General features: G+C 60.1%; 112 protein-coding genes and 2 pseudogenes (2 of these 114 only partly in view). 67 read left to right on the plus strand and 47 right to left on the minus strand.

Features of this window, described 5'->3' with window-relative positions:
* Both garD and AB4O40_RS21655 read left to right on the plus strand, forming a co-directional pair.
* On the plus strand, positions 1-558 hold the 3' end of the coding sequence (gene garD, locus AB4O40_RS21650) for a galactarate dehydratase (protein WP_056728321.1). 996 nt of this gene lie to the left of the window's left edge; 558 of the gene's 1554 nt are visible here — the last part of the coding sequence; its start codon lies beyond the left edge, outside the window; it ends in the stop codon at positions 556-558.
* 185 nt (positions 559-743) lie between these two features.
* Complete coding sequence (locus AB4O40_RS21655; protein ID WP_460053443.1) at positions 744-1685, plus strand: AEC family transporter; 942 nt, start codon at positions 744-746, stop codon at positions 1683-1685.
* A gap of 100 nt (positions 1686-1785) precedes the next feature.
* On the opposite strand, the gene AB4O40_RS21660 is transcribed toward AB4O40_RS21655, so the two are convergent.
* From AB4O40_RS21660 to gatC, 6 genes are all read right to left on the minus strand, one after another.
* Positions 1786-2166 carry a carboxymuconolactone decarboxylase family protein gene (locus tag AB4O40_RS21660; RefSeq protein ID WP_046040018.1) on the minus strand — a complete coding sequence of 127 codons (381 nt, stop codon included), beginning with the start codon at positions 2164-2166 and terminating at the stop codon, positions 1786-1788.
* Positions 2163-3224, minus strand: a complete 1062-nt coding sequence (locus AB4O40_RS21665; protein ID WP_223542496.1) for a calcium/sodium antiporter — start codon at positions 3222-3224, stop codon at positions 2163-2165. Before AB4O40_RS21665 ends, AB4O40_RS21660 begins: the two co-directional genes overlap by 4 nt.
* Before the next feature lie 50 nt (positions 3225-3274).
* Positions 3275-3649, minus strand: a complete 375-nt coding sequence (locus AB4O40_RS21670; protein WP_223542495.1) for a septal ring lytic transglycosylase RlpA family protein — start codon at positions 3647-3649, stop codon at positions 3275-3277.
* 148 nt (positions 3650-3797) lie between these two features.
* The gene (gatB, locus tag AB4O40_RS21675; RefSeq protein ID WP_056728336.1) at positions 3798-5243 is read right to left on the minus strand and encodes an Asp-tRNA(Asn)/Glu-tRNA(Gln) amidotransferase subunit GatB; all 1446 of its coding nucleotides are present in this window, start codon (positions 5241-5243) and stop codon (positions 3798-3800) included.
* A gap of 10 nt (positions 5244-5253) precedes the next feature.
* Positions 5254-6705 carry an Asp-tRNA(Asn)/Glu-tRNA(Gln) amidotransferase subunit GatA gene (gatA, locus tag AB4O40_RS21680; protein WP_056728337.1) on the minus strand — a complete coding sequence of 484 codons (1452 nt, stop codon included), beginning with the start codon at positions 6703-6705 and terminating at the stop codon, positions 5254-5256.
* Positions 6706-6722: 17 nt separating this feature from the next.
* Positions 6723-7010, minus strand: a complete 288-nt coding sequence (gene gatC, locus AB4O40_RS21685) for an Asp-tRNA(Asn)/Glu-tRNA(Gln) amidotransferase subunit GatC (protein ID WP_007901429.1) — start codon at positions 7008-7010, stop codon at positions 6723-6725.
* Positions 7011-7220: 210 nt separating this feature from the next.
* Between gatC and mreB the strand changes: the two genes are divergently transcribed.
* The 8 genes and pseudogenes from mreB (at position 7221) to tldD (ending at position 18415) form a co-directional block, all read left to right on the plus strand.
* The gene (gene mreB, locus AB4O40_RS21690; RefSeq protein ID WP_002555108.1) at positions 7221-8258 is read left to right on the plus strand and encodes a rod shape-determining protein MreB; all 1038 of its coding nucleotides are present in this window, start codon (positions 7221-7223) and stop codon (positions 8256-8258) included.
* A gap of 179 nt (positions 8259-8437) precedes the next feature.
* Positions 8438-9523: a rod shape-determining protein MreC gene (gene mreC / locus AB4O40_RS21695; protein ID WP_460053440.1), complete on the plus strand. Its 1086-nt coding sequence runs from the start codon at positions 8438-8440 to the stop codon at positions 9521-9523.
* Positions 9523-10014: a rod shape-determining protein MreD gene (mreD, locus tag AB4O40_RS21700; protein ID WP_007970244.1), complete on the plus strand. Its 492-nt coding sequence runs from the start codon at positions 9523-9525 to the stop codon at positions 10012-10014. The genes mreC and mreD overlap by 1 nt, the downstream gene beginning before the upstream one ends.
* A gap of 32 nt (positions 10015-10046) precedes the next feature.
* Positions 10047-10655, plus strand: a complete 609-nt coding sequence (locus tag AB4O40_RS21705) for a Maf family protein (RefSeq protein ID WP_223542494.1) — start codon at positions 10047-10049, stop codon at positions 10653-10655.
* 45 nt (positions 10656-10700) lie between these two features.
* Positions 10701-12158, plus strand: a complete 1458-nt coding sequence (rng, locus tag AB4O40_RS21710) for a ribonuclease G (RefSeq protein ID WP_056728345.1) — start codon at positions 10701-10703, stop codon at positions 12156-12158.
* 75 nt (positions 12159-12233) lie between these two features.
* Positions 12234-16034: pseudogene (locus tag AB4O40_RS21715) on the plus strand (YhdP family protein); the annotation flags it as partial.
* A 71-nt stretch (positions 16035-16105) separates the two neighbouring features.
* Positions 16106-16960 (plus strand): carbon-nitrogen hydrolase family protein, encoded by an 855-nt coding sequence (locus AB4O40_RS21720; RefSeq protein WP_056728349.1) that lies wholly within the window; start codon positions 16106-16108, stop codon positions 16958-16960.
* Between the two features lie 12 nt (positions 16961-16972).
* Positions 16973-18415, plus strand: coding sequence for a metalloprotease TldD (gene tldD / locus AB4O40_RS21725; protein WP_056728350.1), 1443 nt, complete (start codon positions 16973-16975; stop codon positions 18413-18415).
* A 124-nt stretch (positions 18416-18539) separates the two neighbouring features.
* Here tldD and yjgA read toward each other — a convergent pair whose 3' ends face one another.
* Positions 18540-19064: a ribosome biogenesis factor YjgA gene (yjgA, locus tag AB4O40_RS21730; RefSeq protein ID WP_056728351.1), complete on the minus strand. Its 525-nt coding sequence runs from the start codon at positions 19062-19064 to the stop codon at positions 18540-18542.
* Positions 19065-19172: 108 nt separating this feature from the next.
* On the opposite strand from yjgA, the gene pmbA reads away from it, so the two are divergent.
* Entirely contained in the window at positions 19173-20519 is a 1347-nt protein-coding gene (gene pmbA / locus AB4O40_RS21735) for a metalloprotease PmbA (RefSeq protein WP_056728352.1), read from the plus strand.
* A gap of 212 nt (positions 20520-20731) precedes the next feature.
* Here pmbA and AB4O40_RS21740 read toward each other — a convergent pair whose 3' ends face one another.
* The 10 genes from AB4O40_RS21740 to AB4O40_RS21785 all read right to left on the minus strand — a co-directional run bounded on the left by AB4O40_RS21740 (position 20732) and on the right by AB4O40_RS21785 (position 27797).
* Positions 20732-21004 carry an HPr family phosphocarrier protein gene (locus AB4O40_RS21740; RefSeq protein WP_007970256.1) on the minus strand — a complete coding sequence of 91 codons (273 nt, stop codon included), beginning with the start codon at positions 21002-21004 and terminating at the stop codon, positions 20732-20734.
* A gap of 15 nt (positions 21005-21019) precedes the next feature.
* Positions 21020-21877 (minus strand): RNase adapter RapZ, encoded by an 858-nt coding sequence (gene rapZ / locus AB4O40_RS21745; protein WP_056728354.1) that lies wholly within the window; start codon positions 21875-21877, stop codon positions 21020-21022.
* 2 nt (positions 21878-21879) lie between these two features.
* Positions 21880-22344 carry a PTS IIA-like nitrogen regulatory protein PtsN gene (gene ptsN, locus AB4O40_RS21750; RefSeq protein ID WP_056728355.1) on the minus strand — a complete coding sequence of 155 codons (465 nt, stop codon included), beginning with the start codon at positions 22342-22344 and terminating at the stop codon, positions 21880-21882.
* Positions 22345-22356: 12 nt separating this feature from the next.
* The gene (hpf, locus tag AB4O40_RS21755) at positions 22357-22665 is read right to left on the minus strand and encodes a ribosome hibernation-promoting factor, HPF/YfiA family (protein WP_007941242.1); all 309 of its coding nucleotides are present in this window, start codon (positions 22663-22665) and stop codon (positions 22357-22359) included.
* A 74-nt stretch (positions 22666-22739) separates the two neighbouring features.
* A complete protein-coding gene (locus AB4O40_RS21760) occupies positions 22740-24233 on the minus strand; it encodes an RNA polymerase factor sigma-54 (RefSeq protein ID WP_056728357.1) in 1494 nt (497 codons plus the stop codon).
* Between the two features lie 225 nt (positions 24234-24458).
* On the minus strand, positions 24459-25184 hold the full coding sequence (gene lptB, locus AB4O40_RS21765) for an LPS export ABC transporter ATP-binding protein (protein ID WP_008054366.1): 726 nt from the start codon (positions 25182-25184) through the stop codon (positions 24459-24461).
* Positions 25184-25732 (minus strand): lipopolysaccharide transport periplasmic protein LptA, encoded by a 549-nt coding sequence (gene lptA / locus AB4O40_RS21770; RefSeq protein WP_056728359.1) that lies wholly within the window; start codon positions 25730-25732, stop codon positions 25184-25186. Before lptA ends, lptB begins: the two co-directional genes overlap by 1 nt.
* Positions 25719-26291, minus strand: a complete 573-nt coding sequence (gene lptC / locus AB4O40_RS21775; protein WP_056728360.1) for an LPS export ABC transporter periplasmic protein LptC — start codon at positions 26289-26291, stop codon at positions 25719-25721. The genes lptA and lptC overlap by 14 nt, the downstream gene beginning before the upstream one ends.
* A 7-nt stretch (positions 26292-26298) precedes the next feature.
* Positions 26299-26823 (minus strand): KdsC family phosphatase, encoded by a 525-nt coding sequence (locus tag AB4O40_RS21780; RefSeq protein ID WP_008046159.1) that lies wholly within the window; start codon positions 26821-26823, stop codon positions 26299-26301.
* Positions 26823-27797: a KpsF/GutQ family sugar-phosphate isomerase gene (locus AB4O40_RS21785; protein ID WP_056728361.1), complete on the minus strand. Its 975-nt coding sequence runs from the start codon at positions 27795-27797 to the stop codon at positions 26823-26825. Before AB4O40_RS21785 ends, AB4O40_RS21780 begins: the two co-directional genes overlap by 1 nt.
* 275 nt (positions 27798-28072) lie before the next feature.
* Between AB4O40_RS21785 and AB4O40_RS21790 the strand changes: the two genes are divergently transcribed.
* The 10 genes from AB4O40_RS21790 to hisC all read left to right on the plus strand — a co-directional run bounded on the left by AB4O40_RS21790 (position 28073) and on the right by hisC (position 36023).
* Positions 28073-28882, plus strand: a complete 810-nt coding sequence (locus tag AB4O40_RS21790) for an ATP-binding cassette domain-containing protein (protein WP_056728364.1) — start codon at positions 28073-28075, stop codon at positions 28880-28882.
* Positions 28882-29679 carry a lipid asymmetry maintenance ABC transporter permease subunit MlaE gene (mlaE, locus tag AB4O40_RS21795; RefSeq protein ID WP_056728366.1) on the plus strand — a complete coding sequence of 266 codons (798 nt, stop codon included), beginning with the start codon at positions 28882-28884 and terminating at the stop codon, positions 29677-29679. The genes AB4O40_RS21790 and mlaE overlap by 1 nt, the downstream gene beginning before the upstream one ends.
* Complete coding sequence (gene mlaD, locus AB4O40_RS21800) at positions 29679-30146, plus strand: outer membrane lipid asymmetry maintenance protein MlaD (protein WP_056728368.1); 468 nt, start codon at positions 29679-29681, stop codon at positions 30144-30146. The genes mlaE and mlaD overlap by 1 nt, the downstream gene beginning before the upstream one ends.
* Before the next feature lie 11 nt (positions 30147-30157).
* A complete protein-coding gene (locus AB4O40_RS21805; protein WP_056728370.1) occupies positions 30158-30811 on the plus strand; it encodes an MlaC/ttg2D family ABC transporter substrate-binding protein in 654 nt (217 codons plus the stop codon).
* On the plus strand, positions 30808-31113 hold the full coding sequence (locus AB4O40_RS21810; protein ID WP_056728372.1) for an STAS domain-containing protein: 306 nt from the start codon (positions 30808-30810) through the stop codon (positions 31111-31113). Before AB4O40_RS21805 ends, AB4O40_RS21810 begins: the two co-directional genes overlap by 4 nt.
* Before the next feature lie 114 nt (positions 31114-31227).
* On the plus strand, positions 31228-31467 hold the full coding sequence (locus AB4O40_RS21815; protein WP_008046181.1) for a BolA family protein: 240 nt from the start codon (positions 31228-31230) through the stop codon (positions 31465-31467).
* Positions 31468-31489: 22 nt separating this feature from the next.
* Positions 31490-32755 (plus strand): UDP-N-acetylglucosamine 1-carboxyvinyltransferase, encoded by a 1266-nt coding sequence (gene murA / locus AB4O40_RS21820; protein ID WP_056728381.1) that lies wholly within the window; start codon positions 31490-31492, stop codon positions 32753-32755.
* A gap of 125 nt (positions 32756-32880) precedes the next feature.
* The gene (gene hisG, locus AB4O40_RS21825; protein ID WP_008018703.1) at positions 32881-33516 is read left to right on the plus strand and encodes an ATP phosphoribosyltransferase; all 636 of its coding nucleotides are present in this window, start codon (positions 32881-32883) and stop codon (positions 33514-33516) included.
* Positions 33517-33642: 126 nt separating this feature from the next.
* Positions 33643-34968, plus strand: coding sequence for a histidinol dehydrogenase (gene hisD / locus AB4O40_RS21830; RefSeq protein WP_056728382.1), 1326 nt, complete (start codon positions 33643-33645; stop codon positions 34966-34968).
* A 2-nt stretch (positions 34969-34970) separates the two neighbouring features.
* On the plus strand, positions 34971-36023 hold the full coding sequence (hisC, locus tag AB4O40_RS21835) for a histidinol-phosphate transaminase (RefSeq protein WP_223542491.1): 1053 nt from the start codon (positions 34971-34973) through the stop codon (positions 36021-36023).
* Between the two features lie 61 nt (positions 36024-36084).
* Here hisC and algW read toward each other — a convergent pair whose 3' ends face one another.
* Entirely contained in the window at positions 36085-37245 is a 1161-nt protein-coding gene (gene algW, locus AB4O40_RS21840; protein WP_056728386.1) for a Do family serine endopeptidase AlgW, read from the minus strand.
* A gap of 103 nt (positions 37246-37348) precedes the next feature.
* Between algW and AB4O40_RS21845 the strand changes: the two genes are divergently transcribed.
* The 3 genes from AB4O40_RS21845 to cysN all read left to right on the plus strand — a co-directional run bounded on the left by AB4O40_RS21845 (position 37349) and on the right by cysN (position 41180).
* Entirely contained in the window at positions 37349-38107 is a 759-nt protein-coding gene (locus AB4O40_RS21845; RefSeq protein WP_460053430.1) for a Nif3-like dinuclear metal center hexameric protein, read from the plus strand.
* A gap of 247 nt (positions 38108-38354) precedes the next feature.
* On the plus strand, positions 38355-39272 hold the full coding sequence (gene cysD / locus AB4O40_RS21850) for a sulfate adenylyltransferase subunit CysD (protein ID WP_008046199.1): 918 nt from the start codon (positions 38355-38357) through the stop codon (positions 39270-39272).
* Positions 39273-39281: 9 nt separating this feature from the next.
* Entirely contained in the window at positions 39282-41180 is a 1899-nt protein-coding gene (cysN, locus tag AB4O40_RS21855; RefSeq protein ID WP_460053427.1) for a sulfate adenylyltransferase subunit CysN, read from the plus strand.
* 153 nt (positions 41181-41333) lie between these two features.
* On the opposite strand, the gene AB4O40_RS21860 is transcribed toward cysN, so the two are convergent.
* Genes AB4O40_RS21860 through AB4O40_RS21870 form a run of 3 tightly spaced genes read right to left on the minus strand, consistent with a single transcriptional unit; the run spans position 41334 to position 44723 of the window.
* Positions 41334-42236 (minus strand): acyltransferase, encoded by a 903-nt coding sequence (locus AB4O40_RS21860; protein WP_056728389.1) that lies wholly within the window; start codon positions 42234-42236, stop codon positions 41334-41336.
* Complete coding sequence (pta, locus tag AB4O40_RS21865; protein ID WP_460053423.1) at positions 42237-44336, minus strand: phosphate acetyltransferase; 2100 nt, start codon at positions 44334-44336, stop codon at positions 42237-42239.
* A 60-nt stretch (positions 44337-44396) separates the two neighbouring features.
* A complete protein-coding gene (locus tag AB4O40_RS21870; protein ID WP_056728391.1) occupies positions 44397-44723 on the minus strand; it encodes a DUF3565 domain-containing protein in 327 nt (108 codons plus the stop codon).
* Between AB4O40_RS21870 and AB4O40_RS21875 the strand changes: the two genes are divergently transcribed.
* The 3 genes from AB4O40_RS21875 (at position 44692) to AB4O40_RS21885 (ending at position 47081) form a co-directional block, all read left to right on the plus strand.
* On the plus strand, positions 44692-45177 hold the full coding sequence (locus AB4O40_RS21875) for an FKBP-type peptidyl-prolyl cis-trans isomerase (protein ID WP_007901600.1): 486 nt from the start codon (positions 44692-44694) through the stop codon (positions 45175-45177). The two genes, AB4O40_RS21870 and AB4O40_RS21875, sit on opposite strands and share 32 nt — an antisense overlap.
* Positions 45178-45299: 122 nt before the next feature.
* Complete coding sequence (locus AB4O40_RS21880) at positions 45300-45782, plus strand: glutathione peroxidase (RefSeq protein WP_056728393.1); 483 nt, start codon at positions 45300-45302, stop codon at positions 45780-45782.
* Positions 45783-45977: 195 nt separating this feature from the next.
* The gene (locus AB4O40_RS21885; RefSeq protein WP_056728394.1) at positions 45978-47081 is read left to right on the plus strand and encodes an NADH:flavin oxidoreductase; all 1104 of its coding nucleotides are present in this window, start codon (positions 45978-45980) and stop codon (positions 47079-47081) included.
* A 133-nt stretch (positions 47082-47214) separates the two neighbouring features.
* Here the strand turns inward: AB4O40_RS21885 and AB4O40_RS21890 are convergent, their stop codons facing one another.
* Entirely contained in the window at positions 47215-48414 is a 1200-nt protein-coding gene (locus AB4O40_RS21890) for a glycosyltransferase family 4 protein (protein ID WP_056728396.1), read from the minus strand.
* A gap of 36 nt (positions 48415-48450) precedes the next feature.
* Positions 48451-49203 (minus strand): sulfate transporter CysZ, encoded by a 753-nt coding sequence (gene cysZ / locus AB4O40_RS21895; RefSeq protein ID WP_056728398.1) that lies wholly within the window; start codon positions 49201-49203, stop codon positions 48451-48453.
* A 315-nt stretch (positions 49204-49518) separates the two neighbouring features.
* Between cysZ and trxB the strand changes: the two genes are divergently transcribed.
* On the plus strand, positions 49519-50475 hold the full coding sequence (gene trxB / locus AB4O40_RS21900) for a thioredoxin-disulfide reductase (protein ID WP_056728400.1): 957 nt from the start codon (positions 49519-49521) through the stop codon (positions 50473-50475).
* 91 nt (positions 50476-50566) lie between these two features.
* Here trxB and AB4O40_RS21905 read toward each other — a convergent pair whose 3' ends face one another.
* The 7 genes from AB4O40_RS21905 to AB4O40_RS21935 form a co-directional block, all read right to left on the minus strand.
* A complete protein-coding gene (locus AB4O40_RS21905; protein ID WP_056728402.1) occupies positions 50567-51817 on the minus strand; it encodes a 2-aminoadipate transaminase in 1251 nt (416 codons plus the stop codon).
* Between the two features lie 209 nt (positions 51818-52026).
* Positions 52027-52365, minus strand: a complete 339-nt coding sequence (locus AB4O40_RS21910) for a HopJ type III effector protein (RefSeq protein ID WP_056728404.1) — start codon at positions 52363-52365, stop codon at positions 52027-52029.
* Positions 52358-52654, minus strand: a complete 297-nt coding sequence (locus AB4O40_RS21915; RefSeq protein WP_046040093.1) for a DUF1244 domain-containing protein — start codon at positions 52652-52654, stop codon at positions 52358-52360. Before AB4O40_RS21915 ends, AB4O40_RS21910 begins: the two co-directional genes overlap by 8 nt.
* A gap of 96 nt (positions 52655-52750) precedes the next feature.
* Complete coding sequence (gene folX / locus AB4O40_RS21920; RefSeq protein ID WP_056728405.1) at positions 52751-53122, minus strand: dihydroneopterin triphosphate 2'-epimerase; 372 nt, start codon at positions 53120-53122, stop codon at positions 52751-52753.
* A 2-nt stretch (positions 53123-53124) separates the two neighbouring features.
* Entirely contained in the window at positions 53125-53685 is a 561-nt protein-coding gene (gene folE, locus AB4O40_RS21925; protein WP_008046221.1) for a GTP cyclohydrolase I FolE, read from the minus strand.
* A 19-nt stretch (positions 53686-53704) separates the two neighbouring features.
* On the minus strand, positions 53705-54415 hold the full coding sequence (folM, locus tag AB4O40_RS21930) for a dihydromonapterin reductase (protein WP_460053415.1): 711 nt from the start codon (positions 54413-54415) through the stop codon (positions 53705-53707).
* A 140-nt stretch (positions 54416-54555) separates the two neighbouring features.
* Positions 54556-55125, minus strand: coding sequence for an antibiotic biosynthesis monooxygenase (locus AB4O40_RS21935; protein WP_409078291.1), 570 nt, complete (start codon positions 55123-55125; stop codon positions 54556-54558).
* A gap of 223 nt (positions 55126-55348) precedes the next feature.
* Here AB4O40_RS21935 and AB4O40_RS21940 point away from each other — a divergent pair, with 223 nt between their 5' ends.
* A complete protein-coding gene (locus AB4O40_RS21940) occupies positions 55349-56308 on the plus strand; it encodes a MerR family transcriptional regulator (protein ID WP_460053412.1) in 960 nt (319 codons plus the stop codon).
* Between the two features lie 3 nt (positions 56309-56311).
* Here the strand turns inward: AB4O40_RS21940 and AB4O40_RS21945 are convergent, their stop codons facing one another.
* Both AB4O40_RS21945 and AB4O40_RS21950 read right to left on the minus strand, forming a co-directional pair.
* A complete protein-coding gene (locus AB4O40_RS21945) occupies positions 56312-56917 on the minus strand; it encodes a hypothetical protein (protein ID WP_056728415.1) in 606 nt (201 codons plus the stop codon).
* Positions 56918-56971: 54 nt separating this feature from the next.
* On the minus strand, positions 56972-57448 hold the full coding sequence (locus tag AB4O40_RS21950) for a PAS domain S-box protein (RefSeq protein ID WP_056728416.1): 477 nt from the start codon (positions 57446-57448) through the stop codon (positions 56972-56974).
* A 102-nt stretch (positions 57449-57550) separates the two neighbouring features.
* Between AB4O40_RS21950 and AB4O40_RS21955 the strand changes: the two genes are divergently transcribed.
* The 4 genes from AB4O40_RS21955 (at position 57551) to AB4O40_RS21970 (ending at position 60998) form a co-directional block, all read left to right on the plus strand.
* On the plus strand, positions 57551-58006 hold the full coding sequence (locus AB4O40_RS21955) for a flavodoxin (protein ID WP_056728419.1): 456 nt from the start codon (positions 57551-57553) through the stop codon (positions 58004-58006).
* A 225-nt stretch (positions 58007-58231) separates the two neighbouring features.
* On the plus strand, positions 58232-59014 hold the full coding sequence (locus AB4O40_RS21960) for a class II aldolase/adducin family protein (protein ID WP_056728421.1): 783 nt from the start codon (positions 58232-58234) through the stop codon (positions 59012-59014).
* A complete protein-coding gene (locus AB4O40_RS21965; RefSeq protein WP_056728423.1) occupies positions 59014-59916 on the plus strand; it encodes an alpha/beta fold hydrolase in 903 nt (300 codons plus the stop codon). The genes AB4O40_RS21960 and AB4O40_RS21965 overlap by 1 nt, the downstream gene beginning before the upstream one ends.
* Before the next feature lie 170 nt (positions 59917-60086).
* Positions 60087-60998: an SDR family oxidoreductase gene (locus AB4O40_RS21970; RefSeq protein WP_460053408.1), complete on the plus strand. Its 912-nt coding sequence runs from the start codon at positions 60087-60089 to the stop codon at positions 60996-60998.
* A 74-nt stretch (positions 60999-61072) separates the two neighbouring features.
* Here AB4O40_RS21970 and AB4O40_RS21975 read toward each other — a convergent pair whose 3' ends face one another.
* A complete protein-coding gene (locus tag AB4O40_RS21975) occupies positions 61073-61843 on the minus strand; it encodes an N-acetylmuramoyl-L-alanine amidase (RefSeq protein ID WP_460053405.1) in 771 nt (256 codons plus the stop codon).
* 564 nt (positions 61844-62407) lie between these two features.
* On the opposite strand from AB4O40_RS21975, the gene AB4O40_RS21980 reads away from it, so the two are divergent.
* The 4 genes from AB4O40_RS21980 (at position 62408) to AB4O40_RS21995 (ending at position 68796) form a co-directional block, all read left to right on the plus strand.
* Positions 62408-64201 (plus strand): DUF1302 domain-containing protein, encoded by a 1794-nt coding sequence (locus tag AB4O40_RS21980; RefSeq protein ID WP_056728428.1) that lies wholly within the window; start codon positions 62408-62410, stop codon positions 64199-64201.
* Between the two features lie 23 nt (positions 64202-64224).
* A complete protein-coding gene (locus AB4O40_RS21985; RefSeq protein ID WP_056728430.1) occupies positions 64225-65595 on the plus strand; it encodes a DUF1329 domain-containing protein in 1371 nt (456 codons plus the stop codon).
* A 141-nt stretch (positions 65596-65736) separates the two neighbouring features.
* Positions 65737-68283, plus strand: coding sequence for a LuxR C-terminal-related transcriptional regulator (locus AB4O40_RS21990; RefSeq protein WP_056728432.1), 2547 nt, complete (start codon positions 65737-65739; stop codon positions 68281-68283).
* A 201-nt stretch (positions 68284-68484) separates the two neighbouring features.
* On the plus strand, positions 68485-68796 hold the full coding sequence (locus AB4O40_RS21995) for a hypothetical protein (protein WP_223542480.1): 312 nt from the start codon (positions 68485-68487) through the stop codon (positions 68794-68796).
* Positions 68797-68852: 56 nt separating this feature from the next.
* Here the strand turns inward: AB4O40_RS21995 and AB4O40_RS22000 are convergent, their stop codons facing one another.
* On the minus strand, positions 68853-69650 hold the full coding sequence (locus AB4O40_RS22000) for an IclR family transcriptional regulator (RefSeq protein WP_056728435.1): 798 nt from the start codon (positions 69648-69650) through the stop codon (positions 68853-68855).
* Between the two features lie 163 nt (positions 69651-69813).
* Here AB4O40_RS22000 and hmgA point away from each other — a divergent pair, with 163 nt between their 5' ends.
* Genes hmgA through maiA form a run of 3 tightly spaced genes read left to right on the plus strand, consistent with a single transcriptional unit; the run spans position 69814 to position 73074 of the window.
* Complete coding sequence (hmgA, locus tag AB4O40_RS22005; protein ID WP_056728438.1) at positions 69814-71118, plus strand: homogentisate 1,2-dioxygenase; 1305 nt, start codon at positions 69814-69816, stop codon at positions 71116-71118.
* A gap of 3 nt (positions 71119-71121) precedes the next feature.
* Complete coding sequence (gene fahA, locus AB4O40_RS22010; RefSeq protein ID WP_056728441.1) at positions 71122-72426, plus strand: fumarylacetoacetase; 1305 nt, start codon at positions 71122-71124, stop codon at positions 72424-72426.
* A 12-nt stretch (positions 72427-72438) separates the two neighbouring features.
* Positions 72439-73074 (plus strand): maleylacetoacetate isomerase, encoded by a 636-nt coding sequence (gene maiA, locus AB4O40_RS22015; protein WP_223542478.1) that lies wholly within the window; start codon positions 72439-72441, stop codon positions 73072-73074.
* 32 nt (positions 73075-73106) lie between these two features.
* Here maiA and AB4O40_RS22020 read toward each other — a convergent pair whose 3' ends face one another.
* Positions 73107-73910, minus strand: a complete 804-nt coding sequence (locus AB4O40_RS22020; RefSeq protein ID WP_056728445.1) for a SirB1 family protein — start codon at positions 73908-73910, stop codon at positions 73107-73109.
* A gap of 183 nt (positions 73911-74093) precedes the next feature.
* On the opposite strand from AB4O40_RS22020, the gene AB4O40_RS22025 reads away from it, so the two are divergent.
* Positions 74094-75113, plus strand: a complete 1020-nt coding sequence (locus AB4O40_RS22025) for a Glu/Leu/Phe/Val dehydrogenase family protein (protein ID WP_056728446.1) — start codon at positions 74094-74096, stop codon at positions 75111-75113.
* Positions 75114-75306: 193 nt separating this feature from the next.
* Here the strand turns inward: AB4O40_RS22025 and AB4O40_RS22030 are convergent.
* Positions 75307-75546, minus strand: a pseudogene (locus AB4O40_RS22030) (YebG family protein); the annotation flags it as partial.
* Positions 75547-75821: 275 nt separating this feature from the next.
* Here AB4O40_RS22030 and AB4O40_RS22035 point away from each other — a divergent pair.
* A complete protein-coding gene (locus tag AB4O40_RS22035) occupies positions 75822-76322 on the plus strand; it encodes a phosphate-starvation-inducible protein PsiE (protein WP_008000650.1) in 501 nt (166 codons plus the stop codon).
* On the opposite strand, the gene AB4O40_RS22040 is transcribed toward AB4O40_RS22035, so the two are convergent.
* Both AB4O40_RS22040 and AB4O40_RS22045 read right to left on the minus strand, forming a co-directional pair.
* Positions 76319-76636, minus strand: a complete 318-nt coding sequence (locus tag AB4O40_RS22040; protein WP_056728450.1) for a DUF3509 domain-containing protein — start codon at positions 76634-76636, stop codon at positions 76319-76321. The two genes, AB4O40_RS22035 and AB4O40_RS22040, sit on opposite strands and share 4 nt — an antisense overlap.
* A 242-nt stretch (positions 76637-76878) precedes the next feature.
* The gene (locus tag AB4O40_RS22045; RefSeq protein ID WP_460053396.1) at positions 76879-78255 is read right to left on the minus strand and encodes an L-serine ammonia-lyase; all 1377 of its coding nucleotides are present in this window, start codon (positions 78253-78255) and stop codon (positions 76879-76881) included.
* A 135-nt stretch (positions 78256-78390) separates the two neighbouring features.
* On the opposite strand from AB4O40_RS22045, the gene AB4O40_RS22050 reads away from it, so the two are divergent.
* The 5 genes from AB4O40_RS22050 to AB4O40_RS22070 all read left to right on the plus strand — a co-directional run bounded on the left by AB4O40_RS22050 (position 78391) and on the right by AB4O40_RS22070 (position 84441).
* Positions 78391-79338: a LysR substrate-binding domain-containing protein gene (locus tag AB4O40_RS22050; RefSeq protein ID WP_056728454.1), complete on the plus strand. Its 948-nt coding sequence runs from the start codon at positions 78391-78393 to the stop codon at positions 79336-79338.
* 214 nt (positions 79339-79552) lie between these two features.
* Positions 79553-79960, plus strand: a complete 408-nt coding sequence (locus AB4O40_RS22055) for an HPF/RaiA family ribosome-associated protein (RefSeq protein WP_460053394.1) — start codon at positions 79553-79555, stop codon at positions 79958-79960.
* Between the two features lie 253 nt (positions 79961-80213).
* Entirely contained in the window at positions 80214-80786 is a 573-nt protein-coding gene (locus AB4O40_RS22060) for an RNA polymerase sigma factor (RefSeq protein ID WP_223542476.1), read from the plus strand.
* The gene (locus AB4O40_RS22065; RefSeq protein WP_460053391.1) at positions 80783-81772 is read left to right on the plus strand and encodes a FecR family protein; all 990 of its coding nucleotides are present in this window, start codon (positions 80783-80785) and stop codon (positions 81770-81772) included. Before AB4O40_RS22060 ends, AB4O40_RS22065 begins: the two co-directional genes overlap by 4 nt.
* 239 nt (positions 81773-82011) lie before the next feature.
* Positions 82012-84441 carry a TonB-dependent siderophore receptor gene (locus tag AB4O40_RS22070; protein ID WP_056728459.1) on the plus strand — a complete coding sequence of 810 codons (2430 nt, stop codon included), beginning with the start codon at positions 82012-82014 and terminating at the stop codon, positions 84439-84441.
* A 131-nt stretch (positions 84442-84572) separates the two neighbouring features.
* On the opposite strand, the gene AB4O40_RS22075 is transcribed toward AB4O40_RS22070, so the two are convergent.
* Positions 84573-85448: an AraC family transcriptional regulator gene (locus AB4O40_RS22075; RefSeq protein ID WP_056728461.1), complete on the minus strand. Its 876-nt coding sequence runs from the start codon at positions 85446-85448 to the stop codon at positions 84573-84575.
* Positions 85449-85585: 137 nt separating this feature from the next.
* Between AB4O40_RS22075 and AB4O40_RS22080 the strand changes: the two genes are divergently transcribed.
* Positions 85586-86488, plus strand: coding sequence for a DMT family transporter (locus AB4O40_RS22080; protein WP_056728462.1), 903 nt, complete (start codon positions 85586-85588; stop codon positions 86486-86488).
* A 6-nt stretch (positions 86489-86494) separates the two neighbouring features.
* On the opposite strand, the gene AB4O40_RS22085 is transcribed toward AB4O40_RS22080, so the two are convergent.
* Both AB4O40_RS22085 and AB4O40_RS22090 read right to left on the minus strand, forming a co-directional pair.
* On the minus strand, positions 86495-87004 hold the full coding sequence (locus AB4O40_RS22085) for a DUF2165 family protein (RefSeq protein ID WP_056728464.1): 510 nt from the start codon (positions 87002-87004) through the stop codon (positions 86495-86497).
* 194 nt (positions 87005-87198) lie between these two features.
* Positions 87199-88173 (minus strand): 2-hydroxyacid dehydrogenase, encoded by a 975-nt coding sequence (locus tag AB4O40_RS22090; protein ID WP_056728466.1) that lies wholly within the window; start codon positions 88171-88173, stop codon positions 87199-87201.
* Positions 88174-88367: 194 nt separating this feature from the next.
* Between AB4O40_RS22090 and AB4O40_RS22095 the strand changes: the two genes are divergently transcribed.
* Positions 88368-88625 carry a hypothetical protein gene (locus AB4O40_RS22095; protein ID WP_056728467.1) on the plus strand — a complete coding sequence of 86 codons (258 nt, stop codon included), beginning with the start codon at positions 88368-88370 and terminating at the stop codon, positions 88623-88625.
* A gap of 106 nt (positions 88626-88731) precedes the next feature.
* On the opposite strand, the gene AB4O40_RS22100 is transcribed toward AB4O40_RS22095, so the two are convergent.
* The 3 genes from AB4O40_RS22100 to norR form a co-directional block, all read right to left on the minus strand.
* Positions 88732-89190: a GNAT family N-acetyltransferase gene (locus tag AB4O40_RS22100; RefSeq protein WP_056728596.1), complete on the minus strand. Its 459-nt coding sequence runs from the start codon at positions 89188-89190 to the stop codon at positions 88732-88734.
* 27 nt (positions 89191-89217) lie between these two features.
* The gene (locus AB4O40_RS22105) at positions 89218-90120 is read right to left on the minus strand and encodes a chemotaxis protein CheV (RefSeq protein WP_056728469.1); all 903 of its coding nucleotides are present in this window, start codon (positions 90118-90120) and stop codon (positions 89218-89220) included.
* A gap of 255 nt (positions 90121-90375) precedes the next feature.
* A complete protein-coding gene (gene norR / locus AB4O40_RS22110) occupies positions 90376-91926 on the minus strand; it encodes a nitric oxide reductase transcriptional regulator NorR (RefSeq protein ID WP_460053385.1) in 1551 nt (516 codons plus the stop codon).
* A gap of 156 nt (positions 91927-92082) precedes the next feature.
* On the opposite strand from norR, the gene hmpA reads away from it, so the two are divergent.
* The gene (gene hmpA / locus AB4O40_RS22115; RefSeq protein ID WP_223542474.1) at positions 92083-93264 is read left to right on the plus strand and encodes an NO-inducible flavohemoprotein; all 1182 of its coding nucleotides are present in this window, start codon (positions 92083-92085) and stop codon (positions 93262-93264) included.
* A gap of 226 nt (positions 93265-93490) precedes the next feature.
* Complete coding sequence (locus tag AB4O40_RS22120; RefSeq protein ID WP_056728475.1) at positions 93491-94000, plus strand: disulfide bond formation protein B; 510 nt, start codon at positions 93491-93493, stop codon at positions 93998-94000.
* Positions 94001-94552: 552 nt separating this feature from the next.
* Here AB4O40_RS22120 and AB4O40_RS22125 read toward each other — a convergent pair.
* Positions 94553-94813 (minus strand): hypothetical protein, encoded by a 261-nt coding sequence (locus AB4O40_RS22125; RefSeq protein WP_056728477.1) that lies wholly within the window; start codon positions 94811-94813, stop codon positions 94553-94555.
* A 27-nt stretch (positions 94814-94840) separates the two neighbouring features.
* Between AB4O40_RS22125 and cyoA the strand changes: the two genes are divergently transcribed.
* The 6 genes from cyoA to AB4O40_RS22155 all read left to right on the plus strand — a co-directional run bounded on the left by cyoA (position 94841) and on the right by AB4O40_RS22155 (position 100305).
* A complete protein-coding gene (gene cyoA / locus AB4O40_RS22130; RefSeq protein WP_056728479.1) occupies positions 94841-95785 on the plus strand; it encodes a ubiquinol oxidase subunit II in 945 nt (314 codons plus the stop codon).
* A gap of 3 nt (positions 95786-95788) precedes the next feature.
* Positions 95789-97819: a cytochrome o ubiquinol oxidase subunit I gene (cyoB, locus tag AB4O40_RS22135; RefSeq protein ID WP_056728481.1), complete on the plus strand. Its 2031-nt coding sequence runs from the start codon at positions 95789-95791 to the stop codon at positions 97817-97819.
* A gap of 3 nt (positions 97820-97822) precedes the next feature.
* Positions 97823-98449, plus strand: coding sequence for a cytochrome o ubiquinol oxidase subunit III (locus AB4O40_RS22140; RefSeq protein WP_056728483.1), 627 nt, complete (start codon positions 97823-97825; stop codon positions 98447-98449).
* Positions 98450-98797, plus strand: a complete 348-nt coding sequence (gene cyoD, locus AB4O40_RS22145) for a cytochrome o ubiquinol oxidase subunit IV (protein ID WP_056728485.1) — start codon at positions 98450-98452, stop codon at positions 98795-98797. It abuts the gene before it with no gap.
* 11 nt (positions 98798-98808) lie between these two features.
* Positions 98809-99696 (plus strand): heme o synthase, encoded by an 888-nt coding sequence (cyoE, locus tag AB4O40_RS22150; RefSeq protein ID WP_030128697.1) that lies wholly within the window; start codon positions 98809-98811, stop codon positions 99694-99696.
* Between the two features lie 294 nt (positions 99697-99990).
* Positions 99991-100305: a helix-turn-helix domain-containing protein gene (locus AB4O40_RS22155; protein WP_223542473.1), complete on the plus strand. Its 315-nt coding sequence runs from the start codon at positions 99991-99993 to the stop codon at positions 100303-100305.
* Between the two features lie 59 nt (positions 100306-100364).
* On the opposite strand, the gene AB4O40_RS22160 is transcribed toward AB4O40_RS22155, so the two are convergent.
* Positions 100365-100643 (minus strand): DUF3077 domain-containing protein, encoded by a 279-nt coding sequence (locus AB4O40_RS22160; protein WP_409078283.1) that lies wholly within the window; start codon positions 100641-100643, stop codon positions 100365-100367.
* A gap of 501 nt (positions 100644-101144) precedes the next feature.
* Positions 101145-102563, minus strand: a complete 1419-nt coding sequence (locus tag AB4O40_RS22165) for an aminotransferase-like domain-containing protein (RefSeq protein WP_460053379.1) — start codon at positions 102561-102563, stop codon at positions 101145-101147.
* A 148-nt stretch (positions 102564-102711) separates the two neighbouring features.
* Here AB4O40_RS22165 and AB4O40_RS22170 point away from each other — a divergent pair, with 148 nt between their 5' ends.
* From AB4O40_RS22170 to AB4O40_RS22215, 10 genes are all read left to right on the plus strand, one after another.
* Positions 102712-103812 (plus strand): MFS transporter, encoded by a 1101-nt coding sequence (locus tag AB4O40_RS22170; protein WP_223542470.1) that lies wholly within the window; start codon positions 102712-102714, stop codon positions 103810-103812.
* A gap of 42 nt (positions 103813-103854) precedes the next feature.
* Positions 103855-105135: an ATP-grasp domain-containing protein gene (locus AB4O40_RS22175; protein ID WP_223542469.1), complete on the plus strand. Its 1281-nt coding sequence runs from the start codon at positions 103855-103857 to the stop codon at positions 105133-105135.
* Positions 105136-105186: 51 nt separating this feature from the next.
* Positions 105187-105681, plus strand: a complete 495-nt coding sequence (locus tag AB4O40_RS22180; RefSeq protein WP_008018868.1) for a RidA family protein — start codon at positions 105187-105189, stop codon at positions 105679-105681.
* A gap of 83 nt (positions 105682-105764) precedes the next feature.
* On the plus strand, positions 105765-106250 hold the full coding sequence (locus AB4O40_RS22185) for a cupin domain-containing protein (protein ID WP_056728500.1): 486 nt from the start codon (positions 105765-105767) through the stop codon (positions 106248-106250).
* Positions 106251-106496: 246 nt separating this feature from the next.
* Positions 106497-107141, plus strand: a complete 645-nt coding sequence (yfcF, locus tag AB4O40_RS22190; RefSeq protein WP_056728502.1) for a glutathione transferase — start codon at positions 106497-106499, stop codon at positions 107139-107141.
* Positions 107142-107173: 32 nt separating this feature from the next.
* Entirely contained in the window at positions 107174-108514 is a 1341-nt protein-coding gene (locus AB4O40_RS22195; protein ID WP_460053374.1) for a KamA family radical SAM protein, read from the plus strand.
* Between the two features lie 31 nt (positions 108515-108545).
* Positions 108546-109421, plus strand: a complete 876-nt coding sequence (locus AB4O40_RS22200; protein ID WP_223542466.1) for a branched-chain amino acid aminotransferase — start codon at positions 108546-108548, stop codon at positions 109419-109421.
* 18 nt (positions 109422-109439) lie between these two features.
* Positions 109440-110198, plus strand: coding sequence for a TauD/TfdA family dioxygenase (locus tag AB4O40_RS22205; RefSeq protein WP_223542465.1), 759 nt, complete (start codon positions 109440-109442; stop codon positions 110196-110198).
* A gap of 67 nt (positions 110199-110265) precedes the next feature.
* The gene (locus AB4O40_RS22210) at positions 110266-111225 is read left to right on the plus strand and encodes a diiron oxygenase (RefSeq protein ID WP_056728508.1); all 960 of its coding nucleotides are present in this window, start codon (positions 110266-110268) and stop codon (positions 111223-111225) included.
* Between the two features lie 14 nt (positions 111226-111239).
* Positions 111240-111348, plus strand: partial view of an N-acyl homoserine lactonase family protein gene (locus tag AB4O40_RS22215; protein WP_460160111.1) — the 5' end (the start) only. Its footprint extends 692 nt past the window's final position; the window shows 109 of its 801 coding nt (coding positions 1-109); the start codon lies at positions 111240-111242; the stop codon falls past the right edge of the window.

Raw genomic sequence — 111348 nt, forward strand, 5'->3', positions numbered from 1 at the left:
CAGGACGTCGCCCAGGAACTGGTGCGGGAAATGGACTGGTACGACCGCTACCTGGCCAAGGGCGAGGCGGATCGCAGTGCCAACACCACCCCAGGCAACAAGAAGGGCGGGTTGTCGAACATTGTCGAGAAATCCCTGGGATCGATCGTCAAGTCCGGCAGCAGCGCGATCAACGGCGTGCTTGGCCCTGGCGAGCGTTTCAAGCGCAAAGGCCTGATCTTCTGCGCGACTCCGGCCAGCGACTTTGTTTGCGGGACTTTGCAGTTGGCGGCGGGGATGAACCTGCACGTGTTCACCACCGGTCGTGGCACGCCTTACGGGCTGGCCATGGCACCGGTGGTGAAGGTCTCGACCCGGACCGAACTGGCACAACGCTGGCCGGACCTGATCGACATCGACGCGGGCCGAATCGCTACCGGACGCGCCTCCATCGAGGAGCTTGGCTGGGAGTTGTTCCACTACTACCTGGACGTGGCCAGCGGCAAGCAGCAGACGTGGGCTGAAAAGCACAAGCTGCATAACGACATCACCCTGTTCAACCCGGCGCCGATCACTTAAGACCGAGTCGCCTGCTTCGCGAGCAAGCCCGCTCCCACACTGGATTGTCGTCGCGCACAAATTTTGTTTTCGACACTGATCAAATGTGGGAGCGGGCTTGCTCGCGAAGGCGATCTAGCAGGCGCCGAAGTCTTCAGTGGCTTATCATTAGCCCCCTAACGACGCCCACCAAGGTTACCCCCGGCATGCTGGCAATTTTCCTCGAAACCCTGAACATCACCGCGCCGGTGTTTGCCATGCTGTTTCTCGGGGTGCTGCTCAAGCGCATCGACTGGATCAACGACAACTTCATCCACACCGCATCGTCACTGGTGTTCAACGTCACCATGCCGGCGTTGTTGTTTCTGGGCATCCTGCATGCCGACCTGCACGCGGCGCTGCAACCGGCGCTGCTGATCTATTTCTCCCTCGCGACCCTGGCGTGTTTTGCCATCGCCTGGGGTTGGGCGATCTGGAAGTGCCCGCGGGAAGACCGGGGGATCTACACCCAGGGCGCGTTTCGCGGTAACAACGGGGTCATCGGCCTGGCACTGGCGGCAAGCATGTACGGCGACTACGGGATTTCCCTCGGGGCGATCCTCGCGGCGCTGGTGATCCTGTTCTACAACACCCTCTCGACCATCGTGCTGGCGGTGTACAGCCCGGTGATCAAGTCCGATTCGTGGAGTATCTGCAAAAGCGTGTTCAGCAATCCGCTGATCATCAGCGTGATCGTGGCTGCCCCCTTTGCCTATTTCAAGATTGGCTTGCCTGGCTGGCTGGAAACCTCCGGCCAGTATCTGGCGCAAACGACCTTGCCGCTGGCGCTGATCTGCATCGGCGGCACGCTGTCCCTGGCCGCGCTGCGCAAAAGCGGCAACATGGCGCTGAGTTCAAGCCTGGTGAAGATGATCGGTTTGCCGGTACTGGCGACACTGGGCGCATGGTTGTGGGGCTTTCGCGGGGCGGAACTGGGGATTCTGTTCCTGTACTTCGGCAGCCCGACCGCCGCTGCCAGTTTCGTCATGGCCCGGGCGGCGGATGGCAATCACGAGTTGGCGGCGGCGATTATCGTGATCACCACGCTGATGGCGGCGGTCACCACCAATGTCGGGATCTTCTTTTTGCAGTGGGGTGGGTGGATTTAAAGGCAAGGGTCAAAAGATCGCAGCCTGCGGCAGCTCCTACAGGAAAACGCATTCCAATGTAGGAGCTGCCGCAGGCTGCGATCTTTTCAAAGCAATAAAATTATTCCGGCTTCTGGTAACTGTCGATCACTTCCTGCGCCGCCCGAAACGCATCAATCGCCGCCGGCACACCGGCATACACCGCGCAATGCAGCAGCGCCTCGCGAATCTCATCCACAGTGCAGCCATTGTTCAGCGCACCGCGCACGTGACCTTTCAATTCCTGCGGGCACTTGAGTGCAGTCAGGGCGGCAAGGGTGATCAGGCTGCGGGTTTTCAGTGGCAGGCCTTCGCGATTCCACACACCGCCCCAGGCGTGTTCATTGACGAAGTCCTGCAGCGGCTGGGTGAATTCGGTGGCATTGCCCAGTGCGCGGTCGACGAAGGCGTCGCCCATCACTTGGCGGCGGACTTCAACGCCGGGTTTTTTATTCTCGGTCATGGGGCTTCCTTCTTATGGTGTTGGCGACGCCAGGCGCGTAGTGACGTGAACAACAAAAACGCCACCAGCGCCGGCAGGACGAAAAACAGCATCAAGTGTTCCAGCTTGCCGGCCAGTGGCATACCGGTGGTGAACGACACCACGTGTAGCCCATACGCCAGGTACAAACCCAGAAACAGCAGGCCTTCGGCGCGGGTCACCCGGTAGCCGGAGTAGAACACCGGCAGGCACAGCGCCGCGACGCCGAGCATCACCGGCAGGTCGAAATCCAGGGCGTTGGGCGACACCGACAGCGGCGACGGTGCCACCAGCGCGGTAAAACCGAGCACACCCAGGAGGTTGAACAGGTTGCTGCCAATCACGTTGCCCACGGCAATATCGCGCTCGCCGCGCATGGCCGCGATCAACGAAGTGGCCAGTTCAGGCAGTGAGGTGCTGACGGCGACGATGGTCAGGCCGATGATCCGCTCCGACAACCCAAGATCGGTGGCCACCGCAACCGCCGCGCCCAGCAGCAAGTGCCCGGCGTACACCAGCATCGCCAGCCCGGCGACGATCATCAGCAGGCTGCTCAGCCATGGCGCTTGCCCATGATGGTCATGGCTCGATACCGGCCGTCCCGAATGCCGTGACTGGCGCAGCAACAAGCCCAGGTAAATCGCCAGTGCCGTCAGCAGCATCACGCCGTCGGCCCGGGACAGTTCTTCATTCCAGGCGAGTACGAACACCAGCAGGCTGGCGCCGATCATCAACGGAATATCCAGGCGTACCAATTGCCGGGAAACCCGCAAAGGAATGATCAGCGCGGACAACCCGAGGGTGACGAGGATGTTGAAAATGCTGCTGCCGATCACACTGCCGACGGCGATGTCGGCAGTGTGCGCCAGGGTCGCTTGCAGGCTGACCGCCATTTGCGGCGCGCTGCTGCCGAGGGCGACGATGGTCAGGCCGATGATCAGCGGTCGTACGTGCAACCGCGCGGCGATGCGTACGGCGGCGCGCACCATCAATTCGGCGCCGACAATCAGCAGGAACAATCCGCTGAGCAATTCGATCACACTGATCAGGGGTAAATCGGCTAGTCCGAAAATGGTCGGGGCTCCATCGGTCAGTCGTCCAGGGCTTGCACGCGAACCTTCGCAGTGCCGCTGCGCAGCATGCCCAGGCGCTCGGCGGCTTCCCGGGACAGGTCGATCAGGCGGCCACGGGTGTGCGGCCCGCGATCATTGATGCGTACCACGCAGGATTTGTCGTTATTCAGATTGGTGACCTTCACCCGTGTACCGAAGGGTAGCTGGCGATGGGCGGCGGTCATGGAATTCATGTTGAAACGCTCGCCGTTGGCGGTGCGTTTGCCTTGGTGTTTGGCGCCGTAGTACGAAGCCACGCCGGTTTTGTCGTAGCCATGCGGATCGACGGTGTCGGTGCTGGCGCAACCGGCCAGGAGCGAGAGGAGGGCGCAGGCGCCGAATAGACGTTTCATTCAAGGTTTTCCCGAAACAATTGTGGGAGCGAGCCTGCTCGCGATAGCGTTCTGACAATCAACTCATCGTTGAGTGCCGGACCGCTGTCGCGAGCAAGCTCGCTCCCACAGGGAATGGAGCCAGATTTTAGAGCTGGCTCCATCCTCATCAGCCTTCGAGCTTGCTTTTGAGGAGTTCGTTGACCTGTTGCGGGTTGGCCTTGCCTTTGGAGGCTTTCATGGCCTGACCGACGAAGAAGCCGAACATCTTGCCGCGCTTGGCTTCGTCTGCCGCGCGGTATTGCTCGACCTGCTCGGCGTTGGCCGCGAGCATTTCGTCCAGCACCGCCGAAATGGCGCCAGTATCGGTCACTTGCTTGAGGCCGCGCTTGTCGATGATCTCGTCCGCGCTGCCTTCGCCATTGGCCATCGCTTCAAACACCACCTTGGCGATCTTGCCGGAGATGGTGTTGTCCTTGATGCGCAGCAGCATGCCGCCCAGAAGCTCGGCGGAAACCGGCGACTCTTCGATGTCCAGGCCTTGCTTGTTGAGCAGACTGCCCAACTCGACCATCACCCAGTTGGCCGCCAGTTTGGCGTCGCCGCCGATGCTCGCGACTTTCTCGAAGTAATCGGCTTGCTCGCGGCTGGTGGCCAGGACGCTGGCGTCATAGACCGACAGGCCGAACTGCTCCTGGAAACGCTCGCGTTTCTGCGGTGGCAATTCCGGCAAGGTGCCGCGCACGTCGTCGAGGAACGAATTCTCGATAACCACCGGCAGCAGGTCCGGATCGGGGAAGTAACGGTAGTCGTTGGCTTCCTCTTTGCTGCGCATCGGACGGGTTTCGTCCTTGTTCGGATCGTACAGGCGGGTCTGCTGGATGACCTTGCCGCCGTCTTCGATCAGCTCGATCTGACGCTGGATTTCGCTGTTGATCGCCTTCTCGATGAAACGGAACGAGTTGACGTTCTTGATCTCGCAGCGGGTGCCGAACTCGACCTGGCCTTTCGGACGGATCGATACGTTGCAGTCGCAGCGCAGCGAACCTTCGGCCATGTTGCCGTCGCAGATGCCCAGGTAGCGCACCAGCGCGTGGATCGCCTTGACGTAGGCCACGGCTTCCTTGGCGCTGCGCATGTCCGGTTCGGAGACGATTTCCAGCAGCGGTGTGCCGGCACGGTTCAGGTCGATGCCGGTGGCGCCGCTGAATTCTTCGTGCAGGCTCTTGCCGGCGTCTTCTTCCAGGTGCGCGCGGGTGATGCCGACACGTTTGACCGTGCCGTCCTCGAGGGCGATGTCCAGGTGGCCCTTGCCGACGATCGGCAGCTCCATCTGGCTGATCTGGTAGCCCTTGGGCAGGTCCGGGTAGAAGTAGTTTTTACGGGCGAACACGTTGTGCTGGCCGATCTCGGCGTCAATCGCCAGACCGAACATCACCGCCATGCGCACCGCTTCCTGGTTCAGCACCGGCAGCACGCCGGGCATGCCCAGGTCTACGAGGCTGGCCTGGGTGTTCGGCTCTGAACCGAACGTGGTGGAACTACCGGAAAAGATTTTCGACCGGGTGGTGAGCTGGGTGTGAATCTCCAGCCCGATCACGACTTCCCATTGCATGTGTGTCTCCTCAGAAGCCGGTTGGGGTGCGGGTGTGCCAGTCAGTGTTCAACTGGTACTGGTGCGCAACGTTGAGCAAGCGGCCTTCCTGGAAATACGGGGCGAGCAGTTGCACGCCGACCGGCAGACCGTCGACAAAACCTGCCGGCATGGACAAGCCCGGCAGACCCGCGAGGTTGGCGGTGATGGTGTAGACGTCTTCCAGGTACGCAGCGACCGGGTCGCTGTTCTTGGCGCCAAGCTTCCAGGCCGGGTTCGGCGTGGTTGGGCCGAGGATGATGTCGACCTCATTGAAGGCCGCCATGAAGTCGTTTTTGATCAAGCGACGAATCTTCTGCGCCTTCAGGTAATAGGCGTCGTAGTAACCGGCGGACAGCGCGTAGGCACCGACCATGATCCGGCGCTGTACTTCCGGGCCGAAGCCTTCGCCACGGGAGCGTTTGTACAGGTCGATCAGGTTGACCGGGTTTTCACAGCGGTAGCCGAAGCGCACGCCGTCGAAACGCGACAGGTTGGACGAGGCTTCCGCCGGGGCGATCACGTAGTACGCAGGGATCGCGTGCTGCATGTTCGGCAGGCTGATTTCCTTGATCACGGCGCCGAGCTTTTCCAGCTCCTTGACGCTGTTGTGGATCAGCTCTGCAATGCGCGGGTCGAGACCGGCGCTGAAGTATTCCTTCGGCACGCCGATGCGCAGGCCTTGCAGCGAGCCGTTGAGGCTGGCGCTGTAGTCCGGTACGGGCTCATCGATGCTGGTGGAGTCGTTCGGATCGAAGCCTGCCATACCTTGCAACATAATCGCGCAGTCTTCGGCGGTGCGTGCCATCGGGCCGCCCTGGTCGAGGCTGGACGCGTAGGCAATCATGCCCCAGCGCGAAACACGACCGTAGGTCGGTTTCAGGCCGGTGAGGTTGGTCAGGGCCGCAGGCTGACGGATCGAACCGCCCGTGTCGGTGCCGGTGGCCGCAGGCAACAGACGAGCGGCAACCGCCGCAGCGGAGCCGCCGGACGAACCGCCCGGAACGTGTTCCAGGTTCCACGGGTTTTTCACCGCGCCGTAGTAGCTCGACTCGTTGGCCGACCCCATGGCGAATTCGTCCATGTTGGTCTTGCCCAGGGTCACGGCCCCGGCCGCAGCCAGTTTGGCGACCACGGTGGCGTCGTACGGTGCTTTAAAGTTGTCGAGCATCTTCGAGCCGCAGCTGGTGCGAATGCCCTGGGTGCAGAACAGATCTTTGTGGGCGATCGGCGCGCCGAGCAGGGCGCCGCTCTCACCGTTGGCCCGGCGGGCATCGGCGGCTTTCGCCTGCGTCAGCGCCAGGTCCTCGGTGAGGCTGATGAAACTGTTGAGCTGCGGATCGAGCTGGGCGATGCGCGCCAGCAGGACCTTGGTCAGCTCTTCGGAGGAAAACTTTTTATCGGCGAGTCCGCGGGCGATCTCGGCCAGAGTCAATTGATGCATTGCAGGCTCTTTCCCTATTAGTCGATGACTTTCGGAACCAGGTACAGGCCGTTTTCGACCGCTGGTGCGATGGACTGGTAGGCCTCGCGGTGATTGGTCTCGGTCACGACGTCCGCGCGCAGGCGCTGGCTGGCTTCCAGTGGGTGGGCCAGCGGTTCGATACCGTCGGTATTGACCGCCTGCATTTCGTCGACCAGCCCGAGAATGCTGTTGAGGGCCGAAGTGATGTGTGGAAGATCGGCATCATTGAGGCCAAGGCAGGCCAGATGAGCGATTTTTTCCACGTCGGAGCGTTCAAGCGCCATGGGATTCTCCAGTGGAAAACAAAACGGACCGCGTCCGTGTGTTAGATTGTCGGAACACTACCGCACTTCTACGGTCATAAGGCCGCGATTGTGGGGCTTGGTGCACAGAAAAGCGGCCAATTTAACATATTGGCGCCTTGCCCAAAATCCCTGTCGTTGTTAGAGTTTGCCGCACTTTTTTACCCACGCGTTGCCTAGGGTCCCTTTCCCATGTTCAAGAAACTGCGTGGCATGTTTTCCAGCGATCTTTCCATTGACCTGGGCACTGCCAACACCCTTATTTACGTGCGCGAGCGCGGTATCGTCCTGAATGAGCCATCGGTTGTGGCCATTCGGACACACGGTAACCAGAAAAGTGTCGTTGCTGTCGGCACCGAAGCCAAGCGCATGCTGGGCCGTACGCCGGGCAACATTGCTGCCATTCGTCCGATGAAGGACGGCGTGATCGCCGACTTCAGCGTGTGCGAAAAAATGCTGCAGTACTTCATCAACAAGGTTCACGAAAACAGCTTCCTGCAGCCTAGCCCTCGCGTGTTGATCTGCGTTCCGTGCAAATCCACCCAGGTTGAGCGTCGTGCAATCCGTGAATCGGCCCTCGGTGCCGGTGCCCGTGAAGTGTTCCTGATCGAAGAGCCAATGGCTGCTGCGATCGGTGCCGGCCTGCCGGTAGAAGAAGCTCGCGGTTCGATGGTCGTGGATATCGGTGGCGGTACCACTGAAATCGCACTGATCTCCCTGAACGGTGTGGTTTACGCCGAATCCGTGCGCGTTGGCGGCGACCGCTTCGACGAAGCGATCATCACCTACGTGCGTCGCAACTACGGCAGCCTGATCGGTGAGTCCACCGCCGAACGTATCAAACAGGAAATCGGTACCGCCTACCCGGGCGGCGAAGTTCGCGAAGTCGACGTTCGCGGCCGTAACCTGGCCGAAGGCGTTCCACGGGCATTTACCCTGAACTCCAACGAAGTGCTGGAAGCTCTGCAAGAGTCCCTGGCGACCATCGTTCAGGCGGTGAAAAGCGCCCTGGAGCAATCGCCGCCGGAACTGGCTTCCGACATCGCCGAGCGTGGCCTGGTACTGACCGGTGGTGGCGCCTTGCTGCGTGACCTGGACAAATTGCTGGCCCAGGAGACTGGTCTGCCGGTGATCGTTGCCGAAGACCCGCTGACCTGCGTTGCTCGCGGCGGTGGCCGTGCATTGGAAATGATGGATAAACACACCATGGACCTGCTTTCCAGCGAATAAGTCGCCGGATTGCCTCTATGCTGTTGAGCGCGCAGGCGGCACTTTGCAGTGCTGCCTGTTCGCGTTTATCTTCTGTCAGTCTGCATCCAGGCCGGATTGCTGCCGTATGAATAAACAGAACATTTGCCTGGGAGGAGCGGCTTATTAAACCGCTTTTCACCAAGGGCCCTTCACTGGGCGTGCGCCTGTTGGTGCTGGTCGTGCTATCGGTCGCGCTGATGGTGGTCGATGCCCGTTTCAGTCTGCTCAAGCCTGCACGCAGCCAGATGTCGCTGGTGCTGATGGACGCCTACTGGATCACCGACCTGCCCGGACGACTGTGGGAAGGCGTTGCCAGTCAGTTTGGCAGCCGGACCGAACTCGTCGCCGAAAACGAAAAACTCAAGACTGAAAACCTGCTGTTGCAGGGGCGCATGCAGAAGCTGGCCGCCCTGACCGAGCAGAACGTTCGGCTGCGCGAGTTGCTCAACTCTTCGGCACTGGTCAATGAGAAGGTCGAAGTGGCCGAGTTGATCGGCATGGACCCCAACCCCTTTACCCATCGCATCATCATCAATAAAGGTGAGCGCGACGGCGTGGTCCTCGGTCAGCCGGTACTCGATGCCCGTGGCCTGATGGGGCAGGTGGTCGAGTTGATGCCCTACACCTCCCGCGTCTTGCTGCTGACCGATACCACCCACAGCATTCCGGTGCAGGTGAACCGTAACGGTTTGCGGGCGATCGCCAGCGGCACCGGCAACCCGGAGCGTCTCGAGTTGCGGCATGTGGCCGATACCGCCGACATCAAGGAAGGCGACTTGCTGGTCAGCTCCGGCCTCGGTCAGCGTTTCCCGGCGGGTTATCCGGTGGCGACGGTCAAGGAAGTGATTCACGATTCCGGCCAGCCGTTTGCCATTGTCCGCGCCGTTCCAACCGCCGCCTTGAACCGTAGCCGTTACCTGCTGCTGGTGTTCAGCGACAACCGGACCGCCGAAGAGCGCGTCAACGCTGCCGCCCAGGCTCAGGAAAGCCTGGATGCACAGGGTGGTGGGCCGACCATTCCGGCGACGGTTCCGAAACTGGCCAGCCCTGCAGCCCCCGCTGCACCGGCTGCCGCACCGGCGATTCCTGCCACGGCGGCGCCTGCGGCCACCGCGCCAGCCAAGCCAGCGACCACGCCAGCCAAGCCTGCGGCAGCTAAACCGCCGGCGGCGCAACCCGCTGCCGCGAAGCCTGCGGCCAAACCGCCAGTGTCCGCGCCGGCCACTCCAGTGGGGAGAGAATAATGGGCGGTGTAAAAGCATCCCGAAACGGCTGGATAGTCTGGCTGACGTTTGCCGTCGGCCTGCTGCTGAGTGTTTCACCTCTGCCGCAATTCATGGAAATCCTGCGTCCGTTGTGGCTGGCCTTGTTGCTGGCATTCTGGGCGTTGAACCTGCCGCAGACCGTCGGGATGGTGACGGCGTTTTGCCTGGGGCTGGCTGAAGACGTGCTCTACGGTACCTTGCTGGGGCAGAATGCCTTGATCCTGACGCTCATCACCTATTTGGTGCTGGCGCTGCAGCAACGCCTGCGGATGTTCCCGATGTGGCAGCAGAGCCTGGTGATCCTGGTGATCTTCGGCCTCGCCCAGCTTGTACAACTGTGGCTCAGTGCCTTGACCGGCAATCGTCAGCCGACGCTGGCGTTGGTGCTGCCGGCACTGGTCAGTGCGCTGCTCTGGCCCTGGATCAGTTTCGGTTTGCGCGGACTGCGTCGACGCTACAAAATCAATTAATTCGCTCAGGCATTGGACAGGGAGAGGTCTTGATGAAACGGTTGTACCTCGCCTCTGGTTCGCCGCGTCGACGTGAACTGCTCACGCAGATCGGCGTTCCGTTCTGCGCCGTCAGTGCGGATATCGATGAAACTCCTTTAGCTCAAGAATCCCCGTCGGCCTATGTCGAGCGACTGGCGCGCGGCAAGGCCGAGGCCGGGCGCGGCAGCGTCGTGTCTGACGAACCGTTCTGTGTGCTCGGTGCCGATACCGCCGTGGTGCTCGATGGAAAAATTCTCGGCAAACCGGTTGATCAGGCGGATGCGTGCGCCATGCTGATGATGCTGTCAGGGTGTGAGCATGAAGTGCTGACCGCGATTGCCGTGCTCGATGGCGAACGTTGCGAATCCCGGGTTGTCACCAGCCGCGTGCGTTTTCGGGATATCAGTCGTGAAGAAGCCGTGGCCTACTGGGCCAGCGGCGAACCACAGGACAAGGCGGGCGGTTATGGCATTCAAGGACTGGGTGCGGTGTTTGTCGCCGGGCTCGATGGAAGTTATTCAGCGGTGGTCGGACTGCCGCTTTGCGAAACCGCGGAACTGCTCGGCCATTTCGGCATACCCTGTTGGCAACCCCGGAACGCACACCAAGCAACGTTTTGAACAGATGCGGCCATTATCGTGAACATGCCTGAACGAGACCCTGCCATGAGTGAAGAGATTCTGATCAACATCACGCCGATGGAATCGCGCGTGGCGGTGGTCGAAAACGGTGTCCTGCAAGAGGTCCACGTCGAGCGTACGCAAAAGCGCGGGATCGTCGGCAACATCTATAAAGGCAAAGTCGTGCGGGTATTGCCGGGAATGCAGGCGGCATTCGTCGATATCGGCCTGGACCGTGCCGCGTTCATTCATGCGTCGGAAATTTCCCTGCGCGAAGGCCCTGCGGTCGAAAGCATCAGTGCTCTGGTGCACGAAGGCCAGAGCCTGGTGGTGCAAGTGACCAAGGATCCGATCGGTTCCAAGGGCGCACGCCTGACCACCCAGCTCTCGATTCCTTCGCGTTACCTGGTGTACATGCCGCGCACCGCTCACGTTGGCATTTCCCTGAAGATCGAAGACGAAGCCGAGCGCGACCGCCTCAAGCAGGTGGTCACCGACTGCGTGGCCAAGGAAGGGATCAAGGAGGCCGGCGGTTTCATCCTGCGCACGGCAGCCGAAGGTGCCGGCGCCGATGAAATCCTCATGGACATCCGTTATCTGCGCCGTCTCTGGGATCAGATCAACGCCCAGATCAAAACGATCAGTGCGCCTAGCGTGATCTACGAAGACCTCGGTCTGGCGCTGCGCACTCTGCGTGACCTGGTGAGCCCGAAAATCGAGAAGATCCGCATCGACTCCCGGGAAACCTTCCAGAAAACCACGCAATTCGTCGCCGAACTGATGCCCGAGATTGCTGACCGCCTGGAGCATTACCCGGGTGAGCGGCCGATTTTCGACCTGTATGGCGTCGAAGACGAAATCCAGAAGGCGCTCGAGCGCAAGGTCCCGCTCAAGTCCGGCGGTTATCTGGTGGTCGATCCGGCGGAAGCCATGAGTACCATCGACGTCAACACAGGGGCATTTGTCGGCCATCGCAATCTCGAAGAGACCATCTTCAAGACCAACCTCGAAGCCGCGACGGCCATCGCCCGTCAATTGCGTCTGCGTAACCTGGGCGGAATCATCATCATCGACTTCATCGACATGGAAGATGAAGAGCACCAGCGCCAGGTGTTGCGCACACTCGAAAAGCAACTGGAGCGCGATCACGCCAAGACCAACATCATCGGTATCACCGAGTTGGGCCTGGTGCAGATGACCCGCAAGCGCACCCGCGAAAGCCTTGAGCAAGTGCTATGCGAACCGTGCAATGCCTGTCAGGGGCGGGGCAAGCTCAAGACCCCGGAAACCGTTTGCTACGAAATCTTCCGCGAAATCCTGCGTGAGGCTCGCGCCTATCAGGCGGAAGGCTATCGTGTATTGGCAAACCAGAAAGTGGTGGACCGCCTGCTCGACGAAGAGTCGGGTAACGTCGCCGAGCTCGAAGGATTTATCGGGCGCACCATCCGCTTTCAGGTCGAAACCATGTATTCCCAGGAACAATACGACGTGGTGCTGCTCTGAAGCGTTTCGTCTTGATTGTTCGAGAAGGGCTGGCCTCAGCTTTTTGCAAAACTTTTGCCATGGGAGCCACCTGACATGGATCGTCTGACACGCATTTTGGCTGTTCTGACCCGCTGGGGGCTGGGCCTGTGCGCGTTGGTTTTGGTGTTGATGGCGCTCTACGTCAGCCTTGGCCGGGAGCTGACGCCGTTAGTCGCCGAGTACCGTGCCGACATCGAGACCAAAGCCAGCGATGCCTTGGGCATGCCGTTGCAAATCGGCGAACTCGAAGGCAACTGGAGTGGATTCGCCCCCATATTGATGGCCCGCGACGTGACAGTCGGCGAGGGCGCCAATGCCTTGCGCCTGGATCAGGTGCGCGCGGTACCGGACCTTTGGGCCAGCCTGTTGGCCCGTCAGGTACGCATCGCTCATCTGGAATTCAGCGGTCTGAAGATCAACCTCAAGCAAGCCGAAGACGGTCAATGGGCGCTGGAAGGTCTGCCGGTGAAGCAGGACCAGCCCGCCGATCCGGAGCAACTGCTCAATCGCATGCAGATGATCCAGCAACTGTCGGTGCTCGACAGCCAGGTAACCTTGCAGCCGTTTGGCGAATCGCCGCTGACCCTGACTTACGTCGGCCTGAATCTGAAGGTCGGGGCGTCACGGCAGCGGCTCGACGCACGGCTGACCCTGCCTGACGGGCAACCGGTGGCCATGAGCCTGCGTACCCGTATTCGAGCCAGTCAATGGAAGGACGGTGAAGCCGAGGTCTACCTGAGCCTGCCGCAAAGCGACTGGTCGAAGTGGTTGCCTGAACGTCTGACCCAGCAGTGGAATTTTTCCGAGATCAAGGCCGGCGGCGAGCTGTGGGTGACCTGGGGCAAAGGCACCTTGCAAAGCGCTGCGGTGCGCTTGAACGCGCCACAACTCAAGGGCGCCTATGCCGAGCGCAAGCCGATCCAGATCAATAACCTGGCGCTCAATGGTTACTTCCAGCGCAGTGCCAAAGGCGCGTCGGTGACTCTGGACTCCCTGGCGATGAACTTCGGGGAGACCCGCTGGGAAACGCATCTGCAGCTCACGCAAAACGCCGCCACTAATAAAACCGAAGAACTCTGGCACCTGCAAGCCGACCGGGTTGATCTCACTCCGCTGACCCCGCTGCTTAACGCCCTGGCGCCGTTCCCGAAAGATTTCGCCACGCTCGTCGAGCGGTTAAAAGTCACGGGTGGCCTGCGTAACGTGCTGGTCGACTTCCGCCCCAATGCCACCGACGACAGCAAGTTCGGGTTTGCCGCCAACCTCGACCAGGTAGGCTTCGACGCCTATCACGGTGCGCCGGCGGCACGAAATGTCAGCGGCAGCATCAGCGGTGACCTGGGGCAAGGTGAACTGCGCATGGATAGCAAGGATTTCATGCTGCACCTGGACCCGATATTCGCCAAGCCATGGCAGTACATTCAGGCCAATGCGCGGTTGACCTGGAAGCTCGATAAAGAAAGTTTCACCCTGATCGCGCCGTATCTGAAAGTGCTGGGCGAGGAAGGCAAGATCGCCGGCGACTTCCTGATTCGCCTGCATTTCGATCACACCCGGGAAGACTACATGGACCTGCGGGTCGGCATGGTGGACGGCGACGGTCGCTACACCGCCAAGTACTTGCCGACCGTCCTCAGCCCGGCGCTGGACGAATGGCTGCGCACTGCGATTCTCAAGGGCGCGGTGGATCAGGGCTTCTTCCAGTATCAAGGCTCGCTCAGCCACGGTGCCGCGGACGTTGATCGCAGCATCAGCCTGTTCTTCAAGGTTCACGATGCCGAACTGGCCTTCCAGCCGGGCTGGCCCCATGTCAGCAAGGTCAGCGGCGATGTGTTTGTCGAAGACAGCGGCGTGCGGATTCTGGCCAGCACGGGCCAGTTGCTCGATACGCAGGTCAACGATATCTACGTCAACATTCCCCATGTGCCGACCGGGCAGAACGTTCATTTGTTCCTCGATGGCGGATTTGCCGGCGGTTTGGGCGATGGCCTGAAAATCCTCCAGGAAGCGCCGATCGGCACCGGGCCGACCTTTGCCGGCTGGGAAGGCGAGGGTGACCTGCAAGGCAAGTTGAAGCTGGATATTCCCTTGGCAAAAGGCGAGGAACCGAAGATCCTCGTCGACTTCAAGACCGCCAGGGCACGCTTGAAACTGGCCGAACCTGCGCTGGAACTGAGCCAGCTCAAAGGTGATTTCCGTTTCGACAGCGACGAAGGCCTGAGCGGGCACAACATCAATGCCCGGGCGTTCGACAAGCCCGTCACCGCACGGATTTATGCCGATGGCAGCCCGGGCAGGCTCAAAACCCGGGTGTCCGCGACAGGGCAGGTCGAGGTCAGGAGACTGACCGACTGGCTGAAGGTGACCCAGCCTCTGCCGGTGAGCGGCGTGATCCCGTATCAACTGCAACTGACCCTGGACGGCGCCGACAGCCAGTTGATGGTCAATTCCAGCCTCAAGGGCGTGGCCGTCGATTTGCCTGCACCGTTCGGCATGACTTCCGAGACCGGGCGCGACACGACGTTCCGCATGACGTTGCAGGGCGACGAGCGACGCTATTGGGTCAACTACGGGGATCTGGCGAGTTTCACGTTCGCGGCCCCAGCCAGCAATTTCGCCGATGGTCGCGGGGAATTGTCCCTCGGTGGCGGCGAAGCCGTGTTGCCTGGCACCAAAGGCCTGCGGATACGGGGCGTGCTGTCGGAGCTGGACGTTGGCCCGTGGAAGGATCTGGTGGACAGGTACGCCGGACAAGACCCCGGAGGCAGCGCCAGGCAATTGCTCAGTGGCGCGGATTTCAAGGTCGACAAGCTCAGCGGTATCGGCACTACCCTCGATCAGGCCTCGATCCAGCTGGTGCGCAAGCCTTCTGCCTGGGCTCTGCAACTGGACAGCCAGCAGATCAAGGGCAGTGCCAACCTTCCCGATTCGAAGGCCACGCCAATCGCGATCAATCTTCAAACCGTGCGCCTGCCCGCGCCGGACCCGACCGTGCTGGCCGATGAAAACTCACCGGATCCGCTGGCGTCGGTGGACCCGACGAAAATCCCCGCGATGGACATCACCATCAATCAGCTATTCCAGGGCCAAGATCTGGTGGGGGGCTGGTCGCTGAAGATTCGTCCAACGCCCAAGGGGATCGTGTTCAACTCCCTGGACCTGGGCCTCAAGGGCATTCTGTTGGTGGGCAGCGGCGGCTGGGAAGGCGTGCCGGGTGCCAGCAACAGTTGGTACAAGGGCCGCATCAGCGGCAAGAACCTTGCAGACGTGCTCAAGGGCTGGGGGTTTGCGCCGAGCGTCACCAGCCAGGACTTCTATATGGACGTTGATGGCCGCTGGCCCGGCTCACCGGCCTGGGTGGCGACCAAGCGTTTTTCCGGCACGCTCGATGCGACGCTCAATGAGGGGCAGTTCGTCGAGGTTGAAGGCAGTGCCCAGGCGCTGCGGGTATTTGGCTTGCTCAACTTCAACTCCATCGGCCGGCGCCTGCGCCTGGACTTCTCCGACCTGTTCGGCAAAGGCCTGAGTTATGACCGGGTCAAGGGGCTGCTGGTCGGGACCGATGGTGTGTATGTCACCCGCAAGCCGATCCAGTTGACGGGCCCGTCGAGCACCATTGAACTCGACGGCACGCTGAACATGGTGGCCGATCAGATCGATGCGAAACTGATGGTGACCTTGCCGGTGACCAATAACCTGCCGATTGCCGCATTAATCGTCGGCGCACCCGCGGTCGGCGGGGCGCTGTTCCTGATTGACAAGCTGATCGGTGACCGGGTCTCCCGTTTCGCCAGTGTGAAGTACACCGTCAAAGGGCCGTGGAAAGAACCGAAGATTACCTTCGACAAGGCTTTTGAGATCCTTTTGAAAAGGCGCTCGGCAAGCCTATGGAGTAGCATGGCCGCATACGATTCCAGGAGTGCGCCATGTCCGTAGCGGTGATTCAAATGGTCAGCCAGAGCGATGTGCTGGCCAATCTGGCCCAGGCCCGTCGGCTGCTCGAGCAAGCGGCCGACGGTGGCGCGAAACTGGCGGTATTGCCGGAAAACTTCGCCGCCATGGGCCGGCGTGACATAGCCGACATCGGGCGCGCCGAAGCACTGGGTGAAGGCCCGATCCTGCCCTGGTTGAAACAGACCGCACGTGACCTCAAGTTATGGATTGTAGCCGGCACGTTGCCGTTGCCGCCGGTCGATCAGCCGACGGCCAAGGTGCATGCCTGTTCGTTGCTGGTCGATGACCAGGGTGAAACGGTGGCGCGCTACGACAAGCTGCACCTGTTCGACGTCGACGTGGCCGACAATCGCGGCCGTTATCGGGAATCCGATGACTATGCTTATGGCAGTGGGGTCGTGGTGGCGGACACACCGGTTGGACGGGTTGGCCTGACGGTCTGTTACGACTTGCGCTTCCCTGAGTTGTACAGCGAATTGCGCGCGGCCGGCGCGGAACTGATTACCGCCCCTTCGGCCTTCACGGCGGTGACCGGCGCGGCGCATTGGGATGTGCTGATTCGCGCACGGGCCATCGAGACACAATGTTATGTGCTCGCGGCCGCCCAGGGTGGGACGCATCCGGGGCCGCGGGAAACCTTTGGCCATGCCGCCATCATCGACCCGTGGGGGCGTGTGCTGGCACAACAGGATCAAGGCGAGGCCGTGCTGCTGGCCGAACGCGACAGCAGCGAACAGGCGTCCATCCGGGCGCGGATGCCGGTGTCCAGTCACCGGCGCTTTTTCTCGCAGGGCGCCCAGCGACCTGCATCAGAACGACGAATTTAAGGCGTAAAGCATATGAGCGAGTTGTTGTCCTCAGTCAGTGAACACCTGCTGGCGCCCGGTGGCGTCACGATCGAGAGCCTGCAAGGCGTGCTCGGCGACCTGGCCGGGCCGGGCATCGATGCGGCCGACCTGTATTTCCAGGGGCAGATCTCCGAGTCCTGGGCGCTGGAAGACGGTATCGTCAAGGAAGGCAGCTTCAACCTCGACCAAGGTGTGGGCGTGCGCGCGCAATCGGGTGAAAAAACCGGTTTTGCCTACAGCAATGCCATCACCCTGGAAGCCCTTGGCGCGGCGGCGCGGGCCGCCCGTTCGATTTCCCGGGCCGGGCAGCACGGCACCGTACAGGCATTCACCAGCCAGGATGTCGCGCAGTTGTATGCGCCGGACAATCCCCTGGAAGTGCTGACCCGTGCCGAGAAAGTCGATTTGCTCAAGCGAATCGATGCCGCGACCCGCGCCCTCGACCCTCGCATCCAGCAAGTCACCGTGAGTATGGCCGGTGTGTGGGAACGGATTCTGGTGGCTTCCACTGACGGCGGTCTGGCGGCGGATGTGCGCCCGCTGGTGCGTTTCAATGTCAGCGTGATCGTCGAGCAGAACGGCCGTCGCGAGCGCGGCGGTCATGGCGGTGGCGGTCGCACCGATTACCGTTATTTCCTCGGCGAAGACCGCGCCATGGGCTATGCCCGTGAAGCGTTGCGCCAGGCGCTGGTCAACCTGGAAGCCATTCCGGCCCCGGCCGGTACCTTGCCGGTGGTGCTCGGTTCAGGCTGGTCGGGCGTACTGCTGCACGAAGCCGTCGGTCATGGCCTGGAAGGTGATTTCAACCGCAAGGGCAGTTCGGCTTATAGCGGGCGCATGGGCGAGATGGTTGCGTCGAAGCTGTGCACCATTGTCGATGATGGCACCCTGGCCGGTCGCCGTGGCTCGTTGAGCGTCGACGACGAAGGCACGCCGACCGAGTGCACCACGCTGATCGAAAACGGCGTCCTCAAGGGCTACATGCAGGACAAGCTCAACGCCCGCCTGATGGGCGTGGCACGCACCGGTAACGGTCGTCGCGAATCCTACGCGCACTTGCCGATGCCGCGCATGACCAACACCTACATGCTCGCTGGCGAAAGCGACCCGGCGGAAATCATCGCCTCGGTGAAGCGTGGCATCTACTGCGCCAACCTGGGTGGCGGTCAGGTGGACATCACCAGCGGCAAGTTCGTGTTCTCCACCAGCGAGGCGTACCTGATCGAGGACGGCAAGATCACCGCTCCGGTCAAGGGCGCGACCCTGATCGGCAACGGGCCGGAAGCCATGAGCAAGGTATCGATGGTTGGTAATGATCTGTCGCTGGACAGCGGCGTGGGCACGTGTGGCAAGGATGGGCAGTCGGTGCCGGTGGGTGTCGGCCAGCCAACGCTGAAGATTGATGCGATCACCGTGGGTGGCACGGGCGCATAACGACGGGGATATCCCCTGTAGGAGCTGCCGTAGGCTGCGATCTTTACCCAGACAATTGAGTTCTGAGCGAAAGATCAAAAGATCGCAGCCTTCGGCAGCTCCTACAGGACGGGAAGGGCGTTACTCAGCGCAGACCGCGTTGAGTCTCGTCCAGCTCACGGATGTACTTGAAGATTTTACGGCTGGAAGCAGGAGGCTTGTTTTGCGCAACCTCATGCTGGGCCTGACGGATCAGGGAACGCAATTGCTGGCGGTCCGCGTCCGGGTAATCGACGACGAACTTTTCCAGAACGGCATCGTCGCCGGCAATCAGACGATCACGCCAGCGCTCCAGGTTATGGAAGCGTTCGTTGTATTGACGGGTGGAGGCATCGAGTTGATCGAGCAGAACCAGAATGGCGGCAGTGTCCTGATCGCGCATCAGTTTACCGATGAACTGAAGGTGCCGTTTACGCGCGATATTCGCGGTGTGCTTGGGCGCATCGGCCAGAGCCCGACGCATTCCGTCGGTCAAGGGCAGTTTTGCCAGCAAGTCAGGCTTGAGTGTTGTAAGGCGCTCGCCAAGGTCAACCAGAGCATGCAGCTCGCGTTTTACCTGGGATTTGCTTTTTTCTCCCGTATCGAGGGAGTCGTCGTAAGAATCAACCATGGTGGCCGTCCGCAAAGAAACGCCGCCATGATAACCAGTCGGGGGCCGCTTGTCCGGCCCGGTCGCTCGATGACCGTTACCGAAAGCAGAATTTGAGTGGAGAACAGCATGAGTGCAGTTGAAAGCGTCGGCCCACAAGCGTTGCCGGCACTGCAGGAACAAGTCGAGCAGATCATCGCTGAAGCCAAACGCCAGGGCGCCAGTGCCTGTGAAGTGGCGGTGTCACTGGAGCAGGGTTTGTCGACCACGGTGCGCCAGCGTGAAGTCGAAACCGTTGAATTCAACCGCGACCAGGGTTTTGGCATCACCTTGTACGTCGGTCAGCGCAAAGGCTCGGCCAGCACTTCGGCCAGCGGCCCTGATGCGATTCGCGAAACCGTCGCCGCTGCACTGGCCATCGCCAAGCACACCTCGGAAGACGAAGCCTCGGGTCTTGCGGATGCCGCGCTGATGGCGCGGGATATTCAGGATTTCGACCTGTTCCACCAATGGGACATTACGCCGGAACAAGCCATCGAACAGGCCCTGGCCTGCGAAGCCGCGGCGTTTGCCGCCGACAGCCGGATCAAGAACGCCGACGGCACCACCCTCAGTACCCATCAGGGCTGCCGCGTTTATGGCAATAGCCACGGGTTTATCGGCGGTTACGCATCGACTCGCCACAGCCTGAGCTGCGTGATGATCGCCGAGGCCGATGGCCAGATGCAGCGTGATTACTGGTACGACGTGAACCGCCAAGGCAATCTGCTCGCCGACCCGGTGAGCATCGGTCAGCGCGCAGCGCAAAGGGCGGCGAGCCGTCTGGGCGCGCGTCCGGTGCCGACTTGCGAGGTGCCGGTGCTGTTTTCCGCAGAGTTGGCCGGGGGGCTGTTCGGCAGTTTCCTGTCGGCGATTTCCGGCGGCAGCCTGTATCGCAAGTCTTCGTTCCTTGAGGGCACTCTCGGGCAGAAGCTGTTTCCGGAGTGGCTGACCATCGACGAGCGTCCGCATCTGATGCGTGCCATGGGCAGCGCAGCGTTCGACGGTGATGGTTTGGCAACCTACGCCAAACCGTTCGTCGAAAAAGGCGAGTTGGTGTCGTATATCCTCGGCACCTATTCCGGCCGCAAGCTCGGCATGCCGAGCACGGCTAACGCCGGCGGCGTGCACAACCTGTTCGTCACCCATGGCGACGAAGACCAGGCCGCCTTGCTGCGGCGCATGGGACGTGGCTTGCTGGTGACTGAATTGATGGGGCAGGGCCTCAACATGGTGACCGGCGATTACTCCCGTGGTGCAGCGGGTTACTGGGTCGAGAACGGTGAAATCCAGTTCGCGGTGCAGGAAGTGACCATCGCCGGCAACATGCGCGACATGTTCAAGCAGATCGTGGCCGTGGGTAACGATCTTGAATTGCGCAGCAACATTCGCACAGGTTCGGTGCTGATCGAGCGGATGACGGTGGCGGGTAGCTAAGCCTCGGCCGCTGTACAAAAAAAGGCGCGTCACCCATTGGGTGGCGCGCCTTTTTTATTGACTACACGGCAACCTCCTTGCAGGAGCGAGCTTGCTCGCGAAGCGGAGTGTCAGGCGACATTGAAGTTGAAAGTGGTGATGCCATCGTCGGAACGCCGCCCGGAGCAGGCTCGCTCCTGCAACGGCTGGGCCTATCTTCTTTTCTGTAGCTTTTATTCGCCTTCGTCGAAGAAGTTGTTGATCAACGCCACCAGCGCATCCAGCGCTTCCTGTTCCTGCTCGCCTTCGGTGCTCAAGTGGATCGTGGTGCCTTTGCCGGCGGCCAGCATCATCATCGCCATGATGCTTTTGCCATCGACCATGGACTCTGGTGTCCGACCGGCCCGGATCTGGCACGGGAACTGACCCGCTACCCCAACGAATTTTGCAGAAGCGCGAGCGTGCAGGCCCAATTTATTGATGATTTCGATTTCCAGAGCAGGCATCGCGATGTGAATCCTTTAGCTGAGGTCGCGGTGGCGGACCTGGACGTTCTTCAGGGATTGTTGCAGCGTCTGCCCCAGACGCTCGGTCAGGTAGACGGAACGGTGATGTCCGCCAGTGCAGCCAATGGCAATGGTGACGTAGGCGCGGTTGCTGGCGGCAAAACGAGGCAGCCACTTTAGCAGGTATGTGGAAATGTCCTGAAACATCTCTTCGACATCCGGCTGTGCCGCCAGGTATTCGGCAACCGGTTGATCGAGCCCGGACTGCTCGCGCAATTCCGGTTTCCAGTAAGGGTTTGGCAGGCAGCGCACATCGAAAACCAGGTCGGCGTCCACCGGCATGCCGCGCTTGAAGCCGAAGGACTCGACCAGGAAGGCAGTTCCCGGCTCGGGCTGATTCAACAGGCGCAGTTTGATGGCGTCGCGCAGCTGGTACAGGTTCAGGCTGGTGGTGTTGATCTTGAGATCGGCAAGGTCGGCAATCGGCCCGAGCAGGGCGCTCTCAACGTTGATGGCTTCGGCCAGCGAACGGTTGGCGTTGCTCAGGGGGTGGCGTCGGCGGGTTTCCGAGAAGCGCTTGAGCAGGGTTTCTTCGTCGGCGTCCAGATACAGCACATCGCACTGGATGTGGCGGGCACGGACTTCCTCGAGCAGGTCGGGAAAGCGTGACAGGTGGCTTGGCAGGTTGCGCGCGTCAATGGAAACGGCGACCAGCGGCTGCAACATCTCGGTATGAACCAGGGCGCGCTCGGCCAGCTCCGGCAGCAGGCCGGCGGGCAGGTTGTCGATGCAGTAGTAGCCGTTATCCTCAAGTACGTTGAGGGCGGTACTTTTACCTGAGCCGGAACGGCCACTGACGATGATCAAGCGCATGATTACTGACCGTTTTGCTCGTTCAGGACAACCTGATACAGGGCTTCGTTACTTGCAGCACTACGCAGCTTTTCACGCACGTCCTTGCGGTCGAGCATGCTGGCGATCTGTCGCAGCAGCTCAAGGTGCGCATCGGTGGCGGCTTCCGGGACCAGCAGCACGAACAGCAGGTCAACCGGCGCACCATCGATGGCGTCGAAATCGATAGGGGCGTCCAGGTGCATCAATGCACTGATGGGCGAAACACAGCCCTTGAGACGGCAATGTGGAATGGCGATGCCGTTACCAAACCCGGTGGAACCGAGTTTTTCACGAGCAATCAGTGCCTCGAAGACATCTTGCATCTCCAGGGCCGGCACTTCGCGGGCGATCAGATTGGCAATTTGTTCGAGGGCTTTCTTTTTACTGCCTCCCGGCACGTTCACCAGGGAACGGCCGGGGGTCAGGATACTTTCAAGTCGGATCATGGGTAGGGAGTGTTAACGACCGGTTGCGCCCTGTAGGAGGCTCTGGGTCTTTTCCTTATGCTTTTTGAGTTGTTTATCCAGCTTGTCGGTGAGTGCGTCGATCGCGGCGTACATATCGGTATGCTCCGCGTTGGCGACCACTTCATTCCCGGGAATATGCAGCGTGGCTTCGATTTTCTGCTTCAGTTTTTCGACGGTCATCGTGACCTGCACATTAGTGATCTTGTCGAAATGTCGCTCCAATCGTTCGAGTTTTTCGCCGATGTAGGTGCGAAGAGGTTCGGTCACTTCCAGTTGGTGTCCACTGATGTTGACTTGCATACAGCTTCTCCTTCGTTGCCAGTGCATAAAGCGGTAGACCAGATGATCTACCACTGGAACGCTGTGGCGTGGCCCTACATCAACCGCTTGCGTTCGCTCGAAGGCGCGATCCCGAGGGATTCGCGGTACTTGGCGACGGTGCGGCGAGCCACCTGAATGCCTTGTGCCTCCAGTAAACCAGCGATCTTGCTGTCACTCAACGGCTTTTTCTGATTTTCCGCTGCAACCAGTTTTTTGATGATCGCCCGGATCGCCGTGGACGAGCATTCGCCGCCTTCGGAGGTGCTTACGTGACTGGAAAAAAAGTACTTCAGTTCATAAATGCCCCGGGGGGTGTGCATGAATTTCTGGGTGGTCACCCGTGAAATCGTCGATTCATGCATGCCGACCGCTTCGGCGATGTCATGCAGGACCAGCGGCTTCATGGCTTCGTCGCCGTACTCCAGGAAGCCGCGCTGATGCTCGACGATCTGGGTGGCAACCTTCATCAGGGTTTCATTGCGGCTCTGCAGGCTCTTGATGAACCAGCGGGCTTCCTGCAGCTGATTGCGCATGAAGGTATTGTCGGCGCTGGTGTCGGCGCGGCGCACGAAACCGGCGTACTGGGCATTGACCCGCAGCCGTGGCACCGACTCCTGATTGAGTTCCACCAGCCAGCGCTCGTTGTCCTTGCGCACGATGACGTCAGGAACGACGTACTCGGCTTCGGTGGACTCGATCTGCGAGCCCGGGCGCGGGTTTAGGCTCTGGACCAGCTCGATGACCTGGCGCAGTTCGTCTTCCTTGAGCTTCATGCGGCGCATCAACTGGCTGTAGTCACGGCTGCCAAGCAGGTCGATGTAATCGCTGACCAGGCGCTTGGCTTCGGCCAGCCAAGGGGTCTTGGCAGGCAGCTGGCGCAATTGCAGCAGCAGGCATTCACCGAGGTTGCGGGCGCCGATGCCGGCTGGCTCGAATTGCTGGATGCGGTGCAGGACGGCTTCGATCTCGTCCAGTTCGATGTCCAGTTCCGGGTCGAAGGCTTCGAGGATTTCCTCGAGGGTTTCGTCCAGGTAGCCCTGATTGTTGATGCAGTCGATCAGGGTCACGGCGATCAGGCGATCGGTGTCGGACATCGGGGCCAGGTTCAGTTGCCACAGCAAGTGGCTCTGCAGGCTTTCGCCGGCCGAGGTGCGGGTGGTGAAGTCCCACTCGTCATCATCATTGCTGGGCAGGCTGCTGGCGCTGGTCTGGTAAACGTCTTCCCACGCGGTGTCGACGGGGAGTTCGTTGGGGATACGCTCGTTCCAGTCACCCTCATCGAGGTTATCAACCGTCGGGGCGCTTTCCTGATAGGAAGGTTCCTGGATGTCAGTGTTGGGCTTTTGTTCGGCGTTGTCGGCCAAGGGATCGGAATTGTCGAAGTCGTCGCCTTCTTCCTGGCGTTCGAGCATCGGATTTGACTCCAGGGCCTCCTGGATTTCCTGTTGCAGGTCCAGGGTCGACAATTGGAGCAGGCGGATGGCCTGTTGCAGCTGCGGTGTCATCGTCAGCTGCTGGCCCATTCTCAAGACTAGCGATGGTTTCATGGCAGGGGCTTAACACCTTATTCGCCGGCGCACATGCGCCATCCACTACAGGGCGCCGGGGCGCCAAACTTAAGCAAATTATATGCCTGAAACTAAAGGGTTTGCCTAGAGCGCTGTAACAATAAAAAACTATAAAGCGGTGTTGCTGCGCTGCCCTTGTTGAGGGCTGACCACGCTTGTCGGCACGGTGAGTGCCCGGGCGATGGCCTGGGCACGACTCAGTGCTTACAGGCGGAACTCATGGCCCAGATACACTTCCTTGACCAGGTCGTTGGCCAGGATGGTCTCTGCGTCGCCCTCGGCGATCAGTTGGCCGTCATTGACGATGTAGGCGGTTTCACAGATATCCAGGGTTTCACGAACGTTGTGGTCCGTGATCAGCACGCCAATGCCCTTGGCCTTGAGGTGGTGAATGATCTGCTTGATGTCGCCGACCGAAATCGGGTCCACGCCGGCGAAGGGTTCGTCGAGGAGGATGAATTTCGGGTTGGTGGCCAGGGCGCGGGCGATTTCCACGCGACGACGCTCGCCGCCGGACAGGCTCATGCCCAGGTTGTCGCGGATGTGGCTGATGTGGAATTCCTGCAGCAGGCTTTCCAGTTCCTTGCGACGGCCGGCCTTGTCGAGTTCCTTGCGGGTCTCGAGGATGGCCATGATGTTGTCGGCCACCGACAGCTTGCGAAAGATCGATGCTTCCTGCGGCAAGTAACCGATACCGGCCTTTGCGCGGCCGTGCATCGGCTGGTGGCTGACGTCCAGGTCATCGATCAGGACGCGGCCCTGGTCGGCTTGCACCAGGCCGACGATCATGTAGAAGCAGGTGGTCTTGCCGGCGCCGTTCGGGCCAAGCAGGCCGACGATCTGGCCGCTGTCGATGGACAGGCTGACATCACGCACGACCTGGCGGCTCTTGTAGCTCTTGGCCAGATGCTGAGCTTTCAGAGTTGCCATTACTGGGCCTTTTTCTCGTCGGTTTTCTTCTTCGGCTGGATCACCATGTCGATACGCGGACGCGCCTCGGTGACCTTGCTGCCTGTGGCGCGACCGGCGCTGGCGAGCTTCTTGTCGGTGTCGTAGACAATTTTCTCGCCTTGGGTGACGTTGTTGTCCTTGTCGACAACTTTGGCCTTGTCGATCAGTACGACGCGATTTTGCGCGGCGTGGTACTGGATCGTCACGCCCCAGCCCTGCACGGGCTTGGTGTCGCCAGCCGTTTGCAATTGCTCGAAGTACGCCAGGTTGCCCACCGAGGTCACTACGTCAATGTCGCCAGTCGGGGTGCGGGTGATGGTAACGGTGTTGCCTGTCACCTTCATCGAGCCTTGGGTGATGATCACGTCACCCTTATAGGTAGCAATACCTTGCTTGTCGTCCAGTTGGGCATCGTCGGCCTGGATGCGGATAGGCTGCTGTTGATCTTCCGGCAGAGCCCAGGCGCTCACGCTTCCCAGTGCTGCGCCCAGACTGAGCAAAATCGGGAGGGTTTTAACGAGCCTCATACTGTCCTCTTACGTTCGATAGCAGGTGTATCCTGCTTTCTTTCAAATACGCTTTCATTCCCTTGCCAGTCGATACACCGCCAGCGCCGTCGATTCTAACGTCTTGCTCGGTCTGCGCATATTGCTGCTGCGGGAACACGGTCATGCGGGTGCTGGTGATCAGGGTTCTACGGTTTTTCTCGTCGAAACGCGTGATGCGCACGTCATCGATCAGTTCGACCTGCGTGCCATCAGGATTGACCTCGCCGCGCAGGCTCTGGACGTGCCACGGGAATTCAGTGCCGCGGAACACATTCAGGTCGGGGTTGGTCAGCAATGTCACCTCGGTCGCCTTCAGGTGCTCGACCTTGTCGGACACCAGATCATATTGCAGCTTGCCGTCGGGCAGGTACTGCACGCTGTGGGCGTTGATGGCGTAATAGTCGATCGCGCTCTCATCGACCGGCGTTACCGGCTTGTCGAGGAAGCGTTCCGGGCTGATGTTCCAGTAGCCAACCGCGGCGAATATTGCCGCGATGCAAGTGAACATCAGGGTGTTGCGAAACTTTTTGCTCAGCATAGTGGGCTCACAGGTACGCCGCATTGGCCGCATCGAGGCGGTCCTGGGCGCGCAGGATCAATTCGCAGAATTCGCGAGCGGCACCTTCGCCACCGCGGGCGAGGGTGATGCCGTGAGCGTGTTCACGCACGAAACCGGCGGCATTGGCCACCGCCATGCCCAGGCCGACGCGACGAATCACCGGCAGGTCCGGCAGGTCGTCGCCGAGGTAGGCCACCTGTTCATAGCTCAGGTTGAGTTGGGCCAGCAGTTCGTCGAGTACCACCAGTTTATCTTCGCGACCCTGATAGAGGTGCGGGATACCGAGGTTTTTGGCCCGCCGCTCGACCACCGGGGTCTTGCGGCCACTGATGATGGCGGTCTGCACGCCGGCGGCCATCAGCATCTTGATGCCCTGGCCGTCGAGGGTGTTGAAGGTCTTGAACTCGCTGCCGTCTTCGAGGAAATACAGGCGCCCATCGGTCAGCACGCCATCGACATCGAACACCGCCAGCTTGATCTGTTTGCCGCGTTGCAGCAGGTCCGCACTCATTACATTACTCCTGCACGCAACAAGTCGTGCATGTTCAAGGCGCCGACCGGGCGGTCGTCTCTGTCGACCACGACCAGCGCGTTGATTTTATGATCTTCCATGATTTTCAGCGCTTCGGCGGCGAGCATCTCGGCGCGGGCAGTCTTGCCGTGTGCAGTCATGACCTGGTCGATGGTAGCGCTATGGATGTCGATGCTACGGTCCAGCGTGCGACGCAAGTCACCGTCGGTAAAGATCCCGGCCAGCTTTCCATCGGCTTCCAGGATCACCGTCATGCCCAGGCCTTTGCGGGTCATTTCCATCAGCGCGTCCTTCAGCAGGGTGCCGCGCTGTACTTGCGGCAACTCTTGCCCGGCGTGCATGACATTTTCCACTTTAAGCAGCAGGCGTCGGCCCAGGGCGCCGCCGGGATGGGAAAAGGCGAAGTCTTCGGCGGTAAAGCCACGGGCTTCCAGCAGCGCGACGGCCAGGGCATCGCCCATGACCAGCGCGGCGGTGGTTGATGAGGTGGGTGCCAGGTTCAACGGGCAGGCTTCGTGTTCGACGTGAACATTCAGGTTCACCTCGGCGGCCTTGGCCAGCGGCGAGCCAGGGTTGCCGGTCATGCTGATCAACTGAATGCCCAGGCGCTTGATCAGTGGCAGCAGGGTCACGATTTCATTGGTGGAGCCGGAATTCGAGAGCGCCAGAATGATGTCGTCGCGGGTAATCATGCCCATGTCACCGTGGCTGGCTTCAGCCGGGTGCACAAAAAACGCCGTGGTGCCGGTGCTGGCCAGGGTCGCGGCAATCTTGTTGCCGATGTGCCCCGACTTGCCCATGCCGACCACGACCACGCGGCCTTTGCTGGCCAGAATCATCTCGCAAGCGCGTACGAAATCCGCGTCGATATGGGGCAGCAGGCCTTGCACGGCCTCTACCTCGAGGCGGATGGTGCGTTGTGCTGATTGAATCAGGTCGCTGGATTGGCTCATGTCAGAAATCGTATAGCCTGATGAAAAGGCGGCGATTATAGCGGTTATGATCGAATCCCTCACGCTAGTTCGTCGCGCATTGCCATCCTTGTTGCCGGAAACCTTCTAAACGGGGCTTTCAACCGGTCATGCAGTTGAACATGTCCTGGCTTTGGCCTTGGGCGCGCAGCCTTTGCAATGCTATAGTTCGCCGCCAGTTCGGCCTGCCCGGGAGGTATGTGCTTTCGGCAGAAAGCCAAGCGTCCGAGTGAGAGGCTGCATCGCAAGGAGTTTAGATGAGTGCCGATAACGCCTACGCGGTCGAGCTGAAGGGACTGTCCTTCAAGCGCGGTGCGCGCAGCATTTTCAATAATGTCGATATCCGTATCCCGCGCGGCAAGGTCACCGGCATCATGGGGCCTTCCGGGTGTGGCAAGACCACGCTCCTGCGTCTGATGGGCGCCCAGTTGCGGCCCACCCAGGGTGAAGTCTGGGTCAACGGTCAGAACCTGCCAAAACTGTCGCGCAGCGACCTGTTCGATGCGCGCAAGCATATGGGCGTGCTGTTTCAGAGCGGCGCATTGTTTACCGACCTCGATGTCTTCGAGAATGTCGCTTTTCCACTGCGGGTTCACACGCAACTGCCGGAAGAAATGATCCGCGACATCGTCCTGCTCAAACTGCAGGCCGTAGGCTTGCGGGGCGCCATCGAGCTGATGCCCGACGAGCTTTCCGGCGGCATGAAGCGCCGTGTTGCTCTGGCCCGGGCGATTGCGCTCGACCCGCAGATCCTCATGTACGACGAGCCCTTTGTCGGCCAGGACCCCATCGCCATGGGCGTTTTGGTGCGCCTCATCCGGTTGCTCAACGATGCGTTGGGCATCACCAGCATCGTGGTCTCCCACGACCTGGCCGAGACCGCGAGCATTGCCGACTACATTTATGTGGTGGGCGATGGTCAGGTGTTGGGGCAGGGGACACCGGACGAGTTGATGAACTCGGATGAACCGCGCATTCGCCAGTTCATGACCGGCGAACCCGACGGCCCGGTTCCGTACCACTTTCCAGCGACGGATTACCGCGCAGATCTTCTGGGGAAGCGCTGATGCGCAGAATTTCATTGATAGAGCGCGTTCGCCGCTTCGGCCAGGCCGGCATCGATGTGTTGGCGGTGTTCGGGCGTTCGAGCTTGTTCCTGTTTCATGCCTTGCTTGGTCGGGGCGGCATCGGTGGCGGTTTCGGGCTGCTGGTCAAGCAGTTGCATTCGGTGGGCGTGATGTCCCTGGTGATCATCGTGGTCTCCGGGGTGTTCATCGGCATGGTGCTGGCGCTGCAGGGCTTCAACATTCTTTCCAGCTATGGTTCGGAGCAGGCTGTCGGGCAGATGGTTGCCCTGACGCTGCTGCGTGAACTGGGGCCGGTGGTGACCGCCTTGCTGTTCGCTGGGCGCGCAGGTTCGGCGTTGACCGCCGAAATCGGCAACATGAAATCCACCGAGCAGTTGTCCAGCCTGGAAATGATCGGGGTCGACCCGCTCAAGTACATCATTGCGCCACGTTTGTGGGCCGGCTTCATTTCCCTGCCGGTGCTGGCGATGATCTTCAGCGTGGTGGGTATCTGGGGCGGCTCGTGGGTGGCGGTCGACTGGCTGGGAGTCTATGAGGGCTCCTACTGGTCGAACATGCAGAACAGCGTGACGTTTACCGAGGACGTGCTCAACGGGATCGTCAAAAGCATCGTTTTTGCCTTTGTGGTGACCTGGATCGCCGTATTCCAAGGCTATGACTGCGAACCCACTTCCGAGGGGATCAGTCGTGCCACTACCAAGACCGTTGTATATGCCTCGTTGGCAGTACTCGGCCTGGACTTTATTCTGACCGCCTTGATGTTTGGAGATTTCTGATGCAAAACCGCACCCTGGAAATCGGTGTCGGCCTTTTCTTGCTGGCTGGCATCCTGGCTTTGCTTTTGTTGGCGTTGCGGGTCAGTGGCCTGTCCCCGAGTCCGAGCACCGACACCTATAAACTTTACGCCTACTTCGACAATATCGCCGGTTTGACGGTCAGAGCAAAGGTGACCATGGCCGGTGTGACCATCGGCAAGGTCACGGCCATCGATCTGGATCGCGACAGTTTTACCGGTCGGGTGACCATGCAGCTGGAAAAACGCATCGATAATCTGCCGGCGGACTCCACTGCATCTATCCTGACCGCTGGCCTGTTGGGCGAGAAGTACATCGGTATCAGCGTGGGCGGGGAAGACACCCTGCTCAAGGATGGTGGAACCATCCATGACACGCAGTCATCGCTGGTGCTCGAAGACCTGATCGGTAAATTTCTGCTCAATACCGTTAGCAAAGAAGCTAAATGAGGAACAGTTAAATGATCTCTACCTTGCGACGTGGCCTGTTGGTAATGCTCGCGGTGTTTCCGTTGGTGTCCCATGCCGCAGCGGCGCCTTCGGCGCACGATCTGGTGCAGGACACAACCAACCGTATGCTCGCGGACCTGGCGGCAAACAAAGAGAAGTACAAGCAGGACCCGCAGGACTTCTATACGGCGCTGGACAATATCGTCGGGCCGGTTGTGGATGCCGAGGGTATTTCCAAGAGCATCATGACGGTCAAGTACTCGCGTAAAGCTACGCCTGCGCAGATGAAAACCTTCGAAGAAAACTTCAAGAAGGGCCTGTTCCAGTTCTATGGCAATGCCTTGCTTGAGTACAACAACCAGGGCATCACCGTTGATCCGGCCAAAGACGAGTCGGGCGACCGTACCAGCGTCGGTATGACCGTCAAGGGCAGCAGCGGCGCTATCTATCCAGTGTCCTACACGCTGGAAAAGATCAACGGCGAGTGGAAACTGCGTAACGTCATCATCAACGGCATCAACATCGGCAAACTGTTCCGCGATCAGTTCGCCGATGCGATGCAGCGCAATGGCAATGACCTGGACAAGACCATCAACGGTTGGGCCGGGGAAGTCGCCAAGGCCAAGGAAGCCACCGACAACAAGCCAGGGCAGTCAGCCCAATGAGTGAGTCGGCAGTCCAGATGGACGAAGCGGGCGAGTTGCGACTCAGTGGTGTGCTGGATTACCGCACCGGCCCTGGCCTGCGCGAGCAGGGCAAGGCGCTGATCAAGGCCAGCAAGGCTACGGCGCTGGTGGTCGATTGCTCGGCGGTGACCAAGTCCAGCAGTGTCGGTTTGTCGTTACTGCTGTGCTTTATCCGCGATGCGCAGGCGGCCGGCAAGGCCCTGAGCATCCACGGGATGCCGGAAGACATGCGTGAAATCGCTCAGGTCAGTGAGCTGACCGAGCTGTTGGCGCATCACTAACCCGCATCTATAAGGAAGCCCCCCGTCAGAGTCCTGCTCCGCGGGGTTCGCAGGCGCGGGGCTTTTTTGTATGATGTCCGACCCGCGCGCACAGGGCGCCGATTGAGGTTGAGCATGCAGGCCAACGAAGTTAAGAGCTTTCTTGAAGGAAAGCTGCCCGGAACGAAAGTAGAAGTCGAGGGCGAAGGCTGCAATTTCCAGCTGAACGTGATTAGCGATGAACTGGCGGCGTTGAGCCCGGTCAAGCGTCAGCAGCAGGTCTATGCCCATTTGAACCCGTGGATCGTCGATGGCAGCATCCATGCGGTCACTATGAAATTTTTCAGCAGCGCGGCCTGGGCCGAGCGCACCTGAGCCCAAGGGCGTCGAGATTCTTATGGATAAATTGATTATTACTGGCGGTGCTCGTCTTGATGGCGAAATCCGTATCTCCGGGGCAAAGAACTCTGCCCTGCCGATCCTGGCGGCCACCTTGCTGTGCGATGGCCCGGTGACCGTGGCCAACCTGCCGCACCTGCACGACATCACCACCATGATCGAGCTGTTCGGACGCATGGGCATCGAGCCTGTGATCGACGAGAAACTCGCCGTCGAGATCGACCCGCGCACCATCAAGACCCTGGTCGCACCGTACGAACTGGTTAAAACCATGCGTGCGTCGATCCTGGTGCTGGGCCCGATGGTTGCCCGTTTCGGTGAAGCCGAAGTCGCCTTGCCTGGCGGTTGCGCCATTGGTTCGCGCCCGGTTGACCTGCACATTCGTGGCCTGGAAGCCATGGGCGCAGTCATCGACGTCGAAGGCGGCTACATCAAGGCCAAGGCGCCTGAAGGCGGCCTGCGCGGTGCGCACTTCTTCTTCGATACTGTCAGTGTGACCGGTACCGAAAACATCATGATGGCTGCGGCCCTGGCCAAGGGTCGCAGCGTCCTGCAAAACGCCGCTCGCGAGCCTGAAGTGGTCGACCTGGCGAACTTCCTGAACGCCATGGGCGCCAAGGTTTCCGGCGCCGGTACCGATACCATCACCATCGATGGCGTCGAGCGTCTGCACACCACCACGTATAAAGTGATGCCAGACCGTATCGAAACCGGTACCTACCTGGTTGCCGCTGCCGTGACCGGTGGTCGCGTGAAGGTCAAGGACACTGATCCGACCATCCTCGAAGCCGTTCTGGAAAAACTCCGTGAGTCCGGTGCCGAAATCACCTGCGGAGAAGACTGGATCGAGCTGAACATGCACGGCAAGCGTCCGAAAGCCGTCAATGTGCGGACCGCTCCGTACCCGGCGTTCCCGACCGACATGCAGGCGCAGTTCATCTCCCTCAACGCCATTGCCGAAGGCACCGGTGCGGTGATCGAGACGATCTTCGAAAACCGCTTCATGCACGTCTACGAACTGCACCGCATGGGCGCCAAGATCCAGGTCGAAGGCAACACCGCCATCGTCACTGGCACCGAAAAACTCAAGGGCGCGCCAGTGATGGCGACCGACCTGCGTGCTTCGGCCAGCCTGGTGATCTCGGCCCTGATCGCCGAAGGCGACACCCTGATCGACCGCATCTACCACATAGACCGTGGCTACGAGTGCATCGAAGAAAAACTGCAGATGCTGGGCGCCAAGATTCGTCGCGTTCCGGGCTAGACCCTGCTGCATGGGCATAAGGACGTGCCCGTTGATTTGTTGAAGTCGAGCCGTTTTCGGCTCGATGTGTGTCCGGCGCCATTTGCGACCGGGCATGAGTACCTTGATAAGGACTGACGTTTCCCATGTTGACCATCGCACTGTCCAAGGGCCGCATCCTTGACGACACCCTGCCGCTTCTGGCTGAAGCGGGCATCGTGCCGACCGAGAATCCGGACAAGAGCCGCAAGCTGATCATTCCCACGACCCAGGAAGATGTACGCCTGCTGATCGTGCGTGCCACCGACGTGCCGACTTACGTCGAGCATGGTGCCGCCGACCTCGGTGTCGCCGGTAAAGATGTGCTGATGGAATATGGCGGCCAGGGCCTGTACGAGCCACTGGACCTGCAAATTGCCCAGTGCAAGCTGATGACTGCCGGCAAGGTCGGCGCGGTCGAGCCCAAGGGCCGCCTGCGCATCGCCACCAAGTTCGTCAACGTTGCCAAGCGCTATTACGCTGAACAGGGTCGTCAGGTCGACATCATCAAGCTGTACGGCTCGATGGAGCTGGCACCGCTGATCGGTCTGGCAGACAAGATCATCGACGTGGTCGACACCGGTAACACGCTGCGGGCCAACGGCCTGGAGCCACAGGATTTCATTGCTGCCATCAGCTCCCGGCTGATCGTCAACAAAGCCTCGATGAAGATGCAGCACGCCCGTATCCAGGCGTTGATCGACACCCTGCGCAAGGCAGTGGAGTCTCGACACCGCGGCTGATTCACCTGCGCGACGTTAAGTCGCGCCCGTCTATCCGCCTCATAGCCAGAATTCTCAGGTGCCCAAGCGGAAACGACTGCTAAGTTAGGGCGCCTGAGTTTTTGCCATTCCTATGAGGCTCTCGCTATGACCGCACCGACTGCAATTCGCCGACTCAACGCTGCTGACCCGGATTTCGCGCATCATCTGGATCATCTGCTGAGCTGGGAAAGTGTGTCTGACGACTCGGTCAATCAGCGGGTGCTGGACATCATCAAGGCCGTGCGTGAGCGTGGCGACGCGGCACTGGTGGACTTTACCCGCCAGTTCGACGGCCTGGACGTGAAGTCCATGGCCGACCTGATCCTGCCGCGCGAGCGGCTGGAGCTGGCGCTGACCCGCATCTCCGTGCCTCAGCGCGAAGCCCTGGAAGTCGCCGCGGCTCGCGTGCGCAGCTATCACGAAAAACAGAAGCAGGATTCCTGGAGCTACACCGAGGCCGACGGCACCGTGCTGGGCCAGAAGGTCACGCCACTGGATCGCGCCGGCCTGTATGTACCGGGCGGCAAGGCGTCGTACCCGTCGTCGGTGTTGATGAACGCGATTCCGGCCAAGGTCGCCGGCGTGACCGAAGTAGTCATGGTGGTGCCGACCCCGCGCGGTGAAATCAACGAACTGGTGCTGGCCGCTGCCTGCATCGCCGGCGTCGACCGCGTGTTCACCATCGGTGGCGCTCAAGCCGTTGCGGCATTGGCTTACGGCACCGAAAGCGTGCCGAAAGTCGACAAGGTCGTCGGCCCGGGCAACATCTATGTCGCTACCGCCAAGCGCCACGTGTTCGGCCAGGTCGGTATCGACATGATCGCCGGTCCCTCCGAGATCCTCGTGGTGTGCGACGGCCAGACCGATCCGGACTGGATCGCCATGGACCTGTTCTCCCAGGCCGAGCACGACGAAGACGCCCAGGCAATCCTGGTCAGCCCCGACGCCGAGTTCCTCGACAAGGTCGCCGCCAGCATCACCAAGCTGATGCCGACCATGGAGCGCGCCGCGATCATCGAAACCTCAATCAATGGCCGTGGTGCACTGATCAAGGTTCGCGACATGGAGCAAGCCATCGAAGTGGCCAACCGCATCGCGCCGGAGCACCTCGAATTGTCCGTTGCCGATCCACAAGCCTGGCTGCCGCAGATCCGCCACGCCGGTGCGATCTTCATGGGGCGTCACACCAGCGAAGCCTTGGGCGACTACTGCGCGGGTCCCAACCACGTTTTGCCGACCTCCGGTACTGCGCGCTTCTCTTCGCCGCTGGGTGTGTATGACTTCCAGAAACGTTCGTCGATCATCTTCTGCTCCGAGCAGGGGGCGTCCGTACTGGGCAAGACCGCTTCCGTGCTGGCCCGTGGCGAGTCGCTGACTGCCCACGCCCGCAGCGCCGAATATCGCATCGTTGACGACAAGCAGGGGAACTGAACATGAGTAAATTCTGGAGCCCGTTCGTCAAGAATCTGGTGCCTTACGTGCCGGGCGAACAGCCGAAACTGGCGAAGCTGGTGAAGCTCAACACCAACGAAAACCCGTACGGTCCATCGCCGAAAGCCTTGGCTGCGATGCAAACCGAACTCAATGACAACCTGCGCCTGTACCCGGACCCGAACAGCGATCTGCTGAAGAACGCGGTCGCCAAATACTACGGCGTGCAGGGCAACCAGGTGTTCCTCGGCAACGGTTCCGATGAAGTGCTGGCGCACATCTTCCACGGTTTGCTGCAGCACGATCAGCCGCTGCTGTTCCCGGACATCAGCTACAGCTTCTACCCGGTCTACTGCGGGTTGTACGGCATCAAGTTCGACGCGGTGCCGCTGGACGAGCAGTTCCGGATCAACCCGGCGGACTACGCCAAACCGAACGGCGGGATCATCTTCCCTAACCCGAACGCACCGACCGGCTGCCTGTTGGCGCTGGAGGCGGTGGAGCAGATTCTCAAGGCAAGCCCGGATTCGGTGGTGGTGGTGGATGAGGCCTACATCGACTTCGGCGGTGAGACGGCAATCACCCTGGTGGACCGTTATCCGAACCTGCTGGTGACCCAGACCCTGTCCAAGTCCCGCTCCCTGGCCGGTCTGCGGGTCGGCCTGGCGGTCGGCCATCCAGACCTGATCGAGGCGCTGGAGCGGATCAAGAACAGCTTCAACTCCTATCCGCTGGATCGCATGGCGAATGTCGGCGCTGCCGCGGCGTTCGAAGATCGCGAGTATTTCGACAAGACCTGCCGGTTGGTGATCGAGAGTCGCGAGAAGGTCGTTGCACAGCTGGAGGATAAGGGTTTTGAAGTGCTGCCATCGGCGGCGAACTTCATATTCGCCCGTCACCCCCGGCACGATGCGGCGGGGCTTGCGGCGAAGCTGCGTGAGCAAGGCGTGATCGTGCGGCACTTCAAGCAGGAGCGGATTGCCCAGTTCCTGCGGATTTCCATCGGCACGCCTGAGCAGAATCAGGCGCTGATCGACGGCCTCGGCGACCTCTAAAACCAGGCACGACCCTGTGGGAGCGAGCAAGCTCGCTCCCACAGTAGTTTTGGGCGCTACGTTACTCTTCTTCTTTATCCTTGACCGGAGCCGGCGGCGGACGCAGGCCGACTTCCGCCGTGAGCTTGAGCTCCTTGCCGTTGCGCATCACCTGGATTGCGACCTTGTCGGTCGGCTTGATCCGCGCCACCTGATTCATTGAGCGACGGCCATCACCGGCCGGTTCGCCATCGATGGCAAGAATCACATCACCCAGTTGCAGGCCGGCCTTCTGTGCCGGACCGTCGCGGAAGATCCCCGCCACGACAATGCCAGGACGCCCGGACAAGCCGAACGACTCGGCCAGTTCCTGGGTCAGCGGCTGCACTTCGATACCCAACCAGCCACGAATCACCTGGCCGTGCTCGATGATCGACTTCATCACTTCCATCGCCAGCTTCACCGGGATCGCGAAACCAATGCCCTGGGAGCCCCCGGACTTGGAAAAGATCGCCGTGTTGATGCCGGTCAGGTTGCCGATGGCATCCACCAGCGCACCGCCTGAGTTGCCCGGGTTGATCGCCGCATCGGTCTGGATGAAGTCTTCGTAGTTGTTCAGGCCCAGTTGGTTGCGCCCGGTGGCACTGATGATGCCCATGGTCACGGTCTGGCCGACGCCGAACGGGTTGCCGATGGCCAGCGCGACATCGCCGATGCGGATGTTGTCGGAACGCCCCACGGTGATCGACGGCAGGTTTTTCAGGTCGATTTTCAGAACCGCGAGGTCAGTCTCAGGGTCGCTGCCGATCACCCGCGCCAGGGTTTCCCGGCCGTCCTTGAGCGCCACCACGATCTGGTCGGCGCCGCTGGTCACGTGGTTGTTGGTCAGGATGTAGCCTTCCGGGCTCATGATCACGCCGGAACCGAGGCTCGACTCCATGCGTTTCTGCTTGGGCGAGTTATCGCCGAAGAAACGACGGAACTGCGGATCTTCGAACAACGGATGGTTGGGTTTGTTGATGACTTTGGTGGTGTAGAGGTTCACCACCGATGGCGCCGCGGTGGATACCGCTTCGGCATAAGACACCGGGCCCTGCTGCATGCTGGTGGTTTGCGGCGCTTGTTGCAGATTGACGTCGAGGCTCGGGAGCCCGACCCACTGCGGGTAACGCTGGATTATCAAAAGAGCGACAAGCACGCCGGCCAACAGCGGCCAGCCGGAAAAACGCAGCGCCTTGAGCATTAAGCAGTTCCTGAGAGAGTTGCAGGCGGTATGAGACCGCTCATAATGACGCGCATTATACGAGGCCGCACGCGCCTCTGAACGGGATATTTAGGAGTCTTTTATGGCCGTCGCCCTGAGCACCCTGGTCGAAGAAGCCGACCGCTACCTCAACAGCGCAAGAATCGCCGATTATTGCCCCAACGGCCTGCAGGTCGAGGGGCGGCCGCAAGTGATGCGCATTGTCAGTGGCGTCACCGCCAGCCAGGCCTTGCTCGATGCGGCCGTGGAAGCCAATGCCGACCTGGTGCTGGTGCATCATGGCTACTTCTGGAAAGGCGAGAACCCGTGCATCACCGGCATGAAGCAGCGCCGCTTGAAGACCCTGCTCAAACACGATATCAGCCTGTTGTCCTATCACCTGCCGCTGGACCTGCACCCGGACGTCGGCAATAACGTGCAGCTCGCGAAGCAGCTCGACATTACCGTCGAAGGTCCGCTGGACCCGGACAACCTGAAGATTGTCGGCCTGGTCGGCTCGCTGAATGAGCCGATGATGCCCAGGGATTTCGCCCGCCGTGTGCAGGAAGTGATGGGGCGTGAGCCGCTGTTGATCGAAGGCAGTGCAATAATCCGCCGCGTCGGCTGGTGCACCGGCGGCGGCCAGGGTTACATCGACCAGGCCATTCTGGCCGGCGTCGATCTGTACCTCAGCGGCGAGGCTTCCGAGCAAACCTTCCACAGTGCCCGGGAAAACGACATCAGCTTCATCGCCGCCGGTCACCATGCCACCGAGCGCTACGGCGTTCAGGCGCTGGGGGATTATCTGGCCCGTCGGTTTGCGCTGGAGCACATCTTCATCGATTGTCCGAATCCGATTTGACTCTGTCCGCAATGTGATCGCTCCCGTAGGAGCTGCCGAAGGCTGCGATCTTTTGATCTTGAAAAATCAACGTCAAAAAATCGCAGCCTTCGGCGGCTCCTACGTAGGGTGGGCATCCCAAACGGGCAGGCATATTCATATGCTCTTTCGATCTAGTTAGCGTCCTGATTAGAAGAGGTCGCTGTGCTAGGATCCCCGCTCGAACACGGCCCGCTGGCCGTTCATAAGAAAGCTTTCGTGAGTAGCCATGGTCGACAAACTGACGCATCTGAAACAGCTGGAGGCGGAAAGCATCCACATCATCCGCGAGGTGGCCGCCGAGTTCGACAACCCGGTGATGCTGTACTCCATCGGTAAAGACTCCGCCGTGATGCTGCATCTGGCACGCAAGGCGTTCTTCCCGGGCAAGCTGCCGTTTCCGGTGATGCACGTCGACACTCGCTGGAAATTCAAGGAGATGTACAGCTTCCGCGACAAGATGGTCGCCGAGCTGGGCCTCGACCTGATCACCCACGTCAATCCTGACGGCGTGGCGCAGGACATCAACCCGTTCACCCACGGCAGCGCCAAGCATACCGACATCATGAAGACCGAGGGCCTGAAGCAGGCACTCGACAAGTATGGTTTCGACGCAGCATTCGGTGGCGCCCGTCGCGATGAAGAGAAATCCCGCGCCAAAGAGCGCGTGTACTCGTTCCGCGACAGCAAGCACCGCTGGGATCCGAAAAACCAGCGTCCCGAGCTGTGGAACGTCTACAACGGCAAGGTCAACAAGGGCGAGTCGATCCGTGTCTTCCCGCTGTCGAACTGGACCGAACTGGACATCTGGCAGTACATCTATCTTGAAGGCATCCCGATCGTTCCGCTGTACTTCGCCGCCGAGCGTGAAGTCATCGAGAAGAACGGCACGCTGATCATGATCGACGACGAGCGCATCCTCGAGCACCTGAGCGATGAAGACAAAGCCCGAATCGTCAAAAAGAAAGTGCGTTTCCGTACCCTTGGTTGCTACCCGTTGACGGGCGCGGTGGAGTCCGAGGCCGAAAGCCTCACGGACATCATTCAGGAAATGCTCCTGACGCGAACTTCCGAGCGCCAGGGCCGTGTCATCGACCACGATGGCGCCGGCTCCATGGAAGACAAAAAACGTCAGGGTTATTTCTAAGGGGTTGTCATGTCGCACGTATCTGATTTGATCAGCGAGGACATCCTCGCCTACCTGGGCCAGCACGAACGTAAAGAGCTGCTGCGCTTTCTGACCTGCGGTAACGTCGACGACGGCAAGAGCACCCTGATCGGGCGCCTGCTGCACGACTCCAAGATGATCTACGAAGATCACCTGGAAGCCATTACCCGCGACTCGAAAAAAGTCGGCACCACCGGTGAAGACATCGATCTGGCGCTGCTGGTCGACGGCCTGCAGGCCGAGCGTGAACAAGGCATCACCATCGATGTCGCGTACCGCTATTTCTCCACCGCCAAGCGCAAATTCATCATCGCCGACACTCCGGGCCATGAGCAGTACACCCGCAACATGGCCACCGGTGCCTCCACCTGTGACCTGGCGATCATCCTGGTCGATGCACGTTACGGCGTGCAGACCCAGACCCGTCGCCACAGCTTCATCGCCTCGTTGCTGGGCATCAAGCACATAGTCGTCGCCATCAACAAGATGGACCTCAAGGGCTTCGACCAGGGCGTGTTCGAGTCGATCAAGGCCGACTACCTGCAGTTTGCCGAAGGCTTGAAGCTCAAGCCGACCAGCATGCACTTCGTGCCGATGTCGGCCTTGAAGGGCGATAACGTGGTGAACAAGTCCGAGCGCTCGCCGTGGTACACCGGCCAGTCGCTGATGGAAATTCTTGAGACCGTGGAAGTGGCGGGCGATCGCAACTTCACCGACCTGCGTTTCCCGGTGCAGTACGTCAACCGTCCGAACCTGAACTTCCGTGGCTTCGCCGGTACGCTGGCCAGTGGCATCGTCAAGAAAGGCGACGAAGTCGTGGTGCTGCCGTCGGGCAAGAGCAGCCGCGTGAAGTCCATCGTCACCTTCGAAGGTGAACTGGAGCACGCCGGTCCCGGTCAGGCAGTCACGCTGACCATGGAAGACGAAATCGATATCTCCCGTGGCGATCTGTTGGTTCACGCCGACAACGTGCCGCCGGTGACCGACAGCTTCGAAGCGATGCTGGTGTGGATGGCTGAAGAGCCGATGCTGCCGGGCAAGAAGTACGACATCAAGCGCGCCACCAGTTACGTGCCGGGCTCTATCGCCAGCATCGTCAACAAGGTCGACGTGAACACCCTGGAAGAAGGTCCGGCCAGCGCGTTGCAGCTCAACGAAATCGGCAAGGTCAAGATCGCGCTCGATGCGCCGATTGCCCTCGACGGTTACGACAGCAACCGCACCACCGGCGCCTTCATCATCATCGACCGCCTGACCAACGGCACCGTTGGCGCGGGCATGATCGTCGCCCAGCCTTTGGCCCATGGCACCAGCACACACCACGGCAAACTGGCCCACGTCGCCACCGAAGAACGCGCACAGCGCTTCGGCCAGCAACCGGCCACCGTGCTGTTCAGCGGCTTGTCGGGCGCGGGCAAAAGCACCCTGGCATATGCCGTTGAACGCAAGTTGTTCGACATGGGCCGTGCGGTGTTCGTACTCGATGGCCAGAACCTGCGTCACGACCTGAACAAAGGTCTGCCACAGGATCGCGCCGGGCGTACCGAGAACTGGCGCCGTGCCGCACACGTTGCGCGTCAGTTCAACGAAGCCGGTCTGCTGACCCTCGCGGCGTTCGTTGCGCCGAGTGCCGAAGGTCGTGAACAGGCCCGGGAACTGATCGGCAAGGAGCGTCTGCTGACGGTCTACGTCCAGGCTTCGCCGACAGTCTGCGCCGAGCGCGATCCGCAAGGTTTGTACGCGGCGGCGGGGGATAACATCCCGGGCGAGTCCTTCCCGTACGACGTGCCGCTGGATGCCGACCTGGTGATCGACACCCAGTCCGTGTCCCTGGAAGAAGGCGTCAAGCAAGTGCTGGGTCTGCTGCGTGAGCGTGGTGCGATCTAAGCCTTAGCTGCAAAATGAAAAACCCGCCGATGAGTGATCACCGGCGGGTTTTTTGTGTCTTTCAGATCGTCAAAAGATCGCAGCCTTCGGCAGCTCCTACATTGGTTCGGCGTACATCCTGTAGGAGCTGCCGAAGGCTGCGATCTTTTGATCTTAAATCTGCGGATACTCGCGATGCATCTGCGCAAGCAGAGCATCCTTGTCCTGCCACAACTGATTGATCCAGCCCTGGAACTGCAGGCGGTATTCGCCGTCCTGGTCATAGTTCTTGCCAATGAATTGCGGCGGAATCTTCAGCTCTTCAAAGTGCACCACCACATCCGCCACGTTCCCGCACAGCAAGTCCCAGAAACCCGGGCGCCCGGCGGGGTAGTGGATGGTCACGTTGACCAGGGATTCAAGCTGCTCGCCCATCGCATCCAGCACAAAGGCAATGCCGCCGGCCTTGGCCTTGAGCAGGTACTTGAAGGGTGACTGCTGTTGCTTGTGCTTGCCCTCGGTGAAGCGCGTGCCTTCGACGAAGTTGAAAATGCCCACCGGGTTGTCGCGAAATTTCGCACAGGTCTTGCGGGTGGTTTCCAGGTCCTTGCCTTTCTTCTCCGGGTGCTTCTCCAGATAGGCCTTGGAGTAGCGCTTCATGAACGGAAAGCCCAGCGCCCACCAGGCCAGCCCGATCACCGGAACCCAGATCAGCTCCTGCTTGAGGAAGAACTTCAGCGGCTGAATGCGCCGGTTGAGCACGTATTGCAGCACCAGGATGTCGACCCAGCTCTGGTGGTTGCTGGTAATCAGGTACGAGTGCTGATAGTCGAGGCCTTGCAGGCCGCTGATATGCCAGCGCGTGCGGCGTACCAGGTTCATCCAGCCTTTGTTGAGGCTGATCCAGGCTTCGTGGGTATGGCTCATCAGCCAGCCCGCGAGGCGCTGGGTGAGGGCGAACGGCAGTACCTTGACGAGCGCCACGCAGAACAGGAACGAACAGAGCAAAATCGTGTTCAGTGCCAACAGCAGCGAGGCGATCACGCCCCGCAACGGGGCGGGTAGGAAGTCCAGCATTTACACATCCATAGGTCGGTTGGCGGCTTGGATCGCGGTCAGGGCGATGGTGTAGACGATGTCATCGACCTGCGCGCCGCGGGGCAAATCGTTCACCGGTTTGCGCAAGCCTTGCAGCATCGGCCCGAGGCTGACGCAGTCGGCACTGCGCTGTACGGCCTTGTGCGTGGTATTGCCGGTGTTGAGGTCTGGGAACACGTAAACCGTGGCACGACCGGCCACCTGACTGTTCGGCGCCAATTGCCGGGCCACGCTTTCGTTGGCGGCGGCGTCGTATTGCAGGGGGCCGTCGATCAGCAGCGAGTGCTGTTGCTCATGGGCGAGCAGGGTCGCCTCGCGGACCTTCTCGACTTCTTCGCCGCTGTCCGACTCGCCGCTGGAGTAGCTGATCATCGCCACCCGTGGCGTGATGCCGAAGGCGGCGGCCGAGTCAGCGCTTTGCAGGGCGATCTCGGCCAGTTCGCTGGCGCTCGGGTGCGGGTTCATCACGCAGTCGCCGTAGACCAGCACCTCTTCCGGGAACAGCATGAAAAACACCGAAGACACCAAGGTGCAGCCGGGTGCGGTTTTGATCAGTTGCAGGGCCGGGCGGATGGTGTTGGCGGTGGTGTTGATCACGCCCGACACGAGGCCGTCGACTTCATCCAGGGCCAGCATCATGGTGCCGATCACCACGGTGTCTTCCAGTTGTTGCTCGGCCATCGGCGCGTTGAGGCTTTTGCTTTTGCGCAGCGCGACCATGGGTTCGACATAGCGCTCGCGGATCGAGTCCGGATCGATGATTTCCAGTCCCGGCGGCAACTCGATGCCCTGGGCGCGGGCGACGGCCTGCACGTCCTCGGGCTTGGCCAGCAACACACAGCGAGCGATGCCACGGGCCTGGCAGATCGCGGCGGCCTGCACGGTCAGCGGCTCACTGCCTTCGGGCAGCACGATACGCTTGTTGGCCGCCTGGGCGCGCTGGATCAATTGATAGCGGAAAACCGCTGGCGACAGGCGCATCTCCCGTGGCGTGCCGCAGCGCTGATGCAACCAGTTGGCATCGAGATGGCCGGCGATGAAATCGGTAATGATTTCGGCGCGCTCGCGATCGTCGATGGGGATTTCCTTGTTCAGGCCGTTGAGCAGGTTGGCGGTGTCATAGGAGCCGGTACTCACCGACAGCACCGGCAACCCGGCCTGCAGGGCGCCACGGCACAGGTCCATGATGCGCGGGTCGGGCAGGGTGTCGCTGGTCAGCAGCAGGCCGGCCAGCGGTACACCGTTCAAGGCCGCGAGGCTGACGGCGAGGATGATGTCGTCGCGGTCGCCGAGGGTCACCACCAGCACGCCGGGCTTGAGCAACTCCACGGTGTTGCGCATGGTGCGGGCGCAAATGATGATCTTGGTCATGCGCCGGGTTTCGTAATCACCGGCGTTGAGCACTTGCGCGCCCATCAGGTCAGCAACGTCGCGGGTGCGCGGGGCGTTCAGTTCCGGCTGGAACGGAATGCAGCCGAGCAAGCGGAAATCACCGCTGCGCAGCAAGGGCGAATGCTCCTTCAGGCGCGTGGCGAAGGCTTCCATGCTTTCCTCGGTCTTGACCTTGTTGAGGATCACACCGAGGACTTTCGGATCTTTCGGGCCGCCAAACAATTGCGCCTGCAACTCGACGCGACCGGAGAGTTCGGTCAGCACTTCGTTTTCCGGCGCCGAGACCAGGATCACTTCGGCGTCGAGGCTCTTGGCCAGGTGCAGGTTGACCCGCGCAGCGTAACTGGCGCTGCGGGTCGGTACCATGCCTTCGACAATCAGCACGTCCTTGCCGATGGCCGCCTGCTGATAAAGGGCGATGATTTCTTCGAGCAACTCATCGAGCTGACCGTCGCCGAGCATGCGCTCGACATGGGCCAGGCCCAGGGGCTGGGGCGGTTTCAAACCGTGGGTACGCGCCACCAGTTCGGTGGAACGTTCCGGGCCGGTGTCGCCCGGATGCGGCTGGGCAATCGGCTTGAAAAAACCGACCTTGAGGCCGGCGCGCTCAAGGGTACGCACCAGCCCGAGGCTGATGGAGGTCAGACCCACACCAAAATCGGTGGGCGCGATAAAAAAAGTTTGCATGCGGATTCTCTAAAGGTGCATTGCAAAGGCGATGACCTATAACTGGTCGTCTACCGAAATTCAGTCGCCAAGGTTATCGCTAACCGAGCCTTGTGCGCACCAACCACAATCAAAGGGTTGGCCTATTTTTTCCTGGCGCTGCGCAGGGTCCGTGACCCAGGCACGGGATTGCCATGGCGGCTGGTGCCGCAGGTGCTGGGTGTGGCCGCAGGAAAGCTCGGCCACCCAGTGCCCGTCCTCGTCCTGATGGAAGCCTGTGATCGTCGAATCCCGTCTGTCCGGGTTGTGTTCGCTTTCGGACGATTGCTTCGCTAAACTTGGCCTTTCAATCTTCTTATGCAAAAGGTCTCGCCCCATGCTGATCGCCGCCAATAAGGCTGTCTCCATCGACTATACCCTGACCAACGACGCTGGTGAGGTCATCGACAGCTCCGCCGGCGGCGCGCCGCTGGTCTACCTGCAAGGCGCAGGCAACATCATCCCGGGCCTGGAAAAGGCTCTGGAAGGCAAGGCTGTCGGCGACGAGCTGACCGTAGCCGTAGAACCTGAAGACGCTTACGGCGAATATGCTGCCGAACTGGTCAGCACCCTGAGCCGCAGCATGTTCGAAGGCGTCGACGAGCTGGAAGTGGGCATGCAGTTCCACGCCTCCGCTCCGGACGGCCAGATGCAGATCGTAACCATCCGTGATCTGGACGGCGACGACGTCACCGTCGACGGCAACCACCCGTTGGCCGGTCAGCGCCTGAATTTCCAGGTCAAGATCATCGACATCCGTGACGCCAGCCAGGAAGAAATCGCTCATGGCCACGTCCATGGCGAAGGTGGCCATCACCACTGATTTCTGCGCTAAGCTCAGATAACTGGAGAGGCGCCCTGTGGGCGCCTTTTTAGTCTGCGGCCGTCCCTGACGACACCGACAAGTGGCTGTTTCGAGAAGAACACGGGAATCTGGAGTACGCCATGAGTGCTTTTCACGACCTTAAATTGACAGCCCTGGATGGACAGGAGCTACCTCTGGCGCCTTTCAAAGGCCAAGTCGTACTGGTGGTCAACGTTGCCTCCAAATGCGGCCTGACCCCGCAGTACGCGGCGCTGGAAAACCTCTACCAGCAATTCAAGGCCAAGGGCTTCAGCGTCCTGGGCTTGCCGTGCAACCAGTTTGCCGGGCAGGAACCGGGGACCGAACAAGAGATCAAGGATTTCTGCAGCCTCAACTATGGCGTGACCTTTCCGTTGTCCAGCAAGCTGGAAGTCAACGGGCATGAGCGTCATCAGTTGTACCGTTTGCTGGCGGGCGAGGGCGCGGAGTTTCCCGGCGACATCACCTGGAACTTCGAGAAGTTCCTGTTGGGCAAGGACGGCCGTGTACTGGCTCGGTTCTCGCCGCGTACGGCGCCCGATGATCCGACCATCGTTCACGCGATTGAAAAAGCGCTGAGTTAAGCCAGAGATCAAGATCAGGGGATCGCAACCTTCGGCAGCTCCTACGGCGAATGTGTACCCGTAGGAGCTGCCGAAGGCTGCGATCTTTTGCTTTCTGCCTTTTGACTCTTAATCACCGAAATCAATAATGCTGTTCAATGGGTTGGGCACTCCATATTATAGCCGTCATAAAGTCATTCTTCCGTGGAGCGTCCCATGTCCGTCAAAGCCCTGTTCAAACCGTTCCACCTCGGCACCCTCGAATTGCCGACCCGTGTCGTCATGGCGCCGATGACCCGCTCCTTTTCCCCGGGCGGTGTGCCTAATTCCAAAGTGATCGAATACTACCGTCGTCGCGCCGCTGCGGGCGTCGGCCTGATCATCACCGAAGGCACCACCGTCGGTCACAAGGCTTCCAACGGCTATCCGAACGTTCCGCATTTCTACGGTGAAGCGGCCTTGGCCGGCTGGAAGAAAGTCGTCGACGCCGTTCACGCCGAAGGCGGCAAGATCGTTCCGCAGTTGTGGCACGTGGGCAGCGTGCGCCGGATCGGCACCGAGCCGGACGCCAGCGTGCCGGGTTATGGCCCGTCGGAAAAACTGAAGGAAGGCCAGGTTGTGGTGCACGGCATGACCAAACAGGACATCCAGGATGTGATCGCCACGTTCGCCCAGGCTGCCAAGGATGCCCAGAGCATCGGCATGGACGGCGTGGAAATCCACGGAGCCCACGGTTATCTGGTGGATCAGTTCTTCTGGGAAGGTAGCAACCAGCGTACCGACGAATACGGCGGCAGCCTGGCCAACCGTTCGCGCTTCGCCATTGAGTTGATTCAGGCCGTGCGTGCCGCGGTCGGTGAAGGTTTTCCGATCATCTTCCGTTTCTCCCAGTGGAAGCAGCAGGACTACACCGCGCGTCTGGTGCAAACCCCGGAAGCCTTGGGCGAGTTCCTCAAGCCGTTGGCCGACGCCGGCGTGGATATTTTCCACTGCTCGACCCGCCGCTTCTGGGAGCCGGAGTTCGACGGTTCCGAGCTGAACCTGGCCGGCTGGACCCGCCAACTCACCGGCAAACCGACCATCACCGTGGGCAGCGTCGGCCTGGATGGCGAGTTCCTGCAGTTCATGGTCAACACCGACAAGGTCGCGCAGCCCGCCAGCCTGGAAAAACTGCTGGAGCGCCTGAACAACGACGAGTTCGACCTGGTGGCGGTCGGTCGTGCCTTGCTGGTGGACCCGGACTGGGCGCAGAAAGTGCGCGACGGCCGTGAGGAAGACATTCTGCCGTTCAGCCGTGAGGCGTTGATGTCGCTGGTTTAAGCGGCGAGCGGGAAGGCCTCATCGCGAGCAAGCTCGCTCCCACAGGTTCTGCGGTGATCACCAATCATGTGTGAATCAAGAACCCTGTGGGAGCGGGCTTGCTCGCGAAGACCGACTCAAGAACACTGCAAAATCAAGGAACAATCGGTGCAATCGGCACCACCATCTCCCCGGTGCAGGCCCCGCGCAACTGCCCTTCGAACTGCTCGATGATCGTCGCCCAACCCTGGCGACTGGCATGTTGGCGTGCATTGAGGCGCACATTGCGCAAGGCTTCCCTTTCCTCCAGCAGCCATGCCGCTGCATCGCAGAACGCTTCTTCATCCCCCGGCATCGCCAGCACACCGTTGTAGCCATGACGAATATGCTGGGCGGCTGCCGCCTGGTCGTAGGCCACCACGCCAAGCCCCGAAGCGAGTGCTTCAAGCACCACATTGCCAAAGGTTTCGGTCAGGCTTGGAAATAGGAACACGTCGCCAGAGGCGTAGTGACAGGCCAGGGCTTCACCCCGTTGGGTGCCGCAGAAAATCGCCTCGGGCATTTCGTTTTCCAGTTCCTGGCGCTGCGGGCCATCGCCGACCACGATCAGTTTCAGCGTGCGCTGTGGATAACTCGCCTTGAGGGTATTGAAGGTGCGCTTGAGCAAGCCGAGATTCTTTTCCGGGGCCAGGCGTCCGACATGAATGACGGCGATGTCTGCTTCGGCCAGTCCCCATTGCTCGCGCAGGGCACTCAAGCGTTTGGCCGGGTGAAACAATTCGCTGTCGACCCCACGGGACAGCAACGCCACTCGCTCGAACTGACGTCGCTCCAGTTCCAGGCGCTGGCTGACGCTGGGCACCAGGGTCATGGTCGAACGGTTATGGAACCAGCGCAGGTAGTGGGTCAGCAGGCGCGTGAGCAAACCAAACCCGTACTGGTTGGAATACTGCTGGAAATTGGTGTGGAAACCGCTGACCACGGAAATCCCCAGTCGCCGTGCCGCACGTAGCGCAGAGAGGCCCAGCGGGCCCTCGGTGGCGATGTAGAGCACATCCGGGCGGTGACGCGTCCAGCGCCGCAGCAGTTTGTGCATCGACGACTGACCCCATTGCAGGCCGGGATAGCCCGGTAGCGGCCAGCCGCGGCACAGCAGCAATTCATCGTCGCTGCCCAACTGCTGGTCGCAGCCCTGACGTGGTCGCACCAGCTCCACTTGATGCCCGCGCGCGCGCAAACCGTCGCACAAGCGACCCAGGGTATTGGCCACGCCGTTGATTTCCGGTGGGAAGGTTTCGGTGATCAGGGTGATATGCAGAGCTGTCGTCATGACCCCAGTGTCGACCGGGGCCATGTCGTCAGTGTGACGTCAGGATGATGGATTTATGAATTAGCGCTGGGTCACCAGGTTTTCCGCGCCGCGTTCACGCACCCAGAACAGCGTCGCCCCGGCCACGGCCGCCGGCATCATCAGGATGTTGACCACCGGGATCAACAGCACCAGGTACACGCTGCCGCCGAAGCTCATGCTCTGCCAGCGCTTCTGCCGCAGCCAGGCGAGCATTTCGTTCCAGCCCAGCTTGTGGTTGTCCGCCGGGTAGTCGATGTACTGGATCGCCATCATCCACACTCCGAACAATAGCCACAGCGGCGCGGCGATGATGTTCACCACCGGGATGAACGAGAGGATGAACAACCCGACTGCCCTGGGCAGGAAGTAGCCGAGCTTGCGCATTTCCCGGGCCAGGGTGCGCGGGATCATGGCGATCAGCTCACCCCAGCTGAAGGCCGGGAAATCATCGGTGCCGCGCACCACCACTTCGACTTTCTCCGCGAGGAAACCGTTGAACGGCGCGGCGATGACGTTGGCGAGCATGGTGAAGGTAAAGAACACCATGAACACCACAAGCACCACGAAAATCGGCCAGAGGATGTAGCTGAGAAAACTCAGCCAGTCGGGCAGGGAGGGCATCAAGGTATCGACCCACAGGCTGAATTGATGGCCGGCCAGGTAGATCAATCCGACGAACAGCACCAGGTTGATTGCCAGCGGCAACAGCACAAACAGACGCAGGCTGGGGCTCAGCACCAGCTTGAGGCCTTCGCGCAGGTATTGCGGGCCGGACAGGACAGGGGCGGGCATAAGAGGCTCCAGGCAGAGGGAAAACGCGCCGACCTTACCGGCTTTGCTTCACAGGCGAAAGCGCGATGGAGGTATCGACATTCACTGTAACAAAGACGTCGATATCATCGGCGAGATGGCATAGAGACCACCTATGAGCTGGATTGTTAAACCGTATTTCCTTAATCTTCGCCCCCTCGATACGCTGCACCCAATCTTTTTACAGGACGGTCGGGTTCAAGCCTTCCCCAAGTGCTTTCAACCGTTCTTTTTTATTCCAGCCGGCAATCCGGCGTTCCGCGCCAGGTATTCCGGGCCGGTCAACAGGAGCAGGTCATGTCTGAAGTCCGTCATTCGCGAGTGATTATTCTCGGTTCCGGCCCTGCCGGTTACAGCGCCGCGGTCTATGCCGCTCGTGCCAACCTCAAGCCACTGCTGATCACCGGCATGCAGGCCGGCGGTCAACTGACCACCACCACCGAAGTCGACAACTGGCCGGGCGACGTCCATGGCCTGACCGGCCCGGCGCTGATGGAGCGGATGCGCGAGCACGCCGAGCGCTTTGAAACCGAGATCGTGTTCGATCACATCAATGCCGTCGACTTCGCTGCCAAGCCATACACCCTGACCGGCGACAGCGCGACTTACACCTGTGACGCGCTGATCATCGCCACTGGCGCCAGCGCTCGTTACCTGGGCCTGCCATCGGAAGAAGCGTTCATGGGCAAAGGCGTTTCGGCCTGCGCGACCTGCGACGGTTTCTTCTACCGCAACAAGCCTGTGGCTGTGGTCGGCGGCGGCAACACCGCTGTTGAAGAAGCCCTGTACCTGGCCAACATCGCCAGCAAAGTCACCCTGATCCACCGTCGCGAAACTTTCCGCGCCGAGAAGATCCTGATCGACAAGCTGAACGCCCGTGTTGCCGAAGGCAAGATCGAGCTGAAGCTGAACGCGACCCTGGACGAAGTACTGGGCGACAACATGGGCGTGACCGGTGCCCGCCTGAAGAACAACGACGGCAGCTTCGACGAAGTGACTGTCGACGGCGTGTTCATCGCTATCGGCCACACTCCGAACACTTCGCTGTTCGAAGGCCAGTTGACCTTGAAAGACGGTTACCTGGTAGTCCAGGGCGGCCGTGAAGGCAACGCCACTGCCACCAACCTCGAAGGTATCTTCGCCGCCGGTGACGTGGCGGACCACGTGTACCGTCAGGCCATCACCTCCGCTGGCGCCGGTTGCATGGCGGCACTGGATGCCGAGCGTTACCTCGACGATCTGCAGAACGCTTGATTCTGCTTTTGTTGAACTGAAAAAACCGGCTTCGGCCGGTTTTTTTTGCCCGCGATTTACCACCCGATCACATTCCAGTGTGGGATTGTGTTCAGGTCAGTCTTGCCAGGCATGCCTCAAGGATGTCCAGCCCTTCCTCCAACACTGACGCCTCGATGGTCAACGGCGCCAGTAGACGAATGATGTGCCGCGATTTGCCGCTGGGCATCAGCAGCAGGCCCGCATCCCGCGCCAGGGCCAGCAGTTGGGTCAATTGCGCGGGTGCGGGTGAGCCATCGGCGTTGATCAGCTCGATACCACGCATGGCGCCGACACCCGTCAGGCGTCCCAGGTACGGCGTCAGGTTGTTCGTGCGCCAGGTTGCATGGCGACCGACAATCGCTTCTTCCTGTTGGGAGCCCCAGGCATGCAGGTTGGCGTCGGTCATTTCATCCAGGGTTGCCAGTGCGGCGGCGCAGGCGATGGGGTTACCGGAGTAGGTGCCGCCGAGTCCGCCCTTGGGCAAATTGTCGAGCAGCGACTTGCGCCCGACCACTGCTCCCAGCGGCACGCCGCCGGCGATGCTTTTGCCGAGCAGGATCAGGTCCGGCTCGATGCCCAGCCGCGAGAACGCGAAGCGCTGGCCGGTTCGGCCGAAACCGGACTGGATTTCATCGGCGATCAGCACGATGCCCTTGTCGTCGCAGAACTTGCGCAGTGCCTGGGCGAACTCGACGTCCATGGCCACGAAGCCCGCTTCGCCCTGCACCGGTTCGACGATAAAGCAGGCGACGTCTTCGACATCAATCTCGACGCTGAACAGGCGCTCCATGGCTTTGAGGGCCTCGGCACAGGTGACGCCGTTGTCCTGGCTGGGGAAGGGCAGGTGAAACACCGGCCCCGGCAGCACGCCGACTTTCTGTTTGTAGGGCGCGACTTTGCCATTGAGGTTGAGTGTCGCCAGGGTGCGGCCGTGGAAAGCGCCGTCGAAGGCAATTACAGCGGTGCGACCCGTTGCGCCACGGACGATCTTCAGCGCGTTCTCAGCCGCTTCGGCGCCACTGTTGGTCAGCATGCCGCTGACCGGGTAATCGACCGGGATAAAGGCGCTGAGGCGGTCCATCAAGTCGATGTAAGGCTTATGAGGCGCGGCGTTGAACGCGTAGTGGGTCAGTCGGGTGGCTTGTTCGCGAATGGCTTCGACGATGCGCGGATGGCAATGGCCGAGGTTTAGCACGCCGATGCCGCCGACAAAGTCGATATAGCGCTTGCCATCGGTGTCCCAGACCTCGGCATTCTTGCCGTGGCTGAGCGTGACAGGGTGAACGATGTTGATCGACTGGCTGATGGTTTCGCTGCGCATGGAGGATCGGCTCGGAAGAAGGAGGACTTCTTTTTATCTAAGCCGTGAGCGGTGGTACGGGGCAAACGAAATAAAGTTGCCGGGTCAATCTTAAAAGTCGGAATGTGCAGGGCGAAACAATAGAGATCAAAAGATCGCAGCCTTCGGCAGCTCCTACATTGAGGTTTGATTCCCTGTAGGAGCTGCCGAAGGCTGCGATCTTTTTGGTATCAGCGGCGGGTCAGTGGCTGCTGAGCGAATTTCACACCAGCCAGGCCATGGGCAATCAACGCGCGGATGTTGCCGTGGTCGCTGCCTTCAGGTGTGGCAACGACCGAACGGTAATGCTCGCCAAAAGCCAGCAGTGCTTCTTCATCGCTCAAGCCTTCGAGCAGCGCCAGGCCCAGGGTCTTGCACGAACCTTCGTTCTGTCCGGCCGCGTTTTCCACGCCACCGTTGTTGAACGCCTGAGGTTGGTAGTCGTAACCGGCGGCGATGAAGGCCAGGGTATCGGCGAAGGCGTGTTCGCCGGTCTTGAGGCTGGCACGCAGGGTGTTCAAATCACTCATTGGGTTTTCCTTTGGCGAACGCCGCTTGCTGGTCGGCGCTGGCTTCTTGCTGATATTGGGCTTTCCATTCGGCGTACGGCATGCCGTAAACCACTTCGCGGGCTTCGTCGAGGCTGACCTCGATCTGGCGGTCGTCGGCCGCCGCCTTGTACCACTTGGACAGGCAGTTGCGGCAAAAACCCGAGAGGTTCATCAGGTCGATGTTCTGTACATCCTTGCGGCTGTCCAGGTGGGCCACCAGCCGGCGAAAGGCGGCGGCTTCGAGTTCCAGGCGTTGTTGATCGGTCATGGCGGTCTCTGCGAGTCAGCTTCAAACGGCACGCTTGAAGCTGCAAGTTGGATGGCGGTGGCTGCAAGTTTACAGCCTGGCGCTTGTGGCTTGAAGCTAGCGGCTCGCTGCAAGCGTAATCGATACCGACTCGGCGAATCGCAGCGCGTGGGGCTTGTCGACCTCGACCTCGGCGTACAACACCGATGCGTTGGCCATCACCAGGTCGAGAATTTCCTGGGTCAGGCGTTCGAGCAGCGCAAAGCGGTTGCCTTCCACATGGGCGATGATCGCCTTGGTAATCGTGCGGTAGTTCAACGCGTGATCGATGTCGTTGTCCCGCACTGCTTCCTGGGCTGCGTACAGAATGGTGAGGTTGATCAGCACATCCTGCTTGTTGAGGATTTCATCCTCGTTGATGCCTATGAAGGTACGCAGGCCCAGGTCTTTGACCCGGATGCGTGCCATGCCTGGCTGAAGTTGTGGCATTGCTACTTGCTCCGTCCAATCAATTGCAGGAACTCCTGACGGGTGTTGCTCGACTCGCGGAAGGCGCCGAGCATCACCGAGGTGTTCATGGTCGAATTCTGTTTCTCGACGCCGCGCATCATCATGCACATGTGCTGTGCCTCGATGACCACTGCGACACCAGCCGCGCCGGTCACTTGCTGCACCGCGTCGGCGATTTGCCGGGTGAGGTTTTCCTGGATTTGCAGGCGCCGGGCGAACATGTCCACCAGCCGCGCGATCTTCGACAGGCCCAGCACCTTGCCGGTTGGAATATAAGCCACATGCGCCTTGCCGATGAAGGGCAGGATGTGATGTTCGCAAAGCGAGTACAGCTCGATGTTGTCGACGATCACCATTTCATCGTTGTCGGAGGCGAACAGCGCGCCATTGACGATCTCTTCGACACTTTGCTCGTAACCATGGCAAAGGTACTGCATGGCTTTGGCCGCACGCGTCGGCGTATCGAGCAAACCCTCGCGGTCGGGGTTTTCACCGAGACCGATGAGGATCTCTCGATAATTCTGGGGCAGGGATAACGTCATGGAAAATCCTCGCGGGACACTATTTGATGTGCCTTCCGCCATTGACGGTCAGTGTGGTGCCGGTGACATAAGGGTTGTCGAGCAGGTAGCGCAGGCTCTGGTAGACCACTTCGCAGCCGGGCTCGATGCCCAGCGCGGACTTGGCCAGCGCCTTGGCGCGGTAGGCTGCGTCGTCCTCAGGGTTGAACAGTAGCAGGGCCGGCGCGATCCCGTTGACCTTGATGGCCGGCGCGTACCTGGCGGCGAAGGACAGGGTCAGGCTGTCGAGCCCGGCCTTGCTGGCGCAATAGCCGATGTGCTTGCTGCTGCCCTTGCGGGTCACGTCATCGCTGATGTGCACGATGTCGGCGGGGCTTGAGCGTTGCAACAGATCGGCGCAATGCAGGTTGATCAGGTAGGGCGCCAGCATGTGCACGCTGAACATGCGGGTGAATGCCGCGGCGTCGGTGTCCGGCGTTTCGGCCAGCCATTCGGAGGCGTTGTGGACAATCGCCCGCAAACAGTCGGTATGGCTTCTCAGTTCGCTGATGAAGGCGAGGATCCCGGCCTCGCTGGCGAAGTCCGCGAACACCGCGGTGGCCCCGAGGTCGCGCAGGGCTTGTACGCCGGGGCGCTCGCTGCGGTAACTGAATATCACCCGATGGCCATCTTCCAGCAATCGCCGGGCGCAGTGCAGGCCGACACGCTGGCCGGCGCCGGTAATGAGGACAGGGGCTGCGGAAGAAGTCATGAACGGCTCGCATCGCGGTGAGAGCAAAACTATACCAGCGAGGAGTCGTGAGATGTCTCGGAAAAGATCGCAGGCTTCGCCAGCTCCTACTAATCGACAACAGATGACGGCCCGTAGGAGCTGGCGAAGCCTGCGATCTTTTAACGATTTTGCGGTACTGAGGTCGTGGGCAATGGACGTACCGGCGTGCGGTTAAGCCAGCCGGCCAGCAAACGGGTCGACAACGGAATGAACAAATAAACCATCAGCGGCGTCAGGCACAGTGTGCTGAGCAATACCCGCGGCAGCAGGCTCATGTCACTGATCAGCGGACCCAGTACAAAGTTGAACAGCAACGAAACCGGAAAGAACGCCAGCCAGATCGCCACTGCCTGTTTCCAGCGCGGCGGGCGTTGACCGACGGCACCGAACCAGCCCTCGATGCCGCTGACCCGGTGTTCTGTCGGGTGGGCGAACAGGTCGCTGCCACGTGCCAGCCAGGCAGTGCGCGAGGCCGAATGCTCCCAGGCGTGCAGGGTCTGCTCGTCGGCGAAGCGGAAAATGATCTGGAATTCGTCGTCCTCGGGCGGCGGAGCGAGCACACCGGAGCCGAGATAACCGGGAAAATCGGTGGCCAGTTGTTCGCCTTCGCGCAGCCAGGCAATCAGGTCCTGGTAACGTCCATTGGCAACACGGCGAGCAACCATCAGCGTGACGGGAGGGGTAGACATTGTGTATCTCCGTAAGGCATTTGCGTCGCTCCGGATAGGAACTTCGCCAGGCACAGCGCCGGGGTGGTGGGCTGCGACTCGAAACGAGCAAGGATTATTCCTGATTCCGTCCCTGGCGTCTGTGACCTTGATCCGTTGATTGGCGGTATCGATTTTTTACGGAAACTTTACGGGGCAGGGGCGTTAGAATAAGGCTCGGACGATACAGGGATGTTTCAACAGGATGCCCATAATTACAGACGTCGCTTCAGGCTCCACGCAGGCCGTCGCTCTCGAACAGGAAGAACTCTTTCCCATTCGCGAGGTGGCGCGACTGACAGGTGTCAACCCGGTCACGCTTCGAGCCTGGGAGCGCCGATATGGCCTGATTGCTCCAACACGCACCGATAGTGGGCATCGCCTGTATTCGATGTCCGATATCGAGCGTGTCCACAGCATCCTTGGCTGGATCGAGCGCGGGGTTGCCGTCAGCAAGATCGGCAAGATACTGGCCAGGACCAAGCCGCTCCAGCCGTTGTCGCACATCATCCCCAACAGCCTTGTGGAAGCCGATTACGCTCAGTGGCGGCAGCAGGTGCTTGCTGCGGTCAACGGGTTTGACGACCTTCGGCTGGAGCAGGTCTACGGGCAGATCTTTTCCAGCTACTCCCTGCCGGTGGTGTTCCAGGACATTCTGATCCCCGTCTGGAAGCAATTGTTGCAACGCCAGGACCAGTTCGGTGGAACCAGCGAGTGGCTGTTCCTGGATGGCTTTCTGCGGTCCCGGGTAGTGCAGCGTCTATTGTTGATGCGCGAAAAACAGCCGCGTGGCGTGGTCATTTGTGCTCTGGATGGCAATTGCCGGGAACTGGAACTGCTGGTCGCCGCGCTGTTCCTGAGTTCCGGACCATCGGCCGTTCGTGTACTGAACATGGGCCAGCCATTCGAGGAGCTGGCGCTGATGTGTGAAAGGATCAAGCCCCTGGCACTGGTGCTGTTTTCCAATCATGCGCCTGCTCCCGAGTTGCCGCGGCGCCTGAATCGCCTGGCCATGAGTCTGGAGTGTCGGTTGTTGTTGGCCGGCGATGCTTGCGACCTGGTACAGGAGAGCCTGGCCGGGTCATCGATCGGTTGCCTGGGCAATGAAGGGGAGTTCATGAGCCAGCGTCTGAAGCAGTTCCTGGCGGGTACTCTGGATACTTGAAGTTCAGAGATGCAGCGTTGGATGAGTCAAACGATGCTGTTGCAGGATGAACTGGCGCAGACGCTCGGTTTCGTCCGTATCGCCCTGGCTCAGTTGATAGGCGTAGAAGCCCTTTTCGTTTTCTTTCTCGAAGGTGCCGCGCAAGGCAATCCGCTCGTAGCCTGAGGGGCTGAACCACAAGGCGAAATGCTTCGGCGGTTTGGTCTTGTTGCGAGCTTCCAGCAAAACCCCTTTGCACGACACTTCGTGTACCCACAGGGTGCCGGGTTGACCCTTGGCGTTTTCCAGCGCTACCGGTTCGTCCAGCACCAGGCGCCAAGGCCGGACCATCGGGCCGTCTTCATAGATGCTCGGTACGCCGAGACGCAAATGCAGCGCATGGAACTCGTCTTCCACCAGGTGCAGGGGGAAGGTCATTTGCTGGTTTTCGAAGCTGGCTTGAATGGTGACCTGCTCATGGGCCGCCAGGCGGGTGAGCAGGTCACGGATTTGCGAACCACCGTTGACGAGCAGGCTCGACGTCGCGTCCCGCACATTGAGTTGCGGGTTGTGTTGCATGGTCTGGATGAAATCCAGCTCATCCTGGGTCAGGAGCGCGTCGCGTTGCATGGCCAACTCGAAGGATATAGTTACAAAATCATTGGTGATTGTAGTTACTGACCATTAATTCCGGGTTTCGTTTGCGCCGTTCGTCGCCTTGAGCGCGGCAAGCTCGGCCTGGAGTTCAGCCAATTGCCCTTCCAGCTGTGCCACGCGCTGTTGCGCCTTGACCTGTACGGTGACGTCTTTCTGCACTCCAACGAAATAGGTTTGCCCGTCCGCCGGATTTTTCACCGTTGAAAGGGACAGCTCGTTCCAGAACGGTGTGCCGTCCTTGCGGTAGTTGCGCAGTATTTCCCGGCAGGATCCTTCGCGGTTCAATGCATCGCGAATCAATGGCAGGGCTTCCTGATCGCGGTCCCCCGACTGCAGGAAGCGACAGTCCTGATAGAGGATTTCTTCACTGGAGTACCCCGTCAGGCGTTCGAATGCGGGGTTGACGTAAATGAGGATCTTGTCCTGTTCGCCTTCCTTTTCGGCAATCACGATACCGTCATTGGAGGCGTTGATTACCATTTGCAGCAGTTGTGCATTAATCATCGGAGTATCCTTTCCTGATTGATTGTCGATTGCATTCTAAAAGAACTATCACGACCGTGCTGTTAATATCCGGGTCTTTTACTCGGATTCAGGATCAGATTGATGAAAGTCGCCATCATTTCCGGCTCGGTGTACGGCACGGCCGAAGAAGTTGCCCGCCACGCCGCCAGCCTGTTGAAAGCCGCCGGTTTCGAAACCTGGCACAACCCCCGTGCGACCCTCGCCGACGTCCAGGCGTTCGGCCCCGAAGCTTTTCTGGCGGTGACCTCGACCACCGGCATGGGTGAGCTGCCGGACAACCTGCAACCGCTGTATTCGACCATGCGTGACCAGTTGCCAGCAGCCTGGCGCGGTTTGCCGGGCGCGGTGATCGGGTTGGGCGATGCGAGCTATGGCGATACTTTTTGTGGCGGCGGCGAGCAGATGCGCGAATTGTTCGGTGAGCTGGGCATTCGCGAAGTACTGCCAATGCTGCGCCTGGATGCCAGCGAGAGCGTGACCCCGGAGACGGACGCCGAGCCTTGGCTGGCGGACCTGATCAACGCACTGCGCGACTGACCATTGCCACGACACCCACGCCAGTCATGGTTCTGACAGTGCGCTGAAAACGGCCTGTCTGACCCTCGCTGGCGCCGGTCAATTGACATGGATCCAAGGCGGCAGAACGGCTGACTCGCTGGGTCATCAAGCTGGCTGCCAATGCAACTACAGGAACCTCAAGGGCTGGCTAGACTCGGTAAAGATAGGAAACACTCCATCATAAAAACACCGAGGCTTCCTGCCGTGACCGTCGCCCCCGTCCAATCATCTCCGAGTGTCAAAGACCAGGTCAGTGCTGCCGAGTGGCAGACCCGCATTGACCTGGCAGCCTGTTATCGCCTGGTCGCCCAGCATGGCTGGGATGACCTGATCTTCACCCATATCTCCGCCAAGGTGCCCGGCACCGAAGATTTCCTGATCAACCCGTTCGGGTTGATGTTTCACGAAATCAGCGCGTCGAGCCTGGTCAAGGTGGATCAGGCCGGCAACAAGCTGATGGACAGTCCTTACGAGATCAATCCGGCGGGTTACACCATCCACAGCGCCGTGCACGAAGTCCGCCACGATGTCGTCTGCGTGCTCCACACCCACACGGCTTCGGGGGTTGCGGTGTCGGCACAGAAGCAGGGCGTTCTGCCGATCAGCCAACAGTCATTGTTCGTGCTTTCCAGCCTGGCCTACCACGCCTACGAAGGCGTGGCGCTCAACCATGAAGAGAAAGTGCGGCTACAGGCCGACCTCGGTGAAAACAATTTCCTGATGTTGCATAACCACGGTTTGCTCACCTGCGGCAGCACCATCGCCGATACGTTCCTGATGATGTTCACCTTTCAACGTGCCTGTGACATTCAGGTCATGGCGCAAAACGGTGCCGCTGAGCTGATCGCCATCGAACCGCAGATTCTGGCCGGCGCCAAAGCCATGATCGCGGGTGTCACCCGAAGTGCTCAAGGAATGGGCGGAGCGCTGGCCTGGCCGGCGCTGCTGCGCAAACTCGATAAACTGGACCCGGGTTATAAACTCTAATGGCACTCGCCGAGATCCCGCTGTGTGTCTGGCGCAAACGCAGCCAGGCGTTCGTGTTCCGTGGCCAGACCATCCGTTACTGGACAGCAGGGCAGGGTGAACCGTTGTTGCTCATTCACGGCTTTCCGTCCGCCAGTTGGGACTGGCATTACCTGTGGCAGCCATTGGCCCAGCGCTTTCGCGTGATCGCCTGCGACATGCTGGGCTTCGGCGATTCGGCCAAACCGGTGAATCACGAATACAGCCTGCTGGAGCAGGCGGATCTGCAGCAGGCACTGCTTGAACACCTGAATGTCGAGCAGCCAGTGCACCTGCTCGCCCACGATTACGGTGACAGCGTGGCCCAGGAACTGCTGGCCAGGCATTACGAATCGCGGTTGGAACTGGCCAGTTGCGTGTTTCTCAACGGCGGGTTGTTTCCGGAAACCCACCACCCGCTACTGATGCAAAAACTCTTGCTCAGCCCGTTGGGCTGGATGATTGGCCGCGCCTTCAGTCGTGATGGCCTGGTGAGAAGCTTTCGGCAGATTTTCGGCCCGCAAACCCGTCCCAGTGAAAGCCAGATGGATGACTTCTGGAGCCTGGTCGAAAGCCAGCGCGGGCCACGGATCATGCACAAATTGATCGCCTACATCCCGGAGCGACGCGTCTGGCGCAACCGCTGGGTGAGCGCGATGCAACGTGGTGAAGTGCCGCTGCGAGTGATCGATGGCGGGGTCGATCCGGTCTCCGGGGTGCACATGGTCGAGCGTTACCGTGAGCTGATCCCGGATGCGGACACAGTGGTATTGCCCGACATTGGCCACTACCCGCAGATCGAGGCGCCCTGCGAGGTGCTCAAGCATTACCTGGTGTTTCGCGATCAGCTGCTCTTGCCGCCGCGCAAGGTGGCGTGTTCCTGAATCGCAGCGTTGAATCTGTCCTTCTTCTGTGGGATCGCGTCATCCTGTCCGACACGATCATCATCCCCCAGCCTTATCGCGCACCATTCAGCCTCCCCCGTGTTCATTGTGACCCGCTACGCCGTGCCTGAAACTCGGACTCACTGTCCCTTGGCCTGCTGGAGTCCCCCATGAATGAGTCTGTGCGCTTCGAAGATAAAGTCGTGATCATCACCGGAGCCGGTGGCGGCCTGGGACGGACGCATGCACTTCTGTTCGCCAAACAGGGCGCCGGGGTGCTGGTCAACGATCTTGGCGGCTCGGCCCAGGGCGAAGGCGCCAATGCCTCGGCCGCCGACCGCGTGGTCGCAGAGATCCGCGAGGCTGGCGGCATTGCCGAAGCCAACCACGACTCGGTCACTGACGGTGACAAACTGGTCCAGCACGCCCTGGACGTCTTCGGTCGCGTCGATGTGGTTGTCAACAACGCCGGGATCCTGCGGGACAAGACCTTCCACAAAATGGATGACGCCGACTGGGACCTGGTTTACCGCGTCCACGTCGAAGGCGCCTACAAAGTCACCCGCGCCGCCTGGCCGCATATGCGCGAGCAAAACTACGGCCGGGTGATTTTCACTGCGTCGACCTCGGGCATCTATGGCAACTTTGGCCAGTCCAACTACGGCATGGCCAAGCTCGGTCTCTACGGCCTGACGCGCACCCTGGCCATCGAAGGCCGCAAGAACAACATCCTGGTCAACGCCATCGCCCCCACCGGAGGCACGCGCATGACCGAAGGCCTGATCCCGCCGCAAGTCTTCGAACAGCTAAAGCCCGAACTGGTCAGCCCGCTGGTGGTGTACCTGGCCAGCGAGAACTGCCAGGAAACCGCCGGTCTGTTCGAAGTCGGCGGCGGCTGGATGGGCAAGGTCCGCTGGGAGCGCAGCCTCGGCATCGGTTTCGATCCACGGGCCGGTTTCTCCCCGGAAGACGTGGCGGCGCACTGGCAGCAGATTTGCGACTTCGAAGGCGCGGCGCACCCGAAGGACAACATCGAGGCGTTGAAGGAAATGATGGGAAACTTGCAGAAGTATTCGCTCTGAAAGCGCCGGCAAGGTCACATTGACCGACCTTGCCGGTTGTTGCATTTGTCGGCTGCAAAGCCGTTTGCCAATGGTCAGCCCGGGAAGTATTTGACTACCAGCGCCTTCAGGTTGGCGGCTGTTTGCGCGTCCATTTTTCCATCGAAGTTTTCCGGGCGAAAATGTAACTGGAATGCCCGCACCAATTGTTGAAAACCGCCTTCCGTGGACGCGCCCGAAACATCGTATCCATAGGTTTTGAACAGCCCCAGCAATTCGCTTCGGGCTGGAGCGCCGGATGAGTTGTATCGGCGCAGATACTCGTCCCGAGTGCTTTCATCGAACCAGGCCCCGACTCCTTTCAAGTAAAGCTCCCGCCAGGGAAGCATCGGTCCCGGGTCACTTTTGCGGCCGACCGAAACATCGGAGTGGCCCAGAACCTGGGTCGGCGTGATATCCGGGTAGCGATTGAGGATATTCAGCGCCAGTTGTTCAATCGCGGCAATCTGCTCGGAGTGATACGGTGGGAAGGTGAATTTACCTTTGTTGTCGGTTGCCAGATTCACGACTTCAATGCCGATGGACGTGTCATTCAGATTGCTGCGGCTGCCCCACTGACTGACACCCGCGTGCCACGCGCGATGGGTTTCATCCACCAGGTTGAAAACTTCCTGCCCGGCATAGCCGGCTTTCAGGTAACTGGGGTCCGTGATATCTGGAACCAGATAGTGCGCGCTGACATTCGGGCCGGTCAGGGCACTGACAGAACTTGCAAAGTCAGCGGCCGTGTAGTGAAGAATCAGAAAGCGGATTCGACTGTTGAAGCTTCGGGTGGATCGATAGTGGTTGTAGTTGATGGATTTCATGGTTGCACTCGCAATAAGTAAGTTTGAAGTCGGACGAAGATCAAAATCGTTCGCCGACTTGCTGTTCAACTTAAAGACTCGAGTGCTTTTGGTGTTTACCTATGCTTGTAGGTACTTTCTGAAAGAAATGTAGGTATGTGAAGTTTTGACTGGCAGCTGTTACTCATCAAGAACCATCGCCCATAAAAAAGGCCGCTGCAAAGGCAGCGGCCAAAGTAAGACGTTGGATCAGGAGCTACAAATCAACGTCAGTGAACACGGGGTGACGAACCGAATACTCAATTCATCTGAAATCTTTCAGTCACGGCGCAGGCCAGTACATCTACATCGTGCCTTGCGGTGGATTACCGTGGCAGCCAGGCAAGAATAAACCCTCTGTACTGTAGGAAAAATACCAATTCCCGACATGCACTGTTGCAGCCCCGGCAACAGTCGGGATTCGGCTGCTCGTCGTCTGTGCCTGTCATCCTTTAGAGGTACACCACGAATACCTCCTTGGTGCGCTTATCGACCCCGAAGTCCGGCAGTAGGGTGAGGCCTTCTGTCACTCACCGGGGAAGACGCATGACAAAAACAACAATGCGCGCCATCTTCACACCACAGGCGCTGGCGGCTGCGGTCGCCTTGGGTTGCTGTGCCCAGGCGCAGGCCATTTCGTTCAACATCGGGGAAATCGAGGGGACATTCGACTCCTCGCTGTCGGTCGGCGCGAGCTGGGGCATGCGTGATGCGGATGACGCCCTGGTGGGCACCGTCAATGGCGGTTCCGGCCAGTCTTCGACCGGCGATGACGGGCGATTGAATTTCAAGAAGGGTGAAACCTTCTCGAAGATCTTCAAGGGTATTCACGACCTCGAACTGAAGTACGGCGACACCGGTGCGTTTGTGCGTGGCAAGTACTGGTACGACTTTGAACTCAAGGATGAAAGCCGCCCCTTCAAGGACATCAGCGATCACAATCGCAAAGAAGGCGCCAAGTCTTCAGGCGGGCAAATCCTCGACGCATTCGTCTATCACAATTACTCCCTCGCCGATTTGCCAGGCACGGTCCGCGCCGGCAAGCAGGTGGTCAGTTGGGGCGAGAGCACGTTCATCGGCAACTCGATCAACAGCATCAATCCGGTCGACGTGTCCGCGTTCCGTCGTCCCGGCGCCGAGATCAAGGAGGGCCTGATCCCGGTCAACATGCTGTTCGCCTCCCAGGGCCTGACGGAGAAGTTGACCGTGGAAGGCTTCTATCAGCTGGAATGGGACCAGACGGTCGTCGATAACTGCGGCACCTTCTTTGGTGTCGATGTGGTGGCAGATGGTTGCAACAAGGGCTACACCGTCGCCAATCCGGCCATTGCGCCGTTGCAGCCGATTGCGGCTGCCTTCGGCCAGGGCTTCGAAGTCAGCAAGGAAGGGGTGATCGTTCCCCGTGGCGGCGACCGCGATGCCCGGGATTCCGGACAGTGGGGTACAGCGTTGCGCTGGTTGGGGGATGACACCGAGTACGGCTTGTACTTCATGAACTACCACAGCCGTTCACCGAATGTCGGGACCACCACCGCCGGCCCCGGTACGCTGGCAAGCATTCCGGGGATCGTTGCCGCCGCCAACCGCATCGCCCCCGGCAGTGGTTCGGGCCTGGCCCAAAGCGTGATGCTCGGTCGTGGCCAGTATTACCTCGAATACCCGGAGGACATCCGCCTCTACGGCGCGAGCTTCTCCACCACCTTATCCACCGGCACCGCGTGGAGCGGGGAAATCAGCTACCGCCCCAACCTCCCGGTGCAGGTCAACACCAATGACCTGACCCTGGCCATGCTCAATCCGATTGCGGGTGGTGCGGCATCGCCCATCGCCACGTCGCCCGGGGCTGACAACAAGGGTTATCGCCGCAAGGAGGTGACGCAGATCCAGAGCACCCTGACGCATTTCATCGATCAGGTCGCGGGTGCGGATCGCCTGACCCTGGTGGGTGAGGCCGGGGTGGTCCGGGTCGGTGGACTGGAGTCGCGCGGCAAACTGCGCTATGGCCGCGACTCGGTGTATGGCCAGTATGGTTTCGGCGGCGATACCGACGGCTTCGTGACCTCGACTTCATGGGGTTATCGCGGCCGGGCCATCCTCGACTACAACAACCTTATCGCCGGGATCAACGTCAGGCCCAACCTCTCGTGGTCCCACGACGTCGCAGGCTATGGCCCCAACGGTCTGTTCAACGAAGGCGCCAAGGCCATCAGCCTCGGGGTCGATGCGGACTATCGCAACACCTACACCGCGAGCCTCAGCTACACCGATTTTTTCGGCGGGGACTACAACGTCCTCACCGACCGTGACTTCGTGGCGTTGAGCTTTGGTGTGAACTTCTGATCTGGCTGAAAAGGATGATTTCAATGCGCAAGATGATTCTGCAATTGGGCACCGTTCTGGCCCTGAGTCTGCTGGCCGCCAACGTGATGGCCGCGGTGTCGCCGCAAGAAGCCAACAAGCTCGGCACCAGCCTGACCCCGCTCGGTGCCGAGAAGGCCGGCAATGCCGATGGCTCGATTCCGGCCTGGACCGGAGGCATCCCGAAAAACGCTGGCGCGGTGGACAGCAAGGGTTTCCTGGCTGACCCCTTCGCCAACGAAAAGCCCTTGTTCGTGATCACCGCGGCGACCGTCGACAAGTACAAGGACAAGCTCTCTGACGGCCAGGTCGCGATGTTCAAGCGCTATCCCGAGACCTACAGGATTCCGGTCTACCCGAGCCATCGCACTGTGGCGTTACCGGCAGAAATCTATGAGTCGGCCAAGCGCAGCGCGCTGAACGTAACACCGATCAATGACGGTAACGGTCTGGCTAATTTCACCGGCAATCGCTACTACGCATTCCCGATTCCGAAGAATGGCGTGGAAGTGATCTGGAACCACGTCACTCGTTACCACGGCGGTAATCTGCGCCGCACCATCACCCAGGCGACACCACAATCCAATGGTGACTTCACCGTGATCCGCTTCAAGGACGAGGTCGCCGTGCCGTCGTTGCTCAGCGATCTGAAACCGGGCAGCGACGATAACGTCCTCAACTACTTCAAGCAGGAAGTGACCGCACCGGCGCGGCTGGCGGGCAACGTGTTGCTGGTCCACGAGACCCTCGACCAGGTCAAGGAGCCGCGCAAGGCCTGGATCTACAACGCAGGCCAGCGCCGGGTACGGCGTGCGCCACAGGTTGCTTATGACGGCGTCGGCACCTCGTCCGACGGCCTGCGCACCACCGACAACTTCGACATGTTTTCCGGCGCACCGGATCGCTACGACTGGAAACTGATCGGCAAAAAGGAGATGTACATCCCCTACAACAGCTACAAGCTCGACTCGCCAAACCTCAAGTACACCGATGTGATCAAGGCCGGGCACATTAATCAGGACCTGACTCGCTACGAGTTGCACCGGGTCTGGGAAGTCGTCGCCACGGTCAAGCCGAGCGAACGCCACGTGTACGCCAAACGCCACATGTATATCGATGAAGACAGCTGGCAAGTGGCGCTGGCCGACCACTACGACGGGCGTGGTCAACTCTGGCGCGTCGCCGAAGGGCATGCCCAGTTCTACTACGATCACCAGGTACCGGCCTACACCGTCGAAGCGCTGTATGACCTGATTGCCGGTCGCTACATCGCCCTTGGAATGAAGAATGAAGAGAAGCGCAGCTTCGAATTCAACATCGATGCAAAAGCGGGGGACTACACGCCAGCAGCCTTGCGTAGCACGGGGGTTCGGTAGGTTTCCTACAGGCTCCTACACAAAAGGGTGACTTTGCGGTCACCTTTTTTATAGCGGTCGATCAGTGTGTTGAATACTTCTTCAACAAGCGCTCGGGAGGGGGCTAGGGTGGCGCCAGAATTATAAAAAAGGCGCACCACAATGACTGCAATGACGCACTGTCTGGACCGCCCTGGCTTCCTGCCCCGACTGTCGTCCCATCATCTGTCCCGCGAGCGGCTGATCGAGCCCATGCTGGTTTCGACTGCGCGGGTGAAGTTGCTTTGCGCACCGGCCGGTAGTGGCAAGAGTGCATTGCTCACCGAATGCCTGCTGCGGGCGCCGGAGCACGTTCGGGTCTGTTGGCTGCCGCTGGCGGGGGCGTCGTTGAGCGCAGCCGATTTCTTGTTGCGCCTGACGCAAGCGCTGGGCCTGCCCTCGACGGATGAGCCCGGGCTGCTGGCGTATCTTGCCCGATTACAGGCGCCGACCTGGCTGTTTCTCGATGATTACTGCCGGGCACCCGATCCGGAACTCGACCGGATGCTCGATCGTCTGTTGGCCGTCGCCAGCCCGGCACTGACCTGGTGGCTGGGTTCCCGTCGACGACCGCCCTGCAACTGGCCGCGGCTGCTGCTCGATGATGAGTTGTACGAGTGCGAAGCCCGGGCGCTGGCGTTTACCGAGGCCGAGGTCGGGCAGTTGCTCGGTCATGTCGAGCCGAGCCTGGCGGCGCAAACCGCCAAACGGGTGGTACAGCGCAGCGGTGGCTGGTGCGCTGGCGTGCGGATCGCGTTGCTCAATGGTTGTCCGTGGTCGGGTGAGCAGGGGCGTTCGGCGACATTGCTCGATTATCTGCAGCACGAATTGTTCAACACCTTGCCGCCGGAACTGGTTGAGGTCTGGCAGGTGCTGGTTCATCTGCCTCGCTTCAACGCCAGCCTGTGCGAGCATCTTTTCGGTACGGGTGAGGGCGCGCAGTGGCTGCACGCGTTGCAGGACATGGGCTGCTTCATTGAACCCTGGGAAGACTCCGTCGAGTGGTTGCGAATCTTCGAGCCACTGGCCCGGGAGATGCGTGAAGAGCCGACCCCGGCCGGACGATCCTGGCATCGCCGCGCGTGCCAGTGGTTCAGTGCCGAAGAAGACTGGCAGGGTGCCTTCGAGCAGGCGTTGCTGGCGCAAGAGCACGAAGTCGCGGTCAGCCTGATGCAACACTTCAGTTTTGAGCATCTGTTCAAGCGTCAGAACGTCAGCTGGTTACTCAAACTGCACGAGCAACTGGGTGAACAGTTGACCCTGGGCACGCCGCAACGGGTGGGGTTGATCACCGCGGCGTTGCTGTTTGCCGGGCGTTTCGAGCAGGCGGCTGCCTGCATTGGGCAACTGTCCCGATTTGCCCCGCAACCGACGGCATCCTTGCAACGGCAACTGCTGGCACGTTGGCAGGCGCAACAGGGCTGGTTGCTGCATTTGCAGGGACGCCTGCCGGCGGCACGGGCGCATTTTATCGAGGCGCTGGGCGAGTTGGCGGCCGAGGCGTGGCCCGCACGGTTACTGTGTCTGTCCGGGTTGACCCAGCAAGCGCTACTCAACGCCGACCTCGATGCCGCCCAGGCCTTCAATCGTGACGCCCTGTGCCTGGCGCGGGCACAAGGCTCGTTGCTGTTTGAAGGCTTGCTCGAACTCGATCATGCCCAGTTGCTGGAGCAGCGTGGTGCGCCGCGGCGAGCAGCGCAGTTGCTGGCCGACATCCATGAAATGCTCGGGCGACAGGCCGATCGACCGACGCCGCTGCTGGGACGAATCGCCCTGCGGCGTGGTCGGTTGGCCCTGTGCCAGGGCCAGGATGAATTAGCCGGGGAATGTTTCCAGGCGGGCCTTGATGACTGTTTGCACAGTCAGGACAAGCACGTGTTGTACGGATTTTTGGGGCAGGCGCAATTGGCGGCCAATCAACGCGACTATGCCCATGCGTTTGATCGTCTGCGCGAGGCCGAACGGTTGATGCAGCAACGGCAGATCCCCGACACGGTATATCGCGGGGTGCTGCTGCAAATCAGCAGTCATTTCTGGCTGCAGCAAGGGCGCCCGGAATTGGCCCGGGAAGCGTTGACCCGAGTCTTGCGTCATTACCGCGGGGCCCACGCGCGCCAGGCACCGCCGGCCACGCTGCACTTGATTGCACGTATCGAATACCAGCTGGTGTTGGCCGAAACCCAACTGCAACTGGTGCAACGTCCATTGGATCGACTCAGGGCGTTACTCGAGCACGCACAACAACACGCCATGCTGGCGCTGGAAACGGAACTGCATTTGGCGATCAGCGAAGTGGCGGAGCTGACGGGTGAGCCGGACATGGCCCACGCAGCTCTGCAGGCCGGTCTGGCGTTGGTCAAGCGTTGTCAGGGGCAACAGGCATTGCGTGATTTGAACTTGCGCCAGCCGAGCCTGATCTGTCGATTACAAGGCGAGGAGACGGTGACCGCGCTGGCCCTGGATGCCAGCCTGCTGAGCAGTCGGGAGCTGGAGGTGCTCGGCCTGATTGCCCAGGGTAATTCCAATCAGCAAATTGCCGAGCAACTGTTCATTTCTTTGCATACGGTGAAAACCCATGCCCGGCGCATTCACAGCAAGTTGGGTGTGGAACGGCGGACACAGGCAGTTGCCATGGCGAAGAAGTTGGGGTTGATAATGCAGAGTTGGTAGTTGTTTGTTTTTCGTTTGGAAATGAATTAAAACATACGGTTTCGTGCATAAATAACCGTGTTGATTAGTATGGTTGTCGGCGCTGACCAATTTGCGTGCATTGCGCGGTGGGTTGATTAATATGTTCGATAGTGCTCGGTCAAGGTAATGTTTGTCAGGGTACTAGTGCGCTAATAACTATTAATTATGGAGCTTTAAGGTATGGGGCAACTGACAAGGGAGTTGGTGCGGGCCAAGCTGCACGCAAGGCTCGGTGGTCGCGGCATTGATGTCGATAAGGTATATATCAATGCAATTGCGTCGGCTAACGATTCGACGGTTATTTACTCTCAATCACTGGTATGGGCATTTTTCCTTAAGTTGCAGGACGGTGAGGTCCCAAGATTCTCCAGTGAGAATCTTGGGATCTTTTCCGAACCGTACACCTTTGACCGGAAATATCGTTTCGATGGTGTGAAACTTGATGAGCTCAATGAAATGGGTGCAGCAATTGCCCGGGATTTACTGAGCTGATTGGTGGTTCTATCAAAGTAGTTGTGCCAACCCCTTGGTTGGCACAGCTGCCGCAATCAGGTTGCGGATACGGCGGGTTCAAAACCCAAGCGCCAGCTGACCGCATGGCTGGCGGATAACAGACGCTGCGCCGCCGGACCGTTTTCATCGGCATGGAACAACGATGTCGGCCCCACCACCGTCAGCACGGCAACCACTCTGCCCATCGCGTTGAACACTGGTGCCGACAAGGCATCCACCCCTGGCAGCAGCAAACCATGTACATGGTGCAAACCGCGTGCGCGGATTTGTTCGCACTGGGCCGCATAGGCCTGATCGTCTGCCAGCGCGTGGGCTGCGTGGGACTGCAATTCCTGCACGCGCAGATCCTCGGTTTCGCGTTTCGGCAGGTAGGCGCCAAACACCAGTCCCGTCGAAGAACTGAGCAACGGCAACACCGAACCCAGTTGTGTCACCACCGTCACCGCACGCACCGCCGGTTCGATATGCACCACGGTTGCGCCCTGATTGCCCCATACCGCCAGGAAACAGGTTTCGTTCAAGTCGTCGCGCAGTTCAGCCAGGGGCAGGGCGGCGACTTTTAGCACGTCCATGCTGTTGAGAGCCGCCAACCCTACGCGCAGGGCTTCGCGGCCCAGGCCGTAATGGTTGGTGGCGGCGTTCTGTTCGGCGAATCCACTGGCGATCAAGGCCTGCAAATAGCGGTGAACCTTGCTCGCCGGCATCTGCACGTGTTCGGCCAGGCGCGACAGCGAAGTCGAAGGCGACAACTCGGCCAGAGCCTTGAGGATGTCGGTGCCAACCTCGGCCGAGCGGACTTTCTGTTTACCGTTGTTGTCGCTGGTTTTTTCCATGGTGGCTGGGATCCCGGGACGAATGGGCGTCTTTATAGCTTGACGGTCAATACCAATCAAATTACGTTATGCGTAATCAAATTACGATAAAAACAACCCGGGCGTGCCTCGACCTCTGCAACAGAGCGAGCGGCCACTGCCGACTCCCTGTTCAGGAGGCTCCATGAACCCCGATTCAACGATGCCAGCGCTGGCCTACCAGTCAGGCTTCGGCAACGAATTCAGCAGCGAAGCGTTGCCCGGCGCACTGCCTGTCGGCCAGAACTCCCCGCAAAAAGCCCCGTACGGTCTTTACACCGAACTGTTCTCCGGCACGGCGTTCACCATGGCGCGCAGCGAAGCGCGGCGGACCTGGATGTATCGCATTCAGCCGTCGGCCAATCACCCGGCATTCGTCAAACTGGACCGGCAACTGGCGGGCGGCCCGCTGGGTGAGGTGACCCCCAACCGCCTGCGCTGGAACCCGCTGGACATTCCTGCCGAGCCGACCGATTTCATCGACGGCCTGGTGAGCATGGCCGCCAACTCGGGCGCAGAAAAGCCGGCCGGGATCAGCATCTACAACTACCGCGCCAACCGTTCCATGGAGCGCGTGTTCTTCAATGCTGATGGCGAGATGTTGCTGGTACCTGAACTGGGGCGCCTGCGCATCGCCACCGAACTGGGCGTGCTTGAACTCGAACCGCTGGAAATTGCCGTACTGCCACGCGGCCTTAAATTCCGCATCGAATTGCTCGATCCGCAAGCCCGCGGTTACGTCGCCGAAAACCATGGCGCGCCCCTGCGTCTGCCGGACCTGGGACCGATTGGCAGCAATGGCCTGGCCAATCCACGGGACTTCCTGACCCCGGTGGCGGCCTACGAAAACCTGCAACAACCCACCACGCTGGTGCAGAAGTTCCTCGGCGAGTTGTGGGCCTGCGAGCTCAATCATTCGCCACTCAACGTGGTCGCCTGGCACGGTAACAATGTGCCGTACAAATATGACCTGCGCCGTTTCAACACCATCGGCACCGTCAGTTTCGATCACCCCGATCCGTCGATCTTCACCGTGCTGACCTCGCCGACCAGCGTTCACGGCCTGGCCAACCTCGACTTCGTGATCTTCCCGCCACGCTGGATGGTGGCCGAGAAAACCTTCCGTCCGCCGTGGTTCCATCGCAACCTGATGAACGAATTCATGGGTTTGATCCAGGGCGAGTACGACGCCAAGGCCGAAGGCTTTGTGCCGGGCGGTGCTTCGTTGCACAGCTGCATGAGCGCCCACGGTCCCGACGGCGAGACGTGCACCAAAGCGATCAACGCGGACCTCAAGCCGGCGAAAATCGACAACACCATGGCGTTCATGTTCGAGACCAGCCAAGTGTTGCGCCCAAGCCGTTTCGCCCTCGATTGCCCGCAACTGCAAAACACTTACGACGCCTGCTGGGCTACGTTGCCCGCCACTTTCGACCCGACCCGGAGATAACCCATGACGCAGACTTCCATCACACGCAGCTGGGTTGCATCCGCCAACGGCCACGCGGATTTCCCCCTGCAAAACCTGCCACTGGGCGTGTTCAGCCTCAACGGCTTGGCACCGCGCAGTGGCGTGGCCATTGGCGAGCATATCTTTGATCTGCAAGCAGCCCTTGAGGCCGGATTGTTCGATGGCGCCGCGAAGACTGCCGTCGAGGCTACCCGTGGCGGCGAGCTGAATGCGTTCTTCGAACTGGGCCGCGAGGCTCGCGTCGCCTTGCGCGAGCGTTTGCTGGAACTGTTCGCCGAGGGCAGCACCCTGCACGGCAAGATTGAAGCCCAGGGCGCAAAACTGCTGCCGCTGGCGGCGGATTGCCAGATGCACCTGCCGGCGAAAATCAACGACTACACCGACTTCTACGTCGGCATCGAGCACGCGCAGAACGTCGGCAAACTGTTCCGTCCCGACAACCCGTTGCTGCCGAACTACAAGTACGTGCCAATCGGCTACCACGGTCGTGCGTCGACCATTCGCCCGTCCGGTACCGACGTACGTCGCCCGAAAGGCCAGACCTTGCCGGCCGGTCAAACCGAGCCGACCTTCGGTCCTTGCGCGCGCCTGGACTACGAACTGGAACTGGGCATCTGGATCGGCCAGGGCAACGACATGGGCGACTCGATTGCCATTGGCGACGCCGCTGATCACATCGCCGGTTTCTGCCTGCTCAACGACTGGTCGGCACGGGATATCCAGGCCTGGGAATACCAGCCACTGGGACCGTTCCTGTCGAAAAGCTTCATCACCAGCATCTCGCCGTGGGTGGTCACCGCCGAAGCGCTGGAGCCGTTCCGTCGTGCCCAGCCTGCGCGTCCCCAAGGCGATCCGCAGCCGCTGCCGTACCTGCTCGACAAGCGCGATCAGGCTGCTGGCGCGTTCGACATCGAGCTGGAAGTATTGCTGCTCACCGAGGCCATGCGCGAACAGAACCTGCCAGCCCATCGCCTGACCCTGAGCAACACCGGACACATGTACTGGACCGTGGCGCAAATGGTCGCGCATCACAGCGTCAACGGCTGCCAATTGCAGGCCGGTGACTTGTTCGGTTCGGGCACCTTGTCGGGGCCGCAGAACGGTCAGTTCGGCAGCCTGCTGGAAATCACCGAAGGCGGTAAAAAGCCGATCGAACTGGCCTCGGGCGAAGTGCGTAAATTCCTTGAGGACGGTGACGAAATCATCCTGCGCGGCCGTTGCCGCCGCGACGGTTTTGCTTCCATCGGTTTCGGCGAATGCCGCGGCAAAGTGCTGCCGGCGCGCTAACAGGAGCGGGGCATGGAACTCTATACCTACTACCGTTCGACGTCCTCGTACCGGGTGCGTATCGCGTTGGCGCTCAAGGGCCTGGATTATCAATCCTTGCCGGTCAACCTGATCGCACCGCAGGGTGGCGAGCATCGACAGCCTCCTTATCTGGGCATCAACCCTCAGGGCCGCGTGCCGGCCTTGCGCACCGATGAAGGCGATTTGCTGATCCAGTCTCCCGCGATCATCGAGTACCTGGAGGAACGTTATCCACAGGTGCCATTGCTGTCCAAAGACCTGGCTGCCCGTGCCCACGAGCGCGGCGTGGCGGCAGTGATCGGCTGCGATGTGCACCCGCTGCACAACGTCAGCGTGCTCAATCGGCTGCGCCAGTCGGGCCACGATGAACCGCAGGTGGTGGAGTGGATCGGTCACTGGATCGGGCAGGGGCTTTCCACGGTGGAGCAGTTGATCGGTGATGAGGGTTACTGCTTCGGCCCCGAACCCGGGCTGGCGGACGTCTACCTGATCCCGCAGTTGTACGCGGCCGAGCGGTTCAATGTTTCTCTTGAGGCTTACCCTCGGATTCGGCGAGTGGCGGCATTGGCGGCGACGCACCCGGCGTTCATAAAGGCGCATCCGGCGAATCAGCCAGATACGCCATAACGCCTCACACCGCTCCCACAGGGTTTTTGTAATCAGTGAACGATGGAATTCGGCGGCAAATGCCCCAGCCTTTCCGTCAGGCGAATCCGCTGGATCGGATCGTCGCTGAGCAGCAACGCATGCTCCAGGTCAAAACGCTCGGCGTTCGGGCAGTCCAGCCGTTGGTACAGGCTGGCCCGGGCCAGATAGTCGGCCGCAGTGGCATTGCCCAGTTCCAGGACGCGCTCGGCGTCGATCAAGGCATTGATGAAATCGTCGTGGGACAGGTACAACTGGCGCAGGTTGCGCGACAACCGTTGCAGCATCTGCACCGGCTCGGCGGTTGTCAGGTGATCGGCGTTGAGCTTCATGTTCGGGCCATACTGGCGCTGCAGCAGTTCCCGACAATCGTTCGGATAAAGGCGACGGCCACCGCAGGGGTCGAGCAAATGATCGGCGCCCGGCACCCGCAGCAGGAAATGCCCGGGGAAGTTGACCCCGACCATGGGAATCTCCAGGCCCCTGGCCAACTCCAGCGCAATCAGCCCCAGCGTCAAGGGTTGCCCTCGTCGGCGCTCCAGTACTTTGTCCAGCAGTGCCACTTGCGGGCGCAAGGGGGTGAAGTCGTCCTGGGCGAAGCCAAGGTCATTCAAGCGCCGCAGCAGCGGCTGGGCCAGCTCACTGACCGGCAGCATCGGCAAGCCGCCACTGACCCGTTGTTGCAGCTCCTGAAAATCGGCCAACAGTGCTTGCGGCTGCACCTCGCTGTCGTGCTCGGCCGCAATCCACAGTGCCGCCTCGAACAGCGCGGGCGGTGAACGTTGCAGGCAGGCGAAGAACGATTGGCGCGGGGTCATCAAAATCTCCGGGCAATGCCTCGTTTTAGCCCCCTCTCCGGCGTTCGTCCAGTGCTGTAAAAGGGCGACCACAGGATATTTCCGAAAGTCTGCATCGGGACCGTGCTTATTCCGGTGCGCTTCTGCAATTTTTGGGCGCAAGCCTATACTGGCGTCTACAAGAAGTGATTCGGGAGCCTTACGATGTTCGCTCTCATGCAAAGCACTCGCCTTGAATCGCTGCATCTGAGCGTTGACTCGGTCACCGGGTTGAAGGCGGTCATTGCCATTCATAACAGCCGGCTGGGGCCTGCCCTGGGCGGTTGTCGTTACCTTGCCTACCCCAACGACGAATCGGCGGTCGAGGATGCTGTGCGCCTGGCCCAGGGCATGAGCTACAAGGCTGCGCTGGCTGGCCTGGCCCAGGGCGGCGGCGTGGCGGTGATCGTGCGCCCGGCCCATGTGGAAAACCGCGCGGCATTGTTCGAAGCCTTCGGACGCTGCATAGAACAGCTCGAGGGCCGCTACATCACCGCCATCGACAGCGGCACCTCAGTGGCGGACATGGATTGCATCGCCCAGCAAACCCAGCACGTCACCAGCACCACCTCGGCGGGCGACCCCGCGCCCCACGCAGCGATGGGCGTGTTCACCGGTATCCGCAGCACCGCCATGGCCCGGCTCGGCAGTGACAACCTCGAAGGCCTGCGCGTTGCCATCCAGGGCCTGGGCAATGTCGGGTATGCATTGGCCGAACAGCTGCACGCCGCCGGTGCCGAGCTGCTGGTCAGCGACATCGATCATGGCAAGGTGCAATTGGCCATGGAGCAACTCGGCGCCCACCCGATTGCCAACGACGCGCTGCTCAGTACACCTTGCGACATCCTCGCGCCCTGCGGACTGGGCGGAGTACTCAACAGCCATACCGTGACGCAGTTGCGATGCTCGGCGGTGGCCGGTTCGGCGAACAATCAGCTGACACATCTGGATGTCGCCGACCAACTGGAACGCCGGGGCATCCTGTATGCGCCTGATTACGTGATCAACGCCGGTGGGCTGATTTACGTGTCGCTCAAGCACCGCGGCGAAGAGCTGCCGACCATCACCGCACACCTGTCGAAAATCAGTTCGCGCCTGACCGAAGTGTTCGCCCACGCCCAGGCGGAAAAACGCTCCCCCGCACGGGTGGCCGACGAGTTGGCGGAGAAAGTGTTGTACCGATAGAAGCTCGGGCGATCTTTTTTGTAACGGGCATGAAAAAGGCCCTGGGTCATTCGACTCAGGGCCTGTTCAATTCGGGCTTTGCCTACTTGGCGGCTTTGGGGGCCTTGACAGGCTTGGCCGGGGTGACAGGCTCAGCGGCCTCAACGACCTCAACCTCTGCAACAGGTTGTGCGACTTCAACCGGTGCGCTGAGCAGTTCGGACAGGGCATCCGGCTGGCTCTTGAACGCCTTGGCGAATACGTCGCGATTTTTCGCCATGTAAATCCCGGCTTCTTCCACTTGCTGCTCGGTCAGGGACGGAACGGCTTTCTGTAACACTTCAGCCAGCAATTCGGCCAGTTCGAGCATTTTGTCATGACGGTCAGCTTCGGCTTTATCCATGAACAAGCGCTCCAGATCTCGGCTGCTGCGGTATACCACTTCGACGGCCATTCACCACCTCACATGCCTTCACATTGGTTGTCGATTTCGACTACTGTATCTATATACAGCTAAAGGATAAGCGAAACCCTGTCTTTTGGGTAGTGGCTTTTTAATGTAGACCGGATTCGGGATTTGTCAGGCAAGGCGTGCGCAGGTGCGACCAAACGCCACGGCGCGTAATCCAGAGCGGCTCGCCATCATGGGCTGGCCTTTTTTCTGCATGCAGGAAAACCGTCACGTCCAACCCGCATCATCCGGTCGAATCGACCTAAGGAAGCAGCATCGTGAAAATCAACTGGGCCGAAAAACTGCGGCAGAACGTGCATGAACTGGCCGAGTCCCTGGGCAATCTGTTCGTCGAAACCTTTCACTACCTGGCGTTGTTCGCCATTGGTGCGGTGACCGCGTGGGCGGCGGTAATGGAGTTTCTCGGGATGATCGAAGAAGGGCACATCAAGATCGATGACATCTTGCTGCTGTTCATCTACCTGGAACTGGGGGCGATGGTCGGGATTTACTTCAAGACCAACCACATGCCCGTGCGCTTCCTGATCTACGTGGCGATCACCGCGCTGACGCGGCTGCTGATTTCCAACGTTTCGCACCACAACCCGCCGGACCTGGGGATCATCTACCTGTGCGGCGGGATTCTGCTGCTGGCGTTTGCGATTTTGGTGGTGCGTTACGCTTCGTCGCAATTTCCTTCGGTGAAGATCGAGAACCCACATCGCAAGACCGGTGCGGGCTCCAGTGAACATCCGGAAGTAGAAAAGGGCGAGCTTTAAAGCCCCATGGCGGGTCGGGGACGGCCATTGGCTGATGGCGGCGGCAGGCTGCGCGTGCCGCCATCGGTCATGGATTCGAGGATGGCCACGGCGCTGTGGCCCTGCTCGATGGCAATGCCGAACTGGATGCTTTGCACCAGTCGTTTCAGGCGCTCGGGATCATTGCGTTGTTCGGCGCTGATCATGCGTTTTGCGACTACGCGGCCACTGTTGGACAGGGTCAGCATGATGCTGCCATCCAGGCCCTGAATGCTCAGGTTGATCTGGTAATCCGCTGCAAAGGCATCGGTAATGAGCTGAAAAGGGTTGTCCATGATGCGTCACCGCCTGATTGAACGTGCAGTTGTTGACCGGCCGTGATCGGGTTGGTTCGCAATGCCTGACCACCGGCCATCTCGCCATCATTGTTCCAGCAGGGAAGTAGCAAGGCCCATGCCGGAAAATTGTCGGACAAAAAAACCGGTAACAAAAAGGCGGGCACTGAGGCCCGCCTGGTTTTTGTCTGCCTTTGCCTGCCCGTTTCAGGGCAATAACGGCTGGCGTGCAACCAAAATGGTCAACATTCCACCCAGTTCACCGCCAGGCCGCCCCGTGACGTCTCTTTGTATTTGTCGTGCATGTCGGCCCCGGTGTCGCGCATGGTACGGATCACCCGGTCCAGGGAGATGAAGTGCTGGCCATCGCCGCGCAGGGCCATTTGCGTGGCGTTGATGGCCTTCACGGCGGCGATCGCGTTGCGCTCGATGCACGGCACTTGCACCAGTCCGCCAACCGGGTCGCAGGTAAGACCGAGGTTGTGTTCCAGACCGATTTCGGCGGCGTTCTCCAGCTGCTCCGGGGTGGCGCCAAGCACCTCTGCCAGGCCGGCGGCGGCCATGGCGCAGGCGGAGCCGACTTCACCCTGGCAGCCGACTTCAGCCCCGGAGATCGATGCGTTTTTCTTGCACAGGATGCCGACCGCAGCTGCGCCCAAAAAGAACGAGACCACGTCATCGTCAGACGCATCGGCATTGAACTTCATGTAGTAGTGCAGCACTGCCGGAATGATCCCCGCCGCGCCGTTGGTCGGTGCCGTGACCATGCGCCCGCCGGCGGCGTTTTCTTCGTTCACGGCAAGGGCGTACAGGTTGACCCATTCCATTGCCGACAAGGTGGACGTAATGACATTCGGCTTGCCGATTTCCTGCAGGCTGCGATGCAGTTTCGCCGCTCGACGCGGCACATTCAGACCGCCGGGCAAGATGCCTTCGTGGCGCAAGCCCTGTTCGACGCATTCGCGCATCACCGACCAGATATGCAGCAAGCCCTGGCGAATGTCTGCGTCACTGCGCCAGGCCCGTTCGTTGGCCATCATCAGTTCGCTCACCCGCAGCCCGTGCTGGTTGCAGAGCTTGAGCAGTTCGGCGGCGCTGGAGAAATCGTAAGGCAGCACCACATCACCGGCCGGTGCGATCCCGGATTCGGCTTCGGCCGCTTCGATGATGAAACCGCCACCCACCGAGTAGTAGGTCTGCTCGAACAGTTCGCCGGTTTCACCGTCGGCTGTCAGGGACATGGCGTTGGGGTGGTAAGGCAGGCTTTCGTTTAGCAGCAGGAGGTCGCGTTGCCAGTCGAAGGCAATTTCCGTTACGCCTGCCAGGCACAATTTACCGGTTTCGCGCAGGGTGTGAATGCGGCTGTCGATGGTGGTCGGATCGATGCGGTCGGGCCATTCGCCCATCAGGCCCATGACGCAGGCGCGGTCCGTTGCGTGGCCGACACCGGTCGCCGACAGAGAACCGTAAAGGCGAATTTCCACGCGTCGCACGTCAGCCAGAAAACCCTGATTGAGCAGCGCTTGGGCAAAGGTTGCGGCAGCGCGCATCGGACCGACGGTATGGGAACTGGACGGGCCGATGCCGACTTTGAAGAGATCGAAAACACTGATAGCCATGCTAAAGCCTGTACATGTAATGGAAGGAAAATCGCTGCCATTTCTGTAGGACAAGCGCAATTTGGGCGATACTGCCTGTCACGATCCTGCGTGACCAACGAAAATTCCTAAGACATCCTTTAGCAGGACTAAACGATGAGCCGTCAATTACACGCCCAGACGTATGTCTGGCTGAACGTGTTTGCCTGTGCCGCGCGGCACCTGTCGTTCACCCGGTGCGCCGAAGAGCTGCACATCACACCGGGAGCGGTCAGCCAGCAGATCCGCCAGCTGGAAGAACGCCTGGGCTTTCGCCTGTTTCACCGTCGCGCCCGCGGGGTGGAGCTGAGCGCAGAAGGCCAACGCCTGGCCATTACCGTCAACGAGGCCTTTGGCAGCATCGACGCGGAATTGCGGCGACTGGATGCGGGCATGATCAGCGGGATCCTGCGGGTGCGTTCGATTCCGTCGTTCCTGAGCAAATGGCTGACACCGCGCCTGCCGCGCTTGCAGCAGCGCTTTCCGGACATCCAGTTGCGCCTGGTGGCCGAGGACAGCAGCGTGCCGTTGCATGAAGGCGACTTCGACCTGGCGATCGACCTCAATGACGGCAGTTATCCGGGCCTGTTATCCACAGCCTTGCTCGATGAACAGATTTTTCCGGTGTGCGCGCCGAGCCTGTTGCGTGGTCGTCCGCCGCTGCACGGTCCGGCAGACCTGATGCACTTTCCCTTGCTGCACGACATCACCGCCTGGCGCGGCAGCTATGAGTACGCGGAATGGGAGTTTTACCTCAATGCCATCGGCTTCGAGGGCGCGGATGTGCGACGTGGCCATACCTTCAATCGCAATCACCTGACCATCGAAGCGGCCATCGCCGGGATGGGCGTGGCGATTGCGCGCCGAACCTTGCTCAATGATGAGTTGGAGCGTGGAGCCTTGATCGTGCCGTTTGGCCTGGCGGTGCCCAATCACAAGCGCTACATGCTGCTTTACGCACCGGGGGCGTTGAGCCATCCGGGTGTGCGTGCGGTGCACGATTGGTTGGTGGAGGAGGCGGGTGCTTTTCGCAGCCTGCACCCGCTGGGGGAGCAGCAGATGTGAGGAATTTTGGCGGGTAAGCAGGGCGACCCGACTCCCGACAGTAACAGCGCTTTTGCTCGTTGTCCGGCTTTTTTTGCGTATGAATATTTATCTTTTTTCAGGGGTTGAATTGTTCAGCGTACAGACCGATTGTGTAAGTAAGAGGTCACGGTGATGACGCCCAAGGGCTTAGCTGACCGGCCTCTCGCGAGCTAGCTGAAATAAGGGATGAACTATGCAAATCCAAGTCAATAGCGATAACCATATTCAAGGCAGTAAACGACTGGAGGAGTGGGTACGTACGACCATTGAGAGCACGCTCGAACGCTACGAAGAGGACCTGACACGAGTCGAGGTCCACCTGCGGGACGAGAACGGCGACAAGCCGGGTCCCCACGACATGCGCTGCCAGCTGGAGGCGCGGCCAAAAGGCCATCAACCGGTTTCCGTCACCCATAGAGCCTCCACCATGGAGCAGGCGATCGACGGAGCGGCCACCAAACTTGAACATGCGCTGGAGCATATGTTCGGCAAATTACGCGGAAAACGAGCCAATGTGGTGCCCATCGAGAGCGCTGCCCATGCCGACCATCTGCTGGAAGAAGAGTTTCTTGAGAACGAACAGGCAGCGCTTAACGGCTGACACCTGATTCACTTTTTTACCTTTCCATGAAAACGGGCCTGCATTGCAGGCCCGTTTTGTTTTCGGTGGCTTTTGGATTCCATGGTCATTGACTGGCTGTGGGACAGCCAGGTTTGCGCTGCAATCAACGCGCGTACATAGAGGGCTACACCCGATCCTTTTGCATGTGAGAATATTTATCATTATTATCGCGGCCTTGCCGGCCCCCTGACGCTGTCGTGGCCTCACCGGTTTTCAGGTCGAAACATGAACGATGATCACTCTGCCCCCCGACCCCCACGATATCGAGCACGATCAACAGCGTGGCGACCGTGCGCATTTTCTCCAGGTGTTTCTCTCTCAGCGTTCGCAAATGGAAGCACTGGTGAGTCGGCGTGTCGGTTGCCGGGCGACGGCGGCTGACCTGGTACAGGATTTGTTCCTGCGTTTCTGGCGGCGGCCGCTGGTGCAAGTCGAGGAACTCAGCACCTACCTGTTGCGCTGTGCCGGCAACATCGCCATCGACCATTTGCGCAGTGAAGGCACGCGGGGCCGGGCCAGCGAAGGCTTGATGGTGGAACCAACGGACGGAGATGGCAGCGGACCGCAAGCGGCACTGGAGGCGGGCAACGATTTGCGCAACGTCGAAGCCGCGTTGCGCGCCTTGCCGGAGCGCACGCGGCAGATCTTCTTGCTCAATCGCATTCACGGCCGCAAATACGCCGAGATCGCCAAGGCCATGGGCTTGTCCCAAAGTGCCGTGGAAAAACATATGATGCGCGCCCTCGAAGCCTGCAAGGCCAGCCTTCGGGAGCCCGATCCGCGTACGCCAGGGAAAGCACCGTGAACCACTTCGAACGCGTCGTTCCGACACCTGCGCAGGAGCAGGCCGCGCTGGGCTGGCTGAGCCTGTTACATGACCAACCCGGCAGGGGTGACCAAGTGAAGTTCAGCCAATGGTTGCAGGCCGACCCCGCCCATGCCGAGGCCTATGCCCGGGCGCAGGTCCTGTGGGAGTTGAGCGAAGGGCCGGCGCGCACACTTGCCAATGAAGACGCTTTTGCCTTGCAGGGGTATCTCAACGCCATGGACAAGCCGCGGCGCAGCACGGTTGGGCGCTGGTCCGGTGTGTTGGCGATGGCCGCATGTCTGCTGTTGATGATCAGTCTCGGCACAGGCTGGCAGCCGATGCGCTGGATCGATGACCTGGGGGCGAATTACGTCTCGGCACCGGGAGAAATCCGCACCGTCACCCTGGCCGATCAGTCACAGGTGACACTGGATGCCGACAGCGCCATCGCCGTGGATTTCAGTCGCGGGGAGCGACATGTGCAACTGCGTCGTGGCACCGGTTTTTTCAGCGTGACGCATACGGGGGAACCCTTTGTTGTCGATGCGGAACAAGGCCAGGCGCGGGTCTTGGGGACGCAGTTCGAAGTCCGTTTGCAGCCCCACGGTGCACAGGTCACGGTGCTGTCCGGCCGAGTGGGCGTGACGGCGGACCAAAACGCCGAACAGCAAATTCTTACCGCCGGCCAGCAAGTGGCCTATGGCGAAGGCGCGGCGCAAACGCTCCACGCGGTAGACAGCGAAGCGCAGTTGGCCTGGCGCCAGGGCTGGCTCAATTACTACAAGGCGACGCTGGCCGATGTGGTGCGGGATTTGGCGCGCTATTACCCCGGGCGGATCTTGATACTCAACGATGAACTGGCGATGCGCCGGGTCAGTGGCAGCTTTCCGAGCAGGAACCCGCAGGCGGTGTTGAGTTCGTTGCAGGGAGTGTTGGGGTTTGAGCAGCATCAGGTTATGGGGCATCTGATTATTTTGCGTTGAATCGATTGGCCCCATCGCGAGCAAGCTCGCTCCCACAGGTATTGAGTCGGTCACAGTATTGGGGCAACACATAACCCTGTGGGAGCGAGCTTGCTCGCGATGACGGCCGAACAGGCACCCAATAACTCAATGTAAAAATATTTTCATTTTTTTGCTGAGGTAAACCCGATTGCCATTCGTGTAGTGACTGAAACTGCGAGTCATTCGCATCCGTTGCGGTTCTACACAGGTCATGAGTCATGAAGTCCAGGGCAAAATCGGGGTCAATCAATCAATGGTTGGGTGTGTCGGCGTTGAGCTTTTTGGCAATGGCGTTGTTGGCGCCGAGCGTGGCGCTGGCCGCAGAGGCTGGCAGCAGTCAGTCCCGTGGGCAATTCAATTTCGCACTGGCCGCCAAACCGTTGCCCCAGGCCCTGAGTGATTTCAGCCGAGTGACCGGCATCAGCGTCGTCTACACCGATGAAGCGCCGTACGGTCTCAATGCGCCGGCCATCAATGGCCAGATGAGCGCCGAACAGGCTTTGCAACGTCTGCTCACCGGTTCGGGTTTGACCTTTCGTCGCACCGACGGCCACACCATCGCACTGGAACCACGGCCGACTGAAGGTGCGTTGAACCTGGGGGCGACCACCATCACCTCGGTGATGGATGACTCCATGAGCTATCAGCCGCCACCGACCTCTTCGGTGATGCGCTCCTCGGCCCCGGTTCAGGAAATCCCGCAGACCATCAATGTCGTCCCGGCCCAGGTCATCCGCGACCAGGCGCCGCGTAATCTCGATGACGCCCTGGCCAATGTCAGCGGCATCACCCAGGCCAACACCTTGGGCAGCACCCAGGACTCGGTGATGGTCCGCGGCTTCGGCGACAACCGTAACGGCTCGATCATGCGCGACGGCATGCCGATCGTGCAGGGCCGTGGCCTCAACGCCAGCGTGGACCGGGTCGAAGTGCTCAAGGGGCCGGCCTCGTTGCTCTATGGCATCCAGGATCCGGGCGGCGTGGTCAATATGGTCAGCAAGCAGCCCGAGCTTGAGCAGTACAACGCACTGACCGCGCGCGGTTCGAGTTATGGCGACGGCAAGAGCGGCAGCGGCGGCGGTCTCGACAGCACCGGAGCCCTCGGCGATTCCGGACTGGCCTACCGGATGGTTCTGGACTACGAAGATGAAGATTACTGGCGCAACTTTGGTGTGCATCGCGAGAGCCTGATCGCGCCTTCCCTGGCCTGGTATGGCGAAAGCACCACGCTGCTGTTCTCCTATGAGCACCGCGAATTCCTCACACCGTTCGACCGCGGCACGCTGATCGATCCACGGACCAACCATCCGCTGGACATCTCGCGCAACGAGCGTCTCGACGAACCGTTCAACAATATGGAAGGGCGTTCGGATCTCTATCACTTCCAGGCCGATCACGAACTCAACGACAACTGGAAAGCCCATTTCGGCTACAGCTGGAACCGCGAAACTTACGATGCGAGCCAGGTGCGCGTGACCGCCATCGACACTAAAAAAGGCACTCTGACCCGCAGCATGGATGGCACCCAGAATGCGATCAGCACCGACCGGTTCACCACTGCGAGCCTCGAAGGCAACGTGAACGTGCTTGGCATGCAGCACGACCTGCTGTTCGGCGTCGATGACGAGTATCGCAAGATCTACCGCGAAGACCTGATCCGCCAGAAAAGCCTGACCACATTCAGTTACGTCAACCCGGTCTATGGTCGGGAAGTGGCAGGCACCACTGTCAGTGCGGCCGACAGCGCGCAGACCGATGAATTGCGCAGCGATTCGGTGTTCCTGCAAGACTCCATCCACCTCACCGATAAGTGGATTCTGGTGGCCGGTGCGCGTTTCCAGGCGTACGACCAATACGCCGGCAAAGGCGTGCCGTTCCACGCCAACACCGACAGCAACGGGCAGAAATGGGTACCGCGCGCGGGCCTCGTGTACAAGTACACCGATGCCTTGTCGTTCTACGGCAGCTACACCGAATCGTTCAAACCCAACTCCACCATTGCGCCATTGAGCGGCAGCAGTACCGTGCTGGACGGTGGTATGGCGCCGGAAGAAGCCAAGTCCTGGGAGCTGGGTGCCAAGCTTGATCTGCCGGGCCGCGTCACCGGCAACATCGCGCTGTTCGACATCAAGAAACGCAATGTGCTGGTGGCCAATGCCGAAGGTCCGACCACGATTTACAGTGCCGCTGGTGAAGTGCGTTCCCGTGGCCTGGAAGTGGATCTGAGCGGTCAACTGACGGATCGTTGGAGCATGATCGGCAGCTACGCCTACACCGATGCCGAGGTTACCGAAGACCCGGTTTACAAAGGCAATCAGTTACAGAACGTGGCGAAGAACAGCGGCTCGTTGTCGGCTGTTTATGACTTCGGCAGCGTCATTGGCGGCGATCAGCTTCGGGTTGGCGCCGGGGCGCGTTATGTGGGTGAGCGCGCGGGCAATGCGGTGAACGATTTCGACCTGCCGAGCTACACCGTGGCCGATGCGTTCGCCACTTACGACACCAAAGTCGAAGGGCAGAAGGTCAAGTTCCAGCTCAACGTGAAGAACCTGTTCGACCGCACCTACTACACCTCGGCGGCGAGCCGGTTCTTTGTTTCGATGGGGGATTCGCGGCAGGTGACGTTGTCGAGCACCTTGGAGTTCTGACGACAGGCGGCGTCATCGTTCTTCGTCGGAACGCCGCCCGGAGCCGGCTCGCTCCCACAGGGAAAAGCAGTCCAAAGGTGGGAGCGAGCCTGCTCGCGATGGCGGCCTGAAAGGAGCCGAAGATCCCGGATCTAGCGCAAAAACGCCTGCCGATACTCACCGGGCGTCCCGCCAAGTGACTGGCGAAAGCGATTGGTGAAATGGCTGGCACTGGAAAAGCCGCAAGCCAGTGCAATCTCCCCCAGTGGCTGCGAGGTCGTGCGCAGTAACTCCCGCGCCCGGTCAAGGCGCCGCGCCAGCACGTACTGGTGGGGTGGCAAGCCGAAGCTTTCGCGGAACATCCGCGCAAAGTGGTACTCGGACAACGCGCACAACGCCGCCAATTGACCGAGGCTGATGGCCTCGTCCAGATGGCTGTCGATGAACTCCACCAGATACCGACGCTGATGCGCGGCCAAGCCGCCTTTAAGGCGCAAACCCTGGCGTACGCTGACCTGGTTGAGCAGGGCATGGCTGAGCAGTTCGTGAGCCAGGCTGCTGGTGAGCAGGCGCTCGCCCGGCTCATCCCAGTTCAAGGTGATCAACTGCCGAAAGCGTAGCGCCTGCTGAGGATCATCAAGAAAAGTCTGCTCGCGCAGCTGCATTTCCCGTGGCTCGCGATCGAGCAAGGTGATGCAGCCGAGGGCAAATTGTTCGGGGCTGAAATACAGGTGCGCAAGGCGAATATCGCCGTTGATCACCCAGCCTGACTGGTGATCGGCCGGGAGGATGCACAGTTTGTCCGGACCACCCTTGTTACCGGGCTGGTCACGGCGAAAGGTGCCGGTGCCGCCGGCGATGTAACAGGACAACGTGTGATGGCTGGGCGCTTCGTATTCCTGGGCGTCGTGGTGATTGCTCCACAAGGCTGCGGACAAGCCGTCACCGAGCTCGGCGCTATGCTCAAGGCGAGCATTCGGCGAACGGTTGAGGGCTTGAAAGACTTGCAGGTTGTCCAGTGCGGCCATATGGGTTCTCTCCAACGCCTTGCATCCTACTCCGTAGACGCGTGCCTGCCAGCCTGTCGCCAGACAAAAGCGCAAGTTTATGCAAGTGCGCCCAGGCGTGGCGCCGGAGACTGGGCTCATATCGAGGAGCCTTAGTCATGAACCTTTCTTTGTACCTGCTGACCGTGTTGATCTGGGGGACCACCTGGATTGCCTTGAAATGGCAACTGGGCGTGGTGGCCATTCCCGTGTCGATCGTCTATCGCTTCGGCCTCGCCGCGCTGGTGCTGTTCGTGATCCTGCTGCTCAGCCGACGCCTGCAAGTGATGAACCGTCGCGGGCACCTGATCTGCCTGGCTCAAGGCTTGTGCCTGTTCTGCGTCAACTTCATGTGCTTCCTCACCGCGAGCCAGTGGATCCCCAGCGGTCTGGTGGCCGTGGTGTTTTCCACCGCCACCCTGTGGAATGCCCTCAACGCGCGGGTGTTCTTCGGTCAGAAAATCGCCCGCAATGTGTTGATGGGCGGTGCGTTGGGCCTGCTGGGGCTGGGCTTGCTGTTCTGGCCGGAGCTGGCTGGGCATACCGCCAGTGCGGAAACCTTGCTCGGTCTCGGTCTGGCCCTTTGCGGCACCTTGTGTTTCTCGGCGGGCAACATGCTTTCGAGCCTGCAACAGAAGGCCGGTCTCAAGCCGCTGACCACCAATGCCTGGGGCATGGCTTACGGGGCGGCGATGCTAACCGTGTGGTGCCTGGTCAAAGGCATTCCCTTCGACATGGAGATGAGCACGCGTTACATCGGGTCACTGTTGTACCTGGTGATTCCGGGATCGGTGATAGGGTTCACCGCTTACCTGACGCTGGTCGGGCGCATGGGGCCGGAACGTGCTGCCTACTGCACTGTGCTGTTCCCGGTGGTGGCGCTAAATGTCTCGGCGTTCGCCGAGGGTTACCAGTGGACCGCTCCGGCACTGGCGGGGCTGGTGATGGTCATGTTGGGTAATGTGCTGGTGTTTCGCAAGTCCAAGGCAAGTGCCGCTCCGGTGGCGGGCAAGCTGGCCTGAAACTATTCAGGTATCCTTTACCGCCAACAGATAAATAATACCGAAGAACATGTATTCAATGTGGGTTTGTGCCCATTCAAAGGCGTTGGCCTGTTTGGAGTACTCTAAGTCAAACCATTCGTTTAGTATGATGATGTAGAAAATCTGATACGCAAAAATGGCTGTAATAAAGCCTATTATGGAAAATTTTTTGGATTCGTTGAACTCGCCGTGTGGTGCGCCGAGTTTGCGGTAGAGTTGATAAACTCCAACTATGAAGCTGCATGTGAATATGGTCTCTAGTGTTATCAGTGCCCAGTAAAAACGGTGGTGAAACAGGGTTGAGCTGATAGCTCGGTAACGGCGGGAGTCATTGCCGACGGTGTCGCTCATGCTGATGATTCGCCCGATATACTCGGCGTATGCAGTGTAGTCGGTAATGTTGTTGATAAGGGTTGTTGTACCGAATAATGCCGCCATGAAGACAACTATTAATTTGCTCCGCCTTACTAGGCAGGCAGTGGTGAAATAGCTCATGCAGGATACTCTCCGAATGTACGATTGATGCGTTTTTGTCTTTCGGAGTTTATAGGGGTTTGGATGGTGTGGGGGTGAAGAGTGGTTTGCAGGTTATGTCGCTTGTTATATGGGCTGGACGGTAAATTGTTTGAGGGAGATGATTCCAGATTGTATATAAAGTGGCACGCCGATTATGACGTGCCATTGTTTAATCAGACTTTCCACACCTGCGGATTGACCAGATCCTGCGGCCGTTCACCCAGCAAGGCACTGCGCAAGTTGGCCAGGGCACGGTTGGCCATGGCATCGCGGGTCTCATGGGTGGCCGAGCCGATGTGCGGCAAGGTCACGGCGTTTTTCAGCTGGAACAGCGGCGACTCGGCCAGCGGTTCTTTTTCGTATACGTCCAGCCCGGCACCACGAATGCGGTTGTTTTGCAGCGCTTCGATCAGCGCCGGTTCATCTACCACCGGACCGCGGGAAATGTTCACCAGAATGGCACTCGGCTTCATCAGCGCCAGTTCTCTGTGGCTGATCAGATGCTTGGTTTTCTCGCTGAGCGGCACCACCAGGCAGACGAAATCGGCTTCGGCCAGCAATTGATCGAGGCTGCGGTACTGTGCGCCGAGTTCCTGTTCCAGTTCGGTCTTGCGGCTGTTGCCGCTATAGATGACCGGCATGTTGAAACCCAGGCGACCGCGTCGGGCGATGGCCGCACCGATATTGCCCATGCCGACGATACCCAGGGTCTTGCCATGCACATCGCAACCGAACAGCTGTGCGCCGACAGTGGCCTGCCATTGCCCGGCCTTGGTCCAGGCGTCAAGTTCGGCGACGCGACGGGCGCTGCTCATCAACAGGGCAAACGCCAGGTCGGCGGTGCTTTCGGTGAGCACATCCGGCGTGTTGGTCAGCATGATCCCGCGTTCGTTGAAGTAGGCCAGGTCATAGTTGTCGTAGCCCACCGAGACGCTGGACACCACTTCCAGGCTGGTGGCGTTCTCCAGCTGCGCACGACCGAGTTTTCGGCCTACACCAATCAAGCCATGGGCATGGGGCAGGGCTTCGTTGAACTGGGCATTGATGTCGCCGTTTTTCGGATTAGGCACGATGACGTCGAAGTCTTGTTGCAGGCGTTCAACCATTTGTGGAGTGACGCGGCTGAATGCAAGGACGGTCTTTTTCATGGAGGGCGGGCTCGTCGGGCGGTGAAGAATGATGAGCACGCTAACATTCTTCACGGGATTTGTGCGAGTCGTCAGGCGGTCAATGCAAGCTTGCAGCTTGCCGAGCTCCATCCAGTTATACTGCCGTACTTCTTATACTGTGGCATGCGGCTCACTCACCGGGCCCGACACTTCATGCACCACCCGGAGCTTTCATGACTTCCCCGAAACAACCGCCAGTCGCCGACGCCCTGAGCGACGTGCAGGCCGAGCTGCCAGACAGCGTCGACTCCAGCGCCGATAGCGAAACCAAAGCCGAGATCCCGGCCTTCAGATTCCCGTTCAAGCCGGGTGAGCTGGCAGCTGCCAAGGGCTCCAACCAGCCGTGGTACAAGAACGGCGCCAAGAACGGCCACACCAAGACGCCGGGCATGGCACCACCGGGGACTCGTCGGTCGATGGGTAAGCGCTGAGTCGTTATCTCTGCAGTGCCTGATCTGCCATCTTCGCGAGCAAGCCCGCTCCCACATTTGGAATGCAATCCCCTGTGGGAGCGAGCCTGCTCGCGATGGCGTCGTGTCAGAGCGGTATCGGTTCCCGGCGAACCGCGCGCATCCCGACGCTTTCATACAAGCGCCGCGCCCGAAGGTTGTCTTCACGTACCTTCAGATCCACGAAGCCTTCACGCCGCTGCTGGAACACCTTGAACGCCTGCAACAACAGTGCACGCCCCAACCCCCGGCCCTGAAACCGCGGATGCACCACCAGGTTCTTGATATAGGCACTGGTCCAGCACTGGCAAACACCCACTACTTCCCCAGCATCCAGGGCAATGAAGCACAGGGCCGGGTCGTATTCCGGATCGGTTTCGAACTGCCGTTGCCACATCTCCAGCGCGGCTACGCGACCACCGCCGTCGAGATAACCGAACTCCATCAACCGGTGCACGGCGGCGCCCAGTTCGGGGCGGTACTCGCTCAATTGCAGGCCGGCTGGCCAAGCGGGGGACGGCACGATTAAAGAGAGGTCGCGCCGCATCAGCCAGCAGAATTCTTCGTTCAACACTCAATAACCCTGTTCGGCGACAGCCTTGGCCGCGGTAATCAGGCACTGGGTCAATTCCGGCGAAGAGAATTTGGTCAGCACCGCGTTCGCTCCTGCCAGTCGTGCTTTTTCGGCGTTCATCGCACTGTCCAGCGAGGTGTGCAGCAGTACATAAAGATGCGCGAAATCCGGGGTTTCCCGCAGGGTGCGGGTGAAGGCGTAGCCGTCCATCTCCGACATCTCGATGTCCGAGACGATCAGGTTGATCTGTTGCGCGGTGCCTTGCAGGTCCAGCAGGCAGTCGATGGCTTCCTTGGCGCTGCGGGCGGTATGGCATTGCAGGCCAAGGTTACGCAGGGTGTGCACCGATTGCTGCAAGGCGACCTGGCTGTCGTCAACCACCAGGATGCGCGCGTTGCCGAGCAGTTCGGCGTCTTCCATGCTCAGCTCGGTCGGCGCCATTTCGATTTGTGCCGGGGCGATGCCGTGGATGACTTTTTCGATGTCCAGCACTTGCACCAGAGTGCCATCGACTGACGTTACGCCGGTGATGTAGGCGCGCAATCCACCGGAGCCGAAGGGAGGAGGGCGGATGTCGGTGGTCAGGCAGTGGACGATCTTGCTCACGGCCTGCACATGCAGGCCCTGCTTGGAGCGGCTGACGTCGGTGACGATCAGGCAGCCGCCGTTCGGATCTTCCAGCGGACGCTCGCCAATGGCACGACTGAGGTCGATCACCGACAGCGAGGCGCCGCGCAGGCTGGCGATGCCTTTGACGTGGGGGTGCGACTCCGGAAGTTTGGTCAGCGGCGGGCAGGGAATGATTTCACTGACCTTGAGCAGGTTGATTGCCATCAGCTTGCCGCTGCGCAGGGTAAACAGCAGAAGCGAAAGTGAGTCTGCGCGGGCTTTGGTGGAGGACATAGGAACCTTCTCTGGAAAAAGGTGACGGGCAATCCAGGGATCGCCAATGACTTCGATGCCGGGTTATCGACTTGTCGGGGGCAGGCTTTAGGGTCAATACCTATCTCGGACCAAATGGTGGACCTTTGTGGCGAGGGAGCTTGCTCCCGCTCGGCTGCGCAGCAGTCGCAAAATCGTCTTGCCTGAAACTGTGCACTGCCGGATCTGGGAGCGCTTCGCACTCCAGCGGGAGCAAGCTCCCTCGCCACAGGATGCTCACTTCATGCCGAGTCTTTTGGCCATCCGCCCCAGGTTCGCCCGATCCAGGCCCAGCTCACGGGCCGCGCTTGCCCAGTTGTTGTTGTGCCGCTCCAGGCAGGCACCGATCAATTGACGCTGATAATGCTCGGTGGCTTCGCGCAAGTCGCCGGTCACCGCTTGCGTGAGGGTAGCGACGGGTTGCTCGGCAGCGGCTTCAACGCTGGCATTGGGCAAGTCCAGGTCGGCGGCGCTCAAGCTGAGAATTTTCGGCCGTTCCTTGCAATTGCCCAGGGCCTTCAAGGTGCTGCGGCCGATCAAGTGTTCAAGCTCGCGCACGTTGCCGGGCCAGTCGTAGGCCAATAGCGCGGCCTGGGCGTCGCTGGTCAGGCGCAGGCTGTTGAGGCCCATGCGCGAACGGTTCTGCTCCAGGAAGTAACCGCTGAGCAGCAGCACATCGCGCCCGCGATCGCGCAGGGCCGGCACCAGCAGTGGATAAACGCTGAGGCGATGGTAGAAGTCGGCGCGGTAACGGCCGCTGCGCACTTCTTCGGCGAGGTCACGGTTGGTCGCCGCGATCAGGCGCACGTCGACCTGATGCTCCTGGTCCGAACCCAGTCGCTGCAACTGGCCGCTCTGCAGCACTCGCAACAACTTGGCCTGCACGGTCAGCGACAACTCACCGACTTCATCGAGGAACAGCGTGCCGCCATTGGCCAGTTCGAACTTGCCGCGGCGGTCGTTCATTGCCCCGGTAAAGGCGCCGCGAACATGGCCGAACAACTCGCTCTCCACCAATGTGTCGGGCAACGCGGCACAGTTGAGGCTGATAATCGGTTTGTCGGCGCGGGGCGAGGCCGCATGGATGGCCTGGGCCACCAACTCCTTGCCGACCCCGGTTTCACCGGTGATCAACACGGTCAGGTCGCTACCGCCCACCAGGCTGATTTCTTCGACCAGACGCTTGTGGGCCTTGCTCTGGCCGATCATTTCGCGATTCTGCTGGCCGCTGGCCTGGCGGTAGACCTCGGCGCGTTGATGTTCATCTTCGACCCGGTTGTTCAACCGCTCGATGCGCTCGGCGGCGTTGACCGTGGCCGCTGCAAGGCTGGCGAAGGCTTGCAGGGCGTCCAGTTCGATCGGTTCGAAGCGCTCCGGGTCGAGGGCATCGAGGGTCAGCAGACCCCGGGGGCGCTCGTCGATGAACAGCGGGCAACCCATGCAGTCGTGGACTTCCAGATGATCATCCAGGCCATCGACCAGGCCGTCATAGGGGTCAGGCAAGTCGCTGTCGGCAGCGAAACGGGTCGGGCCTGGGCTGCTGAGCAGCGCTTGGAAACGCGGGTGCTCGCTGACCTTGAAGCGCCGACCGAGGGTATCGGTACTCAAGCCGTCGACGGCCAGCGGCACCAGCCATTCACCGTCCAGACGCAGCAGAGCGGCGGCGTCGCATGGCAGCAGGGCGCGCATGGCTTCCAGCAGGCGGCGATAACGCTCGCCCTCGGGCAGTTCGCGGGACAGGTCGGAGACCAGGGGCAGCAGGGCGGTGAGCAGGGGTTTTGCAGTCATAGTGACTCCGTGTAGTCGGTATGACTATAAAGCAGGCAGTGTCTAAATGACTATCAAGTTGTTAACTTATTGATTTATAACGGTTAAATAGTTGGCATGGAAGCTGATAGGCATAGGGTAATCCGTTAGCAATCCAAGAAGACCAGGAGTCACCTTATGCTGAGCGTTCAAGATCGTGCCATCGTCAAATCCACCGTGCCACTGCTCGAAAGCGGTGGTGAAGCGCTGATCACCCACTTCTACCGCATGATGCTCTCCGAATACCCGGAAGTCCGCCCGCTGTTCAACCAGGCCCACCAGGCCAGCGGTGATCAGCCGCGTGCGTTGGCCAACGGCGTATTGATGTATGCGCGCCATATCGATCAGCTCGACCAGTTGGGCGACCTGGTGGCCAAGATCATCAACAAGCACGTGGCCCTGCAGATCCTGCCTGAGCACTATCCGATTGTCGGCAGCTGCCTGCTGCGGGCCATCGCCGAGGTATTGGGCGAAGAGATCGCCACCCCGGAGGTGATCGCGGCCTGGGGCGCGGCCTACGGCCAGTTGGCGGACATCCTGATCGGTGCCGAAACCAGCATCTATGACCAGAAGGAACAGGCACCGGGCGGCTGGCGCGGGGCGCGGGAATTCATCGTGGCAGGCAAAGTCCAGGAGAGCGCCGAGATCACTTCGTTCTACTTCGAGCCCGCGGACAAAGGTCCTATCCTGCTGGCAGAACCCGGCCAGTACATCGGCATGAAACTGATCCTCGACGGTGAAGAGATCCGTCGTAACTACTCGCTGTCGGCGCTGGCAAACAAAGGCCAGTACCGCATCAGCGTCAAACGTGAGGACGGTGGCCGCGCTTCCAGCTTCCTGCACGACCAGTTGCAGGTTGGCGCCAGCATCGAGTTGTTCCCACCATCGGGCGATTTCGTCCTGACGGCCAGCGACAAGCCACTGGTGCTGATCAGCGGTGGCGTCGGCATCACCCCGACCCTGGCAATGCTCGAAGCGGCGCTGGAAACCCAGCGGCCGGTGCATTTCATCCACTGCGCGCGCAACGGCAGCGTCCATGCCTTCCGCGACTGGATCGACGGCCTGGCCGAGCGTCACCCGCAACTCAAGCGCTTCTACTGCTACGCCGAAGATGACGGCGTGAGCCGGGCAGCGCACAAGGTCGGTTTGTTGAGCCAGCAGCAGCTGAATGCTTGGCTGCCGGAGCAGCGTGATCTGGATGCCTACTTCCTGGGGCCGAAAGGTTTCATGTCGGCCGTCAAACACCACCTGAAAGCCTTGGGGGTGCCGGAGAAGCAGAGCCGTTACGAGTTCTTCGGGCCGGCAGCGGCGCTGGAGTAACCCCTAATAAAGATCGCAGCCTTCGGCAGCTCCTACAGGATGCAATCCATTCCGATGTAGGAGCTGCCGGAGGCTGCGATCTTTTGATCTTTCTGGTTAAAAGTTAATCCCTCCTTAACCGTCCTGTCGTCTATTCCCTGCGACATCCCCCTTGCTACGCGCCAGCTCTCAAAGATCAGGCCAGCGTGTAGACTGGCGGGCAATCGATATCTTGAAGGGAAACGCGATGAGCGATGAATCCATGCGGTTGGGCCGTGAACGGCGCTATCTGGTGTTGCTGGGCATCATTTGCCTGGCGTTGATCGGCGGTGCGCTGTACATGCAAATTGTTCTGGGCGAGGCCCCTTGCCCGCTGTGCATCCTGCAACGTTACGCGTTGCTGCTGATCGCGATCTTTGCCTTCATCGGCGCGGCCATGCGCGGCCGTCGCAGCATCACGGTGTTTGAAACCCTGGTGGTGATCTGTGCTGTGGCAGGCGCAGGCGTTGCCGGGCATCACGTCTATACGCAGTTTTATCCGGCGGTCAGCTGTGGCATCGATGTGTTGCAACCGATTGTCGATGACTTGCCGCTGGCGAAGATCTTCCCGCTGGGTTTCCAGGTCGACGGTTTCTGCTCCACGCCATACCCGCCGATCCTCGGCCTGTCGCTGGCGCAGTGGGCGCTGGTCGCCTTCGTGCTGATCGTGGTGCTGGTGCCGTTGCTGACCTCGCGTAACCGCAAAGCGCTGCGCTGAGTTCATCTGCCGCCACGCATTGTCGGACAAAAAAAGCCCCGGTCCTCGAAGAGAGGGCCGGGGCTTTTTTTGTCGTGCAGAGCACATTTCAGAGGCCGGGTAAAAAGACCGTGACGGGCGGCAATCAAGGGTGCGACACATGTGCGACATGTTGTCACAGAGTCGGTGTCGCAGGGCGTTCGAGGAGGCCGGATTGGTACATGGAAACGTAACGAAATCGGGTTGTTTTGCAGGCGGGCGGTTTTTTCCATTGCAGGCACGAACAGGCAGTTTTAACAGGCTCTGGCGAATGCCCGGAGCCCCCGTCATATCGGGCCTTGGGCAAGGTCAAGGGCAGAGAAGAGGGACTGGATACTGTCTGAACCGTGGGTGGAAGGCCTACTTATTTTGGTGTTTTTGTTGAGAATGAATTTCGATAAGATGCGCCACTTTTGCGAAAACGGTTAATGATTGTTGCCGGTTCGGATAAAAATTATTTCGGGATGAGACATGGTTTATAAAACGTTACATATCTACAATCGCCCGCACTGAATTCCCGGCACTGCTCAATTCTTAACCAGAGGTGAGCAGGAACAGGGTGTCGAGAGGTCTGGTGGCTTCATGCGATTCCCAGGTGTCGGAGCCTCCAACTACCCGCACCAAATGGAATTGGTCTGTAACAAGGCCTTTGACCACGTATTCGAATAAGAACTCACCGCAGGCCCGGGATTTGTCGTACAGCGTCTGACGCACGACGGGCATGCCCTTATTCAATCCAAGAAAAATGCCAACCCTTGGCAGGGTGAAGTGTTGGCGATCAAAACCCAACTGCATTGCGCAAGCTGCTTTAGAGGTCGTGAGATGAGTAAAAACAGGTACCCCAGACTACTAGGCTTATTGCCGCTGATCGGCACGTTGTTGCTGTCAGGCTGCAACATGACCTTGCTCAATCCCAAGGGCCAGGTTGGTCTGGACGAGCGAAACCTGATCATCACCGCAACGCTGCTGATGCTGTTGGTCGTGGTTCCGGTCATCGTCATGACCTTCCTGTTCGCCTGGAAATACCGCGCGTCCAACACCAACGCCACCTACACCCCGAAATGGAACCACTCCACCAAGATCGAGATCGCGGTGTGGGCTGTTCCAGTGCTGATCATCATTGCCCTGGGTTACGTCACCTACAAGTCGACCCACGCCCTTGACCCGTACAAGCCGCTGGAATCCGACGTCAAGCCTGTGACCATCGAAGTGGTCGCGCTGGACTGGAAGTGGCTGTTCATCTATCCGGAACAAGGCATCGCCACGGTCAACAAGATCGTGTTCCCGGCCCACACCCCGATCAACTTCAAGATCACTTCCGACGCCGTGATGAACTCGTTCTTCATCCCTGCGCTGGGCGGCCAGATCTACGCGATGGCGGGCATGCAGACCAAACTGCACCTGATCGCCAACGAAAACGCTGAAATGGACGGTATCTCCGCCAACTACAGCGGCGCGGGTTTCACCGGTATGAAATTCAAGGCGATCGCCACTTCCCAGGAAGATTTCGACGCTTGGGTAAGTGAAGTCAAAAAGGCACCTAAACAGCTTGAACAAGCTGAATACGCAGCCCTTGCCAAGCAGAGCCAGAACAACCCAGTCGAGCTCTACTCCTCGGTGACACCGAACCTGTTCCAGACCATCGTCGACAAGTACGAAGGCATGAAACCGGGTCCGAAAGTGAAGCACGAGAAAGAAGAGAAAGAAGTGGCCGCTACGCAAGGAATGGACATGAACGCGCATTCAGCTGCCGGGGCAGAGGAGTAAACGATGTTTGGTAAATTAAGTTGGGAAGCGGTCCCGTTCCACGAGCCGATCGTAATGGTGACCATCGCCATGATCGCGCTCGGCGGTCTGGCACTGTTCGCGGGTATCACTTACTTCAAGAAGTGGACCTACCTGTGGACCGAGTGGCTGACGTCGGTCGACCACAAGAAAATCGGCGTGATGTACATCATCGTCGCCATGGTCATGCTGCTGCGCGGCTTCGCCGACGCCATCATGATGCGTACCCAGCTGGCCATGGCCACCGAGGGTTCGCCTGGCTACCTGCCACCTGAACACTATGACCAGATCTTCACCGCTCACGGTGTGATCATGATCATCTTCATGGCGATGCCATTCTTCACCGGCCTGATGAACCTTGCAGTGCCGCTGCAGATCGGCGCGCGTGACGTTGCCTACCCGTTCCTGAACTCCCTGAGCTTCTGGCTGCTGGTATCCGGCGTAGTGCTGATCAACCTGTCCCTGGGCGTCGGCGAATTCGCCAAGACCGGCTGGGTTGCCTATCCGCCGCTGTCGGGCCTGCAATACAGCCCTGGCGTGGGGATGGACTACTACATCTGGGCGCTACAGCTATCGGGCCTGGGTACGACGCTGACGGGGGTCAACTTCCTGGCCACCGTGCTGAAAATGCGTACCCCTGGCATGAAGCTGATGGACATGCCGATCTTCACCTGGACCTGCACCTGGGCCAACGTCCTGATCGTGGCTTCGTTCCCGATCCTGACCGCTACCCTGGCACTGCTGACGCTTGACCGTTACATGGATTTCCACATTTTCACCAACGAACTTGGTGGTAATCCGATGATGTACGTGAACCTGTTCTGGGCGTGGGGTCACCCTGAGGTGTACATCCTGATCCTGCCAGCGTTCGGTATCTTCTCCGAAGTCATCTCGACCTTTACCGGCAAGAAACTGTTCGGCCACCACTCGATGGTCTACGCATCGGGCGCGATCTCGATCCTGGGCTTCATGGTTTGGCTGCACCACTTCTTCACCATGGGTTCGGGGGCCAGCGTCAACGCCTTCTTCGGTCTGGCGACGATGCTGATTTCCATCCCGACGGGTGTGAAGCTGTTCAACTGGCTGTTCACCATCTACCAGGGCCGTCTGCGTTTCACCAGCCAGGTGCTGTGGACCCTGGGCTTCATGGTGACCTTCGCCATCGGCGGCATGACCGGCGTACTGCTGGCCATCCCGGGTGCCGACTTCGTTCTGCACAACAGTCTGTTCGTGATCGCGCACTTCCATAACGTGATCATCGGCGGTGCGGTATTCGGTTACATCGCAGGTTTCGCGTTCTACTTCCCTAAAGCGTTCGGCTTCAAGCTGCACGAAGGCTGGGGCAAGGCAGCATTCTGGTTCTGGATCAGCGGCTTCTTCGTCGCGTTCATGCCGCTCTACGCTCTGGGCTTCATGGGCATGACCCGTCGCCTGAACGCCACCACCAACCCTGAGTGGGTGCCGTACCTGTACGTTGCCATGTTCGGCGCGGTGATGATCGCCGCGGGTATCGCTTGCCAGCTGATCCAGCTGTACGTCAGCGTGCGTGACCGCAACAAGCCGGAAAACATGTGCGAACACGGCGACCCGTGGAATGCACACACCCTGGAATGGTCGACCTCGTCGCCACCTCCGTTCTACAACTTCGCCGTGCTGCCAAAAGCCGACGTAGTCGACCCGTTCACCGAAGCCAAGGAAAACGGCACTGCGTACAAGGCCCCGGCCAAGTACGAGCCGATCCACATGCCAAACAACACCGCCACCGGTGTGGTCATGGGTGCTCTGTTGACCGTGTTCGGTTTCGCGATGATCTGGCACATCTGGTGGCTGGCAATCGCTGGCCTGGCCGGCACCGTGATCTACTTCGTGATCCACGCGGCCCGTGATGATCAAGGCTATATGGTGCCGGTCGACGTGATCGAGCGCATCGAAGCCGAGCAGCACAAGCGTCTGGTAGCGGCAGGGAAAATCCCGGCCACCGCCACCCGTGTTGAAACCTCGTTGGAACAGGCTTAAACCATGTCGAACTTAGTGACCAATGCTGGACACACCCATGTCGATGGACATGGGCATGATGACCATCACCACGACTCGGGCGAGATGACCGTATTCGGTTTCTGGCTCTACCTGATGACCGACTGCATTCTGTTTGCGTCGATCTTCGCGGCGTACGCGGTACTGGTTAACAACGTAGCGGGTGGCCCGTCGGGCCACGACATCTTCGAACTGCCATACGTACTGGGCGAAACCGCCCTGCTGCTGTTCAGTTCGATCACCTACGGCTTCGCCATGCTGGCGTTCTTCCGTGGCAACAAGAAGCAGGTCCTGGGCTGGCTGGCCATGACCTTCCTGTTCGGTGCCGGCTTCATCGGCATGGAGATCAACGAGTTCCACATGTTGATCTCCGAGGGCTACGGCCCTAGCCGTTCCGGCTTCCTGTCCGGGTTCTTCACCCTGGTCGGCACCCACGGTCTGCACGTGACCAGCGGTCTGATCTGGATGGCGATCATGATGTATCAGGTGCAGAAAAACGGCCTGACGGCGACCAACAAGACCCGTCTGAGCTGCCTGAGCCTGTTCTGGCACTTCCTGGACGTCGTGTGGATCTGCGTATTCACCGTTGTTTATCTGATGGGGACTATGTAAATGGCTAACACAGCTCATTCCCAAAATGGCCATGACAGCCACGACGCCGGTCACGGCAGCGTCAAGTCCTACGGCATCGGTTTCATCCTGTCGGTGATCCTGACCCTGATCCCGTTCGGGCTGGTGATGTACCCGACGCTGCCGAAGTCGATCACCCTGATGATCGTCGTCGCGTTCGCAGTCATCCAGGTGCTGGTGCACCTGGTGTACTTCCTGCACCTGGACCGTTCGGCCGCGCAGCGTAACAACGTGATTGCGTTTGTCTTTGCCGCGATCGTGATTGTCCTGCTGGTTGGCTTGTCGCTGTGGATCATGTTCAGCATCCACACGTTCATGATGGCGAAGTGAGGTAGATCCGCATGTCCCTTAAGCACTTTATCCAAATCACCAAACCGGGGATCATTTTCGGTAACGTGCTTTCTGTGGCAGGCGGATTTTTCCTGGCCTCCAAAGGGCATGTCGATCTGGCCATCTTCCTGGCCGCCATGATCGGCACGTCCCTGGTGGTTGCCTCCGGTTGCGTGTTCAACAACTGCATCGACCGCGACATCGACATCAAGATGGAACGCACCAAGAACCGCGTGCTGGTCCAGGGCTTGATCTCCCTGAAACTGGCCCTGATCTATGCGACCGTCCTGGGTGTTGCCGGCGTTGCCCTGTTGTACAAGGTGGCCAACCCGTTGGCCGCGTTGTTCGCGGTAATCGGCTTCGTGATCTACGTCGGCTTCTACAGCCTGTACCTCAAGCGCAAGTCGGTTCACGGCACGCTGGTGGGCAGTCTGTCGGGTGCCATGCCGCCAGTGATCGGTTACGTCGCAGTCAGCAACACCTTCGACATGGCCGCGCTGACCCTGCTGGTGATGTTCAGCCTGTGGCAGATGCCGCATTCCTACGCCATCGCGATCTTTCGCTTCAACGATTACCTGGCCGCATCGATTCCGGTGCTGCCAGTGAAGCGCGGCATCCAGGTGGCCAAGAAGCACATCCTGCTCTACATCCTGGCCTTCCTCGTGGCGACCTTGATGCTGACCTTCAGCGGCTACGCCGGCATGAGCTACCTCGCCGTCGCCGCGGCCATGGGCATGTACTGGCTGTACATGGCCTGGACCGGCTACAAGGCAGTGGATGACACGGTCTGGGCACGCAAGCTGTTCGTGTTCTCGATCTTCACCATTACCGCGTTGAGCGTGATGATGTCCCTGGACTTCAAAGTGCCGAGCGAGTTGCTGCTGACGTACGCGCCTTAAGGTTTAGATGTTGTAACGAAAAGCCCCGCCTTCGAGAGAAGAGCGGGGCTTTTTATTGTTGTTTTCAAATGAATCGAGTTGCCGCCATCGCGAGCAAGCTCGCTCCCACATTGGACTAGCGTCATCGCTGATATCGAGCACGACGCGGACCCTGTGGGAGCGAGCTTGCTCGCGATGGCGGCGGCGCGGAGTACCTCGTTCATCGAAATTACAGCCCATCTCAAAGAGCACTCTTGGTTTGCTTAGCTATAAGCAAGTTGCCTATAGTTACAAGTCGATACCACGAGGTACCCCATGAAAAAACGCGACCTGTTTGCAGAGTTGATGCAGGGCGTTGATGAGATGGCGGCTCAACGCGAAGGCAAGATTACATTGCGCAATACGGTTGTGGAGGACATCCCTGCATCAGAGGTGGGGGCGCAAGAAATCGTTGCGCTACGGGAAAAGCTGCACATGTCCCAGGCTGTTTTCGCCAAGCGAATTCGAACCAGTCCCAGCACCCTGAGAAACTGGGAGCAGGAAAAGTCGAAGCCCAATGCTCAGGCCGCCTTGCTGATCAGGTTGGTTGAGAAGTTTCCGGATATGGTTGATCGACTGGCAGTCGTCTGATCACATCGTCGAATATCTGAAAAGCCCCGCGTTTCAAACGAAACGCGGGGCTTTTTCATTTATGTGCGGTTGTTACACGGTGCGTCGAGCACTTTCACCACGTCATCGATGATTGCCTTGCTCATGTCCTGCAAAAAGTGCGAGGCCCAGGCGTGCCGGTCGGAGTCGCGAACCATGGCGGCGTCTGAGGCGAGGAGTTTGGCGATATGGAGGAGGTCGGAGGCGTGGTAGAGGGCTTCGATCACCGGGACGCCGGCGTTGATGCGAAACAGTGGTTCGTTGGCGTGGTAGGAGAAGGGGGTGAGGCCGATGGTTTTGAGGTCTTGGGGATTGGTCATTGGGCTTCACCTCTTACTGGGCTGGAGGTGGAGGGGCATGACTGGTGTAGCAGACGGATCGATAGCGTTCATGAGTAAAACTCCCGTATAAAATTGAGAGCTACCACGTTCGTTCTCAGGCGAATGGGTGGCAGCTATGCGCGGGCTGAGAAACCGGAGATACAGGAATCCGGCAGACCCGAAGGTCTCCCACGCACAGCCGCCATTGCACGAGTGTGTAGACACAAAAAAGCGCCGGCAATCGTGATTGGTGGCGCTTGTGCGCCCGTATTTTACCCGGGTTCTCAGGCCCGGTCGCTGAATTGGCAGCGACCGGGCGAAGTTAGCCGGCAAGGATGAGGTCGGCAATCGTAGCGATCTGGTGGCCGGGGATGGCCGGGACACCGCAGACCCTGTGGGAGCGGGCTTGCCCGCGATGGCAGTGTGTTAGGCGACATTGATGCTGGATGTGACGGCCCCATCGCGGGCAAGCCCGCTCCCACAGGATTTGAGGCGTGTCGGTTATTTTTGGGCAGTGTCGAGCAACCGGAAAAACCGCTCCCGCACCTGCAAGCTGTCACTGTGAGCCACGTTGAATCGCAGGAACTGGCTGGCATCCGGCCCTTTGCTCAGCAAGGTGCCCGGTGCCAATACCATATTGTTCTCCAGCCCCTGGCGAGCCAGGTTCTCGGCGTGTAAACCCTCCGGCAACCGCGCCCAGATAAACACGCCTTCGCCGGGCAACGAGGAAAGCGAACACCCAGCCTCCGCAAGCCAACTCGCCACACGACTATTGGACTCATACAACCGATCCACCGTGCGCCGCGCATGCTTGGCATAGCTGCCGTCGCTGAGCATGGTGCAGGTGATCTGCTCTGCCAGCTCCGACGTTACCCCGCCGCAGGCCATTTTCAGGGCGACCATGCGCGCCGCCAGTTGCGGCGAGAGCACGGTGTAGCTGACGCGGCTGTTGGCGGTCAGGGTCTTGGAGAAACCGGAGACGTAACTCACATGATCCAACCCACTGGCGGCCAGACGCGGGGTGCGGCGTTGCTGGATGTCGCAGTACAGATCGTCTTCGACGATGTGCAAGCCATAACGGTGGCTCAGTTCCAGCAAGCGGTAGACCTGGGCCGGGGTGAACGAGTGACCGGTGGGGTTATGCAGCGTGCTGTTGGTCATGTACAGCACGGGTTTGTGGGCGATCAGCAGTTGCTCGAACGCGTCGAGGTCCATGCCGTCGCAATCCCGGGCGATGGTGATGACTTTGGCTCCATGCAACGCCAGGTTGGCGTGCATGTTGAAGTAGCAGGGGTCGTCGAGCAGCACGGTGTCGCCGGGTTTGACCAGCAGGCGCATCAGCAGGTCGATGGCCTGCATGGTGTTGGCGGTGGTGATGATCTGGTCCACCGACGCCTCGATGCCGAAGGTTGCCAGTTTGACCCGCAGGGCCTGGCGCAACGGTAAGTAACCGCCGGCTACGCCGTACTCGCCCATGCGCAACGAAGTTGCTCGCAGGGTAGCGCGCACGGCTTTCTGCAATTCTTCGGCGGGTAGCCACGAGGTTGGCAGAAAACCGCAGCCGGGGCGCAGCGCACCGTTGTCCAGCAGCAAGGCGCGACGAATCACGCTGAGGGTGTCCTGGGGTTGCAGGTCCGGGCCGGTGCCGCTTTTGAGCGCCGCTTCGGAGCGGTGCACGTAATGCCCGGAGCCCTGGCGAGACACCACCAGCCCCTTGGCGCGCATACGATCCAGGGCATCGACCACCGTGGACTTGCCCACGTTCATCAAGTCGGAGAGTTCGCGAATCGGCGGCAGCTTGGCGCCGTGGGGCAGGCCCCCGGTGCTGATGGCTTGCGTCAGCTGATCGACGATCTGCTGCACCAGCGGCGCGCCGGGCTGGAATTCAATGGCGGCGATGACTGCGCGTTGAACCTGCATTTTACTGGTCTCTCCGGCAGTAAAGTTCGTTGGATTCTATACGAACTTGCCCTGATCAGGACAAGCCTCTCTCTCTACCATGCTCTTACAGACTTTTCTGAATGTCGGCCTTTGTCGGCGGGCGTTCACCCGGTTCTTGAGGTGCTGCATGAGTGTCGAAACAGCGGTCGCGGTGGCTAAACCGGTCATTAACCTGCGGTTATTCACGATCCGGATCATCACCGCCGTCTCGCTGTTCGCGGTACTGGGCAAGGCCAACGTCTGGCTCGACACGGCCACCAACAGCATCCTGGCCCTTGGGTATCGCGCTTTGTTGCTGCTGTTGCCCCTGACTTTACTGGTGCTTGGCCGCCGTTCCCTGAGCGTCACCCTGCTGTGTGCCGGCCTTGGCCTGGTGCTGCTGGCGCTGACCAGCAATCAAGGCATGGTGATGTTTGCTGCCGCGCTGTTTGCCTACGGCATCGCCATTGCCGGTTACCTGATCAAGAGCGAAGCGGCCCAGACCAAGGAAGGCGCGGCCTACAACCGCGTGGCCATGAACATGGGCAGCCTGGTGGCCGGTTTGATCCTGCTGTCGCCGCTGCTCACGCCGACGATGTTTTTCCTTGGTGCGGCGGCCTTCGTTTTGCTGTGCCTGCCGATCGCCCTCGGCGCGACCTTCACCACCGAGCCGGTGGTCTCCCGCCCGGCCAGCCAGACCGGCAGCAACTGGGGCAACAAACTGCCCTGGGTGATCGCCGGCATCATCATGGGCATCAAGCTGTTCGGGGTGTTCTCGATCCTGCCACAGGCAATCCTGCTCAAGACCGGCGAACTGCCGGCCTGGTACGGCTTGATGCTGATCCTCAACAGCGCCGTGGTGGTGTTCGCCCAGGTGCCGGTGATGAAGCTGATCGAGCGCACCGGGCGCTTCAAGGTCGTGTCGGTGATCGCGATCATCGTCGGCGGTTTTGCGGTGCTGTCTTCGCCTGCAGCGTTCCACGTCGAAACCCTCGCCGGGGCGTTGGTCTGGGTGGCGCTGCTGTCCATCGCCGAATGCGCCTTCAGCTACCTCGATTACTTCTCGGTCAAGCAAAACAACATGTTCGTCAAGGAAGTGTCCCTGGGCGTCGGGGCCGGGCTGACCGTATTGATCATGCGGGTGGTGCCGGCGCCGTACAACGCGCTGGTGCTGGCCGCCATCGGTGCCGCTGGGATCCTGGCCTGGTACTGGTTCAACCGTAAATCCAATGCGTCGTTGCATGACTGAGTCATCGCCGTTGCGGTTTTCACCTTGCAGGTCGGGGGCATTATGAATACGACTTCATGCGTAGTAGTGGTCGGTTACAACGGCAATCGGGTGCACGACATCCAGAAGCTGCGCGAGCTGTGCAAGTCGCTCTACAACGCCAGGCTCATCCTGCTGGTCGAGAAAATTCAGCCCCACGACGACCAGGTGGCCGATCACGTCTGCAGCACTTCGCTGGCCGAAGACGATGTGGCGGCGTCCCTTGAACTGGTGGTGGGGTGCCTGAATGCCGACAGCTGGAAGCTGATCGGCGTACTGCCGTTCTCCGATCGCGGCGTGCTGCTCGGTGCAGCGCTGGCCACTCACTTCGGCCTGCCGGGCATTACCCCTGGCGAAGCGCGGGCGGGCCTGGACAAGCAGATCTTCCGCCAACTCGAAGCGACGGCCAGCAGTGCCCCCGAAGAATACCGGCCAGTGTTTTCCGCGCGGGTCGCAAGCCTGTCGGAACTGCGCCAGCGCGTCGTCGAACTGGGCGGAAAAGCCTTCATCAAGCCGGCCTGCGAAGGTGCGAGCCGGGGCTGTCGTGTCATCCACCACCCTTCGGAATGCGATGACGCCTGGCTCGCCCTGAAGCCTTACCGCGAAGGCGGCATCGTCCTTGAAGAGCTGGTGGAGAATGCCCGGGAATACAGTTGGGACTGTGTGGCCGGCAGCACCTGGGTGACGGAAAAAACCACCACCGAAGGCGCCTACCGCGCCGAGATCCAGCAAGTCGTGCCCGCACCGCTTGCGCCTGAGGTACAGGCGCGTTTGATGGCAGCCGGTCGGCATATGGCGGGCTTGGTATCCCTGGCCAATGGCGCCTGGCACAACGAAGTGTTCCTGCGCCGCGACAACCTGACCTCGGCCGTGGAAACCAACATGCGCCCCGGCGGCATGCACATCTGGGACCTGGCCAAACGCGCCTTCGTCAATTTCGATCCGTGGGAACGTTGGGTGCGCTGGGCAGTGGAAGGCCAGAGCGAACAGCACGAGCCAGTGGCCCGCGGTTATTGCGGCATCCGCCTGCTCAGGGCGCCGGCCGGCGGCATCCTGCGCGCAACGCCTGACATCGAGGCCCTGGCCCGCGCCCTGCGCATCGAGCTGGTGGAGGGGCAGTACGCCAGGCGTGTCGGTGACTCGGTCAGCGCGCAGATCAAGGACAACTTCTCATTCATCGGCCACATCGTGCTGTTCAACGAACACTACGGGCAACTGAGCAACGACCTGTTGCGCCTGACCGAGGCGATTGAGTCACGCATTGAGGTGACTTGCCTGGCACCGGCCACCCGCGCCGTGTGTTGAGCCGGCAAGCAACCGTTTTTTTTTGCATTACTGATCTAGAGGGTTCGATCAATGATCCAGCACATGACCTGCGATGAACGTTTCATCGCCCTGGCCAAAGAGTTTGGTTATGACATCTACGGCGAAAACACCGCAGGCGGACATTACGCGCCACTGATCCGTCATCACGATGAGCTGTACATCAGCGGCCTGGTGCCGCGCATGAACGGCAAGATCCATTACCCCGGCCGCGTCGGGCTGGATCTCACCATGGCCGATGCGCAAGCGGCCGCCAGCATCAGCGCGATGCGCGGGCTGGCGTTGATCGTCGATGCCATTGGCTCGCTGGACAAGATCAAGTCATTGATCCGGGTAACGGTCTATGTGAAGTCCACCGCGGACTTTGTCGATTTGAGTGAAGTGGCCAACGGCGCCTCGGATGTGTTCAGCCATGTGCTGGGCGATGCCGGTAAACATACCCGCACTACAGTGGGTGTTTATCAGTTACCCAAGAATGCGGCGATAGAAGTGGACATGATCGCCGCCTTGCGCCCATCGGTTTTGTAAGTTGTTTCCAGACTTTACAGTGCTGAATAGTTAACTTAAGGTTTGGCGCTAGAGTATGGGTAATAATAAAAAAGGGCGTGCGAATGGATAACTTTCAAGGTGCGTTTTTTTCATATAAGGACTTTCGTCAGAGCCTGCACCATCGAGCGCCAAGTCCCAAGGTATGGAAAGGCACTGAACTGGCGGGTATGCGTCAGACCCTTGAAGCCGGTGACGTTGATATTGTTGCGCTGGCTCACGACAAGAGCATTGCGGGCTGTGAAGTGACACCTGGCATGGCGATCGCCATGCAATGGCTGAACCCCGGCGTGACGCTCAACGGCCATGCCCATTCCTGGTGGCATCTGTTTGTCATCCAGTGCGGCAGCGGCGTGTTGACCCTCGGCGATGCCGACGGGGTCAATGTCAGCAATGGCGACGTGCTGCTGGTACCGGCCTGGACCAGACATGGCTTCGTCAACAGCAGCAGACACGAACCCCTGGCGATGCTGAACATGAGCAATATGCCGCAAATGGCACTGCTCTCGAACTTTGCCGACAGCCATGGCCTGATCACCACCCAACCGTAATTTTTCGGCGCATCAGCCGCCCAGGGAGCCCACCTTCGTCGGCTCCCTTTTTTTGTTTTTCAGACCTGCCCCGGTATCGCCTTTTGCAGCGTTATTACCGGGATTCTGGCTGCGTATCTGCCGCTGGAAAACAACTTTCTGTATCGATTGAAACGGACAAATTCTGTATCTATTCAGCCTTCATTCAACTAACTACGATCACTCCCAATGCACGTCAATCCCTGCAGTTGGTCAATGGAGTGTTCTATGGAAAACAGGAAGCTAAAACTGTATGTCGGCGCCGATCATGTCAGCGCCTTTGCGATGTCGGCTTTTGTGGCGCTCAAGGAAAAGCAACTTTCATTTGAACTGGTTACTGTTGATCTAAAAGCGCGCGAAAACTATCTGCCGAGTTATCGCGATCTTTCGCTGACCTGCAAGATTCCAACGTTGGTTCACGACGATTTTGCCTTGTCGGAATCATCGGCGATTGCCGAATACCTCGATGAACTCTCCCCGGGGCATAAAAAACTCTATCCGCAGGACCTCCGTCAGCGTGCCCGTGCCCGTCAATTGCAGGCCTGGTTGCGCAGTGACTTGCTGGTGGTGCGCAAGGAGCGCCCGTTTGACCTGGTGTACTTCGGCAAGAAAAACACCGCGCTTTCCGACGAGGCCCAAGCTGCCGTCGAGCGCCTGTTCTTCGTCGCCGGGCATTTGCTGGAGGAGGGCGCCGAGCATCTGTTCGGTGACTGGAGCATTGCCGACACCGACCTTGCAATCATGCTCAACCGACTGGTTGCCAACGGCGATCCGGTGCCTGCACGGCTCGCGGCGTATGTGCGCCGCCAGTGGGATCGCGACAGCGTCCGGGCGTGGATGGACATAGAGCGCAAAGCGCCGGCCATCGCGTAACGACACTCAGGGCAATCACCAGGAGCGCGGCCATGCAAGGACTGTCAGAGCACGAACGCTACAAACCCTATAACTCACGCACCATCCGCGACTCACCCTACTGGCACAAGCTGACGCCGGCGTTGCAGGAGGCCATGACCGTGGTGGCCCGGGTCATGCCGTTTCGCACCAACGAATACGTGCTGGGCACGTTGATCGACTGGAACAACATTCCGGACGATCCGGTTTTTCGCATGACCTTCCCCCACAAGGACATGTTGCTGGCGGAGGAATATGCCTCGCTCAAACAACTGATCGAACTGGATGACAGCGCAGCGATCAAGCGTCGGATCGAGGCGATCTGGCGGCGCATGAACCCGCATCCGGCCGGGCAGTTGACCCACAACGGAGTCACCCTCAATGGCAAAGTCCTGCCGGGCATCCAGCACAAGTACCGCGAGACCGTGCTGTTTTTCCCCGGTGCCGGTCAGACCTGTCACGCGTACTGCACCTTCTGTTTCCGCTGGGCGCAGTTCATCGGCGAAGAAGAGCTCAAGTTCAATGCCCGCGAGTCCCAGGAGCTGGTCAGTTACCTGAGGGTGCACAGCGAAGTGACCGACGTGCTGATTACCGGCGGCGACCCGATGATCATGAACACCCGCTCCCTGGCCGGTTACATCGAGCCGCTGTTGGATTTGCCACACCTGAAGAACATCCGCATCGGCACCAAGTCCGTGGCGTACTGGCCGCAGCGTTTTGTCAGTGACAAGGATGCGCCTGAACTGCTGGAGCTGTTCCAGCGCATCGTCGCGGCGGGGAAAAACCTGTCGATCATGGGCCACTACAACCACCCCGTGGAGATCCGTCAGACCATCGCCCGCCAAGCCATCGAGCGCATTCGCTCGACGGGCGCGACGGTGCGCATGCAGGCGCCGCTGATCCGTCACATCAACGAAAACCCCGCCGATTGGGCCGCGCTGTGGACCGAAGGGGTACGGCTTGGGGCCGTGCCTTATTACATGTTCGTCGAGCGCGATACCGGCCCCAGCCACTATTTCGCGATGCCGCTGGCCGGGGCCTTCGAGATCTTCCAGGCGGCGTACCGCACGGTGTCGGGGCTTGCGCGCACGGTGCGCGGGCCGTCCATGAGCACCTTCTACGGCAAGGTGTTGATCAACGGCATCGAGACCGTCGCCGGGGAAAAGGTTTTCGTCTTGCAGTTCCTCCAGGCACGCAATCCGCAATGGGTGTTGCGCACCTTCTACGCGCGCTTCGATCCGCACGTGACCTGGTTCGACGACTTGCAACCGGCCTTCGGCGAGCGTTCGTTCTTCTTTCAGACCGAGCTCACCGCCGTGCCGGAATTGATACCCGTGTTGCTGGAAACGGCGTAGGAAAAATCATGAACAATGGGGAGATATGGATATGAGCAGTATCCCGTTTGATCAGCGCGAGGGCGTTATCTGGCTCGACGGTGAGTTCGTCGAGTGGTCCCGGGCGCAGTTGCATGTGCTGACCCATGGCCTGCATTACGCGAGCACCGTGTATGAAGGCGAGCGGGTCTACAACGGCAGGATCTTCAAGCTGCGCGAACACAGCGAGCGCTTGTATCGCTCGGCGCAACTGATGGACTTTGCCATCCCCTTTGAGCTGGCTGAACTGGAGGCGGCCAGCCACGAACTGCTGCAACGCAACCAGGTCGTTGACGGTTATCTGCGCCCAGTGGCCTGGCGCGGCAGCGAGATGATTTCCACCTCGGCGCGTTTCAACCGTGTGCACGTGGCCATCGCCTGCTGGCAATGGCCGAGCTATTTCGACCCGGCGGCGCGCATGGCCGGCATCCGCTTGAAAACCGCGAGCTGGCGTCGTCCGCCACCGAGCAGCAGCCCCTTCGAAGCCAAGGCCTCCGGGCATTACCAGATCGCCACGCTGAGCAAGCACGACGCCGAGAACACGGGCTACCACGATGCGCTGATGCTCGACTGGCGTGGCCATGTTGCCGAAGCCACCAGCGCCAATGTGTTCTTCGTCAAAGGCCGGACGCTGCACACGCCGCTGCCGGAATGTTTCCTCAACGGCATCACCCGCCAGACGGTGATCGAACTGGCCAGGGCGCTGGACTACCAGGTGGTCGAACGCACGATTCTGCCTACGGAGCTTGGCGACTTCGATGAGTGTTTTCTCACCGGCACCGCCGCCGAAATTACCCCGGTGCAGAGCATCGACGAGCAGCGCTATCGACCGGGTGACGCCTGCCGCGACTTCATTGCCGCGTACACCTCAACCGTCAACGCCGGATAACCCGCCAGGAATCTCACCATGTCAGACCAAGGGATTGTTGCGTCTCAACCTTGCATTTCGCTCGGCCATCGTCATGAAGAACTGTCGACGTTGGGCTGGACGGTGTTGACCCCGGACGAATTTGCCGATGATGTCGTAGGCACCTTGAGCGAATTCGGCCCGATTATTCCGCAGTTCAACGGCCAGATGGCCTTTGCCATTACCCGCAAGCCGGGTTACGAAGACTTGCCGTATTCCCAGAGCATGAACGGCATCGGCCCGCACACTGAAGCGCCAGTGTACGGGCCGCCGCCGCGCTACCTGGCGTTGCATTGCCATAAACAGGCCACGTGCGGCGGTGGGCACACCGGTTTGGTGGACGGTTATGAATTTCTCAAGTTCCTGGAGCGCAGTGAACCAGAACTGCGTGAGTGGCTGGATGACTCGCCGGTAGAATTTGTCGCCACCGCCAAACCGGGTGAACCGGGACAGCGGCGGGTCAAGGAATACATCCTCACGCCTACGCAAGACGGGGATATTTTCCGCTTCAGCTACAACCAGTTTCACTACGGCGACGTGAATCCGTCCAGGGAAGCCCTGCAGCAATCGCTGGTGACCAACAGCACCTCGCCACTGGCCAGGTTTGCCGTGCTCGGTGAAGCGTACTTCGTCGAGCACAACATTGCGGTGCTGATTCCCGACGGGTGCCTGCTGATTTGGGACAACTGGCGAATGATCCACGCCCGCAGTCGTTACACTGACCCGGCGCGCAACCTGACCCGCTATTGGCTGGCCTGATTTTTCCGTCGCCCTTCATTCTTTTGGCGTACCCCTTGGCGGGTACGCGTCTTACAGGTATCGCGTCATGCAGACAGCAATCGAGATCGCCCAGGTCGATCATCAACTGATCGTGCGGCTCAACCAGGGCTGGACCAAGCGCGCCTCCGTTTGTGATCCGGACAGGGCCCGGATCAACGAAGTGTTTGACCCGCTACGACCGGATTACCCGGAGTGCATGGTGCCGTTCTTCCACCATCCGAAATTCCAGGCCTTGAGCGACGAACTCAAAAGCAGCGTGGTGACCTGGGGCTGGATCGGCTACAACCTGCGCACCATCACCGCCGAAGAACATGTGGTCAATCCGGCGCTGAGCGTCATCGCCAATCAGTACCTGGGCAAGGATGACTGGCATTTTCGCGAGGCCATGCAACAGACCCTGATCGACGAGCACTACCACACGCTGATGCACCTGCGGGCCATCGAGCGGACCAAGCTCGACCGGGCGCTGGATCAGGATCTGGACTTGCCGCCGTCCGTCACGTACCTGCGCCTGAAGGCCCAGCGTGAAGCACTGCCCGAGCAATGGCAGCGGGATCTGGCGGCGATCACTTTTGCGGTGGTGGCCGAGATCAGCGTCAACGCCTATCTGGACTTGCTGGCGGACGACCAGACCATCCAGCCGCAGAACCGCCGGGTGGCCGAACTGCACAACCGTGATGAGTACGCCCACAGCAAGGTGCTGGCCGAAGTGTCCAAGGTCATGTACGCGAACATGCAGCCCATGCAGCGGGAATTTTTCGCACGCAACCTGTCGGTGGCGCTGAGTGCTTTTATCGCTCAGGACTACTCGATGTGGGAGGCGATTCTGACGCAGCTCGGGGTCGAGGATGCGGCGCTGATCATTGCCGACACCCGCGAGAGCAACAAGAGCGCGACCATCATGCGCGACTACAGCGGCCTGCATAAGCTGGCTCAGGACCTGGGCATCAGCGAGCAGATCGATTTCGATTTCCGCCCGACCCTCAAAACCACGGCGGTCGCCTGAACCCGGAGGTGTCCATGTCTGCTCCTGTGTACGAAGTGTTCGCTATTCGCGTCGGCGCAAACGCCCAGCGCAGCGCCGGGGAGAACTTTCTCTACGACGCCTGCTGCGGTGATCCGAATGCAC

Source organism: Pseudomonas sp. S2_F07 (genome assembly GCF_054668325.1).

What these genes read in the sequence shown, in the direction of transcription:
- AB4O40_RS22200 (WP_223542466.1), top strand. Translation starts at nt 108,546, where the DNA reads ATGAGCAGTATCCCGTTTGATCAGCGCGAGGGCGTTATCTGGCTCGAC.
- AB4O40_RS21980 (WP_056728428.1), top strand. Translation starts at nt 62,408, where the DNA reads ATGACAAAAACAACAATGCGCGCCATCTTCACACCACAGGCGCTGGCG.
- AB4O40_RS21720 (WP_056728349.1), top strand. Translation starts at nt 16,106, where the DNA reads ATGTCCGTAGCGGTGATTCAAATGGTCAGCCAGAGCGATGTGCTGGCC.
- AB4O40_RS22075 (WP_056728461.1), bottom strand. Translation starts at nt 85,448, where the DNA reads ATGGCCGCACTGGACAACCTGCAAGTCTTTCAAGCCCTCAACCGTTCG.
- AB4O40_RS21760 (WP_056728357.1), bottom strand. Translation starts at nt 24,233, where the DNA reads ATGAAACCATCGCTAGTCTTGAGAATGGGCCAGCAGCTGACGATGACA.
- AB4O40_RS21945 (WP_056728415.1), bottom strand. Translation starts at nt 56,917, where the DNA reads ATGCAACGCGACGCGCTCCTGACCCAGGATGAGCTGGATTTCATCCAG.
- AB4O40_RS21785 (WP_056728361.1), bottom strand. Translation starts at nt 27,797, where the DNA reads ATGAGCCAATCCAGCGACCTGATTCAATCAGCACAACGCACCATCCGC.
- AB4O40_RS22170 (WP_223542470.1), top strand. Translation starts at nt 102,712, where the DNA reads ATGAGTGTCGAAACAGCGGTCGCGGTGGCTAAACCGGTCATTAACCTG.
- hisG (WP_008018703.1), top strand. Translation starts at nt 32,881, where the DNA reads ATGTTGACCATCGCACTGTCCAAGGGCCGCATCCTTGACGACACCCTG.
- cyoB (WP_056728481.1), top strand. Translation starts at nt 95,789, where the DNA reads ATGTTTGGTAAATTAAGTTGGGAAGCGGTCCCGTTCCACGAGCCGATC.
- gatA (WP_056728337.1), bottom strand. Translation starts at nt 6,705, where the DNA reads ATGCATCAATTGACTCTGGCCGAGATCGCCCGCGGACTCGCCGATAAA.
- mlaD (WP_056728368.1), top strand. Translation starts at nt 29,679, where the DNA reads ATGCAAAACCGCACCCTGGAAATCGGTGTCGGCCTTTTCTTGCTGGCT.
- algW (WP_056728386.1), bottom strand. Translation starts at nt 37,245, where the DNA reads ATGCTCAAGGCGCTGCGTTTTTCCGGCTGGCCGCTGTTGGCCGGCGTG.
- AB4O40_RS21880 (WP_056728393.1), top strand. Translation starts at nt 45,300, where the DNA reads ATGAGTGCTTTTCACGACCTTAAATTGACAGCCCTGGATGGACAGGAG.
- AB4O40_RS21995 (WP_223542480.1), top strand. Translation starts at nt 68,485, where the DNA reads ATGGGGCAACTGACAAGGGAGTTGGTGCGGGCCAAGCTGCACGCAAGG.
- rapZ (WP_056728354.1), bottom strand. Translation starts at nt 21,877, where the DNA reads ATGCGCTTGATCATCGTCAGTGGCCGTTCCGGCTCAGGTAAAAGTACC.
- AB4O40_RS21885 (WP_056728394.1), top strand. Translation starts at nt 45,978, where the DNA reads ATGTCCGTCAAAGCCCTGTTCAAACCGTTCCACCTCGGCACCCTCGAA.
- AB4O40_RS21805 (WP_056728370.1), top strand. Translation starts at nt 30,158, where the DNA reads ATGATCTCTACCTTGCGACGTGGCCTGTTGGTAATGCTCGCGGTGTTT.
- AB4O40_RS22095 (WP_056728467.1), top strand. Translation starts at nt 88,368, where the DNA reads ATGACTTCCCCGAAACAACCGCCAGTCGCCGACGCCCTGAGCGACGTG.
- yfcF (WP_056728502.1), top strand. Translation starts at nt 106,497, where the DNA reads ATGGAAAACAGGAAGCTAAAACTGTATGTCGGCGCCGATCATGTCAGC.
- folE (WP_008046221.1), bottom strand. Translation starts at nt 53,685, where the DNA reads ATGACGTTATCCCTGCCCCAGAATTATCGAGAGATCCTCATCGGTCTC.
- AB4O40_RS22045 (WP_460053396.1), bottom strand. Translation starts at nt 78,255, where the DNA reads ATGGCTATCAGTGTTTTCGATCTCTTCAAAGTCGGCATCGGCCCGTCC.
- trxB (WP_056728400.1), top strand. Translation starts at nt 49,519, where the DNA reads ATGTCTGAAGTCCGTCATTCGCGAGTGATTATTCTCGGTTCCGGCCCT.
- hisC (WP_223542491.1), top strand. Translation starts at nt 34,971, where the DNA reads ATGAGTAAATTCTGGAGCCCGTTCGTCAAGAATCTGGTGCCTTACGTG.
- pta (WP_460053423.1), bottom strand. Translation starts at nt 44,336, where the DNA reads ATGCAAACTTTTTTTATCGCGCCCACCGATTTTGGTGTGGGTCTGACC.
- AB4O40_RS22085 (WP_056728464.1), bottom strand. Translation starts at nt 87,004, where the DNA reads ATGAGCTATTTCACCACTGCCTGCCTAGTAAGGCGGAGCAAATTAATA.
- cysZ (WP_056728398.1), bottom strand. Translation starts at nt 49,203, where the DNA reads ATGCCCGCCCCTGTCCTGTCCGGCCCGCAATACCTGCGCGAAGGCCTC.
- AB4O40_RS21660 (WP_046040018.1), bottom strand. Translation starts at nt 2,166, where the DNA reads ATGACCGAGAATAAAAAACCCGGCGTTGAAGTCCGCCGCCAAGTGATG.
- AB4O40_RS22050 (WP_056728454.1), top strand. Translation starts at nt 78,391, where the DNA reads ATGAGCCGTCAATTACACGCCCAGACGTATGTCTGGCTGAACGTGTTT.
- AB4O40_RS21985 (WP_056728430.1), top strand. Translation starts at nt 64,225, where the DNA reads ATGCGCAAGATGATTCTGCAATTGGGCACCGTTCTGGCCCTGAGTCTG.
- cysN (WP_460053427.1), top strand. Translation starts at nt 39,282, where the DNA reads ATGTCGCACGTATCTGATTTGATCAGCGAGGACATCCTCGCCTACCTG.
- AB4O40_RS21890 (WP_056728396.1), bottom strand. Translation starts at nt 48,414, where the DNA reads ATGGCCCCGGTCGACACTGGGGTCATGACGACAGCTCTGCATATCACC.
- AB4O40_RS21950 (WP_056728416.1), bottom strand. Translation starts at nt 57,448, where the DNA reads ATGATTAATGCACAACTGCTGCAAATGGTAATCAACGCCTCCAATGAC.
- AB4O40_RS22060 (WP_223542476.1), top strand. Translation starts at nt 80,214, where the DNA reads ATGATCACTCTGCCCCCCGACCCCCACGATATCGAGCACGATCAACAG.
- AB4O40_RS21845 (WP_460053430.1), top strand. Translation starts at nt 37,349, where the DNA reads ATGGCCGTCGCCCTGAGCACCCTGGTCGAAGAAGCCGACCGCTACCTC.
- lptA (WP_056728359.1), bottom strand. Translation starts at nt 25,732, where the DNA reads ATGAGGCTCGTTAAAACCCTCCCGATTTTGCTCAGTCTGGGCGCAGCA.
- AB4O40_RS21655 (WP_460053443.1), top strand. Translation starts at nt 744, where the DNA reads ATGCTGGCAATTTTCCTCGAAACCCTGAACATCACCGCGCCGGTGTTT.
- AB4O40_RS21955 (WP_056728419.1), top strand. Translation starts at nt 57,551, where the DNA reads ATGAAAGTCGCCATCATTTCCGGCTCGGTGTACGGCACGGCCGAAGAA.
- folM (WP_460053415.1), bottom strand. Translation starts at nt 54,415, where the DNA reads ATGACTTCTTCCGCAGCCCCTGTCCTCATTACCGGCGCCGGCCAGCGT.
- AB4O40_RS22070 (WP_056728459.1), top strand. Translation starts at nt 82,012, where the DNA reads ATGAAGTCCAGGGCAAAATCGGGGTCAATCAATCAATGGTTGGGTGTG.
- AB4O40_RS22160 (WP_409078283.1), bottom strand. Translation starts at nt 100,643, where the DNA reads ATGACCAATCCCCAAGACCTCAAAACCATCGGCCTCACCCCCTTCTCC.
- AB4O40_RS22180 (WP_008018868.1), top strand. Translation starts at nt 105,187, where the DNA reads ATGATCCAGCACATGACCTGCGATGAACGTTTCATCGCCCTGGCCAAA.
- AB4O40_RS22105 (WP_056728469.1), bottom strand. Translation starts at nt 90,120, where the DNA reads ATGTCCTCCACCAAAGCCCGCGCAGACTCACTTTCGCTTCTGCTGTTT.
- AB4O40_RS22025 (WP_056728446.1), top strand. Translation starts at nt 74,094, where the DNA reads ATGTTCGCTCTCATGCAAAGCACTCGCCTTGAATCGCTGCATCTGAGC.
- AB4O40_RS22120 (WP_056728475.1), top strand. Translation starts at nt 93,491, where the DNA reads ATGAGCGATGAATCCATGCGGTTGGGCCGTGAACGGCGCTATCTGGTG.
- AB4O40_RS21940 (WP_460053412.1), top strand. Translation starts at nt 55,349, where the DNA reads ATGCCCATAATTACAGACGTCGCTTCAGGCTCCACGCAGGCCGTCGCT.
- folX (WP_056728405.1), bottom strand. Translation starts at nt 53,122, where the DNA reads ATGCCACAACTTCAGCCAGGCATGGCACGCATCCGGGTCAAAGACCTG.
- AB4O40_RS22040 (WP_056728450.1), bottom strand. Translation starts at nt 76,636, where the DNA reads ATGGACAACCCTTTTCAGCTCATTACCGATGCCTTTGCAGCGGATTAC.
- murA (WP_056728381.1), top strand. Translation starts at nt 31,490, where the DNA reads ATGGATAAATTGATTATTACTGGCGGTGCTCGTCTTGATGGCGAAATC.
- hisD (WP_056728382.1), top strand. Translation starts at nt 33,643, where the DNA reads ATGACCGCACCGACTGCAATTCGCCGACTCAACGCTGCTGACCCGGAT.
- AB4O40_RS22205 (WP_223542465.1), top strand. Translation starts at nt 109,440, where the DNA reads ATGTCAGACCAAGGGATTGTTGCGTCTCAACCTTGCATTTCGCTCGGC.
- AB4O40_RS22195 (WP_460053374.1), top strand. Translation starts at nt 107,174, where the DNA reads ATGCAAGGACTGTCAGAGCACGAACGCTACAAACCCTATAACTCACGC.
- AB4O40_RS21965 (WP_056728423.1), top strand. Translation starts at nt 59,014, where the DNA reads ATGGCACTCGCCGAGATCCCGCTGTGTGTCTGGCGCAAACGCAGCCAG.
- AB4O40_RS21910 (WP_056728404.1), bottom strand. Translation starts at nt 52,365, where the DNA reads ATGAGTGATTTGAACACCCTGCGTGCCAGCCTCAAGACCGGCGAACAC.
- cyoD (WP_056728485.1), top strand. Translation starts at nt 98,450, where the DNA reads ATGGCTAACACAGCTCATTCCCAAAATGGCCATGACAGCCACGACGCC.
- AB4O40_RS22155 (WP_223542473.1), top strand. Translation starts at nt 99,991, where the DNA reads ATGAAAAAACGCGACCTGTTTGCAGAGTTGATGCAGGGCGTTGATGAG.
- AB4O40_RS22100 (WP_056728596.1), bottom strand. Translation starts at nt 89,190, where the DNA reads ATGCGGCGCGACCTCTCTTTAATCGTGCCGTCCCCCGCTTGGCCAGCC.
- AB4O40_RS22055 (WP_460053394.1), top strand. Translation starts at nt 79,553, where the DNA reads ATGCAAATCCAAGTCAATAGCGATAACCATATTCAAGGCAGTAAACGA.
- AB4O40_RS21780 (WP_008046159.1), bottom strand. Translation starts at nt 26,823, where the DNA reads ATGAGTGCGGACCTGCTGCAACGCGGCAAACAGATCAAGCTGGCGGTG.
- hpf (WP_007941242.1), bottom strand. Translation starts at nt 22,665, where the DNA reads ATGCAAGTCAACATCAGTGGACACCAACTGGAAGTGACCGAACCTCTT.
- yjgA (WP_056728351.1), bottom strand. Translation starts at nt 19,064, where the DNA reads ATGGTTGATTCTTACGACGACTCCCTCGATACGGGAGAAAAAAGCAAA.
- AB4O40_RS21870 (WP_056728391.1), bottom strand. Translation starts at nt 44,723, where the DNA reads ATGGAGACAGCCTTATTGGCGGCGATCAGCATGGGGCGAGACCTTTTG.
- AB4O40_RS21990 (WP_056728432.1), top strand. Translation starts at nt 65,737, where the DNA reads ATGACTGCAATGACGCACTGTCTGGACCGCCCTGGCTTCCTGCCCCGA.
- hmpA (WP_223542474.1), top strand. Translation starts at nt 92,083, where the DNA reads ATGCTGAGCGTTCAAGATCGTGCCATCGTCAAATCCACCGTGCCACTG.
- gatC (WP_007901429.1), bottom strand. Translation starts at nt 7,010, where the DNA reads ATGGCGCTTGAACGCTCCGACGTGGAAAAAATCGCTCATCTGGCCTGC.
- pmbA (WP_056728352.1), top strand. Translation starts at nt 19,173, where the DNA reads ATGAGTGCAGTTGAAAGCGTCGGCCCACAAGCGTTGCCGGCACTGCAG.
- AB4O40_RS22125 (WP_056728477.1), bottom strand. Translation starts at nt 94,813, where the DNA reads ATGCAGTTGGGTTTTGATCGCCAACACTTCACCCTGCCAAGGGTTGGC.
- AB4O40_RS22210 (WP_056728508.1), top strand. Translation starts at nt 110,266, where the DNA reads ATGCAGACAGCAATCGAGATCGCCCAGGTCGATCATCAACTGATCGTG.
- AB4O40_RS22185 (WP_056728500.1), top strand. Translation starts at nt 105,765, where the DNA reads ATGGATAACTTTCAAGGTGCGTTTTTTTCATATAAGGACTTTCGTCAG.
- AB4O40_RS22165 (WP_460053379.1), bottom strand. Translation starts at nt 102,563, where the DNA reads ATGCAGGTTCAACGCGCAGTCATCGCCGCCATTGAATTCCAGCCCGGC.
- AB4O40_RS21905 (WP_056728402.1), bottom strand. Translation starts at nt 51,817, where the DNA reads ATGCGCAGCGAAACCATCAGCCAGTCGATCAACATCGTTCACCCTGTC.
- AB4O40_RS21975 (WP_460053405.1), bottom strand. Translation starts at nt 61,843, where the DNA reads ATGAAATCCATCAACTACAACCACTATCGATCCACCCGAAGCTTCAAC.
- cyoE (WP_030128697.1), top strand. Translation starts at nt 98,809, where the DNA reads ATGTCCCTTAAGCACTTTATCCAAATCACCAAACCGGGGATCATTTTC.
- AB4O40_RS22020 (WP_056728445.1), bottom strand. Translation starts at nt 73,910, where the DNA reads ATGACCCCGCGCCAATCGTTCTTCGCCTGCCTGCAACGTTCACCGCCC.
- AB4O40_RS21790 (WP_056728364.1), top strand. Translation starts at nt 28,073, where the DNA reads ATGAGTGCCGATAACGCCTACGCGGTCGAGCTGAAGGGACTGTCCTTC.
- cyoA (WP_056728479.1), top strand. Translation starts at nt 94,841, where the DNA reads ATGAGTAAAAACAGGTACCCCAGACTACTAGGCTTATTGCCGCTGATC.
- lptC (WP_056728360.1), bottom strand. Translation starts at nt 26,291, where the DNA reads ATGCTGAGCAAAAAGTTTCGCAACACCCTGATGTTCACTTGCATCGCG.
- tldD (WP_056728350.1), top strand. Translation starts at nt 16,973, where the DNA reads ATGAGCGAGTTGTTGTCCTCAGTCAGTGAACACCTGCTGGCGCCCGGT.
- AB4O40_RS22080 (WP_056728462.1), top strand. Translation starts at nt 85,586, where the DNA reads ATGAACCTTTCTTTGTACCTGCTGACCGTGTTGATCTGGGGGACCACC.
- AB4O40_RS22140 (WP_056728483.1), top strand. Translation starts at nt 97,823, where the DNA reads ATGTCGAACTTAGTGACCAATGCTGGACACACCCATGTCGATGGACAT.
- mreB (WP_002555108.1), top strand. Translation starts at nt 7,221, where the DNA reads ATGTTCAAGAAACTGCGTGGCATGTTTTCCAGCGATCTTTCCATTGAC.
- fahA (WP_056728441.1), top strand. Translation starts at nt 71,122, where the DNA reads ATGACGCAGACTTCCATCACACGCAGCTGGGTTGCATCCGCCAACGGC.
- hmgA (WP_056728438.1), top strand. Translation starts at nt 69,814, where the DNA reads ATGAACCCCGATTCAACGATGCCAGCGCTGGCCTACCAGTCAGGCTTC.
- AB4O40_RS21705 (WP_223542494.1), top strand. Translation starts at nt 10,047, where the DNA reads ATGAAACGGTTGTACCTCGCCTCTGGTTCGCCGCGTCGACGTGAACTG.
- AB4O40_RS22000 (WP_056728435.1), bottom strand. Translation starts at nt 69,650, where the DNA reads ATGGAAAAAACCAGCGACAACAACGGTAAACAGAAAGTCCGCTCGGCC.
- gatB (WP_056728336.1), bottom strand. Translation starts at nt 5,243, where the DNA reads ATGCAATGGGAAGTCGTGATCGGGCTGGAGATTCACACCCAGCTCACC.
- AB4O40_RS22090 (WP_056728466.1), bottom strand. Translation starts at nt 88,173, where the DNA reads ATGAAAAAGACCGTCCTTGCATTCAGCCGCGTCACTCCACAAATGGTT.
- mreD (WP_007970244.1), top strand. Translation starts at nt 9,523, where the DNA reads ATGGGCGGTGTAAAAGCATCCCGAAACGGCTGGATAGTCTGGCTGACG.
- AB4O40_RS21970 (WP_460053408.1), top strand. Translation starts at nt 60,087, where the DNA reads ATGAATGAGTCTGTGCGCTTCGAAGATAAAGTCGTGATCATCACCGGA.
- lptB (WP_008054366.1), bottom strand. Translation starts at nt 25,184, where the DNA reads ATGGCAACTCTGAAAGCTCAGCATCTGGCCAAGAGCTACAAGAGCCGC.
- AB4O40_RS21670 (WP_223542495.1), bottom strand. Translation starts at nt 3,649, where the DNA reads ATGAAACGTCTATTCGGCGCCTGCGCCCTCCTCTCGCTCCTGGCCGGT.
- mlaE (WP_056728366.1), top strand. Translation starts at nt 28,882, where the DNA reads ATGCGCAGAATTTCATTGATAGAGCGCGTTCGCCGCTTCGGCCAGGCC.
- AB4O40_RS22175 (WP_223542469.1), top strand. Translation starts at nt 103,855, where the DNA reads ATGAATACGACTTCATGCGTAGTAGTGGTCGGTTACAACGGCAATCGG.
- AB4O40_RS21915 (WP_046040093.1), bottom strand. Translation starts at nt 52,654, where the DNA reads ATGACCGATCAACAACGCCTGGAACTCGAAGCCGCCGCCTTTCGCCGG.
- AB4O40_RS21875 (WP_007901600.1), top strand. Translation starts at nt 44,692, where the DNA reads ATGCTGATCGCCGCCAATAAGGCTGTCTCCATCGACTATACCCTGACC.
- AB4O40_RS21935 (WP_409078291.1), bottom strand. Translation starts at nt 55,125, where the DNA reads ATGTCTACCCCTCCCGTCACGCTGATGGTTGCTCGCCGTGTTGCCAAT.
- AB4O40_RS21815 (WP_008046181.1), top strand. Translation starts at nt 31,228, where the DNA reads ATGCAGGCCAACGAAGTTAAGAGCTTTCTTGAAGGAAAGCTGCCCGGA.
- norR (WP_460053385.1), bottom strand. Translation starts at nt 91,926, where the DNA reads ATGACTGCAAAACCCCTGCTCACCGCCCTGCTGCCCCTGGTCTCCGAC.
- rng (WP_056728345.1), top strand. Translation starts at nt 10,701, where the DNA reads ATGAGTGAAGAGATTCTGATCAACATCACGCCGATGGAATCGCGCGTG.
- AB4O40_RS21740 (WP_007970256.1), bottom strand. Translation starts at nt 21,004, where the DNA reads ATGCCTGCTCTGGAAATCGAAATCATCAATAAATTGGGCCTGCACGCT.
- AB4O40_RS21810 (WP_056728372.1), top strand. Translation starts at nt 30,808, where the DNA reads ATGAGTGAGTCGGCAGTCCAGATGGACGAAGCGGGCGAGTTGCGACTC.
- maiA (WP_223542478.1), top strand. Translation starts at nt 72,439, where the DNA reads ATGGAACTCTATACCTACTACCGTTCGACGTCCTCGTACCGGGTGCGT.
- ptsN (WP_056728355.1), bottom strand. Translation starts at nt 22,344, where the DNA reads ATGATCCGACTTGAAAGTATCCTGACCCCCGGCCGTTCCCTGGTGAAC.
- AB4O40_RS21860 (WP_056728389.1), bottom strand. Translation starts at nt 42,236, where the DNA reads ATGCTGGACTTCCTACCCGCCCCGTTGCGGGGCGTGATCGCCTCGCTG.
- cysD (WP_008046199.1), top strand. Translation starts at nt 38,355, where the DNA reads ATGGTCGACAAACTGACGCATCTGAAACAGCTGGAGGCGGAAAGCATC.